Annotated in this window: 112 protein-coding genes and 2 pseudogenes; 42 read left to right on the forward strand and 72 right to left on the reverse strand. The window is 38.2% G+C overall.

The window, feature by feature from the left end; all coding sequences use genetic code 11:
• Positions 1-116 precede the first annotated feature (116 nt).
• From rluB to I6E85_RS04350, 4 genes are all read right to left on the reverse strand, one after another.
• On the reverse strand, positions 117-989 hold the full coding sequence (gene rluB, locus I6E85_RS04335; protein ID WP_007582584.1) for a 23S rRNA pseudouridine(2605) synthase RluB: 873 nt from the start codon (positions 987-989) through the stop codon (positions 117-119).
• Positions 986-1,576: an SMC-Scp complex subunit ScpB gene (scpB, locus tag I6E85_RS04340; RefSeq protein ID WP_024590449.1), complete on the reverse strand. Its 591-nt coding sequence runs from the start codon at positions 1,574-1,576 to the stop codon at positions 986-988. Before scpB ends, rluB begins: the two co-directional genes overlap by 4 nt.
• A gap of 151 nt (positions 1,577-1,727) precedes the next feature.
• Complete coding sequence (locus tag I6E85_RS04345; RefSeq protein ID WP_007582579.1) at positions 1,728-2,249, reverse strand: EF-hand domain-containing protein; 522 nt, start codon at positions 2,247-2,249, stop codon at positions 1,728-1,730.
• Between the two features lie 226 nt (positions 2,250-2,475).
• The gene (locus tag I6E85_RS04350; RefSeq protein WP_024590448.1) at positions 2,476-2,907 is read right to left on the reverse strand and encodes a hypothetical protein; all 432 of its coding nucleotides are present in this window, start codon (positions 2,905-2,907) and stop codon (positions 2,476-2,478) included.
• A 240-nt stretch (positions 2,908-3,147) separates the two neighbouring features.
• Here I6E85_RS04350 and xthA point away from each other — a divergent pair, with 240 nt between their 5' ends.
• Genes xthA through I6E85_RS04365 form a run of 3 tightly spaced genes read left to right on the forward strand, consistent with a single transcriptional unit; the run spans position 3,148 to position 5,419 of the window.
• Entirely contained in the window at positions 3,148-3,954 is an 807-nt protein-coding gene (xthA, locus tag I6E85_RS04355) for an exodeoxyribonuclease III (protein WP_010554249.1), read from the forward strand.
• 5 nt (positions 3,955-3,959) lie between these two features.
• Positions 3,960-4,607, forward strand: a complete 648-nt coding sequence (locus I6E85_RS04360) for an energy-coupling factor ABC transporter permease (protein WP_024590447.1) — start codon at positions 3,960-3,962, stop codon at positions 4,605-4,607.
• Positions 4,604-5,419 (forward strand): putative RNA methyltransferase, encoded by an 816-nt coding sequence (locus I6E85_RS04365; RefSeq protein ID WP_024590446.1) that lies wholly within the window; start codon positions 4,604-4,606, stop codon positions 5,417-5,419. The genes I6E85_RS04360 and I6E85_RS04365 overlap by 4 nt, the downstream gene beginning before the upstream one ends.
• Here the strand turns inward: I6E85_RS04365 and yfbV are convergent.
• A complete protein-coding gene (gene yfbV / locus I6E85_RS04370) occupies positions 5,416-5,862 on the reverse strand; it encodes a terminus macrodomain insulation protein YfbV (RefSeq protein WP_024590445.1) in 447 nt (148 codons plus the stop codon). The genes I6E85_RS04365 and yfbV overlap by 4 nt on opposite strands.
• Before the next feature lie 284 nt (positions 5,863-6,146).
• Between yfbV and I6E85_RS04375 the strand changes: the two genes are divergently transcribed.
• The 7 genes from I6E85_RS04375 to I6E85_RS04405 all read left to right on the forward strand — a co-directional run bounded on the left by I6E85_RS04375 (position 6,147) and on the right by I6E85_RS04405 (position 12,801).
• Positions 6,147-7,361: an acetate kinase gene (locus tag I6E85_RS04375; protein ID WP_024590444.1), complete on the forward strand. Its 1,215-nt coding sequence runs from the start codon at positions 6,147-6,149 to the stop codon at positions 7,359-7,361.
• A 1-nt stretch (position 7,362) separates the two neighbouring features.
• A complete protein-coding gene (gene pta / locus I6E85_RS04380) occupies positions 7,363-9,522 on the forward strand; it encodes a phosphate acetyltransferase (protein ID WP_024590443.1) in 2,160 nt (719 codons plus the stop codon).
• Between the two features lie 226 nt (positions 9,523-9,748).
• A complete protein-coding gene (locus I6E85_RS04385) occupies positions 9,749-10,135 on the forward strand; it encodes an ACT domain-containing protein (RefSeq protein ID WP_007582563.1) in 387 nt (128 codons plus the stop codon).
• 3 nt (positions 10,136-10,138) lie between these two features.
• Positions 10,139-10,636 carry a PTS glucose transporter subunit IIA gene (locus tag I6E85_RS04390; RefSeq protein WP_024590442.1) on the forward strand — a complete coding sequence of 166 codons (498 nt, stop codon included), beginning with the start codon at positions 10,139-10,141 and terminating at the stop codon, positions 10,634-10,636.
• A gap of 4 nt (positions 10,637-10,640) precedes the next feature.
• Complete coding sequence (locus tag I6E85_RS04395; protein WP_024590441.1) at positions 10,641-10,985, forward strand: ArsC family reductase; 345 nt, start codon at positions 10,641-10,643, stop codon at positions 10,983-10,985.
• The gene (gene dapE / locus I6E85_RS04400) at positions 10,985-12,115 is read left to right on the forward strand and encodes a succinyl-diaminopimelate desuccinylase (RefSeq protein ID WP_024590440.1); all 1,131 of its coding nucleotides are present in this window, start codon (positions 10,985-10,987) and stop codon (positions 12,113-12,115) included. Before I6E85_RS04395 ends, dapE begins: the two co-directional genes overlap by 1 nt.
• A complete protein-coding gene (locus I6E85_RS04405; RefSeq protein ID WP_024590439.1) occupies positions 12,115-12,801 on the forward strand; it encodes a M15 family metallopeptidase in 687 nt (228 codons plus the stop codon). Before dapE ends, I6E85_RS04405 begins: the two co-directional genes overlap by 1 nt.
• 19 nt (positions 12,802-12,820) lie before the next feature.
• Here I6E85_RS04405 and I6E85_RS04410 read toward each other — a convergent pair whose 3' ends face one another.
• Positions 12,821-13,690 (reverse strand): DMT family transporter, encoded by an 870-nt coding sequence (locus tag I6E85_RS04410; protein WP_024590438.1) that lies wholly within the window; start codon positions 13,688-13,690, stop codon positions 12,821-12,823.
• 511 nt (positions 13,691-14,201) lie between these two features.
• On the opposite strand from I6E85_RS04410, the gene I6E85_RS04415 reads away from it, so the two are divergent.
• The 4 genes from I6E85_RS04415 (at position 14,202) to I6E85_RS04430 (ending at position 17,278) form a co-directional block, all read left to right on the forward strand.
• On the forward strand, positions 14,202-15,566 hold the full coding sequence (locus tag I6E85_RS04415; RefSeq protein ID WP_024590437.1) for a COG3014 family protein: 1,365 nt from the start codon (positions 14,202-14,204) through the stop codon (positions 15,564-15,566).
• A gap of 8 nt (positions 15,567-15,574) precedes the next feature.
• A complete protein-coding gene (locus I6E85_RS04420; protein ID WP_007582549.1) occupies positions 15,575-16,000 on the forward strand; it encodes a YcfL family protein in 426 nt (141 codons plus the stop codon).
• Positions 16,001-16,011: 11 nt separating this feature from the next.
• A complete protein-coding gene (gene lpoB, locus I6E85_RS04425; RefSeq protein WP_007375407.1) occupies positions 16,012-16,632 on the forward strand; it encodes a penicillin-binding protein activator LpoB in 621 nt (206 codons plus the stop codon).
• A 178-nt stretch (positions 16,633-16,810) separates the two neighbouring features.
• The gene (locus I6E85_RS04430) at positions 16,811-17,278 is read left to right on the forward strand and encodes a glycine zipper 2TM domain-containing protein (RefSeq protein WP_024590436.1); all 468 of its coding nucleotides are present in this window, start codon (positions 16,811-16,813) and stop codon (positions 17,276-17,278) included.
• Positions 17,279-17,348: 70 nt separating this feature from the next.
• Here I6E85_RS04430 and I6E85_RS04435 read toward each other — a convergent pair whose 3' ends face one another.
• Entirely contained in the window at positions 17,349-18,566 is a 1,218-nt protein-coding gene (locus I6E85_RS04435; RefSeq protein WP_024590435.1) for a pyridoxal phosphate-dependent aminotransferase, read from the reverse strand.
• A 105-nt stretch (positions 18,567-18,671) separates the two neighbouring features.
• Entirely contained in the window at positions 18,672-19,016 is a 345-nt protein-coding gene (locus I6E85_RS04440) for an Hpt domain-containing protein (protein ID WP_024590434.1), read from the reverse strand.
• Between the two features lie 137 nt (positions 19,017-19,153).
• Between I6E85_RS04440 and I6E85_RS04445 the strand changes: the two genes are divergently transcribed.
• Both I6E85_RS04445 and I6E85_RS04450 read left to right on the forward strand, forming a co-directional pair.
• Positions 19,154-19,750, forward strand: coding sequence for a tRNA-uridine aminocarboxypropyltransferase (locus tag I6E85_RS04445; RefSeq protein ID WP_024590433.1), 597 nt, complete (start codon positions 19,154-19,156; stop codon positions 19,748-19,750).
• 24 nt (positions 19,751-19,774) lie between these two features.
• Positions 19,775-20,560: a CLCA_X family protein gene (locus I6E85_RS04450; RefSeq protein WP_024590432.1), complete on the forward strand. Its 786-nt coding sequence runs from the start codon at positions 19,775-19,777 to the stop codon at positions 20,558-20,560.
• A gap of 16 nt (positions 20,561-20,576) precedes the next feature.
• Here the strand turns inward: I6E85_RS04450 and dcd are convergent, their stop codons facing one another.
• Both dcd and apbC read right to left on the reverse strand, forming a co-directional pair.
• Positions 20,577-21,161 (reverse strand): dCTP deaminase, encoded by a 585-nt coding sequence (gene dcd, locus I6E85_RS04455; protein WP_007582539.1) that lies wholly within the window; start codon positions 21,159-21,161, stop codon positions 20,577-20,579.
• Positions 21,162-21,167: 6 nt separating this feature from the next.
• Entirely contained in the window at positions 21,168-22,244 is a 1,077-nt protein-coding gene (gene apbC, locus I6E85_RS04460) for an iron-sulfur cluster carrier protein ApbC (RefSeq protein WP_024590431.1), read from the reverse strand.
• A 187-nt stretch (positions 22,245-22,431) separates the two neighbouring features.
• Here apbC and metG point away from each other — a divergent pair, with 187 nt between their 5' ends.
• Together metG and I6E85_RS04470 are read left to right on the forward strand one after the other, a co-directional pair.
• Complete coding sequence (metG, locus tag I6E85_RS04465; RefSeq protein ID WP_007582537.1) at positions 22,432-24,453, forward strand: methionine--tRNA ligase; 2,022 nt, start codon at positions 22,432-22,434, stop codon at positions 24,451-24,453.
• A 116-nt stretch (positions 24,454-24,569) separates the two neighbouring features.
• On the forward strand, positions 24,570-25,217 hold the full coding sequence (locus I6E85_RS04470; RefSeq protein ID WP_024590430.1) for a bifunctional 4-hydroxy-2-oxoglutarate aldolase/2-dehydro-3-deoxy-phosphogluconate aldolase: 648 nt from the start codon (positions 24,570-24,572) through the stop codon (positions 25,215-25,217).
• 81 nt (positions 25,218-25,298) lie between these two features.
• Here the strand turns inward: I6E85_RS04470 and lepB are convergent, their stop codons facing one another.
• Positions 25,299-25,949 (reverse strand): signal peptidase I, encoded by a 651-nt coding sequence (gene lepB, locus I6E85_RS04475; protein WP_007582535.1) that lies wholly within the window; start codon positions 25,947-25,949, stop codon positions 25,299-25,301.
• 183 nt (positions 25,950-26,132) lie between these two features.
• On the opposite strand from lepB, the gene I6E85_RS04480 reads away from it, so the two are divergent.
• Positions 26,133-26,633, forward strand: a complete 501-nt coding sequence (locus tag I6E85_RS04480; RefSeq protein WP_007582534.1) for a fasciclin domain-containing protein — start codon at positions 26,133-26,135, stop codon at positions 26,631-26,633.
• 81 nt (positions 26,634-26,714) lie between these two features.
• Here I6E85_RS04480 and I6E85_RS04485 read toward each other — a convergent pair whose 3' ends face one another.
• From I6E85_RS04485 to aceK, 3 genes are all read right to left on the reverse strand, one after another.
• Positions 26,715-26,966, reverse strand: a complete 252-nt coding sequence (locus I6E85_RS04485) for a DUF2999 family protein (protein ID WP_007582532.1) — start codon at positions 26,964-26,966, stop codon at positions 26,715-26,717.
• 62 nt (positions 26,967-27,028) lie between these two features.
• On the reverse strand, positions 27,029-27,991 hold the full coding sequence (locus I6E85_RS04490) for a zinc-binding dehydrogenase (RefSeq protein ID WP_101163615.1): 963 nt from the start codon (positions 27,989-27,991) through the stop codon (positions 27,029-27,031).
• A 64-nt stretch (positions 27,992-28,055) separates the two neighbouring features.
• On the reverse strand, positions 28,056-29,828 hold the full coding sequence (aceK, locus tag I6E85_RS04495) for a bifunctional isocitrate dehydrogenase kinase/phosphatase (RefSeq protein ID WP_101163614.1): 1,773 nt from the start codon (positions 29,826-29,828) through the stop codon (positions 28,056-28,058).
• Positions 29,829-30,209: 381 nt separating this feature from the next.
• Here aceK and I6E85_RS04500 point away from each other — a divergent pair, with 381 nt between their 5' ends.
• From I6E85_RS04500 to I6E85_RS04525, 6 genes are all read left to right on the forward strand, one after another.
• A complete protein-coding gene (locus tag I6E85_RS04500; RefSeq protein ID WP_010554227.1) occupies positions 30,210-31,157 on the forward strand; it encodes a LysR family transcriptional regulator in 948 nt (315 codons plus the stop codon).
• A gap of 316 nt (positions 31,158-31,473) precedes the next feature.
• Positions 31,474-31,806 (forward strand): hypothetical protein, encoded by a 333-nt coding sequence (locus tag I6E85_RS04505; protein WP_139016249.1) that lies wholly within the window; start codon positions 31,474-31,476, stop codon positions 31,804-31,806.
• Positions 31,807-31,893: 87 nt separating this feature from the next.
• Positions 31,894-32,343, forward strand: a complete 450-nt coding sequence (locus I6E85_RS04510) for a hypothetical protein (RefSeq protein WP_101163613.1) — start codon at positions 31,894-31,896, stop codon at positions 32,341-32,343.
• The gene (locus tag I6E85_RS04515) at positions 32,327-32,776 is read left to right on the forward strand and encodes a GNAT family N-acetyltransferase (RefSeq protein WP_101163612.1); all 450 of its coding nucleotides are present in this window, start codon (positions 32,327-32,329) and stop codon (positions 32,774-32,776) included. The genes I6E85_RS04510 and I6E85_RS04515 overlap by 17 nt, the downstream gene beginning before the upstream one ends.
• Positions 32,777-32,805: 29 nt before the next feature.
• Positions 32,806-33,012: a hypothetical protein gene (locus tag I6E85_RS04520; protein ID WP_008169332.1), complete on the forward strand. Its 207-nt coding sequence runs from the start codon at positions 32,806-32,808 to the stop codon at positions 33,010-33,012.
• 424 nt (positions 33,013-33,436) lie between these two features.
• Complete coding sequence (locus tag I6E85_RS04525) at positions 33,437-33,868, forward strand: hypothetical protein (RefSeq protein WP_007582519.1); 432 nt, start codon at positions 33,437-33,439, stop codon at positions 33,866-33,868.
• A 12-nt stretch (positions 33,869-33,880) separates the two neighbouring features.
• On the opposite strand, the gene icd is transcribed toward I6E85_RS04525, so the two are convergent.
• Positions 33,881-35,149, reverse strand: a complete 1,269-nt coding sequence (gene icd / locus I6E85_RS04530) for an NADP-dependent isocitrate dehydrogenase (RefSeq protein ID WP_197236634.1) — start codon at positions 35,147-35,149, stop codon at positions 33,881-33,883.
• A 187-nt stretch (positions 35,150-35,336) separates the two neighbouring features.
• On the opposite strand from icd, the gene I6E85_RS04535 reads away from it, so the two are divergent.
• Complete coding sequence (locus tag I6E85_RS04535; protein WP_101163625.1) at positions 35,337-36,140, forward strand: hypothetical protein; 804 nt, start codon at positions 35,337-35,339, stop codon at positions 36,138-36,140.
• Here the strand turns inward: I6E85_RS04535 and I6E85_RS04540 are convergent.
• Positions 36,137-36,688, reverse strand: coding sequence for a hypothetical protein (locus I6E85_RS04540; RefSeq protein ID WP_101163610.1), 552 nt, complete (start codon positions 36,686-36,688; stop codon positions 36,137-36,139). The genes I6E85_RS04535 and I6E85_RS04540 overlap by 4 nt on opposite strands.
• Before the next feature lie 370 nt (positions 36,689-37,058).
• Here I6E85_RS04540 and I6E85_RS04545 point away from each other — a divergent pair, with 370 nt between their 5' ends.
• Both I6E85_RS04545 and I6E85_RS04550 read left to right on the forward strand, forming a co-directional pair.
• Entirely contained in the window at positions 37,059-37,226 is a 168-nt protein-coding gene (locus tag I6E85_RS04545) for a hypothetical protein (RefSeq protein ID WP_002961566.1), read from the forward strand.
• A gap of 139 nt (positions 37,227-37,365) precedes the next feature.
• Complete coding sequence (locus tag I6E85_RS04550; protein ID WP_101163609.1) at positions 37,366-38,208, forward strand: transporter substrate-binding domain-containing protein; 843 nt, start codon at positions 37,366-37,368, stop codon at positions 38,206-38,208.
• An 84-nt stretch (positions 38,209-38,292) separates the two neighbouring features.
• Here I6E85_RS04550 and I6E85_RS04555 read toward each other — a convergent pair whose 3' ends face one another.
• From I6E85_RS04555 to I6E85_RS04575, 5 genes are all read right to left on the reverse strand, one after another.
• Positions 38,293-38,874: a YceI family protein gene (locus I6E85_RS04555; RefSeq protein WP_007582505.1), complete on the reverse strand. Its 582-nt coding sequence runs from the start codon at positions 38,872-38,874 to the stop codon at positions 38,293-38,295.
• Between the two features lies 1 nt (position 38,875).
• Positions 38,876-39,427 (reverse strand): cytochrome b, encoded by a 552-nt coding sequence (locus I6E85_RS04560; protein ID WP_101163608.1) that lies wholly within the window; start codon positions 39,425-39,427, stop codon positions 38,876-38,878.
• A 145-nt stretch (positions 39,428-39,572) separates the two neighbouring features.
• A complete protein-coding gene (locus I6E85_RS04565) occupies positions 39,573-40,409 on the reverse strand; it encodes a ScpA family protein (RefSeq protein ID WP_101163607.1) in 837 nt (278 codons plus the stop codon).
• 6 nt (positions 40,410-40,415) lie between these two features.
• Positions 40,416-41,036, reverse strand: a complete 621-nt coding sequence (locus I6E85_RS04570) for an L-threonylcarbamoyladenylate synthase (protein ID WP_024590418.1) — start codon at positions 41,034-41,036, stop codon at positions 40,416-40,418.
• On the reverse strand, positions 41,033-41,887 hold the full coding sequence (locus I6E85_RS04575) for a PHP domain-containing protein (RefSeq protein WP_024590417.1): 855 nt from the start codon (positions 41,885-41,887) through the stop codon (positions 41,033-41,035). The genes I6E85_RS04570 and I6E85_RS04575 overlap by 4 nt, the downstream gene beginning before the upstream one ends.
• A 464-nt stretch (positions 41,888-42,351) precedes the next feature.
• On the opposite strand from I6E85_RS04575, the gene I6E85_RS04580 reads away from it, so the two are divergent.
• From I6E85_RS04580 to trpA, 6 genes are read left to right on the forward strand one after another with little or no spacing between them, the layout of a single operon-like run.
• Positions 42,352-43,920: an anthranilate synthase component 1 gene (locus I6E85_RS04580; protein WP_024590416.1), complete on the forward strand. Its 1,569-nt coding sequence runs from the start codon at positions 42,352-42,354 to the stop codon at positions 43,918-43,920.
• A 1-nt stretch (position 43,921) separates the two neighbouring features.
• Positions 43,922-44,524, forward strand: coding sequence for an aminodeoxychorismate/anthranilate synthase component II (locus I6E85_RS04585; protein ID WP_024590415.1), 603 nt, complete (start codon positions 43,922-43,924; stop codon positions 44,522-44,524).
• 11 nt (positions 44,525-44,535) lie between these two features.
• The gene (gene trpD / locus I6E85_RS04590) at positions 44,536-45,573 is read left to right on the forward strand and encodes an anthranilate phosphoribosyltransferase (RefSeq protein ID WP_024590414.1); all 1,038 of its coding nucleotides are present in this window, start codon (positions 44,536-44,538) and stop codon (positions 45,571-45,573) included.
• Positions 45,566-46,930 carry a bifunctional indole-3-glycerol-phosphate synthase TrpC/phosphoribosylanthranilate isomerase TrpF gene (trpCF, locus tag I6E85_RS04595; protein WP_024590413.1) on the forward strand — a complete coding sequence of 455 codons (1,365 nt, stop codon included), beginning with the start codon at positions 45,566-45,568 and terminating at the stop codon, positions 46,928-46,930. Before trpD ends, trpCF begins: the two co-directional genes overlap by 8 nt.
• 7 nt (positions 46,931-46,937) lie before the next feature.
• Positions 46,938-48,122 carry a tryptophan synthase subunit beta gene (trpB, locus tag I6E85_RS04600; protein ID WP_024590412.1) on the forward strand — a complete coding sequence of 395 codons (1,185 nt, stop codon included), beginning with the start codon at positions 46,938-46,940 and terminating at the stop codon, positions 48,120-48,122.
• Positions 48,119-48,940 carry a tryptophan synthase subunit alpha gene (trpA, locus tag I6E85_RS04605; RefSeq protein WP_024590411.1) on the forward strand — a complete coding sequence of 274 codons (822 nt, stop codon included), beginning with the start codon at positions 48,119-48,121 and terminating at the stop codon, positions 48,938-48,940. The genes trpB and trpA overlap by 4 nt, the downstream gene beginning before the upstream one ends.
• Before the next feature lie 106 nt (positions 48,941-49,046).
• Here the strand turns inward: trpA and I6E85_RS04610 are convergent, their stop codons facing one another.
• Together I6E85_RS04610 and I6E85_RS04615 are read right to left on the reverse strand one after the other, a co-directional pair.
• Positions 49,047-49,625: a type 1 glutamine amidotransferase domain-containing protein gene (locus tag I6E85_RS04610; RefSeq protein ID WP_007582489.1), complete on the reverse strand. Its 579-nt coding sequence runs from the start codon at positions 49,623-49,625 to the stop codon at positions 49,047-49,049.
• A gap of 299 nt (positions 49,626-49,924) precedes the next feature.
• Positions 49,925-50,194, reverse strand: coding sequence for an HU family DNA-binding protein (locus I6E85_RS04615; RefSeq protein WP_007375441.1), 270 nt, complete (start codon positions 50,192-50,194; stop codon positions 49,925-49,927).
• A gap of 191 nt (positions 50,195-50,385) precedes the next feature.
• Between I6E85_RS04615 and I6E85_RS04620 the strand changes: the two genes are divergently transcribed.
• Both I6E85_RS04620 and I6E85_RS04625 read left to right on the forward strand, forming a co-directional pair.
• Positions 50,386-50,961, forward strand: a complete 576-nt coding sequence (locus I6E85_RS04620; RefSeq protein WP_024590410.1) for an inner membrane-spanning protein YciB — start codon at positions 50,386-50,388, stop codon at positions 50,959-50,961.
• Between the two features lie 65 nt (positions 50,962-51,026).
• A complete protein-coding gene (locus I6E85_RS04625; protein ID WP_024590409.1) occupies positions 51,027-51,668 on the forward strand; it encodes a CPBP family intramembrane glutamic endopeptidase in 642 nt (213 codons plus the stop codon).
• A gap of 78 nt (positions 51,669-51,746) precedes the next feature.
• On the opposite strand, the gene I6E85_RS04630 is transcribed toward I6E85_RS04625, so the two are convergent.
• The 8 genes from I6E85_RS04630 to I6E85_RS04665 form a co-directional block, all read right to left on the reverse strand.
• Positions 51,747-53,627 (reverse strand): hypothetical protein, encoded by a 1,881-nt coding sequence (locus I6E85_RS04630; RefSeq protein WP_024590408.1) that lies wholly within the window; start codon positions 53,625-53,627, stop codon positions 51,747-51,749.
• 9 nt (positions 53,628-53,636) lie between these two features.
• Positions 53,637-54,728 (reverse strand): hypothetical protein, encoded by a 1,092-nt coding sequence (locus I6E85_RS04635; RefSeq protein ID WP_024590407.1) that lies wholly within the window; start codon positions 54,726-54,728, stop codon positions 53,637-53,639.
• 62 nt (positions 54,729-54,790) lie between these two features.
• Positions 54,791-57,823 carry a hypothetical protein gene (locus I6E85_RS04640; protein ID WP_197236635.1) on the reverse strand — a complete coding sequence of 1,011 codons (3,033 nt, stop codon included), beginning with the start codon at positions 57,821-57,823 and terminating at the stop codon, positions 54,791-54,793.
• Between the two features lie 501 nt (positions 57,824-58,324).
• Entirely contained in the window at positions 58,325-59,491 is a 1,167-nt protein-coding gene (gene prpF, locus I6E85_RS04645) for a 2-methylaconitate cis-trans isomerase PrpF (protein WP_197236636.1), read from the reverse strand.
• 11 nt (positions 59,492-59,502) lie between these two features.
• Positions 59,503-62,112: a Fe/S-dependent 2-methylisocitrate dehydratase AcnD gene (gene acnD, locus I6E85_RS04650; RefSeq protein ID WP_197236637.1), complete on the reverse strand. Its 2,610-nt coding sequence runs from the start codon at positions 62,110-62,112 to the stop codon at positions 59,503-59,505.
• Between the two features lie 158 nt (positions 62,113-62,270).
• A complete protein-coding gene (gene prpC, locus I6E85_RS04655; protein ID WP_197236638.1) occupies positions 62,271-63,398 on the reverse strand; it encodes a 2-methylcitrate synthase in 1,128 nt (375 codons plus the stop codon).
• 49 nt (positions 63,399-63,447) lie between these two features.
• Entirely contained in the window at positions 63,448-64,326 is an 879-nt protein-coding gene (gene prpB, locus I6E85_RS04660; RefSeq protein ID WP_197236639.1) for a methylisocitrate lyase, read from the reverse strand.
• 82 nt (positions 64,327-64,408) lie between these two features.
• Positions 64,409-65,098: a GntR family transcriptional regulator gene (locus I6E85_RS04665; protein WP_197236640.1), complete on the reverse strand. Its 690-nt coding sequence runs from the start codon at positions 65,096-65,098 to the stop codon at positions 64,409-64,411.
• 265 nt (positions 65,099-65,363) lie between these two features.
• On the opposite strand from I6E85_RS04665, the gene rsmF reads away from it, so the two are divergent.
• On the forward strand, positions 65,364-66,815 hold the full coding sequence (rsmF, locus tag I6E85_RS04670) for a 16S rRNA (cytosine(1407)-C(5))-methyltransferase RsmF (protein WP_197236641.1): 1,452 nt from the start codon (positions 65,364-65,366) through the stop codon (positions 66,813-66,815).
• Positions 66,816-67,470: 655 nt separating this feature from the next.
• Here the strand turns inward: rsmF and I6E85_RS04675 are convergent.
• From I6E85_RS04675 to galU, 24 genes are all read right to left on the reverse strand, one after another.
• Positions 67,471-68,172 carry a VpsP family polysaccharide biosynthesis protein gene (locus I6E85_RS04675; protein WP_197236642.1) on the reverse strand — a complete coding sequence of 234 codons (702 nt, stop codon included), beginning with the start codon at positions 68,170-68,172 and terminating at the stop codon, positions 67,471-67,473.
• Positions 68,165-68,893, reverse strand: a complete 729-nt coding sequence (locus I6E85_RS04680) for a tyrosine-protein phosphatase (protein WP_197236643.1) — start codon at positions 68,891-68,893, stop codon at positions 68,165-68,167. Before I6E85_RS04680 ends, I6E85_RS04675 begins: the two co-directional genes overlap by 8 nt.
• A 14-nt stretch (positions 68,894-68,907) precedes the next feature.
• Positions 68,908-71,115 carry a polysaccharide biosynthesis tyrosine autokinase gene (locus I6E85_RS04685; protein ID WP_197236644.1) on the reverse strand — a complete coding sequence of 736 codons (2,208 nt, stop codon included), beginning with the start codon at positions 71,113-71,115 and terminating at the stop codon, positions 68,908-68,910.
• A 22-nt stretch (positions 71,116-71,137) separates the two neighbouring features.
• Positions 71,138-71,656 (reverse strand): polysaccharide biosynthesis/export family protein, encoded by a 519-nt coding sequence (locus I6E85_RS04690; RefSeq protein ID WP_010554202.1) that lies wholly within the window; start codon positions 71,654-71,656, stop codon positions 71,138-71,140.
• Positions 71,656-72,870, reverse strand: a complete 1,215-nt coding sequence (locus tag I6E85_RS04695) for an outer membrane beta-barrel protein (protein WP_197236645.1) — start codon at positions 72,868-72,870, stop codon at positions 71,656-71,658. The genes I6E85_RS04690 and I6E85_RS04695 overlap by 1 nt, the downstream gene beginning before the upstream one ends.
• Positions 72,854-74,257 carry an undecaprenyl-phosphate glucose phosphotransferase gene (locus I6E85_RS04700; protein ID WP_024590395.1) on the reverse strand — a complete coding sequence of 468 codons (1,404 nt, stop codon included), beginning with the start codon at positions 74,255-74,257 and terminating at the stop codon, positions 72,854-72,856. The genes I6E85_RS04695 and I6E85_RS04700 overlap by 17 nt, the downstream gene beginning before the upstream one ends.
• A gap of 220 nt (positions 74,258-74,477) precedes the next feature.
• On the reverse strand, positions 74,478-74,876 hold the full coding sequence (locus I6E85_RS04705) for a 3-phosphoshikimate 1-carboxyvinyltransferase (RefSeq protein WP_197236646.1): 399 nt from the start codon (positions 74,874-74,876) through the stop codon (positions 74,478-74,480).
• Between the two features lie 101 nt (positions 74,877-74,977).
• Positions 74,978-77,194 carry a choice-of-anchor A family protein gene (locus tag I6E85_RS04710; protein WP_197236647.1) on the reverse strand — a complete coding sequence of 739 codons (2,217 nt, stop codon included), beginning with the start codon at positions 77,192-77,194 and terminating at the stop codon, positions 74,978-74,980.
• A 706-nt stretch (positions 77,195-77,900) separates the two neighbouring features.
• Positions 77,901-79,034 (reverse strand): sugar-transfer associated ATP-grasp domain-containing protein, encoded by a 1,134-nt coding sequence (locus I6E85_RS04715; protein ID WP_197236648.1) that lies wholly within the window; start codon positions 79,032-79,034, stop codon positions 77,901-77,903.
• A 1-nt stretch (position 79,035) separates the two neighbouring features.
• A complete protein-coding gene (locus tag I6E85_RS04720) occupies positions 79,036-79,779 on the reverse strand; it encodes a WecB/TagA/CpsF family glycosyltransferase (protein WP_197236649.1) in 744 nt (247 codons plus the stop codon).
• A gap of 25 nt (positions 79,780-79,804) precedes the next feature.
• Positions 79,805-80,986, reverse strand: coding sequence for an aspartate-semialdehyde dehydrogenase (locus I6E85_RS04725; protein WP_197236650.1), 1,182 nt, complete (start codon positions 80,984-80,986; stop codon positions 79,805-79,807).
• Positions 80,987-82,066 carry a glycosyltransferase family 4 protein gene (locus I6E85_RS04730; RefSeq protein WP_197236651.1) on the reverse strand — a complete coding sequence of 360 codons (1,080 nt, stop codon included), beginning with the start codon at positions 82,064-82,066 and terminating at the stop codon, positions 80,987-80,989.
• Between the two features lie 22 nt (positions 82,067-82,088).
• A complete protein-coding gene (locus I6E85_RS04735; protein ID WP_197236652.1) occupies positions 82,089-83,135 on the reverse strand; it encodes a glycosyltransferase family 4 protein in 1,047 nt (348 codons plus the stop codon).
• Positions 83,136-83,144: 9 nt separating this feature from the next.
• Positions 83,145-84,263, reverse strand: a complete 1,119-nt coding sequence (locus tag I6E85_RS04740; RefSeq protein ID WP_197236653.1) for a sugar-transfer associated ATP-grasp domain-containing protein — start codon at positions 84,261-84,263, stop codon at positions 83,145-83,147.
• 242 nt (positions 84,264-84,505) lie between these two features.
• Positions 84,506-84,814: a hypothetical protein gene (locus tag I6E85_RS04745; RefSeq protein WP_197236654.1), complete on the reverse strand. Its 309-nt coding sequence runs from the start codon at positions 84,812-84,814 to the stop codon at positions 84,506-84,508.
• 299 nt (positions 84,815-85,113) lie between these two features.
• Positions 85,114-85,656, reverse strand: coding sequence for a hypothetical protein (locus tag I6E85_RS04750; RefSeq protein ID WP_197236655.1), 543 nt, complete (start codon positions 85,654-85,656; stop codon positions 85,114-85,116).
• Between the two features lie 55 nt (positions 85,657-85,711).
• Entirely contained in the window at positions 85,712-87,052 is a 1,341-nt protein-coding gene (locus tag I6E85_RS04755) for a phenylacetate--CoA ligase family protein (protein WP_197236656.1), read from the reverse strand.
• Entirely contained in the window at positions 87,052-87,483 is a 432-nt protein-coding gene (locus tag I6E85_RS04760) for a serine O-acetyltransferase (protein ID WP_197236657.1), read from the reverse strand. The genes I6E85_RS04755 and I6E85_RS04760 overlap by 1 nt, the downstream gene beginning before the upstream one ends.
• Positions 87,461-88,681 carry a VpsF family polysaccharide biosynthesis protein gene (locus I6E85_RS04765; RefSeq protein WP_197236658.1) on the reverse strand — a complete coding sequence of 407 codons (1,221 nt, stop codon included), beginning with the start codon at positions 88,679-88,681 and terminating at the stop codon, positions 87,461-87,463. The genes I6E85_RS04760 and I6E85_RS04765 overlap by 23 nt, the downstream gene beginning before the upstream one ends.
• A complete protein-coding gene (locus I6E85_RS04770) occupies positions 88,678-90,090 on the reverse strand; it encodes a lipopolysaccharide biosynthesis protein (protein WP_197236659.1) in 1,413 nt (470 codons plus the stop codon). The genes I6E85_RS04765 and I6E85_RS04770 overlap by 4 nt, the downstream gene beginning before the upstream one ends.
• Positions 90,090-91,241 (reverse strand): VpsD family glycosyltransferase, encoded by a 1,152-nt coding sequence (locus I6E85_RS04775; RefSeq protein ID WP_197236660.1) that lies wholly within the window; start codon positions 91,239-91,241, stop codon positions 90,090-90,092. The genes I6E85_RS04770 and I6E85_RS04775 overlap by 1 nt, the downstream gene beginning before the upstream one ends.
• 110 nt (positions 91,242-91,351) lie before the next feature.
• Positions 91,352-92,602 carry a UDP-N-acetyl-D-mannosamine dehydrogenase gene (gene wecC, locus I6E85_RS04780; protein ID WP_197236661.1) on the reverse strand — a complete coding sequence of 417 codons (1,251 nt, stop codon included), beginning with the start codon at positions 92,600-92,602 and terminating at the stop codon, positions 91,352-91,354.
• A 23-nt stretch (positions 92,603-92,625) separates the two neighbouring features.
• The gene (wecB, locus tag I6E85_RS04785; RefSeq protein WP_197236662.1) at positions 92,626-93,762 is read right to left on the reverse strand and encodes a non-hydrolyzing UDP-N-acetylglucosamine 2-epimerase; all 1,137 of its coding nucleotides are present in this window, start codon (positions 93,760-93,762) and stop codon (positions 92,626-92,628) included.
• 30 nt (positions 93,763-93,792) lie between these two features.
• Positions 93,793-94,692, reverse strand: a complete 900-nt coding sequence (gene galU, locus I6E85_RS04790; RefSeq protein ID WP_197236663.1) for a UTP--glucose-1-phosphate uridylyltransferase GalU — start codon at positions 94,690-94,692, stop codon at positions 93,793-93,795.
• Positions 94,693-94,989: 297 nt separating this feature from the next.
• On the opposite strand from galU, the gene I6E85_RS04795 reads away from it, so the two are divergent.
• From I6E85_RS04795 to I6E85_RS04810, 4 genes are all read left to right on the forward strand, one after another.
• Positions 94,990-95,685 carry a transglutaminase-like cysteine peptidase gene (locus I6E85_RS04795; RefSeq protein WP_024590376.1) on the forward strand — a complete coding sequence of 232 codons (696 nt, stop codon included), beginning with the start codon at positions 94,990-94,992 and terminating at the stop codon, positions 95,683-95,685.
• Entirely contained in the window at positions 95,669-97,672 is a 2,004-nt protein-coding gene (locus I6E85_RS04800) for an EAL domain-containing protein (protein ID WP_197236664.1), read from the forward strand. Before I6E85_RS04795 ends, I6E85_RS04800 begins: the two co-directional genes overlap by 17 nt.
• Before the next feature lie 23 nt (positions 97,673-97,695).
• Positions 97,696-98,247: a hypothetical protein gene (locus I6E85_RS04805; RefSeq protein WP_169060106.1), complete on the forward strand. Its 552-nt coding sequence runs from the start codon at positions 97,696-97,698 to the stop codon at positions 98,245-98,247.
• A 99-nt stretch (positions 98,248-98,346) separates the two neighbouring features.
• Positions 98,347-99,663 carry an O-antigen ligase gene (locus I6E85_RS04810; RefSeq protein WP_197236665.1) on the forward strand — a complete coding sequence of 439 codons (1,317 nt, stop codon included), beginning with the start codon at positions 98,347-98,349 and terminating at the stop codon, positions 99,661-99,663.
• 474 nt (positions 99,664-100,137) lie between these two features.
• Here the strand turns inward: I6E85_RS04810 and I6E85_RS04815 are convergent, their stop codons facing one another.
• The 14 genes from I6E85_RS04815 to yceD form a co-directional block, all read right to left on the reverse strand.
• Positions 100,138-101,997, reverse strand: coding sequence for an alkaline phosphatase D family protein (locus I6E85_RS04815; protein WP_197236666.1), 1,860 nt, complete (start codon positions 101,995-101,997; stop codon positions 100,138-100,140).
• A 4-nt stretch (positions 101,998-102,001) separates the two neighbouring features.
• On the reverse strand, positions 102,002-102,781 hold the full coding sequence (locus I6E85_RS04820) for a TatD family hydrolase (protein ID WP_007585741.1): 780 nt from the start codon (positions 102,779-102,781) through the stop codon (positions 102,002-102,004).
• A 115-nt stretch (positions 102,782-102,896) separates the two neighbouring features.
• Positions 102,897-103,223, reverse strand: a complete 327-nt coding sequence (locus tag I6E85_RS04825; protein WP_002962367.1) for a PilZ domain-containing protein — start codon at positions 103,221-103,223, stop codon at positions 102,897-102,899.
• 11 nt (positions 103,224-103,234) lie between these two features.
• Positions 103,235-104,149, reverse strand: coding sequence for a DNA polymerase III subunit delta' (locus tag I6E85_RS04830; protein ID WP_197236667.1), 915 nt, complete (start codon positions 104,147-104,149; stop codon positions 103,235-103,237).
• Position 104,150: 1 nt separating this feature from the next.
• Positions 104,151-104,777, reverse strand: coding sequence for a dTMP kinase (gene tmk, locus I6E85_RS04835; protein WP_007585737.1), 627 nt, complete (start codon positions 104,775-104,777; stop codon positions 104,151-104,153).
• Positions 104,778-104,782: 5 nt separating this feature from the next.
• Positions 104,783-105,769, reverse strand: a complete 987-nt coding sequence (mltG, locus tag I6E85_RS04840; RefSeq protein ID WP_197236668.1) for an endolytic transglycosylase MltG — start codon at positions 105,767-105,769, stop codon at positions 104,783-104,785.
• Entirely contained in the window at positions 105,763-106,578 is an 816-nt protein-coding gene (gene pabC, locus I6E85_RS04845) for an aminodeoxychorismate lyase (protein WP_197236669.1), read from the reverse strand. The genes mltG and pabC overlap by 7 nt, the downstream gene beginning before the upstream one ends.
• Before the next feature lie 59 nt (positions 106,579-106,637).
• Positions 106,638-107,876: a beta-ketoacyl-ACP synthase II gene (fabF, locus tag I6E85_RS04850; protein ID WP_197110765.1), complete on the reverse strand. Its 1,239-nt coding sequence runs from the start codon at positions 107,874-107,876 to the stop codon at positions 106,638-106,640.
• Positions 107,877-108,092: 216 nt separating this feature from the next.
• Positions 108,093-108,329 (reverse strand): acyl carrier protein, encoded by a 237-nt coding sequence (acpP, locus tag I6E85_RS04855; protein ID WP_002962377.1) that lies wholly within the window; start codon positions 108,327-108,329, stop codon positions 108,093-108,095.
• A 250-nt stretch (positions 108,330-108,579) separates the two neighbouring features.
• Entirely contained in the window at positions 108,580-109,326 is a 747-nt protein-coding gene (gene fabG, locus I6E85_RS04860; protein WP_165740127.1) for a 3-oxoacyl-ACP reductase FabG, read from the reverse strand.
• An 11-nt stretch (positions 109,327-109,337) separates the two neighbouring features.
• A complete protein-coding gene (fabD, locus tag I6E85_RS04865; protein ID WP_007585729.1) occupies positions 109,338-110,264 on the reverse strand; it encodes an ACP S-malonyltransferase in 927 nt (308 codons plus the stop codon).
• Positions 110,265-110,316: 52 nt separating this feature from the next.
• Entirely contained in the window at positions 110,317-111,357 is a 1,041-nt protein-coding gene (gene plsX, locus I6E85_RS04870; protein ID WP_007585728.1) for a phosphate acyltransferase PlsX, read from the reverse strand.
• A gap of 12 nt (positions 111,358-111,369) precedes the next feature.
• A complete protein-coding gene (gene rpmF / locus I6E85_RS04875) occupies positions 111,370-111,540 on the reverse strand; it encodes a 50S ribosomal protein L32 (RefSeq protein WP_002962381.1) in 171 nt (56 codons plus the stop codon).
• Positions 111,541-111,549: 9 nt separating this feature from the next.
• Positions 111,550-112,074: a 23S rRNA accumulation protein YceD gene (yceD, locus tag I6E85_RS04880; protein WP_007585727.1), complete on the reverse strand. Its 525-nt coding sequence runs from the start codon at positions 112,072-112,074 to the stop codon at positions 111,550-111,552.
• A 131-nt stretch (positions 112,075-112,205) separates the two neighbouring features.
• Between yceD and I6E85_RS04885 the strand changes: the two genes are divergently transcribed.
• Positions 112,206-112,802: a nucleoside triphosphate pyrophosphatase gene (locus I6E85_RS04885; RefSeq protein ID WP_024590365.1), complete on the forward strand. Its 597-nt coding sequence runs from the start codon at positions 112,206-112,208 to the stop codon at positions 112,800-112,802.
• A 1-nt stretch (position 112,803) separates the two neighbouring features.
• Here I6E85_RS04885 and I6E85_RS04890 read toward each other — a convergent pair.
• The 3 genes and pseudogenes from I6E85_RS04890 to rluC form a co-directional block, all read right to left on the reverse strand.
• A pseudogene (locus I6E85_RS04890) lies at positions 112,804-113,049 on the reverse strand (HAD family hydrolase); the annotation flags it as partial.
• Between the two features lie 269 nt (positions 113,050-113,318).
• A pseudogene (locus I6E85_RS04895) lies at positions 113,319-113,732 on the reverse strand (HAD hydrolase-like protein); the annotation flags it as partial.
• On the reverse strand, positions 113,729-114,688 hold the full coding sequence (gene rluC, locus I6E85_RS04900; RefSeq protein WP_024590364.1) for a 23S rRNA pseudouridine(955/2504/2580) synthase RluC: 960 nt from the start codon (positions 114,686-114,688) through the stop codon (positions 113,729-113,731). The gene rluC and the pseudogene I6E85_RS04895, both read right to left, overlap by 4 nt.
• Positions 114,689-115,343: the final 655 nt, after the last annotated feature.

Consider the following 115,343-nt stretch of genomic DNA (forward strand, 5'->3'; position numbering starts at 1 on the left):
CCAAAAGTAGGACCGTTCGAATTTCAAAAACTCGGTACACCATTAAGTCAAAGCATGCTTAACTGAATGGTGTTAGCAATTAGCGGCTTTTTTGTGTTCAATAAATAACTAATTGATTATTTACGTTTAGTCGGCTTAACACGCTGATTGTGTTTTTTAACTGCTTTACGAATTTGGTTGATTTTAGCGCGTTTATCTTTGCGTTTTTCGGGCATAACAGAAAGCTTAGTTTGTGTTTCGCGGCCTAATTTAACGGTTTTACGCAAGTAGTTTACTGTTTCTAAATCATACTCCATCCAACCACCTTGTGGCACGCGCTTATCAAGCTCTAGTTTACCGTAACGAATACGAATAAGACGAGATACTTCCGCATCTTGAGACTGCCATAAACGACGAACTTCACGGTTACGCCCTTCATTTAACGTTACGTTAAACCAACGGTTAACGCCTTCGCCACCCATAGGGGTTACAGTCGTGAATTTGGCTGGACCATCTTCAAGCTCAACACCACGTAGTAAGTTTTTAACCGTTTCATTGGTTACTTCACCAAATACACGTGCAGAGTATTCACGCTCTACTTCATAGCTTGGGTGCATTAAACGGTTTGCTAGTTCACCATCGTTTGTAAAAAGCATTAAACCCGATGTATTGACGTCTAATCGACCAACCGCAATCCAGCGATCGCCATCAATACGAGGAAGTCGGTCAAATACAGTACGACGCCCTTCAGGATCTTTACGTGTGCTTAACTCACCTTCTGGTTTGTTATACATAATCACACGACAGATTCGGTCTGCTTTTTCTTCGATTTTTACACTGTGTCCGTCAACACGAATCAAATCGGTTTCTTCAACACGGTCACCTAACTTTGCCACTTTACCGTTTACACTAACGCGGTTTGCGTCAATGTATTTTTCCATTTCACGGCGTGAGCCTACGCCTGCACGGGCTAAGACTTTTTGTAACTTTTCACCTTGTATAATACTCATTCGGATGGTTCTCTCACAGAAGGATCGCTCAATAACTGGTTAATTTTACTTTGCTGCTCTGTTGGCAACGCAGGTAAATTTTCAAGTCCAGTTAACGAAAAATAATCTAAAAATTGCTTAGTAGTTGCATATAAAGCCGGCTTTCCCGGAACCTCTTTATGCCCTACCACTTTAACCCACTCTCTTTCGAGTAAGGTTTTAATAATATTCGAACCCGTAGTAACACCTCTTACTTGCTCAATTTCGCCGCGTGTAATGGGCTGCCTGTATGCAATAAGTGATAATGTTTCCAGTAAAGCACGCGAGTATTTTGGTGCGCGTTCTTGCCACAAGTTATTTAACCAAGGGCTTAAACTACTGCATGCCTGAAACCGATACCCACTACCCACTTCAACTAAGCGAATACCACGAGTTTGAAAATGTTCTTGTATTGTATCTATTGCGTCATTTATTCGTGCCATAGAAATAGCTAAATCTATTAATACGATGTCTTTGAGGTGGCGTTTACTAACAGGCTTATCTGCAACAAAAATAGCTGCTTCAATGATCTCAACTAGTTGTTCATCACTAATTCGCCGACCCGCCATACACACTCTTAACAAATAAAAATACACAGCCATCTATTATGACAGAACAACACCAAACTAGGAAAATATATCTATCAAATAACTAAATTTAAAACACAAAAAAGCCAGTGACTAGCACTGGCTTTAATCTTACTTACTAAAATGGTAACTATTAGTTACTTTTAAAAGCTTCTAATGCATCATCTTCAGCTACTGCGTTACCGTATTTTTTAATGTAACCCATAAACTCGCTTTTACTGATGCGCTTATCTTGGTTTTTATCCATGTAACCAAAATGATTTGAAATATCATCATCGTTACCTTCAACTACCGAGATATAGCCATTGCTGTCGTTATCTAAGCTTGAAAAACTGCTTTCAATTTTATCGAATTTAGCAATTTCAGCTTTAAATGCCGACTCACTTACTTCAGAATCAGTGGCTACTTTGCCATTATTAAGCTTCATATAAGTGTTAAATTCTTTGCGGCTAATTTCGTTATCCATATTGGTATCAATATTTGAAAAATGGCCCCAAATGCTATCGTCATCAGCTTCAACTTTTGAGATGTAGCCATCGCTATCATTATCTAAACTTGCAAAGTCACTGTCTATTCTTTCAAGACCTTGATTAGATGAACAAGCCGCTAGGCTTAATGATGCTAAAATAGTGGCTGCTAATGTTAACTTTTTCATAAGACGTATCCTTCGTAATTAATTAAATGTCACTTTAACTAATACAAATCCAATGCCAATAATAGTTAACTTATAATAATCAATAACTTAATCTCGGTCGGTATATTTATTAAACAGTTTCAATAAGTTAAGCTTGCAAGCTTTGCAAACAACCTTGTAATTTTTGCAAAAAAATGCCCGGTAAAAACCAGGCATTTCAATTTTACTTATATAGTTAAGCTAACAATTAGATTGCTGCGTTTTGGTAGCGTTTAACAAACTCAGTAACGTTTTGACCATTACATTTTAATGAGTTTAGGTTACCAATTTTTTGACGAACAGGTGCTAAACCTTGTTTTAAAGCCGTCATACATAATTGAGTTTCTTGTTGGGCGTCTTTTGCAAATACTTCTACTTTCTCAACTGATGCGTTGCTTAATGTCGTTTTTTTAGCAATATCACGAATATCTTCACCATTACATAAAATGCTTTTAGAAAAACGAGATAGGTAAACACCGTGCTGGGCAGCTTCTTTACGAGCAACGCTAAAGCCTTCGTTTGCACTTAGTACACATAAATTAGACTCAATTTTGTTATCTTGGCTAAAGTAAGTATTGCTTTGAGCTGACGCAGTTGCAGATGCTAGTAAAGCAGTGGCTAAAAGTAGTTGAGTTTTCATGAGAGATCCTATTTGAACGAGCTAAAAAAGTGAATTTCGCGCACTATATATTCAATAAAGTTAAGTTCAATTGAATTTTTTATTTATTTAAATAATTAATATTGTATTCACAATGTTTAAACTTTACTCATCATTTGATCAACATTTGCGCAGCTATTATCTCAATTCAGTCATGTTATGTACGCGTATTTACTGATACAATTTAATCTATTAAATAGAACCAATTTTAAGGTAAATTTTATGAAAGTGATTTCTTTCAATATCAATGGTCTGCGTGCTCGTCTTCACCAATTACAAGCAATTATCGACAAACATCAACCAGACGTTATTGGCTTGCAAGAGATTAAAGTTCACGACGAAGCATTCCCATTAGAAGATGTACAAAAAATGGGATATCACGTCTACTTTCATGGTCAAAAAGCGCATTATGGCGTAGCTATGTTATGCAAAAAAGAGCCTAAATCGGTCTTAAAAGGTTTTGCCACCGATACAGATGAATCGCAAAAACGCATGATAAGCGTCACTGTTGAACAAGAAAACGGTCGCGACCTTACTGTCATGAATGGCTATTTCCCACAAGGTGATAATATTAATCACGAAACTAAATTCCCTTATAAACGTCAATTTTATAAAGATTTAATGACACACCTTGAAACCAATCACACACCCGATCAAGACGTCATCGTTATGGGTGATATCAACATATCACCTACCGATTTAGATATTGGTATTGGCGACGTAAATGCTAAACGTTGGTTAAAAACGGGTAAATGTTCTTTTCAACCGGTAGAGCGTGAATGGCTTGCAACATTACTTAATTGGGGTTTTAAAGACACCTTTAGAGAGCAAAACCCCGAAACAGACGATCAATACTCGTGGTTTGACTATCGCTCTAAAGGGTTTGTAGATAATCGAGGACTTCGTATAGATGTAGTGCTTGCAACCAATGAGCTTGCAGCACGCTGCATAGATACAGGTATTGATTACGAACTTCGCGGTATTGAAAAACCGTCAGATCATGCCCCTATATGGTCAACATTTAAGTAATTATTATGCTAAGCCTAACAATACAGGGGCTACTTTGGGCTCTTGTAATTATTATTGCTCTATTAAGCTTTGATAAAAAAACATATAAAACATTGCTTAGTACGCCCGTCCGTCAAACTAGCGTACTTGCGTGTGCGTTAGTGTTTGCAGTGCTTTGGCGAATAAAGGCTGGCATTTTAACTGGCCTTGATTTACACATCCTAGGTGTTACGGCTGCTACATTAATTTTAGGCTGGCGATTGACTATTTTAAGTAGCCTACTTGCCACAGCCCTACTCGCTGCCTTTGGTCAAATTGAACTTGAGCTGTTACCAGTACAACTGCTTATTGGTGCGTTTATTCCTATTTTATTGAGCTATCTTGGCTTTATAATTAGTTACCAATATTTACCTCGTCATTTTTTTGTTTATATATTTGTTTGTGCGTTTATAACCGCAGGATTTATAGCCTGTATAAAAATAAGCCTAGGTGCTTTATTTTACTTAGCTATAGGGCAATACAATTGGCAAGAACTTGCAGATAACTACGTTTATTTAAGTGCCATAATTTGGTTTCCTGAAGCAATGCTCAACGGCATGGCTATAACAATTATGATCACCTATCGCCCGCATTGGGTAAAAACTTTTTACGATAAGGACTACCTAGGCTCATGAGTCTTGAATATCAATGCCCGCTGTGTAACCTAGCACTTTTGAAAACTGATTCAACACTTCGTTGTGCTAACAACCACAGCTTTGATTTTGCTAAAGAAGGCTATGTTAATTTACTGCCTGTGCAACAGAAAAATTCAAAACAACCGGGTGATTCACTTGAAATGGTACAAGCCAGACGCGCATTTTTAGAGCGTGGTTATTATGGCTTCTTACAACGAAATCTTAGCGATATAATTAGTAATATAAGTGCGAATACTATTATTGATTTAGGATGCGGTGAAGGGTTTTATACCCAAGCAATCGCAAATAAAACAAATGCTGTTGTATACGGTGTCGACATTTCAAAATCAGCGGTTAAATATGCAGCTAAGCGCTACCCTAATTGCCAATTTAGTGTGGCATCAATCAGCCAAGCGCCCTTTAAAAGCCAATTTGCTGATGTACTTGTAAGTGTATTTGCACCTTTGTTTGAGCAAGAGCTTGAACGCCTAGCAAATCAAAACGCAATATTAGTGGTTGCAAGCCCAGGACCCTGTCATTTAAAAGAGCTAAAATCGTATATATATTCAGAAGTAAACGAACATACTGAAATAGCCACTCCAAAAGGGTTTCAAAAATCAGAGCAGATCCTTTTAACAGAGCATGTAGCGCTTAGCTTTACTGATATTAAAAACTTAATAATGATGACGCCATTTGCATGGAAATTTAGACCCGAGCACTGGACAGCACTCGAAGAAAAAGGTGAACACACTGTCACCTTATCGTTTTATATTACTCAGTTTACCAAAATAGATAATGATGTAACTCTCTAAAACTGCTCTTTAGTAAACGCCCTGTCCATTTTATCAAACATATCTTTAAGTAAATTGGCAAGCTCCATATAACGGGGCTTGTTATCACTTAACTGCGTTTGATATCCATTAGCAGCCATTTTAGTGTACAGCTCGTTATACCATTTTTGCATCGCAGGCTCTAAAGGCGTTTGCGCTCGCTTACCTAACCAAAACAAGCCTTGTAATGGTAGAGATATAAAAAATAATGCACTCGCAATGGCTTGTGGTAAAAAATCAGAACCTAAGTAATTTAGCTGAAAAAACAATGTTAGCATGGCTAATATTGGCATTACTGTAATGGCAAGCTCAGTCGCTCTAATTACTCTAAACTCTAAAAACAAAGGCGCAAGCTCTTTGCGCATTGGCCATTTTTTACCATACAAACGGCCAGTTTGTAGTTGTGACATCACACTTTTTTGCATCATGACTCCTCACAGATACTGCTTTTAAATACAATGGAAAAACGAGCTATACGCAAAGTGTAACACAAAATGAAAGAGTTACACTTTCTCAGTAAAACAGCTTAAATTTACCTTTTAATGGCGAACAATCCTAACTTAAACATCTTAATTAAGGTAAAGTATTTAACATTGCGTTAACCACTTTGCAGTTGAACACTCAATTGTTTTAGCTTTATTTAATACCGTAAGTGTAACGATTACGTACTAACGTTTACTTACTAAATTTGTTTATGGAAATTGAATCTATGCCAACAACCTCTCCTGAATCACAACACGTTTTAGTTTTAAATTGTGGTAGCTCTAGCTTAAAGTTTGCCATTATTGATGCAAACGATGGTCACGAAATTATTTCAGGCCTTGCAGAAAGCTTAGGCGCCAAAGCGCCCTCTATTAAATACAAATTTAATGGTGCTAAAACAGTTATCGACTTAGCGACTAATCAAGCACATGCTGAGGCTATAAATACGCTTGTAAGCTTAATAAAAGATCACAAATTAGACGAGCAACTTATCGCAGTGGGCCATCGTGTAGTACATGGCGGCGAGCACTTTACGGAATCGGTATTGATTGACGAAAAAGTAATTGCAGGCATTACACAGTCGGCAACGCTTGCGCCGCTTCATGGGCACGCTAATTTACTAGGTATATCGTCGGCGCAGGCATCGTTTGAAGGTTTGCCACAAGTCGCGGTGTTTGATACTGCATTTCACCAAACTATGAATGAAGTTGCCTTTCTTTACGCTCTTCCATATAAGTTGTACACCGAGTTTGGTGTTAGGCGTTATGGTTTTCACGGCACAAGTCATTTTTATGTTGCAGGGCAAACAGCAAAGTTACTTCAGCAACCTATCGAGCAAAGCAATTTTATTAGTGCCCACTTAGGCAACGGTTGTTCTGTATGCGCTATTAAAAATGGTAAGAGTGTTGATACCAGCATGGGACTAACGCCTCTAGAGGGACTGATAATGGGCACTCGTAGCGGCGATATTGACCCTGGTTTATTTAATTTTTTAACCACTCAACTTGATTACACAGCCCAGCAAATTGATAACCTACTAAATCAAAAAAGTGGCTTGTTAGGTATTAGCGAGCTTTCTAACGATTGCCGTACCATTGAAGAAGCCGCTATGGTCGGTAATAAAAAAGCGATACTCGCAATTGAAATGTTTTGCTACCGCCTTTCAAAACAAATTGCAGCGTATATGGTGCCATTACAGCGCCTTGATGCTGTTATATTTACTGGTGGTATTGGTGAAAACTCAGATATTATTCGTGAAAAAGTAATTACACAACTTGCCTTTTTAGGCATTAATTGTAATCCGCAAGCCAACCTCAATGCGCGCTTTGGTCAAGAAGGCGTTATTAGCTGTAAAAATTCACACATCAAAGCAGTTGTAATGCCAACTAATGAAGAATGGGTTATTGCCCTTGATGCTGCAAATATTGTAAAGGAGCTTTAATATGGCACGTCGTATTATGTTAATTCCTGTTTCTACCGGTGTGGGTTTGACGTCGGTATCAGTTGGTTTAGTGCGTGCACTTGAACAAAAAACAGTTAAAGTTAACTTTTTCAAACCAATAGCTCAGCCACGTTCTGGTGAAACAGGCCCTGAAAAATCAACACAAATAGTCACTCAAGGCTCACCTATTAATCCCCCAATGCCTTTTGCACTTGATTATGCTGAGCAAATGATTGGCGACGGTAAAGGTGATGACCTACTAGAGGAAATTGTTGAACGCTTTGAAAGTAAAATAAACGACGACGAAGTCGCTATTATTGAAGGTATGGTACCTACTCGTCGTCAACCTTATGCTGGGCGTGTAAACCGCGAAATTGCGCAAACACTCGGCGCCGAAATTGTATTTGTACTTACCCCAGGTAATTACACCATTACTCAAATAGAAGACCGCCTTGAAATTGCAGCAGGTAACTACGGTGGTATCGATCATCCTCGCGTACTGGGCTGTATTTTTAATAAAGTAAATGCGCCACTTGATGATGAAGGTCGTGCACGCGCCGATTTAGTCGATGCCTATAAACCTGAAGAGCTTGAAAACGAGTTAAATCGTTTAGCATCCCTACCTATTTTTAAAAAAAATCCGTTTATGTTACTTGGTGCAATCCCGTGGGATTTTGACTTAGTAGCCCCGCGCGTAAAAGACTTAAGCGCATACTTAAAAGCCACGATTATTAACGAAGGCGATATGCTTCATCGTCGTCTGCGCCGCATTACTTTTTGTGCTCGTACGGTTTCAAATATTTTAAATTATTTTACGCCAGGCGCTTTATTAGTAACACCGGGCGATCGCTCTGACATACTTGTTGCTGCGTGCTTATCTGCTATGAACGGCACTAAACTTGGTGCTATATTACTCACCGGTGGTTTTGAGCCAGAGCCACGTATTATGGCCTTGTGTGAGCAAGCCATGCAAACCGGTTTGCCAATACTCGCAACCGATGCAGACACATGGCGTACATCATTACTACTGCATAACTTTAATATGGAAGTACCAAATGATGATGACCAACGTATTGAAAAAGTAAAAGATCACAACGCAGAGCATATCAATTCAAGCTGGCTAGATACTCTAGCTAAAAGTGTAGGTAAAACTCGTAAGTTATCACCACCCGCATTTCGTTACTTACTTACCACTAAAGCGCGTAAAGCAGGTAAAACCGTGGTTCTACCAGAAGGTAATGAACCTCGTACAATTAAAGCGGCTGCTATTTGTGGTCAACGCGGAATTGCTAAAACTATATTACTAGGCGATCGCGAAGAAATAATGCGTATTGCACAGCAGCAAGGTATTGAGCTAAACGAACATGTAAGTATTATCGAGCCTCAAAGCATTATTAATGATTATATTGCGCCTATGGTCGAAATTCGTAAAAGCAAAGGCCTAACTGCCGTAATAGCACAAGAGCAACTACAAGATAACGTCGTACTGGGTACAATGATGCTTGAGCAAGGTAAAGTAGACGGTTTAGTATCGGGCGCGGTAAACACTACGGCAAATACAATTCGCCCACCACTGCAATTAATTAAGACAGCGCCAGGGTCATCGCTAGTATCGTCTGTATTTTTTATGCTACTACCTGACCAAGTGTTAGTTTACGGTGACTGTGCGATTAACCCAGACCCTAATGCTGAACAACTTGCAGACATAGCGATTCAATCTGCCGACTCTGCAGCTGCATTTGGCATAGAGCCACGCGTTGCCATGATCAGCTATAGCACGGGCACTTCTGGTACCGGTGCCGATGTTGAAAAAGTACGTGAAGCCACAAAAATAGCAAAACAAAAACGTCCAGATTTAATTATCGACGGCCCACTACAATACGATGCCGCTATAATGGAAAACGTAGCACTTAAAAAAGCACCTAACAGCCCTGTAGCCGGTAAAGCGACCGTATTTATATTCCCAGATTTAAATACAGGTAATACCACGTATAAAGCAGTACAACGTAGTGCCGACTTGATAAGTATTGGCCCTATGCTGCAAGGTATGCGTAAACCTGTAAACGATTTAAGCCGTGGTGCATTAGTTGATGATATTGTGTATACAATCGCCTTAACTGCAATTCAGGCAGCTCAAGCAGAACCGCTAATTACTCATTAAACGTAACGTGTGCTTTTTATAGCCTAGCTATTAATTATTTAATAATTAACTAGTTAGGTTATTTATACCCTGCAACCCCCATACTTATCCACAGAAATTGTGGGTAAGTTTTTACCCCCTTCTTTTATCTACTTATTTACTGCTGAGTTAGTCGTTGTTACACCTTTAATTTAAAGCCAATAATCTATACTATAAAGCTATCAATATTGCTGTTCGCAGGCTTTTAATGTCAAAACAAACATTACAATTACACAGCACCATTTTATCTATACACAGTTTAGATGTAGATGCCGACATACCTGCGGCACTTTTAAAGCAATCTTTGTTTTTTATTTCTAAAACCCATGATGAACTTTCAATTGTATGCCCAAGCGATTTTGAGGTAAAAAGCCTGGATACCGAACCCGACTGGCAAGCTTTAGAGGTTGTAGGTCCACTTGGCTTTTCGTTAACCGGAATAATGGCTAATATTTCAGGGGTATTAGCGCGCGCTAAAATTTCTATCTTTTCAATCTCAACCTACGATACTGATTATATTCTCATAAAAAAACACACTGCAGAAAATGCTATTTCCGCTTTAAAAAAAGAGGGTTATAACGTGGTGGTAAACTAACTTATGAAAGCTCAAAAAATTGACTATTTAGCTCAAAATAAAACGCCTCTTAATGCAATAAATATTACCAGCCCATTTACAGGTAAAGTAATTGAACTGAAAGAGCACCCAGAACCTTTTTTTCGTTTTGGCACTCTGGGCCCTGGTATTATGGTGCAACTAACAAGTCATAAAATTTTAGCACCGTTTGATGGAACTTTATTACAAGTAAAAAATGCAGGTACTGAGTTTATTCTACAAGCTAATAATGGTCTAAAAATCTTGATTGACTTAACTATTTTTGATTCGCAATCAATTACGCATACCCATATTGCGCAACTCAATGGTAGCAAAATATGCAAAGGTCAACGCCTTGCTTATTTTGATTTACGAGAACTTGATACTCCAATGCTTGCTAGTTTAATTTTACTAAACGGCCATAACCTTGGCACATTTCATTACTCGCATTCGCATGTAAATGCGGGTGAAGACACACTATTAACTATTATTAAGAAGAACTAGATTTATGATCACTCTATACGGCATTAGCAACTGCGATACGATAAAAAAAGCTAAAAAACATTTAACTGATAACAACATCGAATTTACGTTTCATGACTACCGCAAAGATGGCGTAAATGAGCAAATGGTGAGTGATTTTGCAGACAAGCTCGATTGGGAACAACTCGTTAATAAACGTGGAACAACTTATCGCGCATTAACTGATGAGCAAAAACAAAGCCTAACTAAAGAAAGTGCTATCCCATTGTTGGTTGAACAACCTGCCATGATCAAACGTCCAGTACTGGTAAACAATGGCAGTTACCATTTAGGTTTTAAAGCAGCCCAATACGACGAGATTTTTAAATAATGACTAATGACGTAATTCAACTCGCCCAAGCGCTAATCCAACGTGAATCGGTAACGCCCGAAGATGCTGGCTGCCAACAAATGATGAACGATCGCCTTGCTGCGGTTGGTTTTAATATAGAATCATTATTTTTTACCGACACACTTAATACTTGGGCTCGAAAAGGCACACAATCGCCGCACTTTTGTTTTGCAGGTCACACCGACGTTGTGCCAACAGGCCCTGAAAAAAATTGGCAACACCCGCCGTTTTCAGGATTAATAAAAGACGGCCTATTACACGGGCGTGGTGCTGCCGATATGAAAGGCTCATTAGCCGCAATGCTTGTAGCAACAGAGCGTTTTGTTACTAAACATCCAGATCATAAAGGCTCTATTTCTTTTTTAATCACTTCTGACGAAGAAGGACCGTTTGTAAACGGGACTACTCGCGTAATTGATATGCTAGAGGCACGCGGTGAAAAAATTGATATGTGCCTAGTAGGCGAACCCTCATCACGAGATGTATTAGGCGATGTTGTTAAAAATGGCCGAAGAGGCTCACTTACCGCTTACCTAACGGTTAAAGGCGTACAAGGTCATGTTGCCTACCCACATTTAGCACAAAACCCAATTCATCTAGCAACGCCTGCACTTACTGAGCTTAGCCAAACGGTGTGGGATAACGGAAACGAATACTTCCCTGCTACCAGCTTTCAAATTTCGAATATTAATGGCGGCACAGGTGCTGGTAACGTGATCCCGGGTGATCTAGAAGTACAGTTTAACTTTAGATTTAGCACGCAAGTAACACATGAGCAATTACAACAGCGTGTAAATGACATTCTACAAAAGCATAACTTAAATTATGAATTAAGTTGGATAGTAAATGGCTTACCTTTTATTACCGAGCACGGGCCGCTTGTTGATGCCACTGTTACAGCTATTAAATCAGTAACCGGTTTAACCACGAATCTAGAAACTACCGGCGGCACATCTGACGGTCGCTTTATTGCACAAACAGGCGCTAAAGTAATTGAACTTGGCCCACGTAACGCCACTATTCATAAAGTAGATGAATGCGTAAGTACCGATGATTTAATAGCCCTTACCGACATTTACGAGCAAATACTAGAGCAACTTTTAACATAATGGATGTTACTAAACCAACACCAATAATGTGTATCACAGGGCAAAGTGATACACATTTAACTGATATACAAAATCATCGCTTGCACAGCGCTATTATCAGCGACTTTTTAGCGCTGCAAAGTGCAGCACAAAAAGCGGGATTTGAGCTTACTATTGCCTCAAGTTTTCGCGACTTTAATCGTCAATCAATTATTTGGAATAATAAGTTTTTAGGTATTCGACCTGTTTATAATAAACAGCAAAAGGTTGTAGATTTAACTAAATTAAATGATGTAGATAAATGCATAGCAATAATGCTCTACTCTGCATTACCTGGGGCAAGCAGGCACCATTTAGGCACCGATTTAGATGTGTTTGATAAAGCTGCGGTAAGTGATGATTATAAACTACAGCTAACACCTGATGAATACCTGCAAAGTGGGCCGTTTGCGCCTTTAAGTAATTGGCTTGATACTAACTTAGATAAATTTGGCTTTTATCGCCCTTACCAGCATGATTTAGGTGGTGTCGCACCTGAGCTTTGGCATATAAGCCATATTAAGCAATCGCAATTATTAGTGAATAAGCTTAGCGAGCAAGTACTTTTTGAATGCATAAAAAACAGTGAACTACAGGGTAAGCAGGCAATACTTGATAACTTACCCGCTATTTATACACGCTTTGTAACAAACGTTAGTCCGCCATAAAGAACTTGTTTAAGTGGTATCACACCTTCTTTTTATTTAAGATAAATACCAGCACAGCGCCTAATATTAATGAGCTTGCTACAATAAATTCCATTGTTACCTGCTCTGATAAAAACAAGACCCCGGCAACGGCTGCAAGTACAGGTACACAAAGCTGCACAACAGCAGCTTGGGTACTTTTAAGCAGTGGCATAGCCACATACCAAACACTGTAACCAATTCCAGACGCTATCGCACCCGAGGCACATGCAAGCAAAACCCCTTCAATACTCATATTTTTTAAATAACTCATACCAACAAGTAATAAAACAGGGATAGCCACTAAGCTTCTTATAAAGTTAAACCCTGTAGTACGCAGTGGCGATACGCACACTTTACCGCGAATACTGTAAATACCCCATGCCACACCACTGAGTGCCATGAGTGATGCACCTAATAATGAAGGTACAGCAGCAGATGGCAGCATTAAATATACAAACCCACCTAGCGCCACTATAAACGCGCACCACTGAAGCACACTCAACTGCTCTTTTTGATATATACCCCAGCCAATCATAGTGAGTTGCACGGCTGAAAACAAAATCAGTGCACCGGTGCCTGTATCTAGCTCTACGTATGCAATCGAAAAACAAAGTGCATAAACTAAAAGGCTTATACTGCTTCGCCAGCTTCCTTTATCGCTTAAAATAGCGGGGTTAAAAGTGCCTTTTCGTTTTAAATTATGAGTATAAATAGCCATTATAATGCCCAAACACGCAGCACCACTGAGTAAGCGAATAACTGTAAAGTTCCAAGCATCTATATAGCCTTCGGCTAAAGCCATTCTGCAAAAAAGAGAGTTTGCAGCAAACGCAATTAAAGCAATGATTGTGTACAACGTAGCTTTCAAAAAAATTCCTTAGCAATAAAAACAAATTACAGCGTTATTTCAATTAATTAATTAACCTACTAAGCTAAAAACATTGTCATAAGCGCCTATAAAACCGCTTACTGAGCAGCACATTTAAACAGGATTGGTATAACTGCGCAAAGAGAGTATCTAGTTTTAATAAATTAGATCATTTGTACTCAAATCTTAGCCGCATTTGCAAAATACGGTGTCTACAACACAAGATATCCTTTTAGTATTTTTCGTATACGACTTAATGAGTAGCAATTACTTCATTTAAAAAATTCATTTATCGTCACGCTTTAGGGATCATTGTATTCAATAAGACCAATAAAGTACCTTAAGTATTTCAATATTGTTACCCAACAAGAAAATTCACACTTTGTTCACCAATGTCATTTTATATTTCCTTATTAGCAGGCAGTTTTACTCTACGATTTTTTACAATATTTCGCATATTCAGCTAAAAATAATATGTTAATGTATGCAGGTAAATTAAGAGGAGTGCGCAGTGCGCCTAAGTATAATTTTAAGCTTTTGTTGTATTTTAAGTGGGTGTAGCACAATGGGCTTTAATGACCTATTTAATGACTATGCCACGCAAATGACACCAATAAGAAATGCGATCGAGAAAAACAATATCGAAGAAGCGCAATCCCTTATTGCCAATAATAGCACCATGCACAGCAGCTACTTACTCAACCAACTTGAGCAAGCTCGCTTAAACGACTTAGCCAATACGCCACAAGAGGCACAAAGTAAATTTGAGAACGTGTATACGCAAATGCAAAAAAAACGCGAAGCCGCCAAAATACAAGTAAGTGCGGGGCTTGAGCAAAGCAATGCGTTATTTACTAACGACTCAGCAATTACTTATATACCACCGGCTTACGAAATGAGTATGCTTCATAGTTATAAAGCACTTAACTACGTGTATAAAAATGATGTAGAAGGCGCTTTGGTCGAAATTCGCCGTGCTAATAAAGTACAAGTTGATGCACTAAGCGAAAATAAAACAGATGGCGACTCAACAGTTAAGGAAGCGCAGCAGCACTACCCTAGCATGGGCAATGTAACCAGAGATGTAAAAAATGGCTTTCAAAATGCCTACACATTTTATTTATCTGCTTTGCTTTACCAAAGCGCTAAACAGTATGACGATGCTTATATTGATTATAAAAAAGCACTGGCTATACAACCTAACAATATTTATTTACAGCAGGACGTAATGCGCTTTGCTAAAAAACAAGGGTTTGACCAAGACCTAAGTGAATTTAAAAAACGTTTTAGTGATGCACCCACTATTTCTGCAACACAAGGCGAAGTAATTGTTTTATTTGAACAAGGCTTAGTACCAAAACAAGATGAATTTAAACTGCGCTTGCCAATTTATTCGTCACGCGGCGATGCACGCTTTTACAGCCTTGCAATGCCAGTATATAAAGATAATGCCTATGTGCGCCGTCTTAATAATATAAACATAGATGCACAAAGCTTAGAGCTGAGCCCATTAGTACACATTGAAGCACTTGCAGCAAAAACATTAGAAGATCAAATACCTGCAAAAGTAGCTCGCCAAGTGCTTAGGTTAGTAGCTAAAGAGAAAGTGCGTGCAGAGCTTGCACGCAGTGCCGGTGACGTAGGTAATATACTTGCCAATATTTATAATTTGGCGTCTGAGCAAGCTGATACACGCAGTTGGCTTACGCTTCCAAATCAAATAAGTGTTGCAAGGCAAAGCCTAAATACAGGTGAGCATTCTCTGCATATAGGCACACAAGCACCTATAAATTTTACCGTTAGTAAGCAAGGGTTAACGTTAATTTACTTAACCTCCGTTAATAACTACTTTAATTACCACGTAGTTCAACTTTAGGAGCCATCATGAAATACATAGCGCCATTATTAGCAGTTTTAATGCTCAGTGCATGTTCCAGCAAACCGGTTACATCGGGTATTTCTGTTGAACAAAATAAAAATCAGTTTAATGAGCAATTACGTGTAGATAACCCAGAGCTCGGTAAAAAGCTGGCCATTACTGATGTTAAAACACGTCAAACCAACCAGTTAACCGATGTAGTAGTGACACTTTCGAGCCAGTATAAAAAATCACAGTATTTGCAGTATCAATTTAATTGGTTTGATAAAGACGGCTTTGTTATTAAAGGCAATCATTCACCTTGGCAAGCACTCACCTTATTTGGTTTTGCAAAAACACAATTACCGGGCTTAGCACCTAGCTCTGATGCGGTTACCTTTTCTTTAGCAGTAAGAGAAGTGTCTACCGAATCACAAGAATTTAAAGATTAAAGGAAACAACCATGATCATCAGTAACAAATTTAAAACAGCATCAACTTACGCTTTAGTTGGCTTGAGCGCTTTAGTATTAAGTGGCTGTGCTAATAAAGCCGTAGTAAGTTATGGCGATGCACAAGCAGTAGAAACAACCGATATTAATTTTGGTTCTACCGACTTACAAAAAGTAGCGAGCCAAATGACCGACTCATTACTCAGCTCACCCGTTGTTGGCACAATGACCGCTAATAAACGCCCTGTAGTATTTGTTGAGCGTATTAAAAACAAAACTAGTGAGCACATTGATACTGAATCAATCACCGATTCAATCTCAACGCAAATGCTACGCAGTGGTAAGTTCCGTTTTGTAGATATGACGCGTGTTGAGTCAGTACGTGAGCAATTAACGTTTCAAAACGAAGATGCCCTTGTTAACCCTGCAACAGCCGTTGCATTTGGTAAACAAATTGGCGCGCAATATATGTTATACGGAAATTTATCGAGCATAGTTAAATCAAATGCCGACAAATCAGACGTATACTATAAATTTACGATGCGTCTAATGGATATGGAAAGCGGCCTAGTTGAATGGGCAGACGAAACTGAAATTCGTAAAACTAAAGAAAAATCAACCTTTGGCTGGTAGCTAATACCAACCTGCTTATATATGGGGTCTATTTAATGTTAAGAAAATTACGCTAGTACTAGGCAAAAATTTTTGTATTTAGTTGTTCTAAATAAAAAATTTTTAACGACGTTATAGCGCAATTTAATTCGTTAAATTGATCAAAGATTTATGCAGGTTGGTATAAAAGGAGCAAGTTATGAAAGCAATTACTGTAATTATGTGCGCTTTACTTACAATAAGTGCGCCTACGTTTGCTAAATACGAGCGCAATAAAGCAGTCCCTGTGCAGCAAGTTTTATTTGGTGACGTAAAATCGGTACGCAATATTACCGAACAAGAAATCATTCAAGACAAAAACAACGGCTGGAAAACCTTCGGCGGTGCATTACTCGGTGGTGTTGTAGGCAACCAGTTTGGTGGCGGTAGCGGCCGCACAGTAGCAACAATATTAGGCTCGGTAATTGGCGGCAGTGTTGCGCATAACAGGCAGCAGCAAAGTCATTATCAGCAAAATCATTTTGTAGAGTTATTAATACAAGTTGAAAACGGCGACCAGTTTATGGTTGTTCAAGATCAAGACCAATCAATGCGCTTTAGCAAAGGTGACAACGTAAGGTTAGTATACTTAACCGACAACACTGTTCGGGTAGATACCGCGTATTAAATAGTTATGTCTATTGACGTTTAAAACAAAAACGAGCCTAAATTGGCTCGTTTTTTTATTTATTTTTAAATTATACTTGGCGATAGTCTTTAAAAAAGCGCTTCATTTTTAACATCGCATCCGATAAATCATCTTTGCTTGGTAAAAATACTAATCTAAAGTGATCAGGCTCTGGCCAGTTAAACGCCCTGCCATGTACTAGTAATATTTTTTCGGCTTTGAGTAAATCGTACATCATCTTTTCATCATCTTTAACGTTAAAAAGTGCTGTATCTACTTTTGCAAACGCATAGAGCGCGCCTTTAGGTTTTTTACAACTAATGCCTTCAATATCATTTAACCCGCGCCATGCAATATCACGCTGCTCATATAAGCGCCCACCCGGGTTTATTAAACTATCAATTGATTGCACGCCACCCAACGCCTGTTGAATTGCATATTGTGCAGGTACATTTGCGCACAAACGCATAGATGAAAGTATTTCTAGGCCTTTGCGTAAATCATCCATTACCGAGGTACGACCGCTCAGAACCATCCACCCCATTCTCAGCCCGGCTGCACGGTATGTTTTTGCTAAACCATTAAAAGTAATAATAGGCACATCGTCGCAAAGTGAGCCGATTGAAGTATGCGTTATACCATCGTATAAAATCTTTTCGTAAATCTCATCGCTCAATAACAGCAGTTTATGTTCACGCGCTATATCAATTAATTGCATTAACAAATCATCACTGTAAACCGCACCAGTAGGGTTATTAGGATTAATTAATACCAGCGCTTTAGTTTTAGACGTGATTTTACTTTTTATATCTGCAATGTCCGGAAACCAATCTTGCTCTTCATCACATAAATAATGCACCGGATTACCACCAGATAACGTGACCGAAGCAGTCCAAAGTGGATAATCTGGAGCAGGAATAAGCACTTCGTCGCCATTATTTAATAGCGCTTGAGTGATCATTTGAATGAGTTCGCTTACGCCATTACCAATATAAATGTTATCTACATCTAAATTATGTAATCCACGTTGTTGGTAGTGTTGATAAATAGCCACGCGGGCTGAATAGAGGCCTTTAGAGTCACAGTAACCTTGGGCTGAATATAAGTTGCGGATAATATCGCGGTGCATGTCTTCTGGCATATCAAAACCAAAAGCAGCCGGATTACCTATATTCAATTTTAATACTTTTTGACCTTCGTCTTCCATTTTTTTAGCTTGCGCTAAAACCGGCCCACGAATGTCATAACATACACCTTCTAATTTGTGACTCTTTTTAATATCAGACATTTTTACCTCGACTAGTGAGTCTTTAGACTAACCTAGTAAAGGCGCAAAATGCCAGTGTATTTGATTACTTAGTACTGAAATAAATTCACGTTTCAGCTTCAATAATTAACGAGATGCTAACCATTCATTTAGCTTAGCTTGAGAGCCAGTTACTTGAGCCATTAAGCTATTAGATGCGTCGATGGCTTCAGCTAAGTTATCTAGGTTTAAATTTTGTTCAATAACGCGAGATACTTCAGCAAGGCTTGAAGCACCAAACTGCGCAGCGTTAGATTTTAAGCTATGAGAATGACGAATCGCCGCTTCTCTGTCTTTTCCAATGGTTGCTAAAACTTCAGAGCCTAAACGCTCAAACTCCGAGCAGCAAAAATCAAGTGTATCAGCAAACTGCTCACCCAATAACGATTCCATACTCTCTAATGCTGATGTATCAATATTTATTTCTATCATATTTTAAGCCCTTAAAACAATCCATGTAAATTACAGTTTAATAGTACTACTTTATATTGATGCGTAAAAAAAACCAACTTAATTACCTTATAAATGTATAATTGTGAGGATCATACTGGCAACAAAAAGTTTATTAAATGGCACGCACACTTTGTAATCATTGTAACTTTGCACTTAACACCTGTATTTGCAGCGCAATTACAAATATAAACAACAAAGTTAAGGTTATTATTCTACAGCACCCAAGCGAAGAAAAAATAGCAAAAAATACCGCTAAACTACTCAATTTGTGTCTAACTGATTGCCAAATAGTCAAAGGCGAAAATAATGACGACTTTTCTATTCTTAAATCACTGCCAGTAAGCTCAACTGTTTTGCTCTACCCTAACGAAAACGCTATTAATTTAGACGATAGCGCTGAGCAATCTAATATAAAAAACATCACCCATTTAATCGTGGTTGATGGTACATGGAAAAAAGCCTACAAAATTTTGCAGCTCACCACATTGCTAAATCAATTCAAAACGGTCAGTTTTAAACAGTTACCTAAAAATCGTTATGCTATTCGTAAAGCCCCTAGGGCCGACAGCCTATCCACACTTGAAGCCGTAGCGCATAGTTTGTTTTTAATAGAGCAGTTAAATCCTGCACCACTTTATAATGTGCTTGATGAATTAATACAAAAACAAACCCAACACATGCCCGAGCACGTAAAAGCACGTTACTTAGATTAAATTCGTTACTATATGAAACTTGCAATGCGTAACTACCCTAACAGGCTAAAACGTGGCTTTACTCGCCAAGGCCCCGACTATCGCTTTGACGACCAAGTCGACTTTAGCGATATAAGAGATACCTTTGGCTTTAGATCAATGGTCGTCGGTAAATGGGTAACTAAAGAAGAGCGCTACATTAGCGCTAATTTAATTTACGATGCACTGGCCGACCTTGCACAAATACTGCATTTACCGCCCAAAGCCATTGGTCTTCGTGGCAAACTTAATTTTGCATTTGGTCATGGCGGTCAAAAAGGTGTACAAGCGCATTATAATGCAGCTTCTCAAACGCTTGCACTTGCAAAAAATGCAGGCGGTGGTGCACTTGCTCACGAATGGTTTCATGCGTTTGATCATCATATAAGCGAGCATTTATTTGCAGCAAAACCACGATTTGGTTTTGCCTCAAAACTATGGCTTTCAAACACACCTAATTTATCGCACCCACTTAATAATGCTTTGAACAGTTTTTATAAAAATGTATTTTTAGATGAGCACGGCGTTGATGCTAATAACTTTGTACAAACATGCATAGAACACGATAAAGCTCACAATATGAATTATATGAGTATGCCAGAGGAGCTTGCCGCACGTTGTTTTGAAGCCTGTATTGAGCAGCATTCAAATATAAAAAATAGCTTTTTAGTGGGGGGCTTACAAAGTAGTAATTTAATATACCCAAATATTGGGCATATTAATAAAGCAAATGAAGCGCTTAACCAGTACTTTGAACTACTGGGTTATGCGCTTCATAAAATAGACGAGTAATGTCTATATTTGGTGATTACTTATCGTCACTAATACGACTTGCTACTGCACTGTTTTGATCTTTATATTTTGCATCTTTACGGATGTTGTATGGGTTTTCACACGGGCCCGATAGCATTTCAAAGCTCATAGCCCCAATTTTCATCAGTGGGCGAAGCGCCAGTGGTAATTTACCTGAGTTGTAAAACTCTAAAACAATATTACCGCTCCAGCCTGGATCTATTCGGTGCGCAGTTACATGCACCATTAAACCCAAACGAGCTAGCGATGAGCGTCCATCTAACCACCCTACTATGTCTGCTGGCAGAGTTACTTTTTCGTGCGTTATAGCAAGTGCAAGTTCACCTGGGTGTAAAAAGAATGCTTCACCTTCATCAAGCACTATTTCTTCACTCATGATTGATTCCATGGCTTTATTTAGCTGATCTTTTGGACCACTTAAATCGACGTATGCTGCGTTGTGTGCATTAAAAGTTCTGAATTTATTACCTAAGCGTAAATCAGCAGTTACACCTGAAATCATGTCACTTGTTGGCGCAGGCTCAATAACAATGCGACCATCGCTTAGGTATTCATTAATATGTGTGTCTGAAAGTCTCATTATTATTTAATCTTCCGTAATCACAATTTCAATCGCATTGTGATGCTGTTGATAATAGAGCGTGCTGGCTATAAGCCTCGCTGCTGCGCTGTATGTTTTGCTTATTGCCGCGTCGTTATCGTTGGCAATAAGTTTTCCTTGCTCAGAATACTCACGTATATCGATTGCAAGAGGAATATGGCTAAGTACGGGTACGCCGTGCTTGTGCGCCAGCTTTTGTGAACCGTCTTTACCAAATACGTGATTAGCTTCACCGCAGTGGCTGCAAATGTAATGGCTCATGTTTTCTATTAAGCCCAGCACTGGCACGTTTACTTTATTAAACATGGCAATGCCTTTTTGCGCATCGGCAAGGGCTAAGTCTTGCGGCGTAGTGACAATAACAGTGCCGCTCGCTGGTACTTTTTGGCTCATTGTAAGTTGAATATCACCAGTGCCCGGTGGCATATCTACAATTAAGTAATCAAGCTCGCCCCAATCAGTCTCGTTAAGCAATTGGCTAAGCGCGCCTGAAGCCATTGGCCCGCGCCATACGGTGGCGTCATCGCTTGGGACTAAAAAGCCAATTGACTGCGCTTTAATGCCGTTTGCATCAAAAGGCTGTAGCTGTTTGTTATCTTTAGTGACGGGCTCTGCGCCCACCAAGCCTAAAAGCATTGGAATAGATGGGCCATAAATATCAGCATCTAAAATACCCACCTTTGCGCCTTCGTTTTTAAGGGCGCCCGCCAAGTTAACAGCAGTAGTCGATTTACCTACTCCGCCTTTGCCTGAGGCAATAAGCACAATATGTTTAATCGCCTTAAACTTAGCTGCCTCTTTAATGATAACCTTGGCACTAATTGTTACAGGCACATTTAAGCTTTCACTTACGTGCTGCTCCACTAAAGGCATTTCTGATTGCCCAGCAAAAGGTAGGGTTAATTTAATGTGTAGTGATTTATCGTCATTTTGAGTAATAGTATTAATGAAGCTTTCGTCAATACCGACGGCAAAAGCCGCACTACGATATGCCGCTAAGGCAGTAATAATCGGTTGTTTTTGCACCGATTTAGAAGAGAATAGTTTCGACAGTCCAAACATAGCAATTAAATAGCGTTTCTTTGATGAAAAGTGCCACGGAATTATGTAACATTCAGGGCATTAACACCAGTCAATTTATAAAAATCCATAAGCTGTGCGCACTCTAAGCAGATAGCTTGTAGATAAATTAATGATAATTGCCGTTTGTATAATAAAAACGGCGTTTTATCCTCAATTCGGAATGATTATGACGCAGCGAAAGATCCTGATTACCAGCGCATTACCTTATGCAAATGGCCCTACTCACTTAGGTCATTTATTGGAATATATTCAAACTGATATTTGGTCACGTTTTCAAAAACTACAGGGCCACGAAGCTTATTATGTTTGCGCAGACGATGCCCACGGCACACCAATTATGCTTAATGCACAAAAGCAAGGGATCACGCCTGAAGAAATGGTAAAACAAGTGAGCATAGAACGCCAACGCGACTTCGCTGACTTTAATATCAAATTTGATAACTACCACAGCACGCACAGCCAAGAAAACAAAGAATTAAGCGAACTTATTTATAACCGCCTAAACGATGCTGGTCATATTAAAAAGCACACTATTTCGCAATTATTCGATCCGGAAAAAGGTATTTTCTTACCTGACCGCTTTGTAACAGGTACTTGCCCAACGTGTAAGTCTGAAAACCAAAACGGCGATAGCTGTGATTCGTGTGGTGCTACATACAGCCCTACCGAACTCATTAATCCACGTTCTGTAATGTCGGGCGCTGAGCCTGTACTTAAAGATTCTGAGCATTACTTTTTTGACCTACCAGCATTTGAAGGCATGTTAAAAGAGTGGTTACACTCGGGCACTATTCAACAAGAAATGGCTAACAAACTAGACGAATGGTTTACCGATGGTCTGCAACAGTGGGATATTAGCCGTGATGCGCCTTACTTTGGTTTTGAAATTCCAAATGCACCGGGCAAATATTTTTACGTTTGGTTAGATGCACCTATTGGTTACATGGCGAGCTTTAAGAACCTATGTGATAAAAAAGGCATCAACTTTGATGAGTTTTGGGCTGAAGGTTCAGACGCTGAGCTTTATCACTTTATTGGTAAAGACATCATTTATTTCCACAGCTTATTTTGGCCAGCAATGCTAGAAGGCGCTAACTTTAGAAAGCCAACTAACGTATTCGCTCATGGTTTTGTTACTGTAAATGGCGAAAAAATGTCTAAATCAAAGGGTACGTTTATTAAAGCGCGTACTTATTTAGATAACTTAAACCCAGAGTACTTACGTTACTACTACGCAGCAAAATTAAGCAGCGGTATTGTTGATCTTGATTTAAACCTAGAAGACTTTGCACAACGCGTAAATTCAGACCTAGTAGGTAAAGTAGTAAACATAGCGAGCCGTTGTGCTGGCTTTATTACTAAAAAGTTTGATGGCAAGCTAAGCAGCACTATTATGCAACCAGAGCTGTTAGCAGAGTTTCAAGCGGCTGCACCTAGCATTACAACACACTATGAGAACCGCGATTACAGCCGCGCAATTCGCGAAATAATGGCGCTTGCCGACAAAGCAAACCAATTTATTGATGGCGCAGCACCTTGGGTATTAATTAAAGACGAAACTAAGCAACAAGAAGCACACGAAGTGTGTTCTCTTGGTCTTAACTTGTTCCGCGTTTTAATTACTTACTTAAAACCAGTGCTACCAGAAATGGCCGACAACGTACAAGCATTTTTAAATGACGACCTTGCATGGGACGGCGTTCAAAATGCACTCGTAAGCCACCCTATCAATAAATTTAAACCGTTAATGCAACGTGTTGAAATGGATAAAGTAAATAAAATGGTTGAAGAATCTAAAGAAAGCTTAGCGCCAAAAGTAACTATTGACCCTAACAGCCCACTTGCAAAAGAGCCGATTAGCGACGAGATAGAATTTGATGACTTTGCAAAAGTAGACTTACGCGTAGCTAAAATTGCTAAAGCAGAGCACGTAGAAGGCGCTGATAAACTACTTAAGCTAACACTTGATTTAGGCGGAGAAACTCGCCAAGTGTTTGCAGGTATTAAATCAGCTTACGCACCAGAGGATCTTGAAGGTAAGTTAACCGTTATGGTCGCTAACCTTAAGCCTCGTAAAATGCGCTTTGGTATGTCAGAGGGCATGGTATTAGCTGCAGGTCCTGGCGGAAAAGAAATTTATATTCTTAACCCAGATGACGGCTCAGAGCCTGGTATGCGCGTAATGTAATATTACTCATACAATAAAAACCGCTGATACATCAGCGGTTTTTTTATGGGCAAAAACAATGTTTAGTCGTATATTCAATACGAATGCCTCTGTATTAAATAAAGTGAATTGTAATTATGACCCAAATTTTAGATGCCAACAGAATAAAAGTAAGTAGCCAAATAAAACAACACAAATTAGTCGCCATACTGCGCTTAAAGCAACAAGGTGATGTAGCACCATTAATTGATTGTTTAGTTAATGCGGGCATAAACGCACTCGAGATCACCTCAAATACACCGGGCTTTGAGCAAGAAATAGCAAAAGCTCGTGCAGCTCATAAAAACGCACTTATTGGTGCAGGCACAATAATTAACACCACCCTTGCTCAGCAAGCAATTGATGCAGGCGCGCAGTTTATCGTAACGCCAAATACCAACAAATCGGTTGTCGAACTTGCCCACCAGCACGGGTTACCAGTATTAATGGGCGCGCTAACACCTACCGATGTAGCAAATGCAATTGAATATAAGGCAGATATTATTAAGGTATTTCCTGCAGGCAGTATGGGCGTTGGTTACTTTAAAGCATTAACAGGTCCATTTTCAGAAGCACAATTAATACCTGTTGGTGGTGTGAATTTAGATAATTTATCACAATGGTTTGAAGCAGGTGCTTGTGGCGCGGCAGTAAGTGGCGATTTTTGTAAGGTATTAAATACCGAACAAGAGCGTAGTGATCTTACCAAGCTTGTAAAAAACTATATAAGTAAACTGCCTAAATAGGCAGTTTATTTTATTTATAAAATAGCCAAATGTGCGCTCATAAAATTTGATTGGGCGCTATACAAAATTAATTACTACTAATTAATTCAGCTTTTTCAATACGCGATCTTTTCTTGGTAAGTAATAATTATCGTAATCAAGTGACACTATAACGCGCTCTGCTTTTCCTAATAACTCGTTACGCGGAATTAAACCTATTACACGCGAGTCAGCGCTATTGTCGCGGTTATCGCCCATTGCTAAGTAATAATCATCAGGAATTGTAATTGCATCAAACCCCGATAAACGTGAAGGAATATTTGCCACTCTTATCGAATGCTCTAATCCGTTTAAATCTTCAATTTTATCAAGTGAGTCTATGTTGCTGCGCTGATCTGCATAATTAAGTTTTTTACCATTAATAATGAGCTCATTATTTTCAAGCGCAACGGTGTCTCCTGGCACACCAATTACACGCTTAATTAAACGGTTATCGGCAGCTTGTGAGTCAAAAACAATAATATCACCAGCTTGTGGATCCGCTAATTTAAGTAATTTTATGTGCGTAAATGGGACGCGAATATCGTAGGCCATTTTATCGGTAAGTATTCTGTCACCTTCTTGAATGGTCGGTTTCATTGAGCCTGTTGGTACTTCGTACCAATCGGCAACAGCGCTTCTAAATACGCTCATCAGTGCAATAAATACGATAAGAGAGCGGTTATTTTTCCAAAACTTATAAACTAATTTCATGCCTATTCCCTTCAATTGAACAAGTCTTTAATTAAGTAACTGTTTATATGACTTTGCTAATTAGCTGCAGTTCAATCAATGATGTAACAAAACATGTTGACTACTAATTTTAATTGATCGATTAAATTTAGAGCGTCGTAACATTTAACGAAACCAACGGGTATTAACTTAAAGGAAAATAAAATGTTTAAGAAAATTACTACTGCATTATTGTTTACAACTGCAAGCCTTGGATTTACTACAATGGCTTATGCTGATCATCATGGTATGAAAAAAGACGTTGTTGAAGTAGCCGTTGAAAATGGTTCGTTCACTACTCTTGTTGCTGCTGTTAAAGCCGCAGGTTTAGTTGAAACACTGCAAGGTAAAGGACCCTTTACTATTTTTGCACCAACAGATGCTGCATTTTCTAAATTACCTGAAGGCACTGTAGAAATGTTACTCAAGCCTGAAAACAAAGATAAGCTAACGGCGGTATTAACTTATCACGTAGTGTCTGGAAAAGTGATGGCAGCCGATGTAATGAAGGTAGACAGTGCGAAAACACTACAAGGCCAATCAGTTATGGTTAAAGCCGACAGCATGGGCGTAATGATAAATGACGCTAAAGTTGTAAAAGCTGATGTAAAAGCAAGCAACGGCGTAATTCATGTTATCGACACAGTACTACTTCCAAAAGAGTAGTCATAAAAGAATAAGCCAACTAAAAAAGCATAAGTAAATACTTATGCTTTTTTATTTATTTTTGTTTCATGACATAACAAATTATTGATTTAGTTTTTCTTTCGCTTCTTTTACTTTTTCAAAATCTAAACCAAGTTCGTCAGTCGCTTCTTTAATAAGGTGCGGTTGAGTCATTACGACTGCCATTAGTTGCTGTAGCTTTTCTGGCGGAATACCAAGCTCTTGAACAAGCGCCATTGCCATCATTGGGTTTTGAGTAAACGCTTCAAACAATGCTTTTACTTTTTCGTCGCTTACATTGTGCTCTTTAAGTATTGCTAGTATTGGATTCATTATTAAACCTTAAGTGTTTTTTGTAGGGCTTAGTATATGGGCTAAACCCTAAAATTAAAGAGTTACTCTACAAGTAAAACAACTTTACCAGCATTTTCATTACGCTCTAAAATAGCATGAGCTTCGTTTGCGTCGCTCCAAGGCAATGTTTTATACAAGTTAAAGTCGTACTTTTTAGTGGCAATATCATTGTAAAAGCGTGCTACAAAGTCGTCGCGTACTTGGCGTTTAAACTCAATACTACGATTTCTAAGCGTTGAGGCATGAAACGAAATACGTTTGCGTAAAAGCGCTGCAAAATCAACTTCTGCAAAACGTCCATCTAAAAATGCAAGCATTACAATTTGGCAATCCATCGCTGCAATAGCGGCATTTTTATTTAAGTAACTACCCGAAACAGGATCTACAATTGCATTAGCTGTTAACTCATTTGCTTTCATATATTCTACAAAGTCAGTGGTTTTGTAGTTAATGACATGATCGGCACCGAGTTCTTTTGCGTGTTGGCATTTTTCATCCGTACCGGCAGTAATAACCACGGTAGCACCTGCACTTTTAGCCATTTGAATTGCTGCACCGCCCACACCACTAGCACCTGCATGAATAAGCGCTGTTTGCCCTTTTTGCAATTTACCAAGCTCAAATAATGCGCCAAATGCTGTTAGGTACACTTCGCTTATTGCAGCGCCTTCAGCCATTGTTACATCATCGGGTAATTCCATAAGCTGCTTTGCATCAACGGCTACATATTCACTGTAAGCGCCACCAGAACACAAAGCAAAAACACGTTTATTAAGCCAAACTCTATCAACTTTACCGCCAATATCGCTAATAACACCGGCACATTCTAAACCTAAAATAGGGCTATCTCCCGCGGGGGCCGGGTATTTACCTTGGCGCTGCATACTGTCTGCACGGTTTACACCTATTGCTGCAACTTTAACGAGTACTTCATGGCTCTTTAAAACCGGTTTTTCGGTTTCACTAAATGCAAGATTACCATCTTCATGAGAAATATATTTCATTGTTGCTCCAAGTTTAAAAACTGTAATAACATATAGATGGGGATGAACACAGATTCAAACAACCTCAAAAGCGCCAACTTTGTTTGTAAGGATAAACATCGGGTAGAAAACCATTGTGTACTTGTTGCTGACAACCTTGCCAAAACGTCGCTAAAAACAAGTTACTGTGCTCATTATTAAAATAATTAAACGCAATCTCGTTGGCGCTAAAAAACACCTTAAATTGGCTCGGAAATATATCGTTTTCAGCTATATCAAAATACGAGTTACTACTTAGCTCTTCAAGTGCATTTTGGGTTTGTGGCACCTCTCTAAAGTTGCAATCAGTTAGTGGGCAAATTTCGTCAAAGTCGTAAAACACCACTCGCCCCCATCGCGTTACTCCAAAGTTTTTCATTAGCATGTCGCCCGGAAATATATTAGCACCCGCTAATTCTTTAATTGCTTTACCGTAGTCATGCATCACTCTCTCTAAGGTTTTGTTATCGCATTGGGTAATATATAAATTAAGCGGGGTCATTTTACGCTCAACATAAACGTGCTTTAAAATAAGTGCCTTGCCAGATATAACCATGCTGCTACCAATTTGGCTTTTCATCTGCTCAAGCAGCTCGTCGCTAAAACGGCTTAAATCAAACGCTAAATATCTAAATTCGTGTGTGTCTACCAAACGACCAACCCTATCGGCTTGTTTTACAAAGTTATACTTTTCTTTCACTTGTGCTTTGGTGGCTGTTTTTGGCGCACTAAATTTGTCTTTAATTACTTTATAAACGTAATCTAGCCCTTCAATAGTAAATACTAGCATTACCATACCTGGCGTCCCTGGTGCTGTAACATACTTAAAGTTGGCTGGACTATTTTTAGTCGTATCAACCTTGTGCCGATAAAACTCAGTTTTGGCGTGCTTTATAAAACCAATGGCGTTAAATAACTCAAAGCGCTGTTTATGTGGCATTAACACACTTAAGTAATCTACATAACGAGCGGGCTTATCGGTATCAACCATAAAATAGGTGCGTGCAAAACCAAATAATAAACTTAATTGATCGGCGCCCATCATTACAGCATCAAGCTTTAGTCCCTCATCGGTATTTAGAATAGCAATGGCAAAAGGCATATTGTCGCCATTTTTAGCAATACAGCGCCCAATTAAATAACAGGCTTTGTTTCTAAAAAATAATGAGTTGGCGTATTCAATATACCCATCGTTTAAATTTATAAGTTCGTACACCTGTTTGCATTGCTGCTTAGCGCCTTGCATTAACGTACTTTGTAATGTGGCTACATCGCGTTCTAAATGACTAAACGGCACTCTAAATACTTGATTAGTAATAAGCGTTTTAACGGCGTTATTAAACCCATTATGTAGCGATACCCTGCTCACTAAGCTTTCATAAGAGCGTGGCTCACTACGATACTTTGCTTTTAATACAAACAAATGCACAGTACGAATTTTTTTATCGTCCCAAATTGCCCCAAACGTTGAGTTAAAAAATGTATGCGCAATGGGTTTATTTTCGTGATTTTCTACCATATCGCCGTAAATATTTTTAGCTAACTGCCACGTTTGCGGGCAAGTAAGTTCAGCGTAAGCAATAACTCTGACGGCTTCACTCACGTTTTTTACTTCGCGCTCATACACTTGTAAACGTTCACGCATAGCACTTTGTACACTGTGATACTGTCGTTGTTCAAAACGGCTTTGTGCACCCAGTGTAATATTTAAAAATTGCGAAAACATCGCCTCAAATCCAGCAAAAACAGATCGTGCAAGCTTACTGGCTACAACGTGTTGTAGCGCATTATTAGATTGATTTGTTAGCCTATTTTGCATAAATACAGCACTTATATTGATGCCAGTTATGGCGGTTATTTTTTATTAATGGTTTACACCTTAGCAAGCAGGCTTTAATTTAGATAATTAATAAAGCATATAAATAGAATTTATTGGGCGTATTGACCTTTCGAGGTTAATTTTGCAGCCGTGTATTTGGTTTTTAAGCAAGGCAAAGTACATGTAGTGTGGTGACTCCCCATAAATGTACTTTACCGCTGCATAAAGGCCAAATACACACTGCCCATAGGGTTCTTTCTAGGGACAATTAACTCTTTGTTGCTCGATTTTTACTTAGCCCACTAGGTGGCAAACCTCGCGCCGCGATTAAATCGCCCCTAGATTGAACAAATTTCAACCCTGAAAGGCCAACACGCCCATATGAATATAAGAAACGTCGACCTCAACTTGTTAGTTTACTTAAATGTACTCATCGATGAAAAAAGTGTTTCAAAAGCTGCAAATAAACTCGCGCTTACTCAACCGGCTATGAGTAACGCATTAAAACGTTTGCGCGATTTATTTGACGACCCGCTACTTGTGCGTGCCGCAGGCTCTATGACGCCAACGGCAAAGGCACTTGCATTAAAGCCTGAAGTTGAGGCCCTATTAAAAATGGCTGAAGCTATTACGCAGCCTAGTGAGCAGTTTAACCCAGCAACTGCTGAAGTTACGTTTAGAATAATGGCAAACGACTACATAGAGTCGACCTTAATAGCCCCTTTTATAACTGCGCAGCTTAGTAAAAATCCAGGTATTAATTTTGATGTATTAAGCCCAAGCGACGTAAACCTGCAAGACATGGAAAAAGGCACTATTGATTTAGCAATAAACCGCTTTAATGGCCTACCACGCTCGTTTCATCAAGCCAGTGTATGGCGAGATAACTACTGTTGTTTAACGCATCCTAAAAATACATTTTTACAACATTCAGGGTTAGACGACTACTTACAAAAAGAACATATTTGGGTAAACCGTGCAGGCTGGGGACCAGAGGCCGCTGTTACTAATAAATCAGGTAAGCAAAAATTAGGCTGGGTAGACGAAGCCCTTTGGCAACTAGAACAAACCCGTAAAATACGTGTTTTTACTCGCCACTACATGGTCGCAAGCCTGCTTTGCCAATCAGAGCAACTTATTGCCACCCTACCGCGCAGGCAGGCTAAATTGTTAACCTCTCATACTGATTTAGTAATCAGCCCTGTACCATTTCAAATAGTGCCTATTGAGGTAAAAATGATATGGAGCCCGCTACTACACCATGCCCCTGCACACCAATGGTTAAGACGTGAGTTATTAGCGTTTGCTAAAACGATTGCAGATAGGTAAATAAGATCAAACCTTAAAATCTTTGATAAGGATTCAAGAACCTAACTCTTAACTCTTTGATATGCACTGATTCATGAGGTAATTTGAGCTAATAGCTTGGTTAGCATTTTAAATACATTGAGTTAAAAACTACCTAATGAAAAAGCTAGAACTCAAATACAATGTTCGCTGAAGAATTGAATCAAAATAGGTACTGCGTTATTCTTAATTAGTAATATAAAGTCAATAACTTTAGATACTCGTTATCAATAACCTAAGACATATTAAAAAATGGAATTTTATGTACCAATACCTATATTTGAAGTGTTCACTTATAATGAGCAAGGTCACCAAAATTAGCTTTCTTCCTTTCTCTAAAGTTGAAACTGATAATTTAAAAACCCTCTTATTTACTGCACGACTTTTTGTTTATATAGCTCTTGCATACTTTTTGAATGGGTTAGGTACTTTTTTATATGATGTTCATGAAGTTGTTAATTTATACAACTTTGAACAAACTTGGAGCGTAATATTTACAAATATTCATCAGACTCTACTATTGAAAAAATTATTATGGGAGATGTTATTTAGCGCTGCTATATTAGCGACTGGGGGTATATTGGCTGCAATAGTTTCATTCGAGTTTAAATATGAAAGTAAAAGTGACTAACCTCAAGTCTTTGCTACATTAAAATAAACTTAATCGGATTATAAAAATACCATTAAATAACAACAATTTAAAAACCTTGCTGTGTAAGTGTTATTTAAGAGCCTTTTAAGGAAGATTATTATAAATATTGATTACTCTGCTTATTCACTTAGTGAATTAAACGAAGCAATTGAAAGTATTGACTCACATAAATATCCAGAGAACTACAAACGCCTTAAAGATGAATTAGCTAAACCAAGTCGAACTGAGCCAAAAGCTGCGCAACAAATAGTAATAGCTAAAAAGAACACTAAGAAAACAAGTAAAGCGCTCCTGTGTATTGTTTTAGGTTTGTTTATTCTTTTGCGCAGCTATTTTAATTACGAAAGTGGTGTCATTTATAAGAGATACAATGAGCCGGCAGTGGCATCTTTAGAAAATAACCCGAAAAAGTTTTATTTATTTCTTTTTTTCACAATTAGTGCCGGAGGTTTTATTACGGCATATGGTATTCATGCTTTATTTTCTAAAAAAGAAGACAATGATAAACAAACTTAATAATAAGAATAACGATACTGCAAATAAAATTTTTGCTGTCTTTCAAAAATCCTATGCTATTGAGGCTAAACTGATCGGCGCGCATAACTTCCCTCCTTTAACACGTAATACTAAAGATATTAAAAAATCAGAAACAACCTTTTATGGCTACAGCGAAAATGAATGTTTAGTAGCTGTTATTGAAGTAGATACAAACAACGAGTGTTTAGATATTTGTAGTTTAACCGTTGATCCTAGCTATTTTAAAAAAGGTATCGCAAGTAAGCTAATAAATTATGTTCTAGCAATCGGTGATTTATCTCATGCAAGAGTTGAGACTGCAGTTGCTAATACTCCTGCAATAAATTTATATAAAAAGCATGGTTTCGTGGAATTCAAAAGATGGACTCCTTCACATGGTATTGAAAAACTGGCTATGTCGGTCGTAATTTAAATCAGTATTTCAAAATAGGTAATTTATAAATGGATAGTGCATCAATAATTGCGTGGAGTGTTTTGTTTGGCGGCATAGGTATTGGCTACCTTACTTACGGGCGAAGAAAAAAAGCCGTAGTGCCACTTTGTATTGGTTTGTCATTATTGGTTTTTCCGTACTTTATGACCAGTGTTAGCATGCTACTGATTGTAGGCGCTATTTTAGTGGCTATTCCCTACTTTATTAAAATTTAACATTACTATTGTTATTGCTATTGTGACGGATAAATAAAATACACGCGAAAAATAAAAAAGCGCCACGGTATTCAACTTTGGGAAAATACCGTGGCGCTTTTGGAAATCGTCGATATAGGAATCTACCTACAGCGTATTATTAGCAAGCTTAGTACCAACTTCATAAAATAATTAAAATTCAATAAAAACAATTAACTAAGATTCCTTCTTTATTCCTCAACTCCTCCCCTTGTTCCAGTTTTGTGCACACTTTCACCGCATTGCACCAAATTAATTAGTATTATTTAAGATTGTTTTCTGCGTTCTATTAACCATTAAATCTTACTATTGATAAAATCAATATCAGTTATTGAAAACAACAATTTTATTAATAATACACTTAGCGCTAGAGTGAAGTTAAGCCAACAAACTAAGAGTAATTATTATGACAACAACTTCTTTCACACGCCAAGACGGATTATTCATCGATGCTAACTTGCATCAGTTCATTGAAGAGCAGTTATGCACTAAGGCTAACACTACTGAAACTTACCAAGCGTTAGCTACTTTAGTTGACGAGTTTGGTTGTAAATGCCGTAAAACAAAGCATCAACCAGATGATGTATTAGAAGTTGATACATTATTAAATGCATACCAACTTAAAAATCATCCACTTTGCCATGTTGATGCACAAACTACGGAAGCCGTTTTAGACGAGTATTGCTGCCAGGTTCCTGCAATTATTGTTGTTGCGTTAATGGATACGCTTAGTGGTACACAGTGCGATGAACCCCAAGCACATGAGATTTACCATCGTGCAGCGCAGTTAACCAACCGCCCTTGTATGCACAGAGTAAAAACTGCCTCAGCAGCTTAATAATGGATGTATTTAAAAGTGCTCGATAACCTTCTTTGCAAAGCCAGTACAAGTTAAGGTTGTCGAGTTATGAATACTTGAGTTATCGCTCTGCTCTTGCGCTAAATCAAAGGTTACTTCACCGCTTTTAAATGTTTGCTCTAACGCATTTTCTATGAGTAATGCGGCTTCGTCCCACCCCATAAATTTAAGCATTAATACCGCACTTAAAATACTACTGCTGGGGTTTGCTTTATTTTGCCCTGCTATACGTTCAAACGTGCCGTGTGTAGGCTCAAAAAATGCGACATCGTTATTTAAATTTGCAGCAGGCATTATACCAACACCACCAACTTGTGCACTGAGCATATCAGCTAAAAAGTCACCATTTTGGTTAGTCGTGACCACTACATCAAATTGCTCTGGATGCATTAAACATTGTTGCAGCATGTTATCGGCTATGACTTCTTTAATAATTAAGGGCGCTTGGTGTGCTCGCTCTATTTGCAACCAACGCCCATTTTCATGTGCGGTGGCATTAAACTCGTTTTGTGCAAGTGCAAACCCCCAACGCTTAAATGCACCATCGGTAAATTTAAGTACATTACCTTTGTGTACTAGCGTTAATGATTCACTATCGTTTTTAAGTGCATAGTTAATTGCAAAGCGCATTAGTCGCTCAGAGCCTTCTTTAGATATATTTTTAATACCAATTCCGCACTCTTGTGAAAACCTTAGGCGGGTTACGCCCATTTCCTCACATAAAAAATCGAGCATTTTTTCGCTCTCTACACTGCCTGCTTGCCACTCAATACCTGAGTACACGTCTTCGCTACTATCACGAAGCACTGTTATGCTTGTTAAAAAAGGGTTTTTTAAAGGAGAAGGGAGTGCACTAAAACCTTTTATAGTGCGCATATTTACAAACAAATCCATTTCTTGCCTGAGTGCGACATTAAGAGATCGAAAACCACCACCTAGTGGTGTGGTTAACGGCCCTTTTATGGCAATTTTACAGGCACGTACCGCGTTAATTGTTTCTTGTGGAAACCAATCACCGTCATACAGCTTTGCGGCCTGCTCGCCATTATAAACCTGCATCCAATGAATTTTCCGTGCGCTTTTATAACAATGCTCAATTGCACTATCAACAACATGGCGCATTACCGGCATAACATCTAGACCCACGCCATCGCCATCAATAAAAGCAATGATAGGTTCTAACGGTATTTGCCAGTGTCCTTGTGCATCAATAGTGATATTTTGGCCGTGCTCAGGAACTTGAATATGCTGATACGTCATGGCTAAACCTAACTTAAAATAACGATTAATTGATTAAACCATGCTTAGCTAGGAGTGTCTGTATTTGTACTTTTATAGTTACTATCATTTTAAAAAATAAAGAATTAGGCGTGATTATTTATCCATTTAGTTGGTCTTGTATATTAAGCCTGGCGTACCAGTTATTAAATTACAGTGGAGCATTTTAATGAAATTCTTTTTTGTACTGCTACTATCAATCAGCTCTTTTAACGTATTAGCCGTTGAAGTAGTCATACATAACCTTAGCTCGCTCTCAAGTAATGCTCAAAATACGGTGTCTACATGGGTTAATCAAAGTGTTGAAAAAACACAAAATACACTGGGACCTTTAAAACAAACCACATTGCCTATTTATTTAAAACCGCAATACTTTGCTTTTGAGCCTGTACCTTGGGCTACAGTTAAGCGCAATAACCCCGATGGGCTTGAACTACATATAGATCGCTATGCCAGTTTAAATGCATTCACTAAAGATTGGACGCTATACCATGAACTTTCGCATTTATATTTGCCACTACTTCCCTACTCCGGTTTTTGGCTTAGCGAGGGTTTTGCCAGTTATATGCAAAACGTAATAATGCGTAACAGCGGTATAATTACCCAGCCGCAATTTGTACAACGTTTAAATGCAGGATTTGATCGTGCCCGCCTGCAAACTAAAACTAAAACACAGCCACTTAATAAGCTCTCTGCCGATATGTGGAAACAACGAGCCCAGCAACGTGTTTATTGGACGGGCGCAGCTTTTTTTGCACAGGCCGATTTGGAGCTACAAAAACAAGGTTTATCTGTCGCGGGTATAATAAAACAATATCAAGTATGCTGTAGACCCGCTCGTTCTAGTGCGAAAACCTTTATAAAAGAGTTAGATAAGCTATCCGGTAGTAGCGTTTTTACAACGCTGTATGCAAAATATAATACCCGCACCGATTTTCCTGATATTAGTAAAGAGCAGCTAAACACGCTTTAACGGCTGCTCTGCTTTATATAGTTACTATATTCAACCAGCCCTTGCGCATCAAAATTGGTTGAGTACTCGTTCATAAAACCATGCAAAAAATTGGTTTTATAGCACTTAACATCCACTTTGGTGCTTAAAGCTTTAATAACTTCATCAACATTAAAGTGACTCTCACTTGCTGGAAATATGAACTCACAGGGTACTTTTGCGCTTAAATTTAAATTATGTCTAATTTGCGACGGGTAAAAGCCAATTAACTTTTTAAGGTGTGTATTGCCTGTTAATAACTGTGCCCGCCATGCTGCACTTGCCCCTGCACTAAAAGCAATACACGTCGTTGGCAATTTTAAACTCTCAAAGCATTTTTGAAGTTTGTCGGTGTATTTATCATGGCCACAGTGCTGTATGAAATTATTGTAACTATCTTGTTCACTTTCAATAGCTTGAAACTTGTTATTGTAAGGGTCAATAATCACTAAATTTGAACTAATTGCCTGTGATAACTTCCTTAAAGCAGGGGTTAAACCATAAATATCACTCACTATTAGGTAATTCATACTTATCCTTTGGTAACTAAAAATGGGCTTTGTAAGCAGTTGATAAGATTTATTATAAATATTTTTACAAAAATAGCTTGCACACAATTTATATATAAGTTACCTTCCCTCTCTGGTTTAAAGAAACCGCCGCGGTTAACCATTTACCCTGATCCAGTAAGCCCCGCAAAACGTATATTTGAAAGCTAAGTTATTGTACGGCGAGAACCCCTTGAATAATACCGAGATGATTTTTTACTATCATCGCAAAAGTGTCATAAAGATCGTCAACACTGTAATGAAGCTAAACACAACATCGTTAATTTATTAACTGCAATTTGCTATAAAAATATAGCGCAGAATAAATAACAAGAATAAAGTGAGTTTTATTATGTCTTATAAATATAATGGGTCTATGATCCAAATCGCACATCCAGTGCAATCAATTTCAGTAAACAAACATCGTGTAATCTTTAGTGATACACAAGGTTTAAAAAATGCATTGTTTCAAAAAGCGAGTGATGCACGCCAGTTTGTTAAGTGGCTAAAAGCTAACTAAGCAACACATAACTTTAATTGCCCTTTTATTATTGCAATTATTGATAAGATATTATGCCAGCCTCGTTGCTGGCATTTTACTTTTTAGCTCTTTATTGGTTACAATAGTTTTACAATAATAATTACTGGCAGCTGTTGTAATGCTCCGTATATTTTTAACTTTCTTACTTTTTTTCTGTCTGACCTCAATAGGCAATGCTAGAACCATAAACTGGCTAGCGCACGACTTTGCACCCTATTATATTTTAAATGGTCAATATCAACACCAAGGCCGTGACGAAAGCATAATTTCATTACTTGAAAAACAACTTCCTAATATTACCTTTAACCGCATGCTTATCCCTTCAGGTAAAGTAATCCAAGAGCTATCTAATACTTCAAATAATGTTTGTGCGTTATCGCTTTATAAAAATGATTACAGAAAAGAGCATATTTATTTTACAGAGGAGAGCTCAACAACGGGCCTCTCGCCTTCAATAGCAATGCACAAAAGACTCGCCAAAGCGCTAAATATAGCGGAATCAAAAGAAGTATCACTATTAGATTTAATACAAGATAAAAAACTAACTCTTGGGATCTCTATGAGCCGCTCTTATGGCCAAGAGATAGATACATTGATAAACAGTACGCCTAATATAGATTTAGTAATTAGACCCACTCGCGATAGCCTAGCGAGCCTCACATATATGCTTAACCTAAAACGAATTGATATTTTGCTGGGTTACCCAAGCGAGCATTACTATTTAGCTAAATCAATGCACTTTGAAGAGAACTTAACGCAGCGTCCATTAACCGAATCACCTGCGTTAAGTTATGGTTTTATTGGCTGTACTAAAAACAAGCAAGGCGCAGAAGACATTGCTATTCTTAATGAGCAGCTTAAAGTTATTAAAAAAACGCAGGCTTATAATGATTTACTCATGCGCTGGTTGCCCGAGCATTTAAGGCCGCTATTACAGTCACGTATTAATAGCGCAAAATAAGCAAATTCGAAGTCGCTTAATTTGAGTTTCTGTTAAGCAAAAAAAACGCCACAGTAAGTGGCGTTTTTATATTTAATAATGGTATTACTGACGAACGCCTTCTATTGATAAAATAATATCAACATGAGTAGATGCAGGTCCTAAGTTGTAATCAATACCGTAATCGGTAAGTTTAAGGCTGGTTTCGCCCTCAAAACCTACGCGGTAGCCGCCCCACGGATCTTTACCTTCGCCCACTTTATCTATTTCAAAGGTAATAGTGTTTGTTACGCCGTGCAGCGTAAACTCACCGGTTACATCAGCCTCTTCGCCGTCTTCATCAAATTTAATACTCGTGCTTTTAAATGTCGCTTTTGGGTATTTATCTACATTTAAAAAATCTTTACCATGTAAATGCTTATCGCGCTCTGCATGGTTAGAGTCAAGACTTGTGGTATCAATGTTTACCATAATTTTTGACGCATCAGGGTTTTTAGCATCGTAACTAAATGTGCCGTCAAAAGTATTAAAACGACCATATAACCAGCTGTAACCTAAGTGTTTAATTTTAAAGTTAACAGATGCATGCCCGCCTTTTGTATCAATTACATAATCAGCTGCATTGGCGGCTGTTGCCGATAACATCATTGCAGCCGAAACGGCTGTGCTTACTAATAATTTTTTCATTTTAATCATCCTTTAATGGTTTGATCATTCTAATTAAGGTTTTATCTTTATCGATAAAGTGATGTTTTAACGCCCCTAGTGCATGCAATACTGCAAACCCGATTAATGTGCACGCGCCGTAATAATGTACTTTTCCTGCAATATCGGCTTGGTCATCAAAGGCAAAATCAAGCGCTGATACATTAAATAAAGTAAATACTTCTATTGGACGCCCGTCTGCGGTTGATATTAAATACCCAGCAACAACAATAACAGCCAAAATAATATACATAGCAATATGCGCCGTATGCGCTAATTGGTTCATGCCTTTACTCTCACCTAATGGTTTAGGTTGTGTAGATAAAGCACGCCATAAAATTCTAAATAAAAATACGGCCACAAGCGTAATACCAATACTCTTATGTAAATCGAGTGAACCTTTATACCAGCTATCGTAATAAGTAAGCTCAACCATATATAAACCTAAACCAAACAGGCCAAAAATAGTCACCGCCATGAGCCAATGTAAAATAATAGCGACAAGTCCGTAAGATGAAGGTGTATTTTTAAACATGTGTAACTTCCTATAATGCTATGACGTTACAATATAGTGCACAGCCATAAATGAAAATAACATTTACAAACACTTTACGTGCGTATACGCACAGAACTTTGATAATTAAAGTTAGTTTTAGAAGTTGAGGATTAAACAGATAAGTTTATAGGGTGGATTGTTCGCTTAAGCTGACATAAATTAAGCTCTCAGGGCTCACTTGCAAACAGGTAACAAGCCCTTCTTTAATGAGCTCAAGCATAGCTATAAAACTAACCACTACACCACTTCGCCCTTCATTTGGGGTAAAAAGCGCATTAAATACCAATGCCGAGTTTGCTTGCGATAGTTGCTGTAATATTTGGCTCATTCTCTCTCGGGTTGAGAGTACTTCGGCAGTAATTTGATGATGCTCAAACGTTTTTGCTCGCGCCATTACATCACTCAACGCCAGCATTAAGTCTTTAAGTTCAATATCGGGGAGATTTTGACTTGTATCTTCACTTATTGGCATAGCGGCATGCGCTATAAAAATATCACGACCAACACGGGGAATATCGTCGAGGTTTTCGGCGGCTTGTTTAAACAGCTCATACTCTTGCAGGCGTTTAATAAGCTCAGCGCGAGGATCTTCTTCCTCTTCAAGCTCTTCGTGTACAGGTAATAATAAGCGCGACTTAATTTGCGCAAGTAACGCAGCCATTACTAAATATTCGCCAGCAAGTTCGAGTTGAAACTCGGTCATCATTTCTACATAACTTACGTACTGCTCTGTAATACTAAAAATAGAAAGCTCGAGTACATCAAGCTTATGCTTTTTAATTAAATAGAGCAGTAAATCGAGCGGGCCTTCAAAGGTTTCTAATATTATTTCGAGCGCGTCAGGTGGAATGTATAAATCTTCTGGTTTGTCTACAACCGCTTTACCATGCAAAAAAGCCAGTGGCAGCTTTTGCTGCACTGGCTTTTCACTATTTTTTGTATTCGCAGTGCTTTCGCTCACTCGCTATTACTCAAACGGGCTTGTATCACCACAGCCAACACGCAAAATCTTGACTTCATCTTCCGACAAATCGATTACCGTGGTTGCTTGCTCGGCTAAGTGGCCACCGTGAATAATTAAATCAACGTGTTTATCTAATCGCTCTAATATTTCATCAGGATCTGATTCTGTAAACTGCTCACCTGGTAAAATTAAAGAACACGACATTAACGGCTCACCAAGCTCGGCAAGTAACGCACAGGCTATTGGGTGCTCAATTACACGCATGCCAATGGTTTTTTTCTTGTCGTTTAATAAACGTTTAGGGACTTCTTTTGTGCCTTTAAAAATAAAGGTATATGGCCCTGGCGTATTATTTTTTATTAACCTAAATAGCTGATTATCTACACGTGCGTAAGTAGATAGCTCCGATAAATCACGGCAAACTAGCGTAAAATTATCGTTTTTTTCAATACCACGAATACGCTCTATGCGCTCTTTGGCTTGCTTATTACCAATGTTACAACCGATGGCGTAGCCCGAATCTGTTGGGTAAACAACAACGCCGCCTTGTTTAATAATATCAACGGCTTGACTAATCAGTCTCGGTTGCGGGTTATCAGGATGAATATGAAATAATTGACTCATGTTAATGCCCCTTCTTCTCCTTCCCAAGCTTGCCAAACACCTTGGCAGTCTTTTGGTAGGTATAAATTTTTGCCAAGCTCTAAATAGCTTGTCGGAAAATGAAAATCAGACCCTTGCGAGCAAAGTAGTTCGTACTCACGGCTGAGTTCACCTAAAAATTGACGTTCGCTTGGCGCCTGTTGAGGTTGTGCAACTTCCATTGCGTCCCCTCCTACACTTTTAAATTCTACTAATAATTTGCGTAGCCACTTGTTTGACATTTGATAGCTACTTGGATGCGCTAGTACAGCAACACCACCAGCGGCATGTATGGCCTCAATAGCGGTTTGCATAGTGCACCAGCAACTTGGTACGTAGCCTGTTTTGCCACGCCCTAAGTACTTTTTAAAAACACCCGGGAAATTTTTAGCAACACCGCGCTCAATAAGGGCGCGTGCAAAATGTGCACGCGTTATTTGCGCGTCTTTTGCCAGCTCTTTAGCTTGCTCGTAAATGCCATCAAAGCCATTTTTTGCAAGGCGAACACCAATCTCTAGTGCACGCTCTTCTCGCTTTTGCTGCTGAGCTGATAATAAAGAGGTAAGGTCAATATTATTAATATCAATATTTAAACCTACAATATGAATTTCGAAGCTTTCCCATTTAGTAGACACTTCGGTACCCGTTATTAATGAAAGCGGTAAATTTTCGGTTTTAATAAATTGCTGCGCAGGCTTAATAGCCGCCACAGTGTCATGATCGGTAATAGCAAACACATCAATATTTTTATCAACAGCGCGATGCAATAATTCTTCAACCGTTAAACGCCCGTCTGAATGTGTGGTATGGCTATGTAAATCATATTTTATCAAAAGAAAACTGCTTAAAATTAAGGGTTACTGGTGTTTATGTAAGTATAACAACTTTTTTGACTAAATTGTTTTAAATAAACACTTGACACAAAAGCATAAGATACGTTTTACTGTAGCCACTTTCAGACACATTAAGAATTAACAATAATGATCAATTCAAACTTAAACACTATTTGGTGGTGGCACTCGTAATTATCGGGTGATGAATTGTCGTGTCTAACAAAAATTCAAAACCCGCAACTATGCGGGTTTTTTTATAACTAAATTTTACGAAACGTATACGTTAAAAATATTTAACAAATTTTGAGGCAGAAAAACATGAATAACGGTCTTACTCTTACACATCGTTGGTGGTGGCGCCTGATATAGCGGGACGGTAATGATCTGTTTGTAATTTAGATATCGTTATTCAAACCCCGCATTGCTAAAGCATTGCGGGGTTTAATTTTTTGAGGGAATGAGGTTTGATTTTTAGTCATATAACTACCACACCAGGCGAAGTAACAAGCATTACGCAAGTACGCGACTATATAAGTAGTCCACTTGCATTATACGCGGCACTTGATAAGCCTAACTCACTACTGCTTGAATCGGCTGAGATTGATTCTAAAGACAGTGTAAAAAGTTTAATTTTAGTCGACTGTGCACTGCGCATTGTATGCCAAGGTAAAACAGTCACTATTACTGCTCAATCTAATAATGGGCAACAGCTTCTAAGCTACTTGCAGGCAAATGTTAAAAGCTGTGACGCTACTTTAGACGGCGCAACACTTACCCTGTGTTATTTAGACACTAGCGGCGATACTGACGAAGCGAGTAAACTAATTGCAGATAATGCATTTAGCGCTCTGCGCACTTGTATTAACAGTATAAAAAGCACAACTAACAATCCATTTTCGTTATTTTTAGGCGGTGTATTTGCCTACGATATGGTAGCAAACTTTGAGCAGTTAAGTGATGTACCTGATGGCGAAAATACCTGCCCAGATTACGTATTTTATTTAGCCGAAACCTTAGTTGTTATTGATCATCAAAAACAAACAACCGAACTCATTGGTAATGTATTTAACGGCCCAGACGTACATGCAAATTGCTTTGAAGTAGGCAAAGAGCTAGAGCGATTAAATACACTGTGCGATAACGCCTCAGAATTTAGTGCGGATATGCAAAGTGGCGAATGTGAGGTAAGCGTTGATATAGACGATGACACTTACTGCGAGCAAGTGGTTAAGCTTAAAAAGAATATTGTAGATGGTGATATTTTTCAGGTAGTGCCATCGCGTACATTTTCACTACCTTGTCCTGATCCTCTGCACGCTTATAGCCAGCTTAAAAAGCAAAACCCAAGCCCGTATATGTTTTATATGCGCGATGAAGACTTTGCTTTATTTGGCGCATCGCCTGAATCAGCACTTAAATACACAGTGCAATCTCAGCAAGTTGAAGTATACCCAATTGCTGGCACTCGCCCACGTGGCAAATTTGCTAATGGGCAAATAAACCCAGACCTAGACAGCCGCATTGAGCTCGAACTTAGAAACGATCAAAAAGAGCGCGCCGAGCATTTAATGCTTGTCGATTTAGCCCGTAACGACGTAGCCCGCATTAGTGTTGCAGGTACTCGTTTTGCCAAAGAGCTATTAAAAGTAGACCGCTATTCACAAGTAATGCATTTAGTGTCACGCGTTGTTGGCACACTAAAACCCGAGCTTGATGCACTGCATGCGTACCAAGCTTGTATGAACATGGGCACGCTTGTTGGTGCACCAAAGGTTCGTGCTGCTGAGCTTGTTCGTCAAACTGAAGGTAAACGCCGTGGCAGCTATGGCGGCGCAGTAGGTTACTTAACCGGTGATGGCGCAATGGATAGCTGTATTGTTATTCGCTCAGCTTTTGTTAAAAATAATAAAGCGTATGTGCAAGCAGGTGCCGGTGTCGTGTTTGACTCAGATCCTATTTCAGAAGCAAACGAAACTCGCGCTAAAGCACAAGCGGTTATCACCGCCATAAAATCTACGTATAAGGCGGTATAAAATGAGTAAAGCGAATCCTATCAAAATCTATTTTTTAGATAACTTTGACTCATTTACATATAACCTTGTTGATGAGCTTATGATGCTTGGCTGCGAACTGGTTGTTTACAGAAACAACATTAGCGCTGAGGTTATTTTTAACAAAATGCGCCAAGAGCAAGGCCAAGTGCTATTAGTACTTTCGCCTGGCCCTGGAACACCAAGCGATGCAGGCTGTTTAATGGAGCTTATTGAGCTCTCTAAAGGCCACTTCCCAATGCTAGGCATTTGTTTAGGCCAACAAGCATTAACACAAAGTTACGGTGGAGTAATCGGTCACGCGGGTGAAACCGTACATGGTAAGTCTTCAATTATTAATTTAGGCGAGCACCCTGTATTTGATGGTATGGGCAATACAATGCCTGTGGCACGTTACCATTCATTAATGGCAACAAAAGTGCCTGATAATATTGAGGTTATTGCCCAGTACGAAGATATCCCTATGGCTATTTATCATCATGATGACAACGCATTAGGTTATCAGTTTCATCCAGAATCAATACTAACGCCAAACGGCGCAATGCTACTTCAGCAAAGTGTCGCTTACTTAACACGCGCTAAATAAAAGAGGACATTATGAGTACACAACCAGAACAACCCATAAATGTTCAACACGCTATTGAGCAACTAATTACTGGGCAATCATTAAGCTACGCAGACACCAAAGCGCTTTTTGATGAAATAATGCAAGGTAATATGAGTGAAATTGAGCTAACCGCCCTACTTATAAGCCTTAAAATTAAAGGCGAAGTAAGCGACGAAATTGCAGGCGCTGCAGCCTCAATGCGCGAAAACGCCGTTGCTTTTACTACCAGCAGTACGCAACTTGCCGATAGCTGTGGCACCGGCGGCGATGGCTCAAACACAATTAATATAAGCACAACAGCAGCCATAGTTGCCGCTGCTGCTGGTATTAACATGGTAAAACATGGTAATCGCAGTGTATCGAGTAATTCAGGCTCAGCCGATTTACTCAAAGCCCTGGGCATTAATATAGATATGAGCCCAGAGCAAGCAGCAAAATGCCTTGAGCAAACCAATTTTACCTTTTTGTTTGCACCGCACTATCACAGTGGCGTACGCCATGCGATGGGCGTACGAACATCGCTTAAAACACGCACTATTTTTAATATTTTAGGCCCGCTTGCTAACCCAGCAGCACCTGAAGTGCAATTGTTAGGTGTGTATAACGAAGCGTTGTGTATGCCAATGGCACAAACACTTAAAACCCTTGGCACAAAGCGCGCTATGATTGTTCATGGCTCGGGCACTGACGAAATAGCCCTACACGGCCCAACAACGGTAGTTGAGCTAAATAATGGCGAGATTACGCAGTACACACTAAACCCAAGCGACTTCGACCTTGCAAACTATTCACTTGAACAACTCGCTGGTGAAGGCCCACAATACAACGCAAATGCTAGCCTCGCCATCTTGCAAGGCAAAGGCACAGATGCACATAATGCTGCTATTGTGGTTAACGTAGCTGCTCTTTTATACCTAACAGGTAAAGCAGAAACGTTAAAAGAAGGGGCAAAACAAGTACAAACATTATTAAGTTCAGGGCAAGCCATGAACACACTAAGTGCAATTATTGAGGTAAGTAATGGCTAATGTATTAGACAAAATTGTTGCTGATAAAAAATTAGAACTAATTGAGAGAAAAGCTGCGCGCCCGCTTGAAAGCTTTAGGCATCTTGCAGTGCCTACAAGCCGTAGCTTTTATAAAGCACTTGCAGCACCTGGCACTCAGTTTATTTTAGAGTGTAAAAAAGCATCGCCTTCAAAAGGGTTAATTAGAAACCCATTTGATTTAACTGAAATTACCTCAGTTTATAAAAAATATGCTACCTGCATGAGTGTGTTAACTGATGCTAAATATTTTCAAGGCAGCTTTGACTACCTCGAATTTGTGCGCAGCCAAGTAGAACAACCGCTTATCTGTAAAGACTTTTTTATAGACGAGTACCAAGTGTACATGGCACGTATTTATGGCGGTGATGCTATATTACTGATGCTTTCGGTACTCGATGACGAAAGCTATAAAGCACTGCATGCTGTTGCCGATTCACTTAATATGTCGGTGCTAACAGAAGTAAGTAATGAAGAAGAAGTACACCGCGCACTTGCGCTTGATGCACAAATTATTGGTATTAATAACCGCGATTTACGCGATTTAAGCACCGATTTAGCCACTACTGAAAAACTACGAAAGCTTATTCCGGCTGATAAAGTGGTTATTTCGGAATCGGGTATTTACACCCATCAAGACGTAAAACGTTTAGCTCCATTATGCGATGGCTTTTTAATTGGCAGCTCACTTATGGGCGAGCGTGATTTAGAGCAAGCATGTCGCCGTGTTATTTTAGGTGACAATAAAGTATGTGGTTTAACACGTAGCCAAGATGCACAAGCGGCATATCAAAACGGTGCTGTTTATGGTGGTTTAATTTTTCATCCTAAATCGCCTCGCTATGTCGATTTAGATTGTGCAAGAGAGCTGAGCCAAAGCGCACCACTTAACTTTGTTGGTGTATTTGTAGATGCCCCCATTGAGCAAGTTACTCAATACGCAAGTGTGCTAAAATTAGCGGCAGTTCAATTACATGGCCAAGAAAGTGACGATTACATTGCTGAGTTGCGTACACAGTTACCAACTAATTGCGAAATTTGGAAAGCCCAAGCAATAAAAGATGCATTGCCAACGCCTGTAAATGGGGTTGATCGACACCTTTACGATACGCACAGCGATACACAAGCTGGCGGTACAGGTAAAGCATTTGATTGGTCGGTGCTTAGCGGCGCAACTACACCATTTATGCTCGCTGGAGGCTTAAATCCAGACAATATTAAAGATGCGCTTTTTAAAGGTGCCTTAGGCCTTGATTTAAACTCAGGCGTTGAAGAATCTGCGGGTAAAAAGTGCCCTAACAAATTACATAATGCTTTCACAAGCATCAGAAATTATTGAGGTTAAAATGCAAAATCCAGCTTATTTTGGCGAGTTTGGCGGTATGTTTGTACCTGAGTTACTTGTCCCTGCGCTTAAGCAGTTAGAAAACGAATTTAACAAAGCACAAAAAGATCCTGAGTTTCAGGCAGAGCTAAGTAAATTATTAAACGAGTATGCGGGTCGTCCTACCCCACTTACTTTAACGCGCAATTTAGTTAAAAACCCAAAAGTAAAACTGTATCTAAAGCGTGAAGACTTACTACACGGCGGCGCACATAAAACGAACCAAGTACTTGGTCAGGCGTTACTTACTAAGCGTATGGGTAAAAAACAAGTTATTGCTGAAACAGGTGCCGGTCAACACGGCGTTGCAACAGCGCTAGCGTGTGCCTTACTGGGTTTAAAATGTCGTATTTATATGGGTGCAAAAGACGTTGATCGTCAGCAACCTAACGTATTTAGAATGAAGTTAATGGGCGCAGAGGTTATTCCAGTAACAGCGGGTTCTGGCACATTAAAAGATGCAGTAAATGAAGCGCTGCGTGACTGGTCAGCAAACTACCAAGACGCACATTACCTACTAGGTACAGCTGCGGGTCCTCACCCATTCCCAACAATTGTACGCGAGTATCAAAAAATTATTGGTGAAGAAGCCAAACAACAAGTACTTAAAGCAGAAGGTCGTTTACCTGACGCTGTTATTGCCTGTGTTGGTGGTGGTTCAAACGCGATTGGTATGTTTACCGACTTTATTGACGAGCCAGGCGTTAAATTAATTGGTGTTGAGCCTGCTGGTAAAGGGCTTGATACAAATGAGCACGGTGCAACAATTTGTAAAGGCACAAAAGGTATATTACACGGTACTTATACGTACATTATGCAAAATGATGATGGCCAAATTGAAGAGTCTTACTCTGTATCAGCGGGTCTTGATTACCCAGCTGTTGGTCCTCAGCATGCATTTTTACACGAAACTGGTCGCGCTCAATACGTTGGTATTACCGATACAGAAGCGCTTGATGCGTTTCAATCGCTTGCTAAAAATGAAGGGATTATTCCGGCACTTGAATCAAGCCATGCGTTAGCTTATGCGCTTAAGTACGCAGAGGAGCTAACCGAGGAGAGTGTTATAGTGATTAATTTAAGTGGTCGTGGCGATAAAGATTTAGCACACGTTCACAATGTACTAACTGAAAGAGGTCAGCTATGAGCCAAGTAAAAACGGATCGTTACGGCAAAATGTTTGCAGCGCTTAACGAGCAAAAACAAGGTGCATTTGTACCATTTGTAACGATTGGCGACCCAGGTAAAGAGCAAAGTATTGCGATTATTAAAAGTCTAATTGACGGCGGCGCTGATGCGCTTGAGCTTGGTATTCCGTTTTCAGATCCAATTGCAGATGGTCCAGTAATTCAAAAAGCTAATATTCGCGCGCTCGATGTGCACATTAACACACAAGATTGCTTTGATATTATTAAAGAAATACGTGAGTATAATGCTGATATTCCAATTGGCTTATTATTGTATTCAAACCTTGTGTTTAAACGCGGTATAGAAGCATTTTATAAAGATGCAAAAGCGGTAGGCGTAGACTCAATTTTAGTGGCTGATGTGCCTCTGCATGAATCTAAAATGTTTAGAAAGTCAGCAATGGATAACGGCGTAGACCCAATTTTTATTGCAACACCAAATGCGGATGACGACACACTTCGCCAGTGCGCCTCTTACGGTCGTGGTTACACATATTTACTATCGCGCGCAGGTGTTACCGGTACCGATACTAAGGCACAAATGCCAGCGGGTAACATTGTTACTAAATTAAAAGAATACCATGCAGCGCCTGCTCTTTTAGGGTTTGGCATTTCAACGCCAGATGATGTAAAAGCGGCTCTTAATGCAGGAGCAGCCGGTGCTATTTCAGGTTCTGCCGTGGTTAAAATTATTGAAGCTAACCTTAATGATTTACCAACAATGACCGCTCAGCTAAAAGCATTTGTAGCTGATATGAAAGCAGCGACATCGCTTTAAGCTAACTAAGGCGTGTTTTATACGCATTAAAAAAGGGCATTTAAAATGCCCTTTTTTGTTTTTTAAAAATCAAACGCTATAGCAATATCCAAACGTTTTAAAAAAATTAGTGAGCTTGGTGTTTACCCTCTAAAATCTCTTCAATAAATTTAGCATTAAATGCTTCTAAATCGGCTGGGCTACGGCTTGTTACTAGGCCTTTATCTACACATACTTCTTGGTCAACCCAATTGGCACCTGCGTTAATTAAATCGCTTTTAATACTTGGAAAAGAGGTAATGGTACGGTCGCGCAATTTATTAATTTCAGCTAACAACCACGGAGCATGGCAAATTGCAGCAACGGGTTTGTTTTTTTCTGCGCCAAAAAAGCCATCAATAAAGGCTTTAGCATCTTTATCTTGGCGTAAACTGTCTGGGTTAAATAAACCACCAGGGAGCATAAGCGCGTCGTAATCGGCGGGGTCTGCGTTTGTAACTAGTTTATCTACTGTTACTTTATCGCCCCACTTATCTTCATCCCAGCCCGTAATTTGGCCTTCTTTAATTGATACTATTTCGATGTTTGCACCGGCATCAAGTAATGCGCTGCGTGGAGATAAAAGCTCACTTTGCTCAAACCCATCAGTGGCTAAAATTGCAATTTTTTTGCCTTGTAAACGTGTGCTTGTTTGTAATGTACTCATTGAGATCTCCTTTTTCTTGAAAAATATATTCGAAACACACAGTTAAACAGCATAATGCATGCCGATAACAAACCATTGAAAATTAAAGAATAAATTAGAGTAGAGTTTGTGATGCTATGTAAATTATTTAGAGATTATGAATAATGTACATAAGTGCGAATTTATTTCCAGCTCATATAATTTAAAGCCACCAAACGCGAGGTGTAAAACCTCACCTACAATATATACCCGTAGGTGCGAATTTACTTCGCGCTCATGTAACTTATCTATCAATACGGGGTTTAAAACCTTAAATAGAATTAAAGTAGATCTTTTAACGCCTTAGCCGGTTTAAAAACCGCTTTATTTGCGCCTTCTATTTCAATTGCAGCCCCTGTTTGCGGGTTACGCCCAGTACGCGCTGGGTAGTAACTTAGTGCAAACGTACCAAAGCCATTTATTTGAACCTGATCGCCCTCAGAAAGCGATTTAGTAATTACTTTTTGCAAGCTTGAAAGTGCCGCTTGAGAATCTTTTTTTGTTAATTCACTTTTGTGTGCAATGGCAGCAACGAGTTCTGCTTTATTCATTTTAGGCTCCTAAATACACGCCAAATCAGTGTTGGTTAAGCGTGGGAATATGATGATATGAAAAATACCAAACCAAATTGGTAATAAAGCCACGCAGGCTAAGGGTTACAGGGCAACAAGTCAACCTTGTAGTTGCTAAGCTTTATGTGGTAAAAAGCCTTTGACTCTTTTTTGTATAATTTAGGTAGTATATGCACGCATTAATTGAATACATCCCACTCATACTGTTTTTTGCAGTTTTTAAGCTAGTCGATATATACTGGGCTACCGGTTTATTAATGGCCACTACGCTCATTCAAGTTGCTTATAGCTATTTTAAACATGGCAATGTGCCTACTCGTCATTGGATATTTTTTGGCATTGCTGCCGTGTTTGGTACGTTAACGCTGGTACTTCATGATGAGCAATACATAAAATGGAAAGCAACACTCATATACGCAGGTTTAAGCTTAACGTTACTTATTAGTCGTTATGCACTTAAAAAAAATCTAGTTAAAAAAGCGCTTAGTTCAATACTCGAAAATGCTAATGATACAAAACAAGCCATTGTTGTCCCAGGACCGTTATGGGATAAGCTTAACCTAATGTGGGTTGCTATAACTGCTGGAATAGCAGCACTAAATATTTATATTGCGTATAATTTTTCGCTCGACTTTTGGGTTAATTTTAAAGTGTTTGGCTTAATGGGTATTACCTTTGTGAGTATTTTTGCCACTATCATTGCCTTGTACAAATACCTCCCTAGTGAAGAAGAACCAGCAAAGTAAGCCCCCTCGTCATAAAAGTGTCGTCTTAGCTTGTTAGCTTATTAAAAAAACAAGTTGAGACGACCTTGAACGCTAATCAATACCGTTGGTTTGAATTTACCCTCATTTTTGTATTTCTGCCTTTATTGGGCTTTGGATTACGTGAGCATTTAGCTAACTGGCTTATTCCTGCGCTTATTATACTTATGAGTGTGTGTTGTATGTTGCTACTGGGCGATCCCCATTTTAAACGGTTTAGACTCACAAGCCTTGGGCAGTTTTCTGCTGTTAAAAAACGTGTGTTTAGCTTCTTTTTTTTAGGTGCGCTGTTCTCAGGTATGTTTTACGGGATTATTCATCAGGGCAACTGGTTTACCCTTCCCCGCAACTCGTTTAATGATTGGCTTTTACTGTTGCTACTCTACCCAATACTGTCGGTTATTCCTCAAGAGTTAATATTCAGAACGTATTTTTTTCATCGTTATAAACGCATCATGCCAAAAAAAGCAGTGCGTATTATAGTTAGTGCGAGTGTATTTGCATTGGCTCATATTGTGTATGCAAATTGGATTGCAGTAGCCTTAGCTTTTTTAGGTGGCTTACTGTTTGCTTATACCTATGCACAAAGCCGCTCAACCGTCGTGTGTGTTATTGAGCATAGTTTATGGGGGATGTGGATGTTTACACTCGGGATCGGCAGCTACCTTGATTCAGGCGCATTTACCTAATATAACAAGCATTAAAAAATCCGATACTAGAAAACTAATATCGGATTTTGAATATTTCTAAAACCACTTAACTAATGGTTAAAATAACGATTCAAACTCACCATTTGGGAATAAAACACCAGGAATACCACGTACTGCAGTAACATCGGCTAGTTTAGTATCACCAAAATATAAACCGCCACTGTAATTACGGCCCTTTTGCTTTACATCTAACCAACGTCCATTTTCGCCTTTCGCTATTAGATTAATGTTGCCACTAACATCACGAATACGTAAATCTAAAGCACGATTTTTTATGCTAACAAATATATCTGTAGAGGTAAGCTCTGATAAGTTTTCAACATCGCCCACGTAAGCAAACTTAAAACCGCTTGCACCACTCAGTGGAAAATCTAATTCAAAAGTAAATGCTAAATCGTCATTATCTTCACCAATAAAAGGCGAAGCCTCTATTGCAGTGATATGAAATGCAGTGTTTTGAATGTCACTTACGTAATCACCATTAAAATCAAAAGTAGATAACGTCGTAGACTCTTCACCTAATGAATTAACAAAGCGATTTAAGTTTAGTGATAAGTCACCTTCAAGTTTACCAGCGGCTTTATTGATAATTACATTGGTAGTTACCTGTGTAATACCTGTGTCGGCTTCTGGATTTAATTCACTTTGAGCATCTATACCATCAAACTGAATTAGCAACTCACTTACATCTACACTTAATACCGTGGCACCATTTGTGACCGTTGCACTCATTACACCTTCAATTTTATTACCTAATACACCACTTACTCTAAATGTTGGAATTGATAAATCAATTGTTATAGGTAAATCATCATATGTGCCAGTTATAGCCCAAGTATAAGGTGATTGGCTGTAATCAATATCTAAGTCACGAAGTTTATATTGTCCTGATGGTGTAGAGCCATCAGCTAGTGGTGAATAATTTGTAATAACTTCGTTTAAAGCATTAGTAAGTGCATCAAGGGTTCTTTGTGTGTCTTCATCAAACGCACTTTCAAGCTCAGCAAATTTTACGTCTAATTCATCTGAATAGCTTTTTTCTTGAAGTCTTGCAGCACCTATAATATTTCGTGTATCAACAAGTAACTCTCTTGAATCTAAGCTTTGAACTTCTGTTGAGCGAGCCTGCCATTTTGTAAATGTAGTTACACTTGCAATTGTTTGCTTAACTTGACCAGCTACATTTTGCAGTAAAGCATTACCTTGGTCGCTAAATAAGTTATCTGTAACATACTGCGCTGCTAAATCGCTATAATCTTGCCATGCCTGTTGGTCAGTCTCTAAGTTAGTAAATGCATTAAAAGCACTTTCAACACTAAACGAACTATCAGCAACACCAGCTAAAATTGCCGCGTAAGTAAATGCATTAGTAACCATTTCTGCTTCAACACTTGCATTTAAATTGCTGTGCGTTAAATGATAAAAAGGCGTGGCTGATAAACTAGCTTGCGTAGCACTAAAGCCTTCATCTGTAATTGCTTTACTCAATGGCGATAAATAAACCGTATTTACACCTGGTGCACTAAATGCATCTGCTTTGTAATTAAGAGTAACGGCTGTCAATTCTTGGTAGTCTATTAAACGGTTTGCGTTTAAGTCATTTACATCACCACGAACTGTTCTGCCACAACCTGTAAAGCGCGGACAAGGTAGAGCAGTATCACTCGGTATAAACTCAAAACTATTAAAAGTAAGTGGAGTTACACTTACACTCGCAGTATTGATGTTTTCAACTTCAATTGATTCTTGCACCACCCCGTCGCTATCTAAAACATTAAGCGTGCCCTGCGGTGATTGCCAATTAGATACATAAAAACTCACAGAAGAAGATGTAGCAATCTCACTCACTGCAACAGACTCTGAACTGTCACTGTCTGATGAAGAACCACAACCTACCAATGCAATAGCTACCCCTAAGGGTATAATTTGTTTTAACATCTTCATTCCTTAAAACTTAATGTTCACGTACCAATTCACATTAGCATAATAGGCTTTATCTAAATCTAGGCTATCAGTTTGTAAATTAAGACCAAAATACTCGTTTTCTATACCAACTAAAAATGCTTCACTTTTTGTCTCGTAGCCTGCCTGTACTTTCCAATGATCCCAAAAGTGTATACGGCCTTTTAATTGGCTGAACGTGTCTTTGTCGTAACGTTTTAAAGTTAACTGAGTCGAAAATCGGTCGTTTATTCTGTAATCGGCAAATGCTTGTAGTCGCATTTCCATTTCGAAATCATGAGATACCGTATTTCCAAATGCAGATGTTTTTAATGAAACTGTTGGCTGAGTAATAATATCGCCGTTGTCATCTTCGCTAAATGGAATTTCAGTAGTTTGACCCTTTACAGAGCCGCTGTCTTCGTACTCTGTTTTATAGAGCAAATCTTTTACGCTAAAACCAACTTGAAGCTCATCATTTACTTGCCAATCAGCAAAAATATCTAGGCTATATCCAAGTCCTTCAGGTTTTTGTGACGGTGAAAACTTTTTAAATAATATGTCTTTTGAAAAGTTGTAATCAACAGTTACAGCGCCTTCAACTTCATCACTATAAATTTCACCATTTACAGTGGCATCTTGATAGTGTGAGCTGGCAAAAACAGAAAGTTTAGGTGTTATTGTTAATGCATTTTTATCTAAAAATTTAAAATCATAAGATACAAATACACCGTTAGACGTTGCTTGTTTAGCATCAAGGTAATATGTATAAAATCTATCTTCAAACTCTAAATCATTTTTTTCGGTATGAGTATATTTAGCTGTATCAGGATCAAAGTTAAGAACATAGTCGTAACGACTTTGTAAACCTACCTTAAAATTACCGTAGCCAACACCTACTTCAAATATATTATAGGTAAATGCACTGTCACCCGATTTTAATGGAGCATCAAAATCATCTACAAAAGCTTGTACTGGTTGTGCTTCTGTATAAATTTCTGCGTCAAAGTGGGTAAAAATTTGAAATTGGTTATCTGCGGAAGCAAGAGGAGAAATAAAAGCTGTTGAAAATCCTAACAAGAGAATTTTTTTTTTCATAATTTAATCGCTTTCTATAAAAAAAGGGAAAAGCGCTGCTTTCCCCTTTTATAGTTTAAATATTACTTAGATGAATCAATTAAATCAACATCAGTGTAATCAACTACGTCACCATCAATGTAAGTAATTGAAAGACCGTTTGTTGTTTTAGCTGCAGTACCAAAAGACATCATCATCTCATTGTACATAGCCATAACGTCACCAGTATAACCTGCACTTTCATTACCAGTAATAGACAACGTGTAACCCATTGCATTATTCACTGTAATAGTTAAAGCACTTGCTTCTTCCATGTCGCTGTCAAGGTATGTAGTCATTACTTTAAAGTCTACATCACCAGAAACACCCTCTAATGTAATAGAGCCTGAATCTGTTGCATCATCAGCTGTAATACTTAACATACCAGTGAAGCCAGAATCACCATCCATAATTTCAACATGGTTAGCCGTTTCAGTCATTATGATTTCTGCATCATCTACATTGTCAGCAGTTACTGCGCCATCAAAAGTAAATACTAAACATGAATCGATTTGAGTAGCATCAATTGTACCTGCTGCAAAATCAACACAATCTGTAAGTGCTTGTGTTTGTGTAGCAGCAGTAACAAGCTCAACAGATACGTCATTCTCACCTTTTAATGTAGCGCCCCAAGCAACAACAAGCTTGTCGCCTTCATAAGAAGCCGCTGCATTAATCATCTCACCTGTAGTAGCATTGCTAAGCATTAGCGTAAGATCATCTAAGCTGTAAGCATAGTCCCAATCAGCATTGCGAGTTGATGTGCCTGTACCTGAGTTATTACCCATTTCAGCTAATTCATCAATTACGTCTGCAAGAATATCTGCTGCATCAGCAACTGCATCAGCACCAGTGCCTGTAAGCACAGTCATAGTCGATAATGACTCTGATGTAGCTTTAACAGAAGTTAGTACTTCAAGTTTTGCAACTGCAGTTTCAGCAGCAAGCTGTAGATTATAAGCTGTTACAAATTGCTCGCTAGCTAGTTCACCTTGAGCTACAGCAGCTGTTTGCATAGCTGTAAGCGTATCAATCATTGCTTGTGCGCCTTCGCCTTCAAGTTCTAGGTAGGCATTAGCAGCAACAAGTGCTTGTGCAATAGCAATTTCAAGTGCATCTACAGCAGCAGCAAAATCAGACGCAGCAGTAACTGCAGTCATCGCAAGCTCTTTTGCTTCAGCAGCGTTTGCAGCTGTATCTACCATTGCATTTTCTGCGTTAGCAAGTGCGCTAGTAGAAGCCGCTTCAGCTGTGTCTGCTAGTGATTTTTTCTCATCGGCAACGTCTGCAGTGTCTTCAGCAACTAGTTTTGCAGCAGCAAGAGCCACATCAAACTCTGTAATCGCTGCTTCAGCTTCAGCTACTAGTGCAGCTAGTGCCGCGTCGTATGCAACTGTGTCAGTTACAGCAACAGATGCATCTGTTTGCAACGATGTTGCAGAATCAAGAACTTGTTGGTAATCAGAGCTTTGAGTAACTAACGCTTTTGCAGCAGTTACATAACCTTGTGATTTAACGAAAATAGAAGCCGCTTTAGCTGTTAAATCAGCTGTAGTAGCTTCATTTTTTAGTAATGTAACAGCACTTACAAATGCAGCTGCGTTATCAGCTGTAAGAGCATCGCCACCCATTGCTTGAACATCTGCAAGTGAGCTTTGAGCTGTTTCAATGCTCATCTCTAATGCAGTAAGTGCAGTTTGAGAAGCAGTAACTTCTACTGTTAAAGCAGCTGCTAGAGCTGTATAAAAGTCATCTCCAACTGTACATTCTTCGCCAGTACAACCAATTACTTCTAGTGCTTTTTTAATTTTCACTGCAGCGGCTGCAAGACCAGCATCAGTTGCTGCACCATTTTTAACAGCTTTATCTTTAGCAGCTTTTGCTTTTTTGGCAATACCTACTGAATTAGCGGCAAACGCATCAATTTGTGCCTGTGTTGCGCTAGGGTTGTTAGCAGTGAATGCCGCTTTTAAAGCGTCTTCAATTGCAGTTTCATCGCCCGTTGCTATAGCAACAAAAATATTTGCAGTGTTTGTAATAGCTGTTTGTAACATTGTAGCTATTGCAGCAATACCAGCATCAGTATTACCTTTAAACTGGCCTGATTTAATACCAGCTTTAATGCTGCTCATTACATCACCAATTGAAGGTAAACCTTGAATTGAAGATGAAAGCTGTGCAATTGCTAAAATACCGTCAGTAAGTTCTTCTTCGCCATCAACATCACTTAAATCTACAGCGCCGCCGTTAGATAAATCACCAATAATAGCTGCAAGTAAAAGTGCAGCGTCTTGACCCATTACTTGTACAACAGTATCTAAGCTTGCTTTAGCAATTGCGTCTTCATCTACACTTGAACCTGAGTCAAGAAGAAGAGCCGCCACTAACGATGTTAAGAAAGTAACATTAGCTTTATAAAAACCTGCAACATTAGGACCGCCAGCAGCACCGCTTGCACCAGATGTATCTGCTTCAACAGCTGGAATAAATTTAACAACTGAAAGCTCTAGGTCAGTTTTGTACCATTCGCCAAACTCAATCGCAGTATCGCCATCATTTACGTCATCTTCTTCTGGCGCTACATCGTAATCGCCACAACCTACGTAAGCATCACAACGTAAAAAGCTATCATCGCCTTCTGCAGACGTTTTAACAGTAATGTAAACTGGTCCAGTAAAGTCATCATCTAAGTAGATGCTGTAACGGCCGCTTTCATCAGTTAATACTTCAGGGTTAGCAGCAATTTTACTTGCTTCTACTGCAGCATCAGCAGCACTTTGTGATAATGCTTCTTCAGAAAAAGACTCTGCTTCTGCTGAAGCAGCTGAGCGAAACGCAACAGGAACGCTTTGACCAGATGCATCTAAAGTCATTACAGTTACTACTGCACTTTTCATTGAACCTTTAACAGCTTTACCTGTTACTTCAATGTTGAACTGTGCATCACCTGTTGCAGTAAAAGATTCTACAGGTGTAACAGGAATGTTTCTGTCATTGTCCGAACCACATGCTGTTAAGCCTAATGTAAGTGCAACTGAAGCTGCAATAGGTGTAAATTTGATCGTACGCTTTACCATTTATTTCTCCTTGATAGCCTGGAATGAGTATCAGAAATTAGTTTAGTTGATAGTGGCTTGTGTAAGCTTTTATGTTTGAAAAGCATTAAAAAAGTACACAATCATAACCTTTGTTACCAGAACATTAAAAATACCATTAAGCTATATAGTTATGCTACATATTTATACGTTTTATAGAAGTATTTATCTTTATTCTATGAGCTACTTCTTTATCAGCATCTCTATTATTCAACAACCTATAGACACTCATAAAGAACCAGCACATATTGATACAATATATTCACTTTATTAAATGAATATTACATACAATTTAGTTTGTTAATTATATTCTTCAAGTAAATGCGATGGATGAGAGCTAAAAAAGAGGATAATTCGAAAAATTAATAAAAAAGGATTGTTTATATGGAGGGTTAGTTGAATGTACTTTAGCTAAGCAAACGTTTATAAAACTTGTTTACTCAACTAAAGTAAATGCTTAGTTGCGTGTAACTGGGTCAGTTATTAGTAAGGGACTCTTACAACCCCTTCCATTAATACCCGTGCACTTCGGCTCATACTCGCTTTGGTAACTAGCCAATTACCTGCACTACTTTTAGCCTCTGCACCTACTTTTAGCGTGCCCGACGGATGACCAAAGTTGACTTCACTCAATGCGCCGCCACCAGCGGCTATATTTACGAGTGTGCCTTCAATTGCTGCGGCCGTGCCAATAGCAACCGCAGCTGTACCCATCATGGCATGGTGCAGTTTACCCATCGACATAGCGCGTACTAACAAGTTGATATTTGCAGCTTCAATAATTTTACCGCTAGATGCTTTGTAATCTAAAGGTGATGCAACAAACGCAACTTTAGGCGTATGTTGCCGAGCTTGCGCTTCACTAATATTAGTGATTAAGCCCATTTTAACAGCGCCGTAAGCACGAATGGTTTCAAGCTTTTCAAGCGCTGCAACATCGTTATTTATATCGTCTTGCAGCTCTGTGCCGGTATAACCAATATCAGTGGCGTTAATAAATATGGTAGGAATACCTGCATTTATCATCGTGGCTTTTAGAGTACCAACACCCGGTACTTCTAAATCATCAGCTACATTACCAGTTGGAAATAACGCACCATCGCCATCAGCGGGGTCAATAAATTCAAGTTTTACTTCAGCTGCTGCAAATGTAACGCCATCGAGCTCAAAGTCGCCGGTTTCTTGTACTTCGCCATTTGTCATGGGGACATGCACTAATATGCTTTTTTTAATATTAGCCTGCCACACACGCACGATAGCAACACCGTTATTAGGTACTCTGCTTTTATCGACCAAACCATTACTAATGGCAAAAGCACCCACTGCTGACGTTAAGTTGCCGCAGTTACCGCTCCAATCTACAAAAGGTTTATCTATCGCCACTTGACCAAACAAGTAATCAACATCGTGGTCAGTTTGCTCACTTTTACTTAAGATTACGGTTTTACTGGTACTTGATGTAGCACCGCCCATGCCATCCGTTTGCTTAGCATACGGATCGGGGCTGCCAATAACGCGTAGTAATAAATTATCGCGCGCCTCGCCTGCTACTTGAGCAGGCTTTGGCAAGTCAGTTAAATTAAAAAATACACCTTTACTGGTGCCGCCACGCATATAGGTTGCAGGCACTTTAATTTGCGGTTTAAACATAATATTTGCCCTTATGCAGATTGCGTTGCTTCTAAAAAGTCTTGTGCAAAGCGTTGTAACACACCACCAGCCGCGTAAATAGAAAGCTCTTCTTGGGTATCGATACGGCACTTCATAGGCACAGTCAGTACTTCACCCTCTTTACGAGTAATGCTTAGGTTAACGGTGGCACCTGGTTTTAAATCGCCCGCTACATCGTATGTTTCACTGCCATTCAGCTCTAGAGTTTTACGCGTTGTGCCCGCTTTAAACTCAAGCGGTAAAACACCCATACCAATTAGGTTAGTACGGTGAATACGCTCAAAACCTTCAGCTGCTATTACTTCAACGCCTGCAAGCCTTACGCCTTTTGCAGCCCAATCGCGCGACGAACCTTGGCCGTAATCGGCACCGGCTACAATAATAAGCGGTTGTTTACGCTCCATGTAAGCTTCGATTGCTTCCCACATACGAGTATTAGTACCTTGTGGCTCTAAGCGTGCGTACGAGCCTTGCTTAACTTCGCCGTTTTCGTCCAGTACCATTTCATTAAGTAGTTTTGGGTTTGCAAATGTTGCGCGCTGCGCTGTTAAATGATCGCCCCGGTGCGTTGCATACGAGTTGTAGTCTTCCTCTGGGACGTTCATTTTGGTTAGGTATTCGCCAGCAGCACTACTTGCCATAATTGCGTTTGATGGCGATAAATGATCCGTTGTAATGTTATCGCCAAGTACAGCAAGCGCACGCATACCGGTCATTGTGCGCTCACCCGCAAGTGCACCTTCCCAATAAGGAGGGCGACGAATGTACGTACTTTCTGGGCGCCAGTCGTAAAGTGGGTCGTTATTTTCACCGTAATCTACAGTTAAATTAAACATCGGCTCGTATACTTTTCTAAACTGCTCTGGCTTAACGCTTTGCTTAATTACTGCATCAATCTCTTCGTCTGATGGCCATAAATCTTTAAGCGTAATATCGTTGCCTTGTTGATCTTGCCCTAGTATCCCTTTTTCAATATCAAAGCGAATAGTACCTGCAATAGCGTACGCAACAACTAAAGGAGGTGACGCTAAAAATGCTTGCTTAGCGTAAGGATGAATCCGCCCATCAAAGTTACGATTGCCCGAAAGCACCGCTGTAGTGTATAAATCGCGTTCGATCACTTCTTTTTGAATAACAGGGTCAAGGGCACCGCTCATACCATTACAGGTAGTACACGCAAAACCAACAATGCCAAAGCCAAGTTGCTCAAGCTCTGTTAGTAGGTTTGCATCTTCAAGGTATGATTGCACCGCTTTTGAGCCCGGTGCTAATGAAGTTTTAACCCAAGGTTTGCGCATTAAACCCTTAGCATTTGCGTTACGGGCAAGTAGTGCAGCGGCAATTACATTGCGTGGATTACTAGTATTAGTACAGCTAGTAATAGCGGCAATAATACATGCGCCGTCTGGCATTAAGCCTTCTTCATTTTCAACAACGCCCGAAATACCTTCTTTAGCTAAATCGCTTGTCGATACACGGCGGTGTGGATTCGATGGACCCGCTATATTGCGCCCCACGCTTGATAAATCAAACTTAAGCACACGCTCATATTTTGCGGTTTTTAAGCTATCGCTCCAAAGGCCTGTTGTTTTTGCGTAGTTTTCTACAAGGGCAATTTGTTCTTCTTCGCGACCTGTTAAACGCAAGTAATCTATTGTTTTATCATCGATATAAAACATGGCTGCAGTTGCGCCAAATTCAGGCGTCATGTTCGAAATGGTTGCTCTGTCGCCAAGAGTAAGCGCATCGGCACCTTCACCGTAAAACTCTAAATAAGTAGAAACAACACGTTGCTCACGTAAAAATTCAGTAATAGCCAACACAATATCGGTTGCGGTAATACCGGGTTGGCGCTTACCTGTTAGCTCAACACCAACAATATCAGGTAAGCGAATATAAGAAGCACGGCCCAGCATTACGCTTTCAGCTTCAAGCCCACCTACGCCGACAGCAATAACGCCCAGCGCATCAACATGTGGCGTGTGGCTGTCGGTACCAACTAAGGTATCTGGGAATGCAATGCCATCTCGGTTTTGAATAACCGGCGACATTTTTTCAAGGTTAATTTGATGCATAATGCCGTTACCCGGTGGAATAACGTCAATATTTTTAAAGGCAGTTTTTGTCCAGTTTATAAAGTGAAAACGGTCATCATTTCGTCTGTCTTCAATGGCGCGGTTTTTTTCAAATGCGTCAGGATCAAAACCAGCATGCTCTACCGCTAACGAATGATCCACTATTAACTGCGTGGGTACTACCGGATTCACTTTTGCCGGATCGCCGCCTTTGGCTGCAATTGCATCACGCAAACCTGCTAAATCAACAAGTGCTGTTTGCCCTAAAATATCGTGGCACACCACACGCGCCGGATACCACGGAAAATCTAAATCTTGTTTGCGCTCAATTAGCTGATTAAGTGCATCGGTTAACATGGCAGGGTCGCATCGGCGTACTAGGTTTTCGGCAAATACACGTGATGAATAAGGTAGCGTGGCGTATGCACCTGGCTTAATTGCATCTACGGCTTCTTGGGTATCGTAATAGTCGACATTTGAGCCCGGTAGAGGTTTACGGTATTGGGTATTATTAATTATGGTCATGGTAAGGGTTCGCTAATTTGGTGACGGATGTAGTACCAATTTTATGGAGAGTGTAATTGGTATTTTTCAAGAAAGGCTTTAGGTTTGTAGTTGTTTTTATTATATAAAGCATTAAAGCCGTAAAAGGTGAGCCACTGGCTCACCTTAGTTAAAAATAATTAACTTCTTGATTCGATTGGTGTGTAACTACGTGCATCAGGCCCTGTGTAATCGGCACTTGGGCGAATAATACGGTTGTTAGCGCGTTGCTCTTTTACATGTGCAGTCCAACCAGTAACGCGGCTCATTACAAATATTGGCGTAAATAACTTAGTCGGAATATCCATAAAGTGATAAGCAGATGCATGGAAAAAATCGGCATTACAAAACAGTTTTTTCTCGCGCCACATAATCTCTTCACAACGAACAGACACAGGGTAAAGCACCGTATCGCTCACCTCTGCCGCTAGTTTTTCAGACCATTTTTTAATAATTACATTACGTGGATCAGATTCGCGATAAATCGCATGGCCAAAACCCATTATTTTGTCTTTACGTTCAAGCATGCCCATTACTTCTTGCTCAGCATGCTCAGCACTTGTAAAACCTTGAATCATATCCATAGCGGCTTCGTTAGCACCACCATGAAGTGGCCCACGTAGCGTACCAATCGCGCCTGTTACACAAGAGTGAATATCAGAAAGCGTTGATGCACACACACGACCCGCAAATGTAGAGGCATTAAACTCATGCTCTGCGTATAAAATTAGTGATACATTCATCACTTGTGCAAATAAATCACTAGGTGCTTTGTCATGTAACAGTGTTAAAAAATGTGCGCCAACAGAGTCGTCATCAGTTTGTGTTTCAATGCGTACGCCATCGTGTGTAAAGCGGTACCAGTAACAAATAATACTTGGGAACACAGCAACCATACGGTCGATTGCATCATTAGCTTGGCTAAAATCAAGCTCCATTTCAAGGTTACCCAACATTGAGCAACCCGTGCGCATTACATCCATTGGGTGCGCGTCTTTAGGAATATTTTCAAGCACAGTTTTAAGCGCATCCGGTAAGCCGCGTAAACTTTTTAGTTTTGCTTTATATTCTGCCAATTCGCTTGTGGTTGGTAACTCACCACGTGAAAGTAAAAAAGACACTTCTTCAAACTGCGCTTTTTCGGCAAGTTCGCTAATATCGTAACCGCAATACGTTAAACCAGAACCACTTTGTCCAACAGTACACAATGCTGTTTGACCAGCTACTTGTCCGCGTAAACCTGCGCCGCCTAATGCTTTATCTACCATGTTCTTCTCCTATCTTAAATTTGTGTGTGATTTTATTTTTTAATAATTATTATTTGTCAGATTTTGATGAAAAAAGTGTGTCGAGTGTGTTCTCGTACGTGTGGTAATCTAAAAAGTCGTAAAGCTCAGAACGCGTTTGCATATTTTCAATTTGGCTTTGTTGCGAGCCTTCATTTAAAATTGCTGAATACACGTTTAATGCTGCTTTGTTCATGGCTCTAAATGCACTTAGTGGGTAAAGCACCATTTCAACACCTACATCACTTAGCTGCTCTTTTGTGTAAATTGGTGTTTGGCCAAACTCAGTAATGTTTGCCAAAATAGGCACATTTAGCGCATTAGCAAACGCTTGGTAATCGGCAAGGTCGTGCACGGCTTCTGCAAAAATAGCGTCAGCACCGGCTTCAACACAGGCAGCTGCACGGTCTATCGCGGCGTTTAAACCTTCTTTTTGAAATGCATCGGTACGCGCCATAATATAAAAATCGCTATCGGTTTTTGCATCAACCGCCGCTTTAATGCGGTCAACCATTTCACCTTGGCTTACAATTTCTTTATTAGGGCGATGACCACAGCGCTTTTGCGCTACTTGGTCTTCTATATGAAAACCCGCCGCACCGGCTTTAGTCATTTCTTTTACTGTGCGTGCAATATTAAATGCCCCACCCCAACCGGTATCGGCATCAACAAGTAGTGGTAAATCGCTAGCACCTGTAATACGGCGAATATCTTCAAGCACGTTATCAAGGCTTGTCATGCCTAAGTCAGGCATACCAAACGAGGCGTTTGCAACACCGGCACCTGAGAGGTAAATAGCTTGGTGACCCATTTTTTCAGCCATCATCGCTGTGTAGGCGTTAATAGTACCTACTACTTGTAACGGGCGGTTATTGGCAATAGCGTGTTTAAATTTTAATCCTGCTGACATTACTTTCTCCTCACTTTGAACGGTTGCTACGTGGAGTAACTTATAGTTTTAATCTGTAATTGTGACTGTTTAACTGCTCTACTTAACTTTTAGCCGTTAATAAATCAAATTTGGTTTGAATATTTGCTTGCGATGCGCTTATGTGGCGCTTCATAAGCATTTCAGCCAGTTCGCCGTCGTGGTTTTCAATGGCGTTAATAATCGCTAAATGCTCATCAAACGCTTTTGATACACGCGGCCCCACCATGCCCATTTGTACACGGTACATGCGTATTAGTTGATAGAGCTCATTACACAGTAAATGAATTAAATGCGCGTTTTTACTGCCTTGAATAATACGGTAATGAAAATCTAAATCGCCGGCTTCTTGATAATAAGATTCGCCCTCTTTAACACGTTGTGTTTGTAGGTGCTGATTAAGTAATTGCTTTAAGCCTTTTACTTCCTCGGGTTCCATATTGTCGGCAGCAAGCCTACATGCCAAGCCTTCAAGCGAACTACGAACTTGGTAAACTTCAATCAAGCGTTCAGCGGTAAGGGCAACTACTCGGCAACCTACGTTAGCTTTACGCTCAACAAGGTAGCAACTTTCTAGGCGATTTAACGCCTCTCTAAGCGTTGCACGGCTTACACCATAACGTTTGGCAAGCTCAGGCTCTGATATTTTACTGCCTTGAACTATGCTGCCTTCAACAATCTCACGGCGCATATCTACAAATACTTGATCTGATGCGGTAGTTATAGGCGCTTCGTTTAAAAATATGTGTGTCATAAGTTATTTTTTAGATTGTCGACAATTAATGTGGTTACTATGGGCTTATTAAAAAATCATGTCAACCCTTAAACCTATCAAAATGGCTAAAAAACACACCTATTGTCGACACTATTAACCTAAAGTCGCATAAAAATGGTTTTACAATGGGCTAAAACAGTGAAGTGTCGACAGCGTAATAAATCAGATGTTACGCTTTTTAGCGCTGAAAACATCTCGCATAAATGCTATTATCGCGCTTTATTTTTATAGTATGAGCTAACGCGTGAACGCCAACACTTTTATTCCTGAGCACTTTATTGACGACGTAAAAACCTATTTACCAGCGCATCTAAACTTAGATGACTTTTTAAATGCGTGTCGCAGGCCCCTCAGAAAATCTATCCGCGTTAATACATTAAAAATTAGCATTGAAAAATTTGTAGAACGTGCAACTGAAAAAAATTGGCTGCTAACCCCCATACCTTGGTGCAGTGAAGGTTTTTGGTTAGAACGTCCCGAAGATGAAGAGCAAAACCTAGCCCTTGGTAATACCGACTTACATCTAAGCGGGGCTATGTACGTACAAGAGGCAAGTTCAATGCTGCCCCCTATCGCATTAAAGCAAAGTATTGAACTCGCAGACTCTCAAAATAACACCATACTTGATATGGCATCAGCACCGGGCTCTAAAACATCGCAGCTAGCAGCTCTTATGGATAACCAAGGCGTGCTTGTTGCAAATGAGCTTTCGTCATCTCGTTTAAAGGTACTCAGCGCTACATTAAAACGCATGGGGGTTGGTAACTGTGCGCTCTCGCACTTTGATGGCGTTATATTTGGCAACTACATGTTTGAATGCTTTGATAGCATATTATTAGACGCGCCATGCTCTGGCGAAGGCACGGTACGTAAAGACGCCGACGCACTAAAAAATTGGTCCATAGAATCAAACATACAAATAGCCCAAGTACAAAAAGACTTAATTAAAAGTGCATTTTACGCATTAAAGCCAGGTGGCACCTTAGTGTATTCAACCTGCACACTTACCCCACTCGAAAACCAGCAAGTGTGCGATTATTTACTCAGTGAATTTGGCAACTATATAGCGCCTGAGTCACTCAGTGATTTATTTGAAGGTGCAAGCAAAGCCACCACAAGTGAAGGCTATTTACATGTATGGCCGCAAACCTTCGATAGCGAAGGCTTTTTTATCGCTAAATTTAAAAAGCACGCAAGCTGTAATAACCCAAATCAAACTGTTAAAAAAGGCGCGTTTCCGTTCAACGAGTTTGATAAAAAACAAAGCGTTGCGTTTATGCAATCGCTTAAAAAGCACTTTGGGTTAACTAACCTACCTGGCAACTTAATGCAGCGCGATAAAGAACTTTGGTTATTTCCACAAGGATTTGAAGCTGTGCAAAATAAAATTAAGTACGCACGCTTAGGTATTCAAATTGGCATTATTCATAAAAACGGCGTAAGGCTAACGCACGAATTTGCAACCGTATTTGGCAATGAGTGTAAAACCAATGTATTTGCTTTAAATAACGAGCAAGCGAATGATTATTTTCAAGGTAAAGATATACGCTTAACTGAGGCAACTCAAACAATAGGGGAAGTAGTATTAACGCTGTGTGGTTGCCCTATCGGGCTGGGTAAATGGCAAAAAAATAAGATCAAAAACTCACTACCACGCGATCTAGTGCAAAATACGCAGTTAATAAGCTGGGGTTAAACTAAAGTACAAATTACACATAATTAATCTAATCCTTTGTTATCAAATGTAACCAGGTAGTAAAATTAGTTATGCTTTATTGAGTACCTTTACTATAGTTTTAAGTACTTTCTTCTTCTCCCTAACGAACCAGAAAGTTTTTAGTTAACGCTAGACTCAATTTAGAGTCATTTTATTGCCCAGAGGTTTTTTATAAACCTCTGGGCAATTTTTTGCGCAGTATAATAACAATTTAGCTTTACCAAAAAACAAGTATTCATAAAGAAGTTATGAGACGCTGCGCTTTTAGAGAAGTGATAAATCAGTTAATTGAATAGATCACTTGGTCTCTGCTCATTTACTCCTCATTCACTTCTCTTTGTGCAATTGGTTTTTCAGATTTAACTTTAACGTGAACCCGCTTCACGATTATAAGTAAGCACAATTCTCTTGTAGAGATACAAGACGTCCTGCTTGCAGGCGTTTAAAAACAACGAGTTTACCGAAAAATATTCACAAAGAGGTTATGAGTCGCTGCGCTTTTAGAGAAGTGATAAATCAATTCGTGAATAGCTTACTTGGTGTCTACTCATTACTCCTCATTCTCTTCTCTTTGAGCAATTGGTTTTTTACATTTTACTTTAACGTAAACAAACTCAGCGCATTCAAAGCCAACCTAGTTACAAAGTTTTTTAAACATCCACCTTGCTCTAACGGCTTCAAAGTGGGGGCCAAATTTAAGCGATAGACATAAAATAGGCAAAGCATCAACTTGCTTAGCCACATCAAAAACTTGATAAAATTTATAACCATATTTAACGGCTAAATTAAGCTCGGCCACATACAATGCTTTATATTTTGGAGAGAGTTGCTGCCAGTTCATTAACGCTATTTGAATAATACCAAGCTGCACATCAAACTTGTACGGCCCAAATTTTTTAGCCTGCTGAATATACTCATATACTCGTTCTGTAGGCCCTTCTTGATAACTAACTACTTGTGCCAGTGCAATCCACGTTTCTGACCATGTTTGCCTTAACTCTAATGACTTTAATAGATCTTTTTCTGCTTGTTGATAAACCAAAAGATTATTCTTATTTTGCTCGCTAGTTACAGCTAGATTGAGCATTTTTATATAAGCACTTAACTGCCAGTAATGAGATTGAGTTGGTTCTAATTCTACAGCAAGGATAATAGCGTCATTAGCAAGTTTGAGCTCTACAGCAGTAATTGAACCTTCGGGCTGCTTCAAAATATTGAGTGCATTAAAATACCATGTATTTGCACGCATACTTTGTAAGCTTTGATAACCTATAGCTAATGTAATAACTGCAAGTATAGCAATTTGTGTGAGGCGGTTTGTATTTAAATTACTCATTAAACAACGACTCTGTTAAACGCTTAGGATTAGTAAAAAATAAATCATGTGCATCATTTTGACCAATTAGCTCGCTCACTATTTGCTTAGCTTTACTTAAAATAGGAGGCCTACGCTTAACTGAATGAGCATCAGATGCAACATAAGTTACTAAACCCTTTTTTAGCATATCTATACTAATATTTTTTGCAGTTTCGCCCCATGCACCTTCAATGCTTGAAGCCGTTAATTGAAACTCACATCCTAATTGCTTTAAACGCTCAATATAAAAAGGATTTGCTTGAATATCGCGATTACGCTCAGGGTGAGGAATAATCACCTTTATATTTTGTTTAGCTAGCCAATTTATAAACTTATCGTAACCTTGCGGTACATGCGAGTGCGGGAGTTCTAATAATAAATAATTTACTGAATTAAGTGTACCAATAAACGGGAGTTTATTACTAAGCACTAAACTCATTAGCTCTACATCAAGCCTAACTTCAGCGGCCACAGCTAGTTTAATACCAATATTATTTACTAATGCCTGTGCTTTTAAATTAGCAAGTTCGCTATACAATTGCGAGGCCGAGTTATTAAATCGCCCAATATGTATATGTGGCGTGGCAACCATATGGGTTATTCCATCATTTTGTGCAATATTCAATAGCGCTAAAGAATCGCTTAAATCTTTAGCGCCATCATCTATTCCTGGCAAAATATGAGAATGAATATCAATCATAGATTTGCATTTAACTATGCATTAGGTTGTTCAGGTTTTTGCGAGTAATCATAATAGTCGTAATAACCATGGCTATGCTCGTCTTTACTTTTACTCATATCTACTTGGTTAAGCACAATACCTGCAACATGAGCTTTAGATTCAAACAGACGTTCAATACCCGCTTTAATCGGTTTAATTCGCGTAATATCCGACTTAACAACATAAATTACCGAGTCTACACTCTGTGCAATAACTAAGGCGTCACTCACAGCCTGTGTTGGTGGTGTATCTATAATTATATGGTCATACTTAGTTTTTAATATATCGAGTACTTCACTAAAGCGCGTGTTAGATAAAAGCTCTAATGGATTACCTGGGATCTGCCCGCTTGGCATAATAGCAACACCCGACTGCCCATCTAAATGAACACACTCACTTAACTGCTCAGTACCTACAATTAAATTACTTAACCCCGGATGAAATACCGGTATATCAAATCGCTTTGCTATACTTGGTTTGCGCAAATCGGCGTCAATTAGCAATACTTTACCCATTTGAGCAAGCGACATAGCTAAATTAGCTGAGGTTGTGGTTTTACCCTCACCCGGAGCACTTGATGTTACGGCTATTACTTTATGATCGCGCTCTAACTGAGTTAATAGCAAACTAGTTCTGAACGTTCGTACCGACTCTGCAAAACGCCTATAGTTATCATCCAGATAAGCATGTATCGGAAACACGCTATTTTTTGGTGTTTGTACATGCGGTAAAAGCCCAAGCATACGCTGCGCTAACTTACTTTCAACATCACTTTTAGTTTTAACGGTATCGTTAAGCGCGTCAAATATAAAGCTCATGACTACTGCAAAACCAAAACTTGCCACAAAAGCTAAAATAACAATTAATTTTTTATTTGGTTTCGCTGGATCATTTGGTGCATAAGCTCTATCAGTAAAACGTGCAGCAGCAGAGCTAAAATCACTCGTTACTTCTGTTTCTTTTGAGCGAGATAAAAACGTGTTAAATATACTGCGATTTGTTTCTACTTCACGTTTTAATTGGTTGTATTGAGTTTCTTTGCGGGTAATATCTTGATATTCGGCACGAATTTTAACTAAATCACGTTCAAGCGCGCTAACGGTACGTGTTATCCGGTTTAGCTCTTTTTCAATACCCGTAATAAGGCCTTTAATTTGTTTATTTAAATTGTTTTTTACCGTTGCAAGCTCAGCTTTAGCTGAGATAATTTTAGGATGTTTAGGCCCATACACTTCGCCTAAGTCACTTAATTTACGCTCTACTAATATAACTTCGCGCTTTACGTCCTGTATTACTTTGTGGGATGTAATTTCAGGCATACTGCCTAAAAGCTCTAAGTTATTATTACCATACTCTCTTATTACACGGTTAATGCTTTCAAGGTTGTTTTTTTCGTTGCGCGCTACAATTAACTGTTGTGATATTTGCTCAAGCTCTTGTGTGGCGAGCCCAGCTATACCTTCAATATCAACTAGTTTTTGCTTCTCTCTGTAGTTTTGTAAGCGCACTTCTGAGTCATCGAGTTGAATTCGTAATTGCGATAAACGCGTATTTAACCAGTTAGAGGCTTGTTGAGTAATCCCCATTTTTGCACGCATTTGGCTATCTATATAAACTTCACCAACGGTATTCGCTACAAGCGCTGCTAGTTTAGGATCGCTCGATTCAAAGCTAACTCTAACGAGTTGAGTTTTAATAATAGGCGAGACTGAAAGACGTGACTTAAACACAGCTAATAAACCAAGCATTTCTCGTTCTGCTTGTTCTTGTGCATCATATACCGTTTCTTCCTTTTTATTTAAAAAAGGGAGTTGCTCTTTTATCGCTGTTTTAAGTTCACCCAACGCAGACGGCTTAGCTATAAAGTCTGTATGCGCTTTTAAATTAAGCTTAGTGATTACTTCGCGGGCAATACTGTCCGATTTAATCACCTCAAACTGCGTCAGATAATATTCTTTTTTTGTCGAATCAAGACCGTATATCTCTTCAAAGCTTACTGCCTTAGTTTGCTCAGCTTCTATAAGTAAAGTAGCAGTTGCAATGTATTTTGGCACTAAGGTCAAAGCCACCATAATAGTTAACAAAGTAACTACAGTAGCAAACCCTAAAATACGCCATTTAGCGAGTTTAATTACATTAAGGTAAGATCCTAAATCAATAATTTCTTCATTATTACTTAGGTTTTCATTTGTTTGGTTCATTAATTACTGCCCTGTAAACTGCTTAAAACAACCGTTGTTCAATTTTTATGGTATCGCCCGCTGCAATTTGGCTATTTAAACTACCTTTTTGTTGCTGCTGTTTAGTTTGCTCTTTAAATATGTATATTTTATCAATAGAGGCGCGCTCAGTTAAACCACCGGCAAGCGCAATCGCTTGATTAACTGTCATTGCGGGTTGATAAGGATAAGCGCCAGGCTCTTTAACTTCACCATGAATATAAAAAGGTCGGTATTCAATTACCTGCACATATATATTTGGATTTACTAAATAATCAGGTTTTAAACCTTGCGTTATAACTTGTTCAACTTCAGAAGTGTTAAGACCAGCTAATTTAACTTTACCTAAAAAAGGATAATTAACTTCCCCACTATTACCCAAAAGTGCAGTAACCTCTAAATCGGGTTGGCCAAATACTTTTATTTCTACCTTATCACCAGCACCAATTACATAACTTTGCGCTGTTTGCGCAAAGCTAACACTACTAAATATTAGAAGTGTTAAACTAAAAATAAACTTCATTAGTTAGCCTTTAAAGCAAACGTAAAATTAACACCTACAACTACTCGATCGAACTCAATTGCATTTTGTGTAGAATTTTTATCAATAAAATCGACATAAGTAGAAACCATACCAAACTTGCTCGCAATATAATTTAAACCTAAGCGTGCACTTTTAGTTTTATCTTTTCGGCCAATATCACCTGTGTATTGCTCGTCAATATAAGTAACTCCTACAAGCGAGCTTAAATAATCGCTCCAGCTATGTGTCCAATTAATACCGTAAAAACTTTCTTTAATATAATCGCCTTGTACTAGCGGATCTTTAGCTGAGCGACTTGTTGTTAATTGCACTGTAGAATAACTAAGTGGCTGCCAGTTAACCCCAGCTTCCCAACTTAAACCGCTAAAACTCTCACGTTCATTGGCACTAAAATCTTTATTTTGATAACCCAATTTAAATGAACCTGAAGTAAGTGCTGTTGCTTCCCACTCCATACCAAGCAGCACCTTTACGTCGTCTGAGTCACGTGATATGCCGCTACTTGCTAAAAAATCGTAACGGTAATTTTCTTGCTTAACTTCTAAAAATGTACGTGTAGCAGCTTGAGTATTGTAATAACCGGTAATACCAACCAACGATTTATCGTAATCACGAAACTGTGACACGGCTCTAAAATTTTGATATTTTTTACTATAAAAACCCGCGTTTAAAGCAACTTGTGCTTTTGAGCTTTGCGCACCATATTCATAGCGTGCTGTAATATTTTGCTGCTGGTATTTTACAAGCTCATTTACTGCATCCCCAAGGCCCTCAGTTAAACCACTGCCACGCGGCTCATAAAGCCAGTCGGCTTTACCATTAACATCTAGGCGATGCTGGCTGGTAAACTCTTTATGTACACCAACACCAATATTTACTTGGGTAAAATTATCAACGCTCTCCTTATTATGCAAAGAGCTACTTGTGCTTAAATCAAGGTTGTAACTATCGGGGCCGTCTTCAATAGCTGCCTTTATATTAGGGGTAATGGTCCAAATTGTACGCGACTCTTCATCCGTTGGAGTGCTAAAAAAGTTATTATTACTGCTTATACCCGTTTGTAACGTTGGCGTGATTTCGGCGCCATCTTTAGTTATAAAACTACCTGGTTTTAAATTAGCAGCCGCAGGTGCTGCGACCCCTACACTTAACAAAGCAAATATAGGTGCAAGTGTTTTAGTATGCATTCGCATTCTTAAATCCTTTAAAAATTGTCATAAAAATAATTTTTATATCAAACCATAACGACCAGTGCTTAATATAATGTAAGTCAAATTCAACACGTTTTTCCATTTTGTTCAGCGTATCAGTTTCGCCGCGCCATCCGTTAATTTGAGCCCAGCCTGTTATACCTGGCTTTGCTTTATGTCTAAACATATAAAACTCTACTTTTTTACGGTATTCCTCATTATGGGCAACCGCATGAGGCCTTGGCCCAACTATCGACATATCGCCTTTTAAAACATTTATAAATTGCGGTAACTCGTCAAGGCTTGTGCGGCGTAAAAAGCCACCTAAAGGTGTAATACGCACATCATTTTTTGTGGCTTGCGTTACCACTGCACTGTTTTCTGTAACACTCATTGAACGAAACTTCCATACTTTAATTTTACGTCCATCAAGCCCGTACCGGTCTTGCTTAAAAATCACAGGGCCTTTTGAGGTGAATTTAACAGCAAACGCAATTGCAACAAGTACTGGAGAAATCAGCATTAAAATAATAGAGGCAACAATTATATCTTCAGTACGCTTTATAAATTCACGAGCACCTATAAACGGTGATTCAAACACACTTAATGTGTCAACATCCCCCACATGCTCAATACGAGCATGTATTAAGTTAGATATTAAAAAGTCAGGAATTATATGCACATCAACCGTTGTATCACCTAACTGTAATAAAATATCGGCAATGCGTTTATCAGCCTTCATTGGCAATGCAATATACAACACACCTATTTCACCATTACGCGCTGCATTAACAGCATCTTGAATACGTCCTGCAACATCGTGTTTTGTTGAGTTTTCAAAAAGTCGCTCTGGTTGCCTGTCATCATAAAAACCTAAAAACTTAAAGCCAAGTTCGTCATTTTTAGTAATCTCGTTATATAAATGTACTGCTGACTCGGTAGCCCCAACAATGGCAACATTGCGTAAATTTAACCCTAGTTTACGTCTACTTCTTTTAAATAAGTATGCAGCAAGGCGCCAAGCATATAAAAAAGTTACGCTTAACAAAAACCACAAACCCAGACCAATACGCGAAAGCGACTCAGTAAACTTAAATGCAAACGATATAACTAATAAAACAGAAAATGCAGCAAATAAGGAGCCCCAAGCACAAAGCACCATAGTTCTAAATTTACCAGCACGCCAAGAGCGATAAGCGGAGAATATTTCAGCACAGTATAAAAAGCTTAAAGCAACGGTTAAAACCGAAACCATATAAATAGGAGTGAGCTCAAAGCTATAGAACAAAGCCGAACACTGAAAGGCTAAAAACAATGCAAAAATATCGAATAATCGATAAAAATTCGCATCAGACGAGCCATTAGGCTTAAACGTCCTTGAAGATGTCATACTATGTATCCCTATAGATATCTTAAAAGTGAAATAAGCTCCACAAAACTGTGCGGCAAATGTTACAGTATCATACTAAAGTATTCAACATTAAGGATGACTTTATATATAGTAATATTATGTAAAATGTCTTTAAGTAGCGAGGAACTTACACAAAACAAAACAAATATAAACTTACATAAACATTTATAAACCACCTCCAAACAGAAGCATCTTATTTTTATTTAAACAAATCTTTAAACCAAGTCCATACCCCAAAAGAGTAATTACTAAATATATCAATACCTAAAGCCGACTTAACTAAATAAATAATAAGCAGCAAAATTGTAATAACAAAAAAACTAAACATAGATATAGTGATTGCCTGCGATATAGCTGCTATTTTTTGCTCTTTTTTACTAAGTTCTCTTCTGTTACGACCAGCCAGTAAAACAAAATAGTATCTGTATTTAAAAAACTTAATTACACCTCTGTAATCCACAGCATGCTTACCCCACTGCCTTGCACCTATAGCCACTTTTAGATGAACTAGCTGTTCTTCGGTAAAACTATCCTGCACATTACTAGGCATACGATTTAGTAAACTGCGTATAGCTGGATCTGCTTTTAATTTCGACAAACGTAAATCCTACTTATTTTTGAAATACAAAATGTTAATAATATAAACAATAAAAAAGCCAATTAAAAACTTAATTGGCTTTTTAAATAAAAAGTAAATATTTACTTAATTGTACTTGAGCGATATGTATTATTATTTAACCAACTAGGTTTTTCGACTTTAGGAATTTGACCATCTTGAGATATATTAGTTTGATGGTAAGAATGCTGATTCCATATTCTAGTCGCATTTTTCCATGGTTTACTACTATCAGCAGCGCCATATACAGTTACACCGTTGTTAATTGACCAGCGAGAATCATAGTTATTAGAAACAACAACTAACTCAGCGTTATTATCGCCTTCTAAATCTACTACTATTGGATATTCCCAAAGTGATGCCGTTGAATTCTCAACGGTTGATAAAACTTCACCATTAACACCATTAAGCACCCTAACAGTAAGATGATCTTGAACTATTACTTCATCAATACCATCGCCATTAAAGTCATAAGCGCTTACGCCTATTTTACCACTCCACTCGTCATCGTTAACCACAGACCACACTAACTGCCCATCTTTATCGTACATAGTAACAGCTGTGTAACCCGCGCTTACAATGCCCATACGAGTTGAACCTAAAAAGTTTGATATGGCTTGTGCACCACCACCTGAGTTAGCCTCAGTATTAACTTCCCATTTAACGTTGCCATTATGTTCAAGTACTACTACTCGACTTTTTTCTTGTGATAAAGTACCAGAAGGAATTGACAATATAATCTCAGGCTCTTTATCATCATCGATATCGGCAACAGATGAGAACCATACGTCATTTTCACCCTTATATGACCAAAGAACAGCGCCATTTTCATCTAGTAACTCACCATTGGTAAATACTTCCTGGATACCATCATTGTTTGAATCAAAAATAGTAGATGTTGGTGATCTATTAAAATTAAATAACGAGCCTGTATCATAATTATAAACAGCATCTCCAAGCGTAAACTCTAAAGAACCATCGTTATTTATGTCTGCAATAGTTATATCACTAGTGGTTCTCCAGCCAGAATTGACTTTTTCTATTTGTTTTTTTGTTATTCCAGTATTATCAATCACAGATACAAAATCTTCAAACCTACTCGTAGCAATAATTTCAACTATACCATCATTGTCGAAGTCAGCCGCACCAACCGAGAATGCCGCATCAGCCATAATCGCACCTTGAGAGTAATACCATAACTCAGTGCCATTAATACCGCTTAACGCTCTTACAACTCCGTTTGAGTGTTCTCCATTTTTAAAGGTAACAACGATCACATCAGCCACATCACTATTATTGATAACACCGTCATTGTTATCATCATTTAGCTGAACAATAACTGGAGTGCTCATTACTTGATTGTATTGCGGCATAAAGTCGCTAGAATTCCATTGCCATTTTGGTTCCATTGCAAATGGAGCAATTGGTTCAGCAACAGATGGTAGGTTCCCTTTGAACTCGCCCCCTAACAACGCCATCGAACCACGAAAACTCTGGCCAATTACAGGCATTTTTGCGATACCAAAAGAGGCTTTAATATCAGCATAAGGAGCTAAAATCACCCCTTCCCAGCGGCTACCTTTAATATTAAGATTTTGAGCATCAACAAAATTGAATACAGTTTTAGAAGCATGCTTTCTTAACCTAGCAAAGCTTTTACTTCTTACATTTACATTTTGATCGCCTGTTATATTAAAAATAACAGTAGCGCCTTTAGGTATACCACGAACCTTAAAAGTATGAGCTTTAGCAAATCGTTCAGCATCTACATTAAATACTTGAGTTTCAGATGTACTATCACCTTTTAGGTAAAGCCCACCCCACTTCCATTTAGCTGTACCTGTTTCGTCAAGCTGATTGAGTTCTGAGCTTAAATTTTTATAATATTCTTCTTGTTCATCAAAGCTAAACGGGAATGCAGACTCATCTTGGTGGCTTTTAATGCTCGAGCCTTGCTCCATGCCCCAGCGCACACTCCAATGGGTGTCAATACCACCACCGGCAAACATGCTACCAACAAACTGGCGACCGCGCTCAAATTCAATGCCTGTTTCGCTGATTAAGTAATATTCATTAGGGCTCGATGGGCGGTTATAGCCAACACTGTACACACCTTTTAAATTAATATCGCCAGCAGCAATAGCGCCATCAGCACGGCCTACGTGAGACTTAAACTCGTCAAATACTAATGCAGAAAAGTTATTTGCAACACCTAAGTCTGCTGCTAATGTTTGCGAGCTAGCTAAAGTAAGTGCAATAATTGCGCTTAATTTCTTATATTTATTTAATGATTTAATCATTTCTTCCCTCGAAAATAAAAAGTGCATTATCATGCATCAAATTTAAAGTAACCTTTATTAATGATTACTGTTCCTAAAACTAATTCAGGGGATTATATATACAAACAAGATTAAAACAAACAAAATGCTACAAAAGGATTACTTCCCCACTCAAGCAACAGGATTAAACGACAAGAAAAGCAATAGTCAATGAGCAATGAGGGGAAAGAGCACAGAATAAAGCACTAAAGAATTAGCTAATGTTTAATTCAAGTTACTTAAATAAGCGGGAAAATACTCTGACAGCCCCTTATAAACTAAATCAAATTACTTTATGAAATATCAAGAAGAAGTTTAAATAGCAATAAAGGGTTATAGGCACTTAATTACAGTTACCTCTTTATTTTTGATGCTGATGCCTATACCTGCCACATTAACTGACTAAATTACCACCTCTTGAGCAAGTAAATAACTCAAATAAGGTAACAAATAATATATGCGCGGAGGAGGTTTGAAAATACTAAATGCAATAAAGATGAAAATTCAAGGTAGGGCCAAGATAAAAAATAATTCCTAGCCCTTTTACAGTAAAACTTTAGTTTAGATGTAACACTCAACATAATACCTCAGAGATAAGTTTAAGCGTATACGTTTAAATATAACTCTATTGTTCTATGTTTTTTATAAATAAAATCCTATTTAAGATTAATTTATCGTACTACTATCATTAGCGACTAATTGCAAAATGCTTTTGGTATTTAGTATTTTTACTGTAATTAATCAGCTCAGAATAAAATGCAGTATTTTGACCAAAAGCCTGCGTGCAAGTCTGTTGAGCTAAAATATCATAATCGGCATTTACCTCTAATATTAGAGGACCATTTTCGGTCAAAGCAATATCCCAACCCAATGATTTAAGGTTTGGAAACTGTAAAGCTGCTTTTTTAACAATATTAATAATTTCATCCCAATATGGAACCGTTAGACCAGAAAAGGCAACGCCTGTATTTGGGTGCTCTGAATATAGATTTTTACAATAGTCGATACCTAGTGAACTTAATTCTCCAGTCTCAATATTAACATTTACGCCTATCCCCCCAGATTTCCCAGACCAATTATCGACCTTACGGCCATTCCTGCCAATGCGCAAATAGGCTGAATTGATAATCGCTTCACCTGCTTTTGAAAGTAATGAATCTACTCTTACTGTATTTACTGACTCAGGATAAATGCTCTGGTTAAATGAATGCTGCTGTATCTTTTCTTCAATTAAATAACTGCAAGCCGATTCAGAGAATATTTTTTCTAATAACTCTGCTGAAGTATAAGTAATGCCCGAAATTTCAAATTTTTTTAGAGCATCGGTATTAATATTAATTACATTAACACCAGCACCCTGGGATGAGTCAATTACAGGCTTAATAACAATCGCACGCGCAATAATAGAGTCTAAAACATCTTTAGCATTTGCATCATTTAGGCCTATTGACTCATTTTTACCCATATTATGAGAAATCACATTTATTAACTTGGCTGTTGGTATATTAGAATCAGCCATTAACTTATGAAATAAAAACTTATCATCAGCAAATACTGTATACCTGCAATCATTTAAGTATTTTTGTCTAAAGTCACCAAAAAGTAACCCGGTTGAATATAACTTAACTTCGTCTAAGCTTTTGCCTTTTTTGTATCCATCATATTTAAAATAATTATGGGGCCAATATTTTATCGCTCGCGCTAATAAGTAAAGCTCTTTAATTTGCTGTAATAATGGCTTTCTTTCTTTATCGTGAAGCATTTTTACAACAAATTCATTATAGAGGTAGGCCACCCTATCTTTATTAATAACATTAAACATACTAACTTCCTTTTTTAGCTTTAAATTTTTCACTTAATAAAAGTATTAAGTACTTTGTATTTGTTTTTAAATAGCGCTTCCACATCCTTCCTGGCTCTTGTATTACTCTATAGAGCCATTCTAATCCTGCTTTTTGCATCCACTGTGGTGCACGCTTTACTTTACCGGCAACCACATCAAATGTGCCGCCTACCCCCATAACAAAATCGACGCCAAGTTTGTTTTGCCATTTATTAATAAAATTTTCTTTTTTAGGCGAGGTAATTGCAACAAATAATAACTTAGCGCCAGACTCCCGTATTTTAGTGACCACTGCTTCCTCATCATCCCAAAAGTAGCCATCGTTATAACCCGCGATTGTTAGATTAGGATTTAACGCTGTCACTTTATCAACAGTTTTAGTAACGACCTCTTCGGTAGCACCAAGTAAAAAAACAGGGAAATCTCGGTTGGCACTCATGGCTAACAGCTCATGGAATAAATCAACACCAGCAACACGCTCTGGTACATTGTGCCCTAAAAAACGTGCGCCAAATACAACACCCATACCATCAATATTTATTAAATCGCACGCTTTAACTGAATCAGCTAAAACAAGATCTTTTTGCATATTTACAATTTTTGCCACATTAACCACTACATGCTGCAAAAATTGCTTTTGTTCAATTCTACTTTCAATAAAAGAAACAGTTTCTTCCATTGATGCTATATCCATAGGCGCTTTTAGAAATTCAATTCGTTTCATTTTTATATCCGTTTTAAAAAGTGGTTCAGCTTCTACTTTGTTGACTATTTTTTTGACTATGAAAGTAAGCAAATGAATAATAAACCCACGCTTGGGTCCAACGTATGTAGTTTATTTTATTAGTAAAAAGCTTGTTTTTTTGATAAATAAAACGCTGCTCTTTTGATAGGTACAGTGTTCCAATAGAGCGGTTTATTATTTTTTCAGCCATAGCAAAATCTTCAGCTGTTTTACCTACTTTTAATAACGTAAAAATAGCTTGCGAAACACTATGCATGTCTAATGGATAACGGTTATTATTATAATATTTAGCGGTACCGTCTGCTTCGAATAGATGCTCTTTGTAATATTGTAAACCTAGCTTAATAGACTCTTCAAATTCATCTGTATTTAGAGTGTCACTTAATAAGCGTAATGCTTCTAAATTGTAGCCAGTGTGAAAGCCATCTATAAACTGATGATGGTGGCGAGCGCCATAAACCCAAGAGCCATCAGCTCCCTGACCTTTTACTGACTGACGCGCAGCATTTAAAGCAAGCTGCTTATAATGTTCATTGCTTGTAAGTGTAGCCACTTTTGCTACCCATGCAGCACCCCATAGACTTGCGTTATGTACAAATGTATTTTCACCTGGTATGTAGCCAAAAAACTGTTTATCATCACTTTCTTTGTATAAAGTTTTAACAATAAAATGAGCACTATCAAGCGCTGGTTCTCTATATTTATTTTCGCAGGTCACTTCACTTAATGCGTATAAAGCTTGTGCCACATAAATAGTAGTAATAACGTTGGGCTTACCCTTTGGCACAAAAAAAGCGCGTGCATTCCAGTCAAAATGATATCCCCAACAACTATGTTGCCAAGTAGCTTTATCGCTTTGCTGGGTAAGCAACCAGTCAGCAAGTTCTTTGGCTTCATCTAAATATATTTTCTCATTTGTTGCTTTATAGTCTTCCAATAAACCTAAAATAAATAAACCAATACCTTTTGGGTTTCGCATTTTAGGTACACCCAATAAAGGCCTAATATTTATTGCTAATCGCTTATTAAGTTGAATAAATGCGAGGCCAAATATGCCAGTTTTTAGTTTTGGGAAAAAGTTAAATAGATGGCTATTCAGCCCATCAAATGGGTCCTGACCTGCATAACTACTTTCCTGCGCAGACTTTAAAATTTGCTTTTTACATTCAGATAAATTTTGGTTCATTTAAATAGCACCTAAATCTTTGTAAATTTTTATTATTTGAGGAACAACCGTATTTGGACTGAAGTTTTCTAAATACTTTATAAAAGCCTTGTTTTGCATGCTTTCAACTTTTTCTGGTGATTCAATAGAAAAGAGCATTGCCTTAACTAACGCATTTGTGTCACCTGCATCAATTAATATACCTTCCTCATTAGATGTAATTGCATCGGGTATACCACCGGCTTTAGAAGCTATTATTGGGACTTTGCATGACATTGCTTCAAGAACACCCATAGGAAAACCTTCGTTGTAACTTGGAAGTACATATGAGTTCACTTTTTTCAAAATCTCAAGCTTTTCATTTCCAGAAATCCAGCCCAAAAATTTCACTTCATTTTGAATACTTAAATCATGAACAATTTGTTTATACTTATTTAAATCACCATCACCGCCAAGCAAAAGTCTGGCGTTTGGATGTAACTTTAAAACTCGAGAAAAAGCAGATATAAGATCAGCTACTCCTTTTCGCTCTCCTAGGCGACCCAAAAAAATAAAGTTAAAATGTTTTTCTATTTTTGTTTCAAATATAGGAAGCTCAGGTACTGCATTATAGACCACAAGACCTTTACTTTTATCTAACAAAATAGAGTCAATCCAATCTAACCATTGTGTAGATAGTACAATGACTCTATCAGCCATATTAAAGGTGTTTTTAATATGATTTTTTTTAGCATCATCACATTCATTATTATAAAACTCCTTAAACTCAGCGCCATGAAGGTGTATTATAATTTTCACTTTAAAAAAGCAAACAATACGGGTCAAGATAGACTTTCTTTTATAGCTACCTCTTGAAGCTAAATGAATATGAACTAGAGTAATATTAAAAAAAACTAAATTGTATAATAATTTTAAAATACAAAAAGAAAATGTGACCAGTTGAAAAAACAAATTAAAATTATTATAGCTACTATGACTAGTTATCAACTTTGTATTCGTATCTTTATAAAAGCCAGCCTCATCTAAAACTTTTAGAACACTTGAAACTCCACCTTTACCCTTTATATCAGTGGCTATTGTTAAATTGTACTTCTTATTCAATTAAACTCTCCAAAATACTCTACTAATTATTTGTTGTAAGCTTTGCATAAAAATCTGAGAGTTTCTTAGCTACTACATCATCTTTAAAACACTCTAAAAACTTACCCCGGGCAGCCTTTCCAAATTGGATTCGCTTGCCTATATTATGTGTGAGCTCATTCAATGCATCAGAAATTTGCTCTATGTTACCTGGTTGCACTAACAAACCATGAACATTGTGTGTAATTGCATCTTCTACTGCACCTACGGGTGTTGTTATAACAGGCAAGCCTACGGACATAGCTTCAAGAATACTCATAGGTAGGCCTTCAGCATAACTTGGCAGCACTACAACATCTGTTCGCGCTAACAAATCAAGCTTTTCCTCTTTGTTAATCCATCCCAAGAATTCTACCTTTTCAGAAATGCCAAGTTCGCTGCATAGTACAGCCAAGCATTCAACATCACCGTTACCCGCAACTAGCAATCGCGCATTTTTGTTTTCTGCTTTTGCAAATGCATGTATTAAATCTTTAACCCCTTTTCGAGAACTAAGCTCGCCCATAAATGTAAAATTACAGGTATTATGATGTGATTTCTTTAATAGCAATTCAGGTACAGGGTTATATAGTACTTCCCACTTTGCCCCCATAACCTGGCCTAATGTTTGCTTCCAGTAACTACCTAAACATAATCGAAGGTCATAAAGATTAAAAATATAATCCATATACGCTCTTTTAATACCTGTTGCACCTTTATAGTATGAATCAAGGTTAGCGGCGTGGTTTTGATATATAGTTGGTATTTTAAAAAGCTTTAACCAAAGTGCATAATAGCTTTTACGGAGCACACTTCCGCCATGAATATGAGCCACCTCATACCTATTAAAAATTAATAGAAAGGGAAAAGAAATAAAAGCAAACAACGTACTTATAAATTTCCTAACATTGCCCCCTGGTCTATTCGTAAAAAAATAGCTAATTTGATGCTTTGAGTTTAAAAATTCATTATCCATAAAGGTGCTAACAACACTAGCTACACCACCTGCCCCTTTATTTGACACACTAATTACCAATACTTTACTCTTCAATTTAATTCCTCACATTTTAACAGTTCTATTTTCAGAGAACTTTTTTTCTAGCCCACCTAAAGCTGACTGCAATCCATCAATACCAAATAATGTATTGATTTCAATAACTACAATTCCATCATTTGTTACCGCAATATCCCAGCCAGTTAAATTCAAAATTATATTTTCATTAGCAAGTTCTAATATTTCATTCTGAATATTTAACCAATTAGGAATTTTTAAATTTTTAAATTTAAAACCAGAGTCTGGATGTTCATAAAAACGCTCTAAACCATATTCTTGTGTCGCATAATCTCTAAAAGCGTGACCGGTTAATAAATCAATACCTATAACAAGGCCTCCTGCAGATGTATTGTCTATTTCGCTCCCCTTCGACCCCATCCTAAGCGTTGTAGCTATTATCTCTACTTGCCCTTGAGTATTTCTTTTTGTAATAACTCTAAGTGTGTTTACACTGTGAGCATAGACGGCTTCGATATCCAAATGCTGTGAAATAGCTTCTTCTATAACAAAATCACCTTTCAACCTACTAACATAATCAAAGTTTAACTCTAAATCAGAGCCTTTAATTTTATAAACATCGTCTTGCTTTTTAGCAATTAAAATTCCGCTACCCCCGCGCCCATTTGCAGGTTTAATAAATAGCTTAGCACTATGGGAGGAGCTTAATAACTCTTCAAAACTATCGTTATTTAGTGCAATACCTTTTGAATTAAAAATGTAGCGAGTCTTTTTCTTAGCTATGACATTTGCCGTTGGGAAGTTCATTCCATCAAATAAAACGTCCATTACTATTTTATCTTCTACAATATTGAGTACTGCTTTTGAATCATCATATTGCGGAAATATTACTCGATAAAAATAATAGCTTGGTATAAAATTTTTCATTTCTTCCATACTTAACATGCAATTTTTCGAATAAAAGTCATGATTAAAATACTGGAGTGGATAACACCCCCAGTAATTTTTCAACTCTTTCAATTCAGACTTTATTAAAATTTTGCTTTTTTTATTTATAGATTCCTTATAACGCTGCATATTGCTTTTATACCTAAAGTTGAAGTTAATTAGATATAAACATCTTATTTTCTCAACTAATTTATGCTTAAAAAAAACAAGTAAACTCATTAAAAACCCTTATAAATTGTAAATGCGCGTCCAATATTAATTTTCAATCATTGATTTTGTATTCTTTTACTTTATTAATTGGAGTAAAACCGAAATCACCCTGTAAAAACATCAATATTAATTTACTTCTGATGCACAACAGGTAGTTCATAAATTCATATTACTATCTTAATAAGGTTAAAAATTAACTTCGTAATTAACTATAACTTACATTAATTAAAATCGAGTATTTTCATTACCTACTACTTTAAGTGTTCGCTTTTAACAAACAAAAAAGCTCCTTTTGGTGAAATATTATGAGCACTAAAAATTAAACCATCGTATTGATTACTTTTAGGGAACCTTATTAATGAATGTCGTTTCGTGTTATTTGCGCGTGGCACTGTGAAAACCTCTTCTAACCCATCATCGGTTTTTTTCCATATTGAAACATTATCATTATGCATACCAATACCTAGTGTTTCATGTGCCGTAGCAAAGTACATTTCTTCATTTTTATTTAAATAGCTATAGTACACGGGGCCATTAACAGCACCATAATTAGTCAGCACGTTTTTATTCAAATCGAATGAGTAAATATGATTAGTCTCTATATCAGGGGAATCACTACCCCAGAAAACCTTATTACCAAGGAATTGAAAACTAACGGCTCGATAATCTTGTTTGTTTTTAAATACTTTATTAAAAACCCCATCATGTATAAAACCTAAAAATATTTGCTCACTTGTATCGCCAGTCCCAAGCCAAACATTTCTATCAAAAGGGTTGTAAGCAACAGTATGAATATGCCTTATAAGTCCTCCTGCAAGTGTAGTTGCTACTTCCCATGTAAAGCCTTCATCGGTACTTTTTAATACACTAATCTCATTTTTTTTGTATTTCGTCCGTATTCACCTAGAAAGAGTGTTCCGTCAGGTAGTTGGGTTACACTTTGCGACAAAGTAAGTTTATTACCACCTATCCTCCTGAGTTCTTGAGTACTTTTTGTAAGGCCTGAACTTTTCGACCATGTAAAAATACTTTTACCATAAATAATTAAATGCTTTTTTTGACTTATAACTTTAACTTCAATGCTTTCATGAAAACCAGTTAAGCTACGAACTATTGCAAAACGTGATGCGAATGCTGCCAGCTCAAAAGTAAAAGGAACTGTATATAAACTATTGAACGTTTTACCCAAATCTGTGCTTAAATAAACTTTGGCACCTTTAGATGCATAAATCTCATTAGTAGCGTGGTTATAATCTTGAATAATGTAACCAGGATGAACAAGGTAATCTATACCTCTTATATTTACAATATGTGCAGGCTTGTCGAGTTCGAAAGAAAACACACCTATTATCCCGACAAAAAATAGAAAAAAGATAATTTGTGATATACGTGAAAAAAACATTACATTCCTTGTTTATTAGATTCATATTAAACTTTATGGCTTTTATGCATTTATACTAATTTTCGATGCTACATATTGCTTGACGTGCCTTACCATTTTTTGTTCTTGGAAGCTCTTCTAACTCTTCAATATTAAATTCAATTGAATTACCAAGCTTAGCTTTAGCGTTATTAATTAAAATTGAACGTTGCTTGTTATCAAATTTACTTTGATCAACTACTACTCTGATATCAATTTTATTTTTTTCCTTTTGGACAAATTGTGTTGCCAATAATCCACTCACCCCTTTAGGTATATGATTCAATATATGTACTTTTTGTCCATCATCCCCAATTAAGTAATCCCCAACTCTACCTTCAATAGAATCAATAATTGGGAATATACGCCCACATGGACAAGTTACTTCCTCAGACAATACAACATGATCGCCTGTTTTATAGCGTATTAGCGGATAAAGCGAATTGTTAAAATTAGTACCTATAATTTCGGCTCTATCTCGTCCGTCTTCAGTTTTTCCTGCAGGGACTAATTCTACATAGGAATAGTCTGTTAATATGTGATAACGGCCATGTTCACAGCTTGCAATAGCGGCGACTCTTTCAAATAGCCCGTACCAGTCAAATACTGTACATTTGAACCTTTTTTCAATAAGCAACTTATCTTCTTTCGATAATGATTCAGAAGAGGTAATAATTGACTTTAAATCACCTGGGTAATAGGCATCATTAACCTCTAAATATTTTGCAAGTGTAACAATAGAAGATGGGTATGCTTGAATAGCTTGCACACCATAGTTTTGCATTGCGGTTAAATAACTATCTAAGTTTTTTTGTGCTAAATGAAATGAAGATAACAAAATCATGTTTTCAAAATACGAGTAACGCCAAAACGGACCTTCTTTTTGATCCTGTGGCACAATCATATCTCCTCGTAGCCATGCTCGTTTATCATTAGACCCAACTCCAGCCCAATGCATCATACGATTTATAAAAGCTTGCTCAGCAACTACAGATTGCATATTTTGCGGGATTGTTAAAGGAGCACCTGTAGTGCCACTGGTAGACCCTTTTACAACTACGCCTGACTTACTAGGCGATAAAAACTTACTTTTATTACGATTTACCTCAGCCTTATCTATATAAGGAAAAGTATTAATATCATCAGTAAAGCGTCGATAAAAAGCGATACTATTTTGCGCTTCAGTCAATACCGTAGTGAGAGTTTTACTTTGATACTGCTTTAACACTTCTGAGTTATAATCATGAGAAATCAGTTCTTTTGTAAGTCGTTCACTCTCTTTATTTTCTCTAAGTTTTTTTCGTATAAACGCTCTTGAGCTTAATAAAAAATTTTGGATAAAAATAGGACTCAGCTTATATAATCTGCTTGAAAACATTAATAGTAATCCTTTGGTTCAATATTTGATTTTATTATTTTCCCTGGTATGCCTGCAACTAGACTATTATCAGAAATATTTTTGACTACAACACAATTAGCACCAATAACACAATTATCACCTATAGTGATTTCACCTAAAATTTTTGCGCCTGTCGCGATAAAGCAATGATCACCAATTACAGGAACATTTACTGACTTAGATTTACCACCAATAGTAACGTTTGAACCTATTACACAGTTTTTACCAATAACAGATCTTTTATGTATTACAACCCCGATCCCACCATATGCAAATATAGTGTTAGTACCAATACTAGTTTCAGAAAAAACAGCTGAGTTATGTATAATCCGAATAAAAATATTAAAAATCTTTGGTAACAAAGGAATTCCAAGTCTGTGTAAATAATTACCTATATAATAAAGCTTCATTTTTATTTCCTATTGTCCTGTAGAGATACATGGCGCTAAATAAAAAAATTAAAGCAGGGGTTTTCGTCGTTAAAGCATTATTGGTCAGTGACACCATAATAAATATAATTAGTGCGACATTTACTCCCATATTTCTTTTTGTTAGCAACTTTATCGGAACCATATAACAGCTTACAAAAAGTAAAAAAGCACCTATTGTTCCAAAACTTACTATCCAACCTATGAAATAATTTTCAATGACATCTACCTCAATAAAAAATTTAATATTATCCATAAGTGAAGATGATGCACCAAAAACCCACTCCATAGGACTTAGCTGATCAAAAATTAAAAAAACATCAAAACGAGCCTGAGCACTGCCATCGATATGAAGCTTACTAAGTATACGGGATCCAATTGGAGTGAAAGTGATTACTAATATTGTAAAAATGGATACAAAAAAAGCGAGGGCCTGAATTACGGCAAAGCGCATTTTTGATATTTTAATACCGAATGAAATAAACGATGGGATTTTTGGCATTACGAGTAAAAACATACCTAAAAGAAATATCCCCGTAGCTCCCCTGCCACCAAAGGCAAACAATGCTAAAATAACAACGGTGAAATAAATCAAGTAAGGTATTCGAGTGTAACTCATCAATATAGGTGCAAGTGCAGCAGTAATTAAAGCATTATTTAAAGGATGTGTTAATAGAGCTGTCGACCTAAAGTGACTAAAATTTGCAATCTCAACCGACATTAATGTACTACCTAATATAAATTCTAAAATAGCAATTAATGAATTAATAAAGAGTAGATATGCCAACAATCTTAATAGCTTATTTTTATAAATATTACTTAATTGACTTAATAAATAAACAGCCAACAGCGGGGCTGCCATAGTGTCAACTAAATAAGCCATACCTGATGTACCAAACCTAAATAAACCATAGATTATAACTATAACAATACTTAATACACTTATAAGCCAGGCACCTCTAAGTTCTTTAAGATTTTTTAAAGGTGACCCCCCCCCCTTTCTTAGAGTAAAAAAAGCAAAGGTTAATATTAAAATATAAGTTGAAACATGTATCTTCATTAAAGGGTTCCCCCCTTCTGATACATATTTTACACCTAGATTCTCAAGTAAGTATCCACCTAAAATAAAGTATGATATAAAAACAAGCAACATCGCCCTATATAAATTTTTACTATTCATTTATTAAATATCCGTATTTTGCATTTTTTGTAGTTAAGCAGCATGAGTATAAGTGAAAATATACATACACCAATAATTACATCAAAAATAACATTTAAAATCGGTATATTCATTACTAAAAAATTATAGACACGAAGCTCAGGTAAAAAGATCGCCATACATATCGTTGAAATAATAATTTTATATACTTGCCTTGGTACGATGTATTTATATCCTTTTTTAATAGATAAAAATAAAGCCACGCTAAATGAGATCAGACTCGCGATAAAAAAAGCACTTGCAGCGCCGATTAAACCGTAAAGAGGTATTAAGGTAATTAATAAAGTAAGGTTAACGACTAAAGAAAGAACACTAATTTTTGGGAGGTACTTGGTATTTAAGGAAAACTGTAAACCATGGTCTATATAATGTGCTTTTAAATTTACAACAAATACTCCTGCACATAAAATATAAATGATTATTGAGCCTTGTGATAAGTATTCTTCACTAAGTAATAGTTGCATTATCGGTTCTGCTAATAGACAAAAACCAACTAATGCTGGTAATGCAATTAAACATAATAAAGTTAAGTACTCGCCATGAGCTTTATATAATTCAGCCTTATTATTAATTTTTTTTGTTAGTTCAGGGTAACTAGGTAAAGCTACAACCATAAAAATAAGTGCACCAATACCAAGTAAAATATTTGAAATAGCGGCGTAAATACCTGTTTGTGCTAAGTTAAGATTATCTGCAATAAAGTAACGATCTAACCGACTTGATATGGCTGCTACCAACCCACTTGCCATTAATGGTAAACCATATGAAAAAATAGCCTGAGCGTCAGCAGTTCTAAGTTTACTTATACTAAACTTTAAATGTTTAAATACGATTGAACCCGCAGCAATATAACTTAAAAATAAGGCACACAATGCAGACAATGTATCAGGATAAAAAAACAACAACCCTCCTGTAAATACAATAGACATTATGGATTGAGTTAGTACAGCCATCCTATATTGATTTAAACGCTCCATAACTCGTGCTAATTCTAAATAGAACAGATAAAAAGCTTTCGTTAAAAATAGTAAAAATGTAGCTGTAAAAGTGTAAAACGTTAATAAATCAGTTAAATACAAACCTAAAATGACTAATGCTACTGCAGGTAACGTGCAGCAAAAAATGATTGAAGTCGCTATAGCGGCAAAGTGCTCATACTCTTCTTCTTTTTTACTAGGGAGTAAACGCAACATACTAGAATTAATCCACTGTGCTGCCACTGCCCTAACAACTTCTACAGTGAGTAGCATTAGTGCCAACATACCGTATTCCGTCGTCGTTAATAACTTTGTATGTATGCTAATTAAGGCGAAAACACTAATCGCTGCAAAAATTTGTACTGGCGCATATTTGAGTAATGATTTAAGCATTATTGTACTTCATCTAAAATTCTTACATATAAATTACTATATTGGCTAAAAATCGATTTAATATTAAATTTAGTTTCGAGAGCGCGTTTCGAGTAGTCTACGTTATGCTTTAAAACAAGATTATTAATTTTGTCGGGGCTCAACGAGTCTGAGTAATATAAAACCCCCATTTTTTCAAAGAAAGCTTTCTCATCTTCAAGTATGCCAACCTCAGTGGCAACTAGAGGCAGACCAACAGCTAACATCTCTAAAGGAGCTAAGCCAAAAGTCTCTTCGCTAGAAGTAAAAACACCTAAATCAGAATTAAGGTATTGCTCAACAATTTGGGTTTTGTTTAGCTTACCTAAAAAGCTCACTTTTCCTTCTAAGCCCAAAGAAGTCACCTGCTTTTTAAGTTGCTCAGTGTATAGTCTATCGGCGGCTGGCCCGATAATAATTAGAGAAGACCCAAGACCACTTTTGACTAGTTTATTAAACAAAACGATAGAATCTTCGACCCTCTTTCTTGGTGTTAATAATGCACAGGTCACAAGCTTTATTTCTTTTCGTTCACGTTTTATATAGTCAGCTTCAAAATATTTTTGATCAATTGGATTATGAATTACTTTCGATTTGAAGTTATCCTCAAATAGTGCTTGCTCTAACTGCTGGCCTACGACAACTACAAAGTCACTCCGTGTTTTTAAAATTAGCGGAATAACCCTTTCATATAAAAAATTATTCACTAAGCCAACATCTCTACGGGCTATTTTTTTATAACTATGAACTGTAACTACTGTTTTACCTGTAAAGCCGCTTCCAATTAATGAACTCCAAAAATGCGTATGAACTAAATCTGGTTTAAGTAACTTTAATAATTTACGAATATGCCAATTTTGCCAAAGAATACCTGGAATTTTTAAACCCGTTTGTTTACTAGATGCTGGCAACCAAATAAAATCCACATTATCGGCTAAGTTAATAACTTCACCTGTGTAGGATGTTTTACTCTGCGGATCGAGCCCAATGATAGTAAGCTTAAAGCTAGTGTCAGAATGATTAACCAAAAATTCAGCAAACATTTGGCAAACACTGTCTACCCCACCACAATTATCTGTACCCCACTCATAAGTTGAGAGGGGCATAACTAATACTATATGTTGTTTAGGCATAGCTCTTCTTTTTAAAACATACTGCTAAATTTATTATAAATAAAAACTTAATTTGCATGAAGAGCATCCATATAAATTACTTTCATTTAACTTAATGGTAGTCATTTAACTTACATTATCCCACGCGTGTCTATCACAACTTTTGAGGCAAATTCTGTTTTATCTGCTGCTTTAAATTGCTTGTGATCTACTAGCACTACTATAATATTAGCTTGCTCTAATGCTGTTTCTAATGTTGTAAGCTCTACACCTTTTGATGAAAGCTTTTCAGGTAATTCTTGTATATTAGGTTCTACTGCTAAAATTTTACCTACGTTTTGTATGGCTAGCTCTTGTACTATTTGTAGTGCAGGGCTTTCACGCAAGTCGTCAATATCAGCTTTAAATGCAAGCCCTAAACACGCTATAACTGGGCGTTTAAATTCGTCAGCGGCTTTAGCTATTTTACTTATTACGTAATGCGGTTTTGCATCATTTGTTAAACGCGCTTGTTTAATTATTTTTGCTTCGTCTGGGCAGCTAGCAACAATAAACCACGGGTCAACAGCAATACAGTGTCCACCAACACCCGGGCCTGGGTTAAGTATATTTACGCGAGGGTGGCGATTAGCTAATTTAACTAATTCCCATACGTTAATTTTAAGCTTGTCGCAAATTACCGATAGTTCATTAGCAAATGCTATGTTTACATCACGAAATGAGTTTTCTGTTAGTTTTGCCATTTCAGCTGTACGTGCGTTTGTTACGATGCATTCACCACGCACAAATGTTTCATATAATTTTACTGCTTTTTCGCTACACGTTTTACTCATACCACCTATAACACGGTCGTTAGATACCAGCTCTTGTAGTACATAACCTGGTAATACGCGTTCAGGGCAATGTGCGATGTTAATGTCGGCTGCATCGCCTTTATCTTGCGGGAACGATAAATCAGGGCGAGCTTCGCTTAACCATTGTGCCAACTGCTCTGTTGCACCTACTGGTGAAGTTGATTCTAAAATGACTAAATTGCCTTTTTCGAGTACTGGGGCAATAGTTTTGGCTGCAGATTCTATGTAGCTTAGATCTGCTTTATGATCACCGCTTTCGCTATGGATAAATGGTGTAGGTACTGCAACCATAAATACATCCGCTTTTTCTGGAACCGTTGTTGCTCGTAAGTTACCTGTAGAAACAACACCGCGTACAATAATATCTAAATCAGGCTCTACAATATGTATTTCACCAGCGTTAATTGTATCAACCGCTTTTTGATTTACATCTAAACCAATAACGTTGATCCCTCTTGAGGCTATTACAGCTGCTGTTGGTAGTCCTATGTAGCCTAAACCTACTACTGATACTGTTTTAATTGTCATTACAAAATCCTTTAAAAAACTTTTTATTGCACGTTAAAGTGTTGTTTAATTTTTGAAATAATACGCTCACACGCTTTCCCATCACCATATGGATTATGTGCTCGGCTCATTGTTTGGTAATCAGCTTGATTTGTTAGTAGGTTTTTAACTTCATCTATAATTCGATTTTTATCGGTGCCTACTAATTTAACTGTACCTGCAGCAACGGCTTCTGGGCGCTCAGTTGTATCGCGCATTACTAAAACTGGTTTACCTAAGCTTGGCGCTTCTTCTTGTACGCCGCCTGAATCGGTTACTATTATGTGGGCTTTACTCATCAGGTATACAAATGGCAAGTAGTCTTGAGGTTCTATAAGTTGTACGTTTTTAACGTCTTTTAAAATACGATTTACAGGCTCACGTACATTTGGGTTTAAATGCATAGGGTAAAGTACTTGCGCTTCTGGATGAGCTGTTGCTATTTCTGCTAGTGCTTCGCAAATACGTTCAAAACCACCACCAAAACTTTCTCGTCTGTGGCCTGTTACTAAAATTAACTTTTTACTTTCGTCTAATTCTGGAAACTTTGCTTTTAGTGTACTTATTAATACTTCATCTGTTTTTACTTTATCAACAACTTGTAATAGTGCATCTATTACGGTGTTACCCGTTATAACTATGTCGCTTAAATTAACGCCTTCGTTAAGTAAGTTTTGCTGTGAAGTATCTGTTGGCGCAAAGTGAAGTTTTGTAATTGCACCTGTTAATTTACGATTACCTTCTTCTGGCCAAGGAGACCCTAAATTACCTGTGCGTAAGCCAGCTTCTACATGCCCAACCGGAATTTGCTGATAAAAAGCAGCCAGGCTTGCTGAAAGTGTTGTACTTGTATCGCCATGAACAAGTATTAGGTCTGGCTTAAACTCTTCTAAAATAGGTTTTAAACCTAAAAGGATGTTTGTAGTTACATCGTATAAGCTTTGGCCTGGTTTCATTATGTTTAAGTCGTATTCTGGTACAATTTCGAATAAGTCTAAAACTTGGTCTAGCATTTCTCTATGCTGTGCTGTAACGCATACTTTAGCTTCAATACCATCAGCTAAGTTTAATGCTTTTACCAATGGCGCCATTTTAATAGCTTCAGGGCGCGTACCAAAAATACTTAATATTTTAATAGCCATGACTGTCCTTAATTTAAATAATCTAATTTATTAATTACTAAAGGTAAGTAATTCTTTAACTCGCCCAGTGAACTCTTGACCCATATGGCTTGATTGCATTGCATATTCGACATTAGCAAGCATATAACCTAACTTAGAACCACAATCATGTGACTTACCTCTTAGATGGTATGCTTCTAGAGTTTCCAAATGACGTAATTGTAATAATGCATCAGTAAGCTGTATTTCACCGCCCGCACCCGGTGGGGTGTACTCAAGCAAATCCCAAATAGCGGTAGATACAACATAGCGCCCTGTAATAGCTAAATTACTTGGCGCTTCGTCGTTATTAGGTTTTTCGACCATGTTTTTAATAGCAGTATTTTCGCCTGCATTTATTTTTTTACCGGCTAAATCAACCACACCATATTGATGCACTTGCTCTTGAGGCACTGGCTCTACCATTACTTGGTTGAAGCCTGTTTTATCGAATCGGTCGATCATTTGGCTTAAATTATCAGTTTTTGAATTTGATTTATATTTATCGATAATTACATCGGGTAGCATTATCGCAAATGGGTTATTACCAACAATTGGACGCGCTGCTAATACCGCGTGGCCTAAGCCTAGTGGTGCTGATTGGCGCACAGAAATTACCGTTACATCTGTTGGTACTATTGAGCGAACCTCTTCTAGCAGGCTACGTTTTACACGTGCTTCTAGCGTGGCTTCTAGCTCAAAGCTAGTATCAAAGTGATTTTCTATTGAGTTTTTTGAAGCGTGTGTAACCAATACTATTTCTTTTATGCCAGCGGCTACAGCTTCGTTAACTACATATTGAATTAAAGGTTTGTCTACCAGAGGGAGCATTTCTTTAGGGATGGCTTTTGTGGCTGGTAACATACGCGTACCAAGGCCTGCTACAGGTAATACTGCTTTTAAAACTTTCACTTTAATTCCTTTCATTATTTTGCTAACAGCAAAAAAGGGATAACTAAAGCTGAATCCCTTTTAAGCGCTTCACAAGCCTTGTGAGATTGCTATTATACACAACACAATAATGCACTCAATAATTAAAGAGTACTTTTTGATTGTTTTTTTGTTAAATTTATGTTGCATCAAATTCGATTTCATCACACTATTTCAGTACTCCCATACTTTTTGGTGATCTACCTTTTCAAAGCTAGCAATACTATACTAGGCTTAGCTTGTTTGGTTATTTGGAAAAACAGACTTAAAGGAACATTTGTGCGTTTAGGGTTTTGCATTTTATTATTAGTGTCTTTGTTTGTATGCGCACAAGATATGCTTTTGCATTTACGCAATAGCGATATAATTGCGCGCGCTCAAAAACAGTATGGTGATGAGGGCCATAAACGCATTAAAAACTGGTTAAGTTTTATTGATGAATCGGCTGACAAAAGTGAATGGCAAAAAATCCATTTGGTGAATGACTTTTTTAATAAGCACATTAAATACAAAACAGATGATGAGCTTTGGCACCAAAAAGATTATTGGGCCACCCCGCTTGAAAGCTTAGGCGTTGGCATGGGTGATTGTGAAGATTACGTAATTGCCAAATACTTTACGTTAATAGCACTTGGGATTCCCGAAGATAAAGTACGTTTAATGTATGTACGTCAAAAAACAGTTAATCAACCTCACATGGTGCTGATATATATTGAAACTCCTAATCAAATCCCCTTTGTTTTAGGTAACTTTAATACTAAACTACTGCCCGCTAATAAACGCCCTGATTTAACACCTATATATAGTTTTAATGGCCAAGGTTTATGGTTAGCCAAATCAAAAGGGTTAGGCAATAAAGTAAAAAATAGCCGTGGTGTTTCTGCGTGGAACACCATGCTAGAGCGAATTGAACAAGGTGAGCTTGCGCCCGCCAAAAGTGATAAAGGAACACCGAGTTATGTCTCGACTTTTTAAAAATGGATTAAGTTTAAAAACCCAAGTATATGGTCTTATTATATTGATTTCGGTACTTTCGTTTTTTGTACGCGTAATTACTGACGTTGATACCACTCGCCAATACTTACAAACGCAAATGGGTAGCCACGCGCAAGATACAGCAACAAGCTTAGGGCTTTCTATTTCACCCTACCTTGAAGAAGATAGCTTAATGATTGCCCAAACCATGGCAACCGCTATTTTCGACTCAGGTTATTACAAACAAATAAAATTTACTAACGCCGATAGTAACGTGGTATTTAACCTAACAAGCCCAAAACGCGTTGAGTCTGTACCTAATTGGTTTATTACAGCAGTAAAGCTCAACGCCCCTACTATGCAATCAGAATTAAACAATGGCTGGATCATGGCGGGAGTGCTTGAAGTAACAAGCCATGTTGGGCAATCGTATTTAACGCTATGGGAGCATACTAAACGCAGCTTTTATGGTTCTTTATTATTATTAGTAGCGTCGCTTGCTGTAGCATATTTAATATTACGTGCTGTATTTAAACCTTTAAAAGCAGTAGAAAACCAAGCACACTTGGTAACGCGTAAGCGCTTTACATTAAACGACGAAATACCTGTTGCGCGCGAGCTACGTACTGTGACTAAAGCCATTAATAATATGGTAATGAACCTACAAAGCACCTTTGACTCTTTAACAAAGCAAACACAAGCACTTACCGACGAGGTATATGTAGACTCACTCACAGGACTGGGTAACCGCCGTTCGTTTGAAAATCACTTTAACTCAGTGGTTGACACCATTACTAGCGATACTCCAATCACTGCAATGATGATTACTCTCCCCTCACTTGCTAATATTAACCAAACTGTAAGTTACCAAGATGGTGACGAGCACGTACATGATGTAAGCGTTACTTTGCAAAATGTAATTGGTGCTTTAACTAATTCTAAAATATTTAGACTTAACGGTAGTACTTTTATTGCTTTAGCACCATTCGATATGCAATTTTTAAATAGAACACGCCTTGATATAAATGATGCTTTTAGTAAAAAGAAAAACAGCTTACACGTAAATGGTTTTGCTAACTTAGCGTTAGTAAGTGTTGATAAAGGCTCGTCTATTGGGAGTGTACTTTCAGCTCTTGATACTGGCTGTACTATTGGCGATTCGGCTGTAAATAAAGTAGATAAAGATACTTTGTTTAGTGTTAAAGAGTGGCGTTCGCTTATTCAATCAATTATTGCTACTAGTGAAGTTAGTTTTTCGGTGCAGCCAGTTAAACGCACTAACTCACAAAACAAGCAGTGCTACTTTGAGGTGTTTGCTCATTTTACGCATGAAGGCGAAAAGGTTAATAATGGCCATTTATTTGCTATGGCCGAAAAGCTTAACTTAACCGAAGAGTTAGACAAAAAAATAATTCGTAACTTTGTAAACGTTAAAGAGCAATACCCTGACGATACATTCGCATTAAATATTAGTAAAGCTTCGTTGTATTCAACTGACTTTATTGAATGGCTTACTCTTTATGCTCACACTAAACCAATTATTAAAACAAACTTGGTTTTTGAATTGCATGAAATTAGCTTACTTTATAACGTACATGTTGCCTCTTTACATATAGATACAATAAAAGATATTGGCATAAGTGTGTGTGTTGAACACTTTGGCACTAGTTTAACCTCGTTTAGATACTTGCAAGGGTTAGATATAGAATATATAAAAATAGATGGTAGCTATATTCAAGATTTGTTAGATAACACCCAAAGCCAATTTTTTATTCAAACAGTTAATAATATTTGTCATGGCTTTGGTATTAAAGTTTTAGCTTGTTTAATTGAAAAACCTGAAACTTTAAAGGTACTTGAAGGTTTAGGTTGCGATGGCGTACAGGGCAATTTAATAATGCCCCCCTCTAAAATACTAAAAACTAATAATAATGGCGTAAATAAAGAGTTTACTTTTTGCACCGATACGCTAAAATTTTGTAATTAGATAATTTCTTAAAGGGACACAAGATGAAATCACTTTTATTTGCTAGTTTATTTGTTAGCGTATCTGCATTTGCAACGTTTCCAGTTTATGCACAATCAGACAATGATGTAATAGTACAGACTGATAACCTTAATACGTTAATTAATATTTTAAATAATGCATCTGCAGATATACCTTCTGAAGAACTACAAAAAAAATTAGTTGCTGCTATTGAACAACTATGTCAGAACACTGCTCCATTGGATTTAGACTCCCCAATAGCTAATGGAACTTGCTCGCCTGAACAACTTGATATAATAATGAATGCAGTAATTGCCGCAATTGGCGTAGATAGTCCGTTTATTTCAGACTTTTTAGCTGCGTTAGTAACTGCAGGTGTTGATAGCGATGCAGTAACGCTTGCCGCGATTACTGCAGGAGTTGATGCCACAATAGCTTCGGAGGCCACTGCAGCTGGCCCAACTGAGCCTACAGCACCAACTGGCCCTGTAATTGTAAACCTACCAACAACCCCACTACCGCAAGGTGCTGGCGGTACTGGTGGCGATGCAGGTATATCTGAAGTCGGCAACTAACAGTTATCTAAATAATAATAACGCGGCCTTTGGGCTGCGTTTTTATTTTAGACCCATTACTTTAAGCTCCTACCTTTTAGCTCCTTGTTTGAGAATCCTGTGAATCGTTTTATATTTTTTTTACTATGCGCTATTTTATTTTTGCTGCCCTTACCATTAGGGAGCTACCGCCCTTGGGCAATTTTAGCAATGGGGATCTTAATTAGCGCTACCTTTCTCACCCATTTAGTTTACAGCAGTATTAATAACGATCAGCCTTTATACCCACCTTTATATTCTTGGCCCTTATTTACTGTACTCAGTATAGTGGCGGGCGTATGCGCAGTACAAATATTTACCGTAAGTGTTGACCCGTTTCAAACTAAACAAATGCTTATTAAAACAAGTTTTATGATTTTATTTTGTTGGCTTGTACTTATTTATTGCAATAGCGAAAAGCGTATTAAAAATTTAATATATGCAATTATAAGTGCCGGCGTGTTTCAAGCTTTATATGCTACTTATTTAAACCTGTCACCAGATATAATTAGCCCGTTATTTGGCTATAAACATACCGACCGTGCTATTGGTACGTTTACTTACTCTAACTTTTTGGCTAACTTTTTAGCTTTATGTTTATGTCTAGGTATTGGGGTTTTAGTTAGCGAATTAAAGCGTTCTACTAGCGATTACAAACAAACATTAAAACAAACACTTCGGGCGTGGACTGAAATACTTTTAAGCTCAAAAATAATTTTACGTATTTCGTTAATTATTATTATTGTTGCGTTAATTTTAACGCGTAGCCGTATGGGTAACTCTGCATTTTTTATTGCATTAATGGCTGTTAGCTTACTCGCATTTTTTATTTACAGGCAAAAACCTAAAGCGTTTAAACTACTTATAGTTAGTTTTTTTATAATCGATTTAATTATTATAGGCGCTATATTTGATGTAGAAAAAGTAAAACAACGTATTAGTGAAACCAGTATTTCATCAGAAACCCGTGACGAGGTTGTACGTGATTCAATACCCCTCACTTTAGATAAACCTTTGTTGGGCTCTGGTGGTGGTACATTTTATACTGCGTTTCCGGCGTATCAGTCTGAGCCTTATTCAGGTTACTACGATAATGCCCATAACGATTACGTACAGTTTGCAGTAGAGCTGGGTATACCCACTACAGCCGCACTGGGCTCACTTATACTCTATTGTTTGTGGTTATGCATTACGACTATGCGAAAACGTAAAACAGCGCTGTTTCAGGGTGTTGCCTTTGGTTGTGCCATTGCAATTATTGATATGCTGCTACACTCGTTGGTAGATTACTCTTTACAAGCGGGTGCAAACTCTATGTTGTTTATGACTGTTTTATGCTTGGCAATATTAAGTAGTAAATTACCCGCGTCTAAACGAAGCCGAAAAGAGCATGGTTAAATACAAAGCTAAGTAATTACCTAATATAGTGATTAGAGGCTGCGCTTCTCACGCGAGCAAGCTCTGCTTCTACCGCCGAGGTTCAATTTACGGTTAACTTGTTAGCGTGACAAGCAAAGCCTGTAATAAGTAATTTATGCACTAAGAGGTTAAGAGGCGCTGCGCTTTTAGAGAAGAAAATAAAAACCAAACGCAGTTTTTATTAGTATTATGTCTTCTCATTTACTCCTCTTTCGCTTCTCTTTGTGCAAATAGATCTTTAGCTTATTTTTAAATAAATTAAGCGTTGCTTTCTTAACAACCTTACTCCGTAATTAATAATTTATTCACAAAGAGGTTATGAGGCGCTGCGCTTTTAGAGAAGGGAATGAACACAAAATGCAGTTTTGCTGGTATTATGCCTTTTCATCTACCCCCTCTTTCATTTCTCTTTGTGCAAATAGGCCTTTAATTTATTTAATTATTGATTAAGAATTACTGTTCTTCTAAATCAAACTCAGTTAAATGACCATCACCATGTATAAGTTGATAGCGGGCTAAATTTCCTTGCTCTAGTGTTATTAAACTAATAGCTGAGTCGCTTACTAAGTATTTTTGCCCTTCACCTATGGTTTGGTGCTTATCTACTTCCATGTGCCAGCGTTTGGTAAAAAAGTTTAAGGGACTTTTTGGGCCGTATAAAATTGAATCTAGTTTATCGAGTATGTTTATTAATTTACGCGGGAACTCGTTTTTAATACCACTGGCGGTAAGTTGCCAAATTCGATTGGGATGATCGCCAAAACGCTTTTGTACCGAAAAGCAAAATGAGTAATGTACGTCTCCCGATAAAATAAGCGTTTCGTTAGGTGTGTCGGTTCGTCTAAATGTATCAAGTAGCTTTTTGGCTGAGCCTTCGTGCGCCATCCAGTTTTCTACGTCAACCATGAGCGGTTGGCCACATATGTTAAACATGGCTTGAATGGCTTCTATTGATTTAACACCAAACACGGGAGCTGGCGATACAATAATAACTTGGTCGTGGCTTAATAGGCTTTCCTCAAGCTCAGTGAGACGTTCCCAATCAAGTAGACCTGACGGCTCATTAAAGTTTTGCTCATTTCGCCAGCGGTGCGTGCGCGTATCAAGCACCACTACTTTGGGTATTGTCGTTAACTCATAATGCCAAAAGCTAAAATCGTTTAATGGTTTATCAAATGCTTTAAACTGCCATAAATTATTAGCAGTACGGCTTTGCTTCAAAGGTGTTAGTAGCTCGCCTGTTTTATTTAGTGCATCGTTCCCCATTCCCTGAAAAAGCCAATAACTAATTAAACCGTTATTAATGATCCGTTTACTACTTGGATTTTCATTTATAGCTTGCTCCCACCCAGCGGTGAGGTTCCAATCATCGGTTACATCGTGATCGTCAAACATCATTAATGTAGATACATTGGCAAACAACCGCTCTACTTCACTTAAGCCTTTTGCATAGTCAATCAATGCTGTTTTTTCAGCGTTAAAAATAGTTTTGTTTTGCTCGCTTTGACCTAAATACGTTGTGTTTTGTATATCAACGCATTGCCAAGCAGCAGCACTAAAATTTAATAAATAAAGTGCAATGTATTCTTCAAAATGGACAAGGTGATTGTAGGCTTTTACACTTGAAAAGTGAGGTTCATCTTTTTTTAGCCAGTAGCCAACACCTAACTTTGAGCGTTTTTGCCAAGGCGTTTTTGGTAAAAATAAATGGCGATTATAAAGTTGCTCATTTATATCGTCGGGTAGCTCAATGGCAAGTGGTTGTTCTTTATAGATACCTAAGGCTTTAATTAACTGATGAATAGCTAATAACATGGGGCCTGCTACATCATCGGCATAAACCTGATCACCACTTAGTAATAATAACTGTGCGCCTTGATTATTATTAGCGCGCTGAGTATTTTGCCAGTGACTTGCAGACACTAAGCTGTCTTTTGCTGGATGATGTGCATTACGGCACGAGCCATGCAAAATATCACTCAGTTTATTAGGAATTACAAATGCAGGCGTTGTTTGATTGCTATAGCACCAAGGCGACAAATCGACTGCTATATCATCAATTACAAGTTCATAGCTTAATAAGCTATCGACAGGGAGTTTGTTATTTATTGGCTTTATAATGACGAAATGCAGGTATAAATGTTCGCCTAAAGAAACAGTGTGTTGATCGCTATAACACTCAAAATTTAATAAATTTATTTGGCAATTTGCAGGTCTGGAGGTAGCAAACTGAATACAGACTCCAGTTTGCTCTGCACGGCGCACCATTGGCCCCATTAGTAAAATAGGAAGGTTTGCCGTGTGAGTAATCATGTATTTAGCCTTTAGCTGCTAATTTAAATAAAGAATAAAAGTTCTCGGTAGTCGCTTTAGCTAGTTCATTAAAGCTAATGCCTTTAAGTTCGCTAATGTAGTAAGCAACATCTTCTACGTACGCTGGCTGATTAGTTTGCCCACGGTACGGTACCGGTGCTAAATAAGGCGAGTCAGTTTCTATTAGCAATCTATCTAGCGGTATTTGTTTTACTACTTCTTTTAGCTCAATAGCATTTTTAAAGGTAACAATGCCCGAAATAGAAATATAAAAGCCCATGTCTATAGCTTTTTTAGCCATATCCCAGTCTTCAGTAAAGCAATGTAGTACACCACCGCAGTTTTCGGCCTTGTGCTCACGCATTAAATTAATGGTGTCGGCACGGGCATCACGAGTATGAATAATTAACGGTTTTTGTAATTCGTTAGCCACTTCAATATGTCCAACAAAACTGGCTTGCTGCACTGCATGAGTATCTTTTGAATAGTAGTAATCAAGGCCCGTTTCGCCAATAGCAACGACTTTTTCGTGTGAGGCTAAGTCGATTAGTTGCTGTTTATTAAGGGCGTCTTTTTGATCAAGTGGATGTACACCACATGAGGCTGATACATCGTCATAATGCTTAATTTTATCAAGCATGCTTGGAAACTGATCAAGCGTTACGCTTACACATAAAAAGTGCTCTATTTGCTTTGCACGCGCTTTATCAAGAACTTGGTCAAGGTTTAAGTCTAATTTATCAAAATCAAGACGATCTAAATGGCAATGAGAATCTACAATCACTATAAGGCCTGTATTATGTTCAGGGTTTAAATTTGTTCGTTTAATTTATTATGTTGGCAATTAAAAGAACCCAATATAGGCCGGCGTTAATCTTAATGAAAAACCGACCCTATAACTACATGGTATATGTTTGATCGCCTGAGTTTAACATAGTCCCAAGTAGCTTTTCGATTTTAGCGTTTAGGTTTGTTTTATCGTCTAAAAAGCTAATACCAATACCTGGAGGGTTAGAGCTTTGTGCCCCTTGTGGCGTGATCCACGACACTTTACCTGTTACTACATCATCTTCTAAGGCATCGGGCAAGGTAACTCTAAGCGCTAATGAATGCCCTGCTTCGTAACGCATATTAGTACGTACAAATAAGCCACCTTTTTTTAAGTAAGGCATATAACAACGGTATAACTCGTCTAAATCGTCTATGTCTACTAGTAGTTCTTGCATGATTAATCCTTTTAAGAATTTCGCAATGTGTATGCTAATCGTGATACAGCAAGCGGTAAATTAAGGCCAAGTACTTGTGTGTTATTTTGTAAAAACTCGCCTAATGCATTTTGCGCACTTTGATAAGCGTCAAAACTCATACCTTGCAGCAATTGTTGCTTTAGTTGCACGCTTAAAAATAAAGTAAATATGCGAACAAGTTCAGGCTGTTTATTTATTATATCGACTAACGCTTTGAAATTATGGCTTTGTTTAAACTCAGTTGCAAACTTATACAGTGTATCAATATTTTTTAGCTGGTCTTGCTGTTGCCAATGCTTTACTTGCAGCGGTTGGTTATAAAAAAGTGCTAACCAACTATAGTTAGGTATATCTAGTGTCTCTAGCCATTGCTGAGCAAGTGCTGTATTTGTTATTTTTACGTCACTTTTAGCGCATCGACTTAAAATAGTTGCAGGGAGCTGTGATGGTTGACTTGTAGTTAATATTAAAAAGCGGCTATTAGTTGGCTCTTCAAGTGTTTTTAATAATGCGTTAGCTGCTGCTGTGGTCATTTTTTCGCAATTTTCGATTATCGCGACTTTATTGCCATTTTGCGCTGCTGAGTGGTTCATAAAATCACTAATACCGCGTATATCATCTACGCCTATGCTTTGCCCATCAACTTGCGTTAAGCGCTTGTCGGGATGAGTACCCGCAAGAGTAAGTAAGCAGCTTTTACACTGTCCGCAAGGTTTTAGCATACTGTTTTGCGCAGCTACCTGCTTTGCTATATTTTGGCATAACAAAGCATTCCCAAGCTCATCACTTAACTCAAACTTACCTACGCCAACAGGCCCACAAAATAATTGCGCATGATGAAAACGCTCTGCACGATAACTTTGCGCTAAACGTGCTTGGGTATCATGTAGCCACGGCAATGGCATATTATTTTAGGCCTTCAAAAAATGAATGCAGTACATTGGTTATATCGCGATGTACTTTATCAATACTTTGGTTTGCATCAACCGTTTTAATTGTGTTGTCGTCATTAGCAAGTTCAACATAACGCATACGTGTACGCTGAAAAAACTCAATGGCTTCTTGTTCAATACGGTCAAGCTCACCACGTCCTTTTGCACGTTCAAGGCCTATCACTGGATCAATATCAAGGTAAATAGTTAAATCAGGCTTTAAGCCCTTTAATACCATTGACGAAAGTGAAGCTAATGTATTTGAGCTAATACCACGCCCACCACCTTGATACGCCTGAGACGATAAATCATGACGATCGGCAAGTACCCATTGGCCTTTATCAAGCGCTGGTGTAATAACATTGTGCATTAATTGCGAACGTGCTGCGTACATAATAAGCAACTCGGTTTCAAAGGCAATTTCTTCTTCGTGCTCTGCTTTTACAAGCGTACGAAGCGATTCAGCAAGCGGTGTGCCGCCAGGTTCGCGGACGTTAATGAAGTCTATTTTTTGTTTGTTTAAAAAGTCTTGGCATAACGAAATAGCGGTTGATTTACCCGCGCCTTCCAGCCCTTCTATTACTATAAATTTTGATTTCATAAAAATTAATTCTTTTTATTTAATATATACGTTTTAACTGCCGCGTTATGCTGCTTTAACGTGGTTGAAAACTGGTGGCTACCATCGCCTTTTGATACAAAGTAAACGTATTCACTTTGTGGCGGATTAACTGCAGCTAAAATAGCGGCTTTTGATGGCATTGCAATCGGTGTTGGTGGTAAACCATTAATACGATACGTATTGTAAGGCGTATAATCGCGTAAATCTTTGCGTTTAATATCCCCATCAAAATCAGCGCCTAATCCGTATATTACGGTTGGATCGGTCTGTAGGCGCATATTGGTGTTTAATCGATTAACAAACGCTGATGCAATTAACGGACGCTCGCTGGCAAGGCCTGTTTCTTTTTCAATAATTGAAGCCATTATAAGTGCTTCGTATGCTGTTTTGTAGGGTAGATTAACAGCGCGCTGCTGCCAAGCATCGTCTAACGTTTGCTGCATTTTTTGTGCTGCACGTTTTAATACACTGCTTGCAGTATCGTTATTATGATAATGGTAAGTGTCTGGAAATAACCAGCCCTCTAAGTGTGTATTCTTGCCCAGTATTTGTGTACTTAGCTCATCACTTTTTAAATCGTTTTGTAAATTATCGGCTTTTTTAATAGCACTTAGTACTTCACGTAAGTTTTGCCCTTCAATTATGGTAAAACTAAAGTTGATTTGCTGGCCTTGATTAATTTTTTTTACGTTGTTGATAACGCTATCGGCTGTTAGCTCGTAAAGGCCCGCTTTTAAGTCGGTAAGTGTGGGATCTAATTTGGCAATTACTTGATAACGCCAGCAGCCTTCCACCCAGTTATTAGCTTGCCACTGTTGACATAACTTATTAAAGCCAGTGCCATGCTTAACTTCAAATTGTGTGTTTTGCGCTACTTTTAGCGGGCTATTTATTGTTGCTTGTAATTGCTGGTAACCAATAGCAGTGGTTATAACAGCTAAAAAAAGTACCGATAAAATAACTTTTAACACTCAGCCTCCTTGGCTAATAATTTAGTTAGTAATGCGTGGCTGTCGTCTGTATTAAATACCTGTTGCTCAATACTTTTAACAGGTACTGCTCCCATTAAGCTATTACACACAAATACGGCGTCTGCTTGGGTTAAATCTTCTACTTTCACGCGTTTAAATTCAACAGGCAATTTATCACATAACGATTGTAGATAAACGCCCTTTATTCCGCACTCATCAAGCAATGGCGTAAACACACACTTATTTTTAATCGCAAAAATATTAGCTGCAGAAGCTTCAATTACATTGTTATTGTAATCAAGCACTAACACATCGTCGCAGTTTTGCGTTTGCATCGCTTTTTTAATTAGCACTTGTTCAAGTCGGTTTAATGTTTTAAGGCCCGCTAAATAAGGCTGTGCTGCTAATTTAATCGGGCTTATTTCGAGGTTTACACCCTTTTTAGTAAGCGCTTCGTAATTACTAGGGTAGTCCAACACACTCAATAAAATAGTGACATTACACTCACTTGGCAGACCATAACCACGTCCGCCTTCGCCTCGCGTTACAAGTATTTTAAGCACGTTTAGTGGTGCAGCGTTTATATGCAAAGCAATTTGATTTTCAAGGCTATTAAAGTCTAACTCAGGAAAACCCAAACGCTGTGCGCATTCAATCAAACGCGCTTTATGATGAGCCCAATACTGTACTTGCCCATCAACAACCTTAGCGGTTGTAAAAAAGCCATCACCGTAATTTAAGCCCCTATCACGCGTGCTTAAAGTGCTGTTTTGATCTGCTGCTATTATTGTTTGCATTTTGTTTGGCATATAAAAAAAGCCCAGTTAAACAACTGAGCTCTTATAATTTGATTCGTTGTTAAAAAAGATTATACCTTTTTAAATAGCAACGAGCCATTAGTACCACCAAAACCGAACGAGTTACACAGTGCAAAGTCTAACTTTGCATCACGTGCAGTGTGAGCAATATAATCTAAGTCACACCCTTCGTCTGGGTTATCAAGGTTGATAGTTGGCGACACTTTTTGATCTGTCAGCGATAAAATCGAAATAATCGATTCAACCGAACCGGCAGCACCTAACAAGTGACCCATCATCGATTTAGACGAGCCTACCATTACATCTTTAGCTGCATTACCAAAAATAGACTTAACAGCGGCAGTTTCTGCTTTGTCGCCTGCATTTGTAGATGTACCGTGTGCGTTAATGTAACCAATTTGCTCAGCGTTTACTTGCGCATCGTTTAGTGCGTTTTGCATTGCAAGTGCAGCACCCGCACCATCTTCTGGTGGTGAAGTCATGTGGTACGCATCGCCACTCATACCAAAGCCTACAAGCTCAGCATAAATTTTAGCGCCACGTGCTTTAGCATGTTCGTACTCTTCAACTACAACAACACCAGCGCCGTCAGAAAGCACAAAGCCATCGCGGTCTTTATCCCAAGGGCGAGAAGCCGCTTGTGGATCGTCATTGCGGGTTGAAAGTGCACGCGCAGCATTAAAGCCACCCATACCAATTGGGGTACACGCTTTTTCTGCACCGCCAGCAACCATTGCATCTGCATCACCGTAGGCAATCATGCGCGCTGCATGGCCAATATTATGCAAACCAGTAGTACAGGCAGTTACAATTGAAATATTTGGACCACGAAGTCCATGCATCATTGATAAATGACCTGAGATCATATTAATAATGGTAGACGGCACATAAAATGGCGATAACTTGCGCGGACCACTATTTAATAGCTTAATGTGGTTTTCTTCAATTAACGTAAGCCCACCAATACCTGAACCTACAGCTACACCAATGCGTGCTGCGTTTTGCTCAGTGATTTCAAGGCCTGAATCTTTAAAGGCTTGAACACCCGCTGCAATGCCGTACTGAATAAACAAGTCCATTTTTTTAGTATCTTTCGCTGGCATGTATGCAGTTGCATCAAAATCATTTATTAAACCAGCGAATTTAGTACCAAATTTTGATGTATCAAAGTGCGTTATTGTTTGAATGCCACTTTTACCATCTAATAAGCCTTGCCAGGTTGATTGAACATCATTACCTAGCGGCGTCAACATTCCTAAGCCAGTTACGACGACTCGACGTTTAGCCACGGTTTGCCTCCAATAAGGGATATTTTACAAGGGGGTGATCATACCCAAGCTACCTCAAAGTGCTAGTCCCAAAATAGATTAAAAACGCATAACACTATCAAAATTAATTTTTAGCTAAAATTGAGCATAGAGATTTAAGTTTTGAATCACGAACTTTGAGGTGGTTTGGATATAAAAAATTAAAGGCAGCGGATGCTGCCTTTAACGTGCGATTAATTACTCAGCGTGTGCTGTAACGTAATCGATAGCAGTTTGTACTGTAGTGATCTTCTCAGCTTCTTCATCTGGGATCTCAGTATCAAACTCTTCTTCAAGAGCCATTACTAGTTCAACAGTATCAAGAGAATCTGCACCTAGGTCATCTACGAAAGAAGATTCATTTTTAACTTCTTCTTCTTTAACACCTAGTTGTTCAATGATAATTTTCTTTACGCGTTCTTGGATATCGCTCATTCTTCTTTCCTTTATTAAAAACGCCAATGCGTTATTTTCAGATTGCGGCGTAGTTTACGCCGCATAATTCTCTGATTCAATGATTTGACCATAAATAATTGTCTGGTCAAACCTCTGAGTGTGTGTTTTGTCTTTTATCGCTTATTTTCGCAGCGATTTCAAGTATGTTTAAAGCAAGTTCACAAATAATTCAATGTTTTTGAGGTAACTTACTTAACTTTATCAAGTAGCAATCTAGGTACAATGGTGATTAAACCATGTACATCGCGCCATTTACATGCAAAGTTTCGCCTGATACATACGCAGCCGCGTCAGATGCTAAATAACATACTGCAGCAGCAATTTCGTCTGGTTGGCCTAAACGCCCTGCTGGAACATTTGCAAGTGTTGCTGCTTTTTGCTCATCAGTTAAATTATCAGTCATGTCTGTTTGAATAAAACCAGGTGCGATTACGTTAACTGTAATACCACGTGATGCAACTTCGCGCGCAAGTGACTTAGAAAAACCAATTACACCCGCTTTAGCCGCTGCATAATTAGCTTGACCTGCATTACCCATAGTACCCACTACTGAGCCAATGTTAATAATACGGCCTTTCTTTTTCTTCATCATTGGACGAAGTACCGCTTTAGATAAACGGAAAACTGAGCTTAAATTAGTGTCAATAATATCGTCCCACTCAGTTTCTTTCATACGCATTAATAAGTTATCGCGTGTAATACCTGCGTTATTTACAAGTACGTCAATATCGCCTAAATCAGCTTTTATTGCAGCAAGTGTTGCTTCAATAGATGCAGGATCGGTTACGTTTAATGCATAACCTTTACCGTTTTCACCTAGGTACTCACTAATTTTAGCAGCGCCCGACTCACTTGTTGCAGTACCTGCAACTTTAGCGCCTTGTGCAACTAATGTGTTTGCAATTGCTTTACCAATACCACGGCTGGCGCCAGTAATTAGGACAACTTTGCCCTCTAATGAAAATAAATTAGACATTTTATATACTCTTATTTAGCTGCATCAATTGAAGCGGCGTCGTTTACTGAGCCACAGATCATTGCTTTATCAATTCGTTTAGCAAGTCCTGTTAATACTTTACCAGGACCAAATTCGTAGCTTTGTGTTACATCTTGCGCAACCAAGGCTTGTACTGTTTCTGTCCAGCGAACTGGGCTATAAAGCTGACGTACTAGTGCGTCTTTAATTGCATCAGCTGACGTTTCAGCTTTTACATCAACATTATTAATTACATCACACTTAGGTGTATTAAATGTTAAAGCGGCTAAGTCTGCTGCTAGCTTGTCAGCTGCTGGCTTCATTAACTCACAATGTGAAGGTACGCTAACAGAAAGTGGTAATGCACGTTTAGCACCGGCATCTTTACATGCTTGCGATGCTCTATCTACTGCCGCTTTATGGCCTGCGATAACAACTTGACCAGGAGAGTTGTAGTTAACTGGAGATACAACCTCACCTTGCGCTGAGGCAGCACAAGCCGCTTTAATTTCTTCATCGCCTAAGCCAATAATAGCAGCCATTGAACCTACGCCTGCTGGCACGGCTTCTTGCATGTATAAACCACGGTTTTCAACAAGCTTTACGGCTTCGCTCAAGCTTAATACGTCGCTACATACTAACGCTGAGTATTCACCTAAGCTGTGACCCGCCATAACAACGTCTGCATCAGGGTTAGCTGCTAACCAATCACGGTAAATAGCAACACTTGCAGTTAGTAATGCAGGTTGTGTGCGGTGGGTTTGATTTAATTTTTCTTCTGGGCCATTAAGAACTAGCTCTGCTAAGTCGTAACCCAGTGCATTTGACGCTTCTGCAAATGTTGCTTTAACAATGTCAGAACTCTCTAGTAGTTCTTGTAACATACCAACGCTTTGCGAGCCTTGACCTGGGAATAGAAGTGCAATTTTTTGTGCCATACTTTGCTCTTTTTAATTAAACAAATAAATAATGAAATACACGGCACATCAATTATTGATTAACCGCCGTGTCTTTAGAATGTGTTTTTTCGAAAATAGCGGCTATTTTATCAGGAAGTTGACGTTCAACCTCTTTTACCGCTTCATCAATTGCTGCTTGAAATGCTTTAGCTGACGCATTTCCATGACTTTTAACGACAATACCGCGCAATCCTACCAGAGAAGCACCGTTATACTGGTCGGGGTTCACCCTTTTATAGAGTTTTTTTATTATTGGGCGCAATATAAACGCCATACATTTATATAAAAGGTGCTTTTCGAGTGCGGTTGTAAACTTATTCATAATAAGCTTGGCAATGCCTTCGCATGTTTTAAGTGCTACGTTACCCACAAATCCTTCGCATACTATGACATCAGCCTTACCCGAAAAAATATCACTTCCTTCGCTGTAACCAATATAATTTATGTGTGGGCTTTGCTGCATTAATTGTGCAGCTTGTTTAATGTCGTCGTGGCCTTTAATGTCCTCAGCGCCAATATTTAATAAACTAACGCGAGGATTATCCAAACCAAGTGCTTGTCCTGCAACAATAGAGCCCATAATGCCAAACTGATAGAGCATTTGCGCATCACAATGCACATTAGCACCTAAGTCGAGTAAATATACTGGGTTTTTAAGCTCTGTAGGAACAGATGAAATGAGTGCGGCACGTTTAACACCTGGCAGCATTTTTAATACATAGTGAGCCATAAAAAATAGAGCGCCGGTATTACCTGAGCTAACACATGCTTGAGCCTCGCCCGATTTAACTAAATCTAGGGCAACACGCATAGATGAGTCTTTTTTTGAACGCACAGCAATTGCAGGTTCACAGGCATTGGTGACTATTTCACTACAGTGACGAATTATGAGTCTAGGATGAGGTAGAGAATCGAGGGATTCGAGTTCTTTAGATATAACATGTTCATTGCCACATAAAATGAGAGTTAAATTGGCATGAGCATTTACTGCACAAACGGCAGCAGGAATAGATGAACGGGGGCCGTAATCGCCCCCCATCATATCTAACGCTATGGTTAGATCTTTCAGCATATAAGTAATCTCTTATTTAGAAATTACTTGAACGCCTTTGTAGTAACCATCTGCAGTCACATGGTGACGACGATGAGTCTCACCAGATGTTTGATCTACAGTTAAAGTTGGACCACTGATCGCATCGTGTGAACGGCGCATGCCGCGTCTTGCACGAGACTTTTTGCTTTTTTGTACAGCCATAGTCTTCTCCTAAGAATCTTTCTTAAGTTGTTTCAAAATATCAAATGGATTAGGTTTATCATCTTCCGCCTTTAATACACCAAAGCTGGCAGGCTTTGCTGAATAACTGCATGAAGCCTCGTTGTGGGTAGCCACTAATGGAATTGCTAAAATTAGTTCGTCTTCAATTAAATTAAAAACGTTAACTTCACCATTTTCATCAAGCGCTACTTCATCGTAGTCTTCTGGAAAAATATCTAACTCTGTATCTTCACCTACTGGTGAATATGCAAAGTCTTGAACCAAATCCAACCCTAAATCACCATTACAACGTTGACAAATGACAGTAACGTGTGTGGACAAATTGCCTCTAATCACAGCGAAACCTTGATCATCGTTTTTGCAATGTATTTTTACCGCTATTTCACCTACTTCTTCCTGCACAACTTTCTCTAAACGAGTAAGTTTTTCAAGCGGTACAATTCCGTCATACTTTAAACGGTGCTGCGCTGCTTTGCCTGGATGAAGAGTGATGGGAATTTTCACCTTTTGCATAGGGGCTGCATCATATAGATAGTTAGTTTGTTAGTCAAAGTAAAAAACCATTTTTACTTGGTTTTTAACGTGTTTTACTCTCGGATCTGATTTATCCTAACTCAATCTGAATTATCGTAGGAAAACAGTCCGTGAAGCATCCACTCATTTTAGCGTCAAGCTCGCCTTTTAGGCAGTCTTTATTACAAAAATTTAATTTACCATTTGATACGTTTTCACCAGATGTTGACGAATCAGCACTTGAATGCGAAACACCTACCGAACTGGTTAAGCGCTTAAGTGAATTAAAAGCCTCAGCGGCTAATAAACACTTTAACAAAGGGTTAGCTATTGGATCAGACCAAGTCGCTGTGTTTAATAATCAAATTTTAGGTAAACCACATAATAAACAAAATGCCGTAAAACAACTAAATTTATTTAGCGGTAATACTGTAACATTTTTAACAGGGCTTTGTGTTTACGATATCGTAACTGGCACTAAAAAAACCTGCGTAGAACCTTTTAATGTGTCGTTTAAAACACTCAGTGATGCACAAATTAGCGCTTATTGCGATGCTGAGCAGCCTTATAACTGTGCTGGCAGCTTTAAAAGTGAAGGGTTGGGTATATGTTTATTTGAAAAACTAAGCGGCGACGATCCTAATAGCTTAATTGGATTACCATTAATTAAACTCAGCCAGCTACTGGCTGAGTTTGGTATTGATGTACTTACTGCTCAGGCTAAATAAATTAACCAAGCAAAACCTGTTGCAATTGCAGATAATTATCTACCGTTGCAACAGGGCTAAGCTTGTTTAGCTGCTGTGCGTTATGTACACCCATTGTTACGCCAATTCTATCCATGCCTGCAGCTTTTGCCATTGTCATGTCTATTTGAGTGTCACCAATCATTACAGCGTCTTGAGCGCTTATGCCAAGTTCTTCAAGTAATTGATACAACATATCTGGAGACGGTTTGGACAGTGCGTCGTCGCTAGGGCCTGTTTATCTTTCGAGGTTAAATTTGCAGCAGACTGTTTGGTATTTAGGCAAGGCAGAGCCTATGTAGTGTGGTTATTCCCCATAAATAGGCGATAACGCAGCATAAATGCCAAACATGCGCTGCCCGAAGGGTTCTGCCTAGGGGCGATTTACTCTTTGTTGCTCGGTTTTTACTTAGCCCACTAGGTTACAAACCTCACGCCGCGATTAAATCGCCCCTAGATTGAGCAAATTTTAATCCTGAAAGGTCAACAGGCCCTAATACGTGTTGCACTAAAAAAATGTCTAAGTTGGCTTTGATCAAGCAAACGCTCTAACCCACCCCTACCTTTACCTGTTGCAACCGCTAAAACAATGCCCTGCTCTTTTAAGGCATTTAAAACGCTGACAACATTAGCAAATACAGGCGTGGGAGTAGTATCCACACTGTATTGATATTTATAACCTGAAATTAACGCTTGGTGCTGCGCTACATTATCAGGAAATAAAACGTCAATTGCTTTTTCAAGCGACATACCAATAATGTTTTTAATGGCTTCGTCACTAGGTGGCACTAAATTAAGTGACTCGGCGCTACTACGAATACAGTTAACTATTTTAGTGACTGAATCCATAACAGTGCCATCCCAATCAAAAATGACGAGCTTATATTTTTTAATTGGAGTCACTGCAATCACAGTTTTGCATCTCGTAATTTTAGTAATGTATTTTTAAGCGTTTTATCCAGCGGTGCTTCAATACGCATGGTTGTTTCGTTTTTAGGGTGATAAAAACTTAAATCATGTGCGTGTAAAAACAATCGGTTTAACCCAACTTTACGCATAGAATCGTCAAAACCCTGATCGCCATATTTATCGTCGCACGCTATTGGGTGACCTTTACATTGCGTATGCACACGAATTTGGTGCGTACGCCCTGTAACAGGCGATGCTTGTACAAGTGAGCAATCGTTAAAACGTTCAAGTACTTTAAAACGAGTATGTGAAGGTTTTCCCTCAGCGTTATCTACGCGTACTACGCGCTCGCCCGATTTAAGTGTATTTTTACGCAGCCCTTCAGTAACGTTTTTAGTTTTAGAGTCCCACTGCCCTTCTACAAGTGCCCAGTAATTTTTTTCCATTGTTTTTTCACGAAGTTGTTCATGCAACGCTGTTAACACCGAACGACGCTTCGCTATAAGTAAACAACCCGATGTATCACGGTCAAGCCTATGAACTAGCTCAAGGCTACGTTCCTCTGGGCGAAGTGCTCGCAAAGCTTCAATTAAGCCATAACTTAAACCACTGCCGCCATGAACAGCCATACCTGATGGTTTATTTATTACGATAAGGTATTTATCTTCAAATAAAATATCGTTTTCAAGGCGAGTTACTTTGTCTAATTTTGATGGAACAAATTCTTCACGCTCAGCAACTCTGATAGGTGCAATACGAAGTACATCTTCAAGCTGTAGTTTATATACAGGCTTAATACGCTTTTTATTAACGCGTACCTCACCTTTGCGCAAAAGTTTATAAATAGCGCTTTTAGGCACCCCTTTTAAATGGGTAATAAGAAAGTTATCAATACGCTGACCTAAATGGTCTTCGTTGATCGTGACATAAGTTACTTGTAAGTCGTTTTTTTCTGACATTGCCTAATCACTAATTTAAGTAAAATAATTTAGTTGCTAACACTGTAATAATAGTGGGATAATCAGCAGCGCAAATATTTAGTATTTGCAAATAACAACGGTGCTTTTTAACACATTAAAACATTCGTGATGCACATTCTGGGTAGCCGATCATACAGATCCGAGTTAAGTTTTCCAAAGCTTTTATGCCTCCTCAGTTAACACGTGCGATCAATTAACGGCAATGCGCGTAATATATTGCTGGTTAAGTTTGAACATGAAGCGATTTTTAACGTGCTAGAGAAAGCAATGAACAGATAATTTGTCTGATAGTGACGACGTAAAAAACGTCGTTCAGCACTAGCTCAATTATTGTAGTACCGTATAGCAGCTTATTTAGAACTAAAAAAATCTAATAAATAAGCGTTCATTAACATCGGCAGCGATTTTTGCTCTTAAAACGGATATTAGCGATACATCAGTATGTATTGCTCACCAACTTAATGAGCCCTACGCGCCTAATATGAATGATATTTAGTAAGATTAATATGACAGGCCGACTTCTGGGTAAAACTTGTAAACGTAGCTGAAAAGCCGACAGTTTTAGCACCATTAAGAATTTAATAGCGATAATAATTGCTATTGTTTGCCAGCATTTAAAATACTGCATACGAGA

Origin of the sequence: Pseudoalteromonas sp. NZS71 (genome assembly GCF_015864715.1) — a bacterium.
In the GTDB taxonomy this organism is placed as follows: Bacteria; Pseudomonadota; Gammaproteobacteria; order Enterobacterales; family Alteromonadaceae; genus Pseudoalteromonas; species Pseudoalteromonas arctica.

What these genes read in the sequence shown, in the direction of transcription:
- yceD (WP_007585727.1), bottom strand. Translation starts at nt 112,074, where the DNA reads ATGCAAAAGGTGAAAATTCCCATCACTCTTCATCCAGGCAAAGCAGCG.
- I6E85_RS04405 (WP_024590439.1), top strand. Translation starts at nt 12,115, where the DNA reads ATGGATGTTACTAAACCAACACCAATAATGTGTATCACAGGGCAAAGT.
- aceK (WP_101163614.1), bottom strand. Translation starts at nt 29,828, where the DNA reads ATGCAAAATAGGCTAACAAATCAATCTAATAATGCGCTACAACACGTT.
- I6E85_RS04830 (WP_197236667.1), bottom strand. Translation starts at nt 104,149, where the DNA reads ATGCCATTGCCGTGGCTACATGATACCCAAGCACGTTTAGCGCAAAGT.
- wecC (WP_197236661.1), bottom strand. Translation starts at nt 92,602, where the DNA reads ATGACAATTAAAACAGTATCAGTAGTAGGTTTAGGCTACATAGGACTA.
- I6E85_RS04470 (WP_024590430.1), top strand. Translation starts at nt 24,570, where the DNA reads ATGACCCAAATTTTAGATGCCAACAGAATAAAAGTAAGTAGCCAAATA.
- I6E85_RS04715 (WP_197236648.1), bottom strand. Translation starts at nt 79,034, where the DNA reads ATGTTTAATGTTATTAATAAAGATAGGGTGGCCTACCTCTATAATGAA.
- I6E85_RS04385 (WP_007582563.1), top strand. Translation starts at nt 9,749, where the DNA reads ATGTCAAAACAAACATTACAATTACACAGCACCATTTTATCTATACAC.
- I6E85_RS04515 (WP_101163612.1), top strand. Translation starts at nt 32,327, where the DNA reads ATGATAAACAAACTTAATAATAAGAATAACGATACTGCAAATAAAATT.
- I6E85_RS04800 (WP_197236664.1), top strand. Translation starts at nt 95,669, where the DNA reads ATGTCTCGACTTTTTAAAAATGGATTAAGTTTAAAAACCCAAGTATAT.
- prpC (WP_197236638.1), bottom strand. Translation starts at nt 63,398, where the DNA reads ATGGTAGATAAAGCATTAGGCGGCGCAGGTTTACGCGGACAAGTAGCT.
- I6E85_RS04430 (WP_024590436.1), top strand. Translation starts at nt 16,811, where the DNA reads ATGAAAGCAATTACTGTAATTATGTGCGCTTTACTTACAATAAGTGCG.
- prpB (WP_197236639.1), bottom strand. Translation starts at nt 64,326, where the DNA reads ATGTCAGCAGGATTAAAATTTAAACACGCTATTGCCAATAACCGCCCG.
- I6E85_RS04440 (WP_024590434.1), bottom strand. Translation starts at nt 19,016, where the DNA reads ATGATAGAAATAAATATTGATACATCAGCATTAGAGAGTATGGAATCG.
- trpD (WP_024590414.1), top strand. Translation starts at nt 44,536, where the DNA reads ATGAGTACACAACCAGAACAACCCATAAATGTTCAACACGCTATTGAG.
- I6E85_RS04755 (WP_197236656.1), bottom strand. Translation starts at nt 87,052, where the DNA reads ATGTTTTCAAGCAGATTATATAAGCTGAGTCCTATTTTTATCCAAAAT.
- I6E85_RS04710 (WP_197236647.1), bottom strand. Translation starts at nt 77,194, where the DNA reads ATGATTAAATCATTAAATAAATATAAGAAATTAAGCGCAATTATTGCA.
- I6E85_RS04420 (WP_007582549.1), top strand. Translation starts at nt 15,575, where the DNA reads ATGAAATACATAGCGCCATTATTAGCAGTTTTAATGCTCAGTGCATGT.
- pabC (WP_197236669.1), bottom strand. Translation starts at nt 106,578, where the DNA reads ATGCCAAACAAAATGCAAACAATAATAGCAGCAGATCAAAACAGCACT.
- I6E85_RS04520 (WP_008169332.1), top strand. Translation starts at nt 32,806, where the DNA reads ATGGATAGTGCATCAATAATTGCGTGGAGTGTTTTGTTTGGCGGCATA.
- I6E85_RS04550 (WP_101163609.1), top strand. Translation starts at nt 37,366, where the DNA reads ATGCTCCGTATATTTTTAACTTTCTTACTTTTTTTCTGTCTGACCTCA.
- tmk (WP_007585737.1), bottom strand. Translation starts at nt 104,777, where the DNA reads ATGAAATCAAAATTTATAGTAATAGAAGGGCTGGAAGGCGCGGGTAAA.
- I6E85_RS04805 (WP_169060106.1), top strand. Translation starts at nt 97,696, where the DNA reads ATGAAATCACTTTTATTTGCTAGTTTATTTGTTAGCGTATCTGCATTT.
- I6E85_RS04485 (WP_007582532.1), bottom strand. Translation starts at nt 26,966, where the DNA reads ATGAATCCAATACTAGCAATACTTAAAGAGCACAATGTAAGCGACGAA.
- I6E85_RS04630 (WP_024590408.1), bottom strand. Translation starts at nt 53,627, where the DNA reads ATGTTAAAACAAATTATACCCTTAGGGGTAGCTATTGCATTGGTAGGT.
- dcd (WP_007582539.1), bottom strand. Translation starts at nt 21,161, where the DNA reads ATGAGACTTTCAGACACACATATTAATGAATACCTAAGCGATGGTCGC.
- I6E85_RS04365 (WP_024590446.1), top strand. Translation starts at nt 4,604, where the DNA reads ATGAGTCTTGAATATCAATGCCCGCTGTGTAACCTAGCACTTTTGAAA.
- I6E85_RS04450 (WP_024590432.1), top strand. Translation starts at nt 19,775, where the DNA reads ATGCGTAACTACCCTAACAGGCTAAAACGTGGCTTTACTCGCCAAGGC.
- I6E85_RS04680 (WP_197236643.1), bottom strand. Translation starts at nt 68,893, where the DNA reads ATGATTGATATTCATTCTCATATTTTGCCAGGAATAGATGATGGCGCT.
- rluC (WP_024590364.1), bottom strand. Translation starts at nt 114,688, where the DNA reads ATGTCAGAAAAAAACGACTTACAAGTAACTTATGTCACGATCAACGAA.
- I6E85_RS04350 (WP_024590448.1), bottom strand. Translation starts at nt 2,907, where the DNA reads ATGAAAACTCAACTACTTTTAGCCACTGCTTTACTAGCATCTGCAACT.
- I6E85_RS04640 (WP_197236635.1), bottom strand. Translation starts at nt 57,823, where the DNA reads ATGGTAAAGCGTACGATCAAATTTACACCTATTGCAGCTTCAGTTGCA.
- I6E85_RS04815 (WP_197236666.1), bottom strand. Translation starts at nt 101,997, where the DNA reads ATGATTACTCACACGGCAAACCTTCCTATTTTACTAATGGGGCCAATG.
- xthA (WP_010554249.1), top strand. Translation starts at nt 3,148, where the DNA reads ATGAAAGTGATTTCTTTCAATATCAATGGTCTGCGTGCTCGTCTTCAC.
- fabG (WP_165740127.1), bottom strand. Translation starts at nt 109,326, where the DNA reads ATGTCTAATTTATTTTCATTAGAGGGCAAAGTTGTCCTAATTACTGGC.
- I6E85_RS04740 (WP_197236653.1), bottom strand. Translation starts at nt 84,263, where the DNA reads ATGAGTTTACTTGTTTTTTTTAAGCATAAATTAGTTGAGAAAATAAGA.
- I6E85_RS04345 (WP_007582579.1), bottom strand. Translation starts at nt 2,249, where the DNA reads ATGAAAAAGTTAACATTAGCAGCCACTATTTTAGCATCATTAAGCCTA.
- I6E85_RS04610 (WP_007582489.1), bottom strand. Translation starts at nt 49,625, where the DNA reads ATGAGTACATTACAAACAAGCACACGTTTACAAGGCAAAAAAATTGCA.
- I6E85_RS04700 (WP_024590395.1), bottom strand. Translation starts at nt 74,257, where the DNA reads ATGACATCTTCAAGGACGTTTAAGCCTAATGGCTCGTCTGATGCGAAT.
- I6E85_RS04615 (WP_007375441.1), bottom strand. Translation starts at nt 50,194, where the DNA reads ATGAATAAAGCAGAACTCGTTGCTGCCATTGCACACAAAAGTGAATTA.
- I6E85_RS04750 (WP_197236655.1), bottom strand. Translation starts at nt 85,656, where the DNA reads ATGTTTTTTTCACGTATATCACAAATTATCTTTTTTCTATTTTTTGTC.
- lpoB (WP_007375407.1), top strand. Translation starts at nt 16,012, where the DNA reads ATGATCATCAGTAACAAATTTAAAACAGCATCAACTTACGCTTTAGTT.
- I6E85_RS04490 (WP_101163615.1), bottom strand. Translation starts at nt 27,991, where the DNA reads ATGAAATATATTTCTCATGAAGATGGTAATCTTGCATTTAGTGAAACC.
- I6E85_RS04540 (WP_101163610.1), bottom strand. Translation starts at nt 36,688, where the DNA reads ATGAATTACCTAATAGTGAGTGATATTTATGGTTTAACCCCTGCTTTA.
- I6E85_RS04560 (WP_101163608.1), bottom strand. Translation starts at nt 39,427, where the DNA reads ATGTTTAAAAATACACCTTCATCTTACGGACTTGTCGCTATTATTTTA.
- metG (WP_007582537.1), top strand. Translation starts at nt 22,432, where the DNA reads ATGACGCAGCGAAAGATCCTGATTACCAGCGCATTACCTTATGCAAAT.
- I6E85_RS04555 (WP_007582505.1), bottom strand. Translation starts at nt 38,874, where the DNA reads ATGAAAAAATTATTAGTAAGCACAGCCGTTTCGGCTGCAATGATGTTA.
- rpmF (WP_002962381.1), bottom strand. Translation starts at nt 111,540, where the DNA reads ATGGCTGTACAAAAAAGCAAAAAGTCTCGTGCAAGACGCGGCATGCGC.
- I6E85_RS04770 (WP_197236659.1), bottom strand. Translation starts at nt 90,090, where the DNA reads ATGCTTAAATCATTACTCAAATATGCGCCAGTACAAATTTTTGCAGCG.
- I6E85_RS04395 (WP_024590441.1), top strand. Translation starts at nt 10,641, where the DNA reads ATGATCACTCTATACGGCATTAGCAACTGCGATACGATAAAAAAAGCT.
- I6E85_RS04545 (WP_002961566.1), top strand. Translation starts at nt 37,059, where the DNA reads ATGTCTTATAAATATAATGGGTCTATGATCCAAATCGCACATCCAGTG.
- I6E85_RS04445 (WP_024590433.1), top strand. Translation starts at nt 19,154, where the DNA reads ATGGCACGCACACTTTGTAATCATTGTAACTTTGCACTTAACACCTGT.
- trpCF (WP_024590413.1), top strand. Translation starts at nt 45,566, where the DNA reads ATGGCTAATGTATTAGACAAAATTGTTGCTGATAAAAAATTAGAACTA.
- I6E85_RS04695 (WP_197236645.1), bottom strand. Translation starts at nt 72,870, where the DNA reads ATGCGAATGCATACTAAAACACTTGCACCTATATTTGCTTTGTTAAGT.
- I6E85_RS04535 (WP_101163625.1), top strand. Translation starts at nt 35,337, where the DNA reads ATGAAATTCTTTTTTGTACTGCTACTATCAATCAGCTCTTTTAACGTA.
- trpA (WP_024590411.1), top strand. Translation starts at nt 48,119, where the DNA reads ATGAGCCAAGTAAAAACGGATCGTTACGGCAAAATGTTTGCAGCGCTT.
- wecB (WP_197236662.1), bottom strand. Translation starts at nt 93,762, where the DNA reads ATGGCTATTAAAATATTAAGTATTTTTGGTACGCGCCCTGAAGCTATT.
- I6E85_RS04765 (WP_197236658.1), bottom strand. Translation starts at nt 88,681, where the DNA reads ATGAATAGTAAAAATTTATATAGGGCGATGTTGCTTGTTTTTATATCA.
- I6E85_RS04505 (WP_139016249.1), top strand. Translation starts at nt 31,474, where the DNA reads ATGAGCAAGGTCACCAAAATTAGCTTTCTTCCTTTCTCTAAAGTTGAA.
- plsX (WP_007585728.1), bottom strand. Translation starts at nt 111,357, where the DNA reads ATGCTGAAAGATCTAACCATAGCGTTAGATATGATGGGGGGCGATTAC.
- I6E85_RS04480 (WP_007582534.1), top strand. Translation starts at nt 26,133, where the DNA reads ATGTTTAAGAAAATTACTACTGCATTATTGTTTACAACTGCAAGCCTT.
- I6E85_RS04635 (WP_024590407.1), bottom strand. Translation starts at nt 54,728, where the DNA reads ATGAAAAAAAAAATTCTCTTGTTAGGATTTTCAACAGCTTTTATTTCT.
- dapE (WP_024590440.1), top strand. Translation starts at nt 10,985, where the DNA reads ATGACTAATGACGTAATTCAACTCGCCCAAGCGCTAATCCAACGTGAA.
- I6E85_RS04375 (WP_024590444.1), top strand. Translation starts at nt 6,147, where the DNA reads ATGCCAACAACCTCTCCTGAATCACAACACGTTTTAGTTTTAAATTGT.
- I6E85_RS04690 (WP_010554202.1), bottom strand. Translation starts at nt 71,656, where the DNA reads ATGAAGTTTATTTTTAGTTTAACACTTCTAATATTTAGTAGTGTTAGC.
- fabD (WP_007585729.1), bottom strand. Translation starts at nt 110,264, where the DNA reads ATGGCACAAAAAATTGCACTTCTATTCCCAGGTCAAGGCTCGCAAAGC.
- I6E85_RS04675 (WP_197236642.1), bottom strand. Translation starts at nt 68,172, where the DNA reads ATGAGTAATTTAAATACAAACCGCCTCACACAAATTGCTATACTTGCA.
- yfbV (WP_024590445.1), bottom strand. Translation starts at nt 5,862, where the DNA reads ATGCAAAAAAGTGTGATGTCACAACTACAAACTGGCCGTTTGTATGGT.
- prpF (WP_197236636.1), bottom strand. Translation starts at nt 59,491, where the DNA reads ATGTTTAAACCGCAAATTAAAGTGCCTGCAACCTATATGCGTGGCGGC.
- I6E85_RS04435 (WP_024590435.1), bottom strand. Translation starts at nt 18,566, where the DNA reads ATGTCTGATATTAAAAAGAGTCACAAATTAGAAGGTGTATGTTATGAC.
- trpB (WP_024590412.1), top strand. Translation starts at nt 46,938, where the DNA reads ATGCAAAATCCAGCTTATTTTGGCGAGTTTGGCGGTATGTTTGTACCT.
- pta (WP_024590443.1), top strand. Translation starts at nt 7,363, where the DNA reads ATGGCACGTCGTATTATGTTAATTCCTGTTTCTACCGGTGTGGGTTTG.
- I6E85_RS04360 (WP_024590447.1), top strand. Translation starts at nt 3,960, where the DNA reads ATGCTAAGCCTAACAATACAGGGGCTACTTTGGGCTCTTGTAATTATT.
- acnD (WP_197236637.1), bottom strand. Translation starts at nt 62,112, where the DNA reads ATGACCATAATTAATAATACCCAATACCGTAAACCTCTACCGGGCTCA.
- I6E85_RS04390 (WP_024590442.1), top strand. Translation starts at nt 10,139, where the DNA reads ATGAAAGCTCAAAAAATTGACTATTTAGCTCAAAATAAAACGCCTCTT.
- scpB (WP_024590449.1), bottom strand. Translation starts at nt 1,576, where the DNA reads ATGGCGGGTCGGCGAATTAGTGATGAACAACTAGTTGAGATCATTGAA.
- I6E85_RS04725 (WP_197236650.1), bottom strand. Translation starts at nt 80,986, where the DNA reads ATGAACCAAAATTTATCTGAATGTAAAAAGCAAATTTTAAAGTCTGCG.
- I6E85_RS04760 (WP_197236657.1), bottom strand. Translation starts at nt 87,483, where the DNA reads ATGAAGCTTTATTATATAGGTAATTATTTACACAGACTTGGAATTCCT.
- I6E85_RS04720 (WP_197236649.1), bottom strand. Translation starts at nt 79,779, where the DNA reads ATGAAACGAATTGAATTTCTAAAAGCGCCTATGGATATAGCATCAATG.
- apbC (WP_024590431.1), bottom strand. Translation starts at nt 22,244, where the DNA reads ATGTTTGGACTGTCGAAACTATTCTCTTCTAAATCGGTGCAAAAACAA.
- I6E85_RS04825 (WP_002962367.1), bottom strand. Translation starts at nt 103,223, where the DNA reads ATGCAAGAACTACTAGTAGACATAGACGATTTAGACGAGTTATACCGT.
- I6E85_RS04620 (WP_024590410.1), top strand. Translation starts at nt 50,386, where the DNA reads ATGCACGCATTAATTGAATACATCCCACTCATACTGTTTTTTGCAGTT.
- I6E85_RS04685 (WP_197236644.1), bottom strand. Translation starts at nt 71,115, where the DNA reads ATGAACCAAACAAATGAAAACCTAAGTAATAATGAAGAAATTATTGAT.
- I6E85_RS04665 (WP_197236640.1), bottom strand. Translation starts at nt 65,098, where the DNA reads ATGACACACATATTTTTAAACGAAGCGCCTATAACTACCGCATCAGAT.
- I6E85_RS04500 (WP_010554227.1), top strand. Translation starts at nt 30,210, where the DNA reads ATGAATATAAGAAACGTCGACCTCAACTTGTTAGTTTACTTAAATGTA.
- I6E85_RS04570 (WP_024590418.1), bottom strand. Translation starts at nt 41,036, where the DNA reads ATGAGTCAATTATTTCATATTCATCCTGATAACCCGCAACCGAGACTG.
- rluB (WP_007582584.1), bottom strand. Translation starts at nt 989, where the DNA reads ATGAGTATTATACAAGGTGAAAAGTTACAAAAAGTCTTAGCCCGTGCA.
- icd (WP_197236634.1), bottom strand. Translation starts at nt 35,149, where the DNA reads ATGACGTATCAGCATATTCAAGTTCCTGAGCACGGCCAAAATATCACT.
- I6E85_RS04775 (WP_197236660.1), bottom strand. Translation starts at nt 91,241, where the DNA reads ATGCCTAAACAACATATAGTATTAGTTATGCCCCTCTCAACTTATGAG.
- lepB (WP_007582535.1), bottom strand. Translation starts at nt 25,949, where the DNA reads ATGAAATTAGTTTATAAGTTTTGGAAAAATAACCGCTCTCTTATCGTA.
- I6E85_RS04525 (WP_007582519.1), top strand. Translation starts at nt 33,437, where the DNA reads ATGACAACAACTTCTTTCACACGCCAAGACGGATTATTCATCGATGCT.
- I6E85_RS04585 (WP_024590415.1), top strand. Translation starts at nt 43,922, where the DNA reads ATGAGTAAAGCGAATCCTATCAAAATCTATTTTTTAGATAACTTTGAC.
- acpP (WP_002962377.1), bottom strand. Translation starts at nt 108,329, where the DNA reads ATGAGCGATATCCAAGAACGCGTAAAGAAAATTATCATTGAACAACTA.